99 protein-coding genes (2 of these 99 running past the window's edge) are annotated in these 115343 nt (G+C 62.7%); 31 read left to right on the forward strand and 68 right to left on the reverse strand.

Annotated features, from left to right (window positions below):
• The 3 genes in view from CDV44_RS07865 to CDV44_RS07875 are tightly spaced (at most 49 nt apart) and all read right to left on the reverse strand, a layout consistent with a single transcriptional unit that may run on beyond the window.
• A protein-coding gene (locus CDV44_RS07865; RefSeq protein WP_087687529.1) for a 2,5-dihydroxypyridine 5,6-dioxygenase crosses the window boundary here: on the reverse strand, positions 1–767 show its 5' portion. 268 nt of this gene lie to the left of the window's left edge; 767 of the gene's 1035 nt are visible here — the first part of the coding sequence; it begins with the start codon at positions 765–767; the stop codon falls past the left edge of the window.
• Positions 768–793: 26 nt separating this feature from the next.
• Positions 794–1636, reverse strand: coding sequence for an alpha/beta fold hydrolase (locus CDV44_RS07870; protein ID WP_087687530.1), 843 nt, complete (start codon positions 1634–1636; stop codon positions 794–796).
• A gap of 49 nt (positions 1637–1685) precedes the next feature.
• Positions 1686–2438: an Asp/Glu racemase gene (locus CDV44_RS07875; RefSeq protein WP_087687531.1), complete on the reverse strand. Its 753-nt coding sequence runs from the start codon at positions 2436–2438 to the stop codon at positions 1686–1688.
• Between the two features lie 325 nt (positions 2439–2763).
• Here CDV44_RS07875 and CDV44_RS07880 point away from each other — a divergent pair, with 325 nt between their 5' ends.
• The 4 genes from CDV44_RS07880 to CDV44_RS07895 all read left to right on the forward strand — a co-directional run bounded on the left by CDV44_RS07880 (position 2764) and on the right by CDV44_RS07895 (position 7946).
• Entirely contained in the window at positions 2764–3933 is a 1170-nt protein-coding gene (locus CDV44_RS07880; protein WP_087687532.1) for an FAD-dependent monooxygenase, read from the forward strand.
• A 97-nt stretch (positions 3934–4030) separates the two neighbouring features.
• Positions 4031–4534 carry a (2Fe-2S)-binding protein gene (locus CDV44_RS07885; RefSeq protein ID WP_087687533.1) on the forward strand — a complete coding sequence of 168 codons (504 nt, stop codon included), beginning with the start codon at positions 4031–4033 and terminating at the stop codon, positions 4532–4534.
• Positions 4518–6926, forward strand: coding sequence for a c-type cytochrome (locus CDV44_RS07890; RefSeq protein WP_087687534.1), 2409 nt, complete (start codon positions 4518–4520; stop codon positions 6924–6926). The genes CDV44_RS07885 and CDV44_RS07890 overlap by 17 nt, the downstream gene beginning before the upstream one ends.
• A gap of 21 nt (positions 6927–6947) precedes the next feature.
• The gene (locus tag CDV44_RS07895) at positions 6948–7946 is read left to right on the forward strand and encodes an XdhC family protein (RefSeq protein ID WP_087687535.1); all 999 of its coding nucleotides are present in this window, start codon (positions 6948–6950) and stop codon (positions 7944–7946) included.
• 104 nt (positions 7947–8050) lie between these two features.
• Here CDV44_RS07895 and CDV44_RS07900 read toward each other — a convergent pair whose 3' ends face one another.
• Entirely contained in the window at positions 8051–9367 is a 1317-nt protein-coding gene (locus CDV44_RS07900) for an MFS transporter (protein WP_087687536.1), read from the reverse strand.
• A gap of 309 nt (positions 9368–9676) precedes the next feature.
• Between CDV44_RS07900 and nadC the strand changes: the two genes are divergently transcribed.
• From nadC to CDV44_RS07915, 3 genes are all read left to right on the forward strand, one after another.
• Positions 9677–10510, forward strand: a complete 834-nt coding sequence (gene nadC / locus CDV44_RS07905; protein ID WP_087687537.1) for a carboxylating nicotinate-nucleotide diphosphorylase — start codon at positions 9677–9679, stop codon at positions 10508–10510.
• A 16-nt stretch (positions 10511–10526) separates the two neighbouring features.
• A complete protein-coding gene (phnN, locus tag CDV44_RS07910; RefSeq protein ID WP_087687538.1) occupies positions 10527–12305 on the forward strand; it encodes a phosphonate metabolism protein/1,5-bisphosphokinase (PRPP-forming) PhnN in 1779 nt (592 codons plus the stop codon).
• 267 nt (positions 12306–12572) lie between these two features.
• Entirely contained in the window at positions 12573–13415 is an 843-nt protein-coding gene (locus CDV44_RS07915) for a phosphatase PAP2 family protein (RefSeq protein WP_087687539.1), read from the forward strand.
• On the opposite strand, the gene CDV44_RS07920 is transcribed toward CDV44_RS07915, so the two are convergent.
• Positions 13404–14342, reverse strand: coding sequence for a LysR substrate-binding domain-containing protein (locus CDV44_RS07920; protein ID WP_087687540.1), 939 nt, complete (start codon positions 14340–14342; stop codon positions 13404–13406). The two genes, CDV44_RS07915 and CDV44_RS07920, sit on opposite strands and share 12 nt — an antisense overlap.
• 171 nt (positions 14343–14513) lie before the next feature.
• On the opposite strand from CDV44_RS07920, the gene argH reads away from it, so the two are divergent.
• Positions 14514–16070 carry an argininosuccinate lyase gene (argH, locus tag CDV44_RS07925; RefSeq protein ID WP_170935899.1) on the forward strand — a complete coding sequence of 519 codons (1557 nt, stop codon included), beginning with the start codon at positions 14514–14516 and terminating at the stop codon, positions 16068–16070.
• Positions 16071–16121: 51 nt separating this feature from the next.
• On the opposite strand, the gene CDV44_RS07930 is transcribed toward argH, so the two are convergent.
• The 5 genes from CDV44_RS07930 to CDV44_RS07950 form a co-directional block, all read right to left on the reverse strand.
• Positions 16122–16931: a hypothetical protein gene (locus CDV44_RS07930; protein ID WP_087687542.1), complete on the reverse strand. Its 810-nt coding sequence runs from the start codon at positions 16929–16931 to the stop codon at positions 16122–16124.
• A 68-nt stretch (positions 16932–16999) separates the two neighbouring features.
• Entirely contained in the window at positions 17000–18163 is a 1164-nt protein-coding gene (locus CDV44_RS07935; protein ID WP_249277447.1) for a hypothetical protein, read from the reverse strand.
• 34 nt (positions 18164–18197) lie between these two features.
• Positions 18198–19295, reverse strand: coding sequence for a hypothetical protein (locus CDV44_RS07940; RefSeq protein ID WP_249277448.1), 1098 nt, complete (start codon positions 19293–19295; stop codon positions 18198–18200).
• A gap of 62 nt (positions 19296–19357) precedes the next feature.
• Positions 19358–19960 carry a hypothetical protein gene (locus CDV44_RS07945; protein ID WP_087687543.1) on the reverse strand — a complete coding sequence of 201 codons (603 nt, stop codon included), beginning with the start codon at positions 19958–19960 and terminating at the stop codon, positions 19358–19360.
• Positions 19961–19988: 28 nt separating this feature from the next.
• Entirely contained in the window at positions 19989–20990 is a 1002-nt protein-coding gene (locus CDV44_RS07950; RefSeq protein WP_371328741.1) for a BamA/TamA family outer membrane protein, read from the reverse strand.
• A gap of 840 nt (positions 20991–21830) precedes the next feature.
• Between CDV44_RS07950 and CDV44_RS07955 the strand changes: the two genes are divergently transcribed.
• The 3 genes from CDV44_RS07955 to CDV44_RS07965 are packed head-to-tail and all read left to right on the forward strand — an operon-like array spanning position 21831 to position 24852.
• Positions 21831–22742, forward strand: coding sequence for a transporter (locus CDV44_RS07955; RefSeq protein ID WP_249277450.1), 912 nt, complete (start codon positions 21831–21833; stop codon positions 22740–22742).
• A 32-nt stretch (positions 22743–22774) separates the two neighbouring features.
• Positions 22775–23224 (forward strand): glycine zipper domain-containing protein, encoded by a 450-nt coding sequence (locus tag CDV44_RS07960; RefSeq protein ID WP_087687545.1) that lies wholly within the window; start codon positions 22775–22777, stop codon positions 23222–23224.
• Complete coding sequence (locus CDV44_RS07965) at positions 23221–24852, forward strand: intermembrane transport protein PqiB (protein ID WP_371328742.1); 1632 nt, start codon at positions 23221–23223, stop codon at positions 24850–24852. Before CDV44_RS07960 ends, CDV44_RS07965 begins: the two co-directional genes overlap by 4 nt.
• A 41-nt stretch (positions 24853–24893) precedes the next feature.
• Here the strand turns inward: CDV44_RS07965 and CDV44_RS07970 are convergent, their stop codons facing one another.
• The 12 genes from CDV44_RS07970 to CDV44_RS28600 form a co-directional block, all read right to left on the reverse strand.
• Complete coding sequence (locus tag CDV44_RS07970) at positions 24894–26252, reverse strand: BatD family protein (RefSeq protein WP_170935900.1); 1359 nt, start codon at positions 26250–26252, stop codon at positions 24894–24896.
• A 56-nt stretch (positions 26253–26308) separates the two neighbouring features.
• Positions 26309–27994: a VWA domain-containing protein gene (locus CDV44_RS07975; protein ID WP_087687547.1), complete on the reverse strand. Its 1686-nt coding sequence runs from the start codon at positions 27992–27994 to the stop codon at positions 26309–26311.
• The gene (locus CDV44_RS07980) at positions 27991–29007 is read right to left on the reverse strand and encodes a VWA domain-containing protein (protein ID WP_087687548.1); all 1017 of its coding nucleotides are present in this window, start codon (positions 29005–29007) and stop codon (positions 27991–27993) included. Before CDV44_RS07980 ends, CDV44_RS07975 begins: the two co-directional genes overlap by 4 nt.
• Positions 28994–29551 (reverse strand): DUF4381 domain-containing protein, encoded by a 558-nt coding sequence (locus tag CDV44_RS07985; protein WP_087687549.1) that lies wholly within the window; start codon positions 29549–29551, stop codon positions 28994–28996. The genes CDV44_RS07980 and CDV44_RS07985 overlap by 14 nt, the downstream gene beginning before the upstream one ends.
• Positions 29548–30537, reverse strand: a complete 990-nt coding sequence (locus CDV44_RS07990) for a DUF58 domain-containing protein (RefSeq protein ID WP_087687550.1) — start codon at positions 30535–30537, stop codon at positions 29548–29550. The genes CDV44_RS07985 and CDV44_RS07990 overlap by 4 nt, the downstream gene beginning before the upstream one ends.
• Before the next feature lie 14 nt (positions 30538–30551).
• On the reverse strand, positions 30552–31520 hold the full coding sequence (locus CDV44_RS07995; RefSeq protein ID WP_087687551.1) for a MoxR family ATPase: 969 nt from the start codon (positions 31518–31520) through the stop codon (positions 30552–30554).
• Positions 31517–34024 (reverse strand): fused MFS/spermidine synthase, encoded by a 2508-nt coding sequence (locus CDV44_RS08000; protein ID WP_249277495.1) that lies wholly within the window; start codon positions 34022–34024, stop codon positions 31517–31519. Before CDV44_RS08000 ends, CDV44_RS07995 begins: the two co-directional genes overlap by 4 nt.
• Before the next feature lie 249 nt (positions 34025–34273).
• The gene (locus CDV44_RS08005) at positions 34274–36055 is read right to left on the reverse strand and encodes an arylsulfatase (protein ID WP_212677098.1); all 1782 of its coding nucleotides are present in this window, start codon (positions 36053–36055) and stop codon (positions 34274–34276) included.
• Positions 36056–36181: 126 nt separating this feature from the next.
• Positions 36182–37291, reverse strand: coding sequence for a formylglycine-generating enzyme family protein (locus CDV44_RS08010; protein ID WP_087687961.1), 1110 nt, complete (start codon positions 37289–37291; stop codon positions 36182–36184).
• Between the two features lie 289 nt (positions 37292–37580).
• Positions 37581–38705, reverse strand: a complete 1125-nt coding sequence (locus CDV44_RS08015; protein ID WP_087687554.1) for an HAD family hydrolase — start codon at positions 38703–38705, stop codon at positions 37581–37583.
• Positions 38706–38869: 164 nt separating this feature from the next.
• Positions 38870–39742: an alpha/beta hydrolase gene (locus CDV44_RS08020; RefSeq protein WP_087687555.1), complete on the reverse strand. Its 873-nt coding sequence runs from the start codon at positions 39740–39742 to the stop codon at positions 38870–38872.
• Between the two features lie 27 nt (positions 39743–39769).
• Positions 39770–39898 carry a hypothetical protein gene (locus tag CDV44_RS28600; RefSeq protein ID WP_256388436.1) on the reverse strand — a complete coding sequence of 43 codons (129 nt, stop codon included), beginning with the start codon at positions 39896–39898 and terminating at the stop codon, positions 39770–39772.
• Between the two features lie 88 nt (positions 39899–39986).
• On the opposite strand from CDV44_RS28600, the gene CDV44_RS08025 reads away from it, so the two are divergent.
• The 5 genes from CDV44_RS08025 to CDV44_RS08045 all read left to right on the forward strand — a co-directional run bounded on the left by CDV44_RS08025 (position 39987) and on the right by CDV44_RS08045 (position 43173).
• Positions 39987–40583, forward strand: a complete 597-nt coding sequence (locus tag CDV44_RS08025) for a lipocalin family protein (protein ID WP_087687556.1) — start codon at positions 39987–39989, stop codon at positions 40581–40583.
• Positions 40584–40586: 3 nt separating this feature from the next.
• Complete coding sequence (locus CDV44_RS08030) at positions 40587–41162, forward strand: chalcone isomerase family protein (RefSeq protein WP_371328743.1); 576 nt, start codon at positions 40587–40589, stop codon at positions 41160–41162.
• Between the two features lie 114 nt (positions 41163–41276).
• Positions 41277–41822, forward strand: coding sequence for a DUF3455 domain-containing protein (locus CDV44_RS08035; RefSeq protein ID WP_087687962.1), 546 nt, complete (start codon positions 41277–41279; stop codon positions 41820–41822).
• A 53-nt stretch (positions 41823–41875) separates the two neighbouring features.
• The gene (locus tag CDV44_RS08040; protein WP_249277454.1) at positions 41876–42478 is read left to right on the forward strand and encodes a sigma-70 family RNA polymerase sigma factor; all 603 of its coding nucleotides are present in this window, start codon (positions 41876–41878) and stop codon (positions 42476–42478) included.
• Positions 42475–43173 (forward strand): anti-sigma factor domain-containing protein, encoded by a 699-nt coding sequence (locus CDV44_RS08045; RefSeq protein ID WP_087687559.1) that lies wholly within the window; start codon positions 42475–42477, stop codon positions 43171–43173. Before CDV44_RS08040 ends, CDV44_RS08045 begins: the two co-directional genes overlap by 4 nt.
• Here the strand turns inward: CDV44_RS08045 and CDV44_RS08050 are convergent.
• From CDV44_RS08050 to CDV44_RS08080, 7 genes are all read right to left on the reverse strand, one after another.
• Positions 43145–44617 carry a heavy metal sensor histidine kinase gene (locus CDV44_RS08050; RefSeq protein ID WP_087687560.1) on the reverse strand — a complete coding sequence of 491 codons (1473 nt, stop codon included), beginning with the start codon at positions 44615–44617 and terminating at the stop codon, positions 43145–43147. The genes CDV44_RS08045 and CDV44_RS08050 overlap by 29 nt on opposite strands.
• Positions 44614–45297 carry a heavy metal response regulator transcription factor gene (locus CDV44_RS08055; protein ID WP_087687561.1) on the reverse strand — a complete coding sequence of 228 codons (684 nt, stop codon included), beginning with the start codon at positions 45295–45297 and terminating at the stop codon, positions 44614–44616. The genes CDV44_RS08050 and CDV44_RS08055 overlap by 4 nt, the downstream gene beginning before the upstream one ends.
• 26 nt (positions 45298–45323) lie before the next feature.
• Complete coding sequence (locus CDV44_RS08060) at positions 45324–48548, reverse strand: efflux RND transporter permease subunit (RefSeq protein ID WP_087687562.1); 3225 nt, start codon at positions 48546–48548, stop codon at positions 45324–45326.
• A 17-nt stretch (positions 48549–48565) separates the two neighbouring features.
• The gene (locus CDV44_RS08065) at positions 48566–49837 is read right to left on the reverse strand and encodes an efflux RND transporter periplasmic adaptor subunit (RefSeq protein WP_249277455.1); all 1272 of its coding nucleotides are present in this window, start codon (positions 49835–49837) and stop codon (positions 48566–48568) included.
• 9 nt (positions 49838–49846) lie between these two features.
• Entirely contained in the window at positions 49847–51148 is a 1302-nt protein-coding gene (locus CDV44_RS08070) for a TolC family protein (protein WP_170935902.1), read from the reverse strand.
• A 177-nt stretch (positions 51149–51325) separates the two neighbouring features.
• Positions 51326–51859 carry a DUF2846 domain-containing protein gene (locus CDV44_RS08075; RefSeq protein WP_087687564.1) on the reverse strand — a complete coding sequence of 178 codons (534 nt, stop codon included), beginning with the start codon at positions 51857–51859 and terminating at the stop codon, positions 51326–51328.
• 4 nt (positions 51860–51863) lie between these two features.
• Positions 51864–52193: a DUF4148 domain-containing protein gene (locus CDV44_RS08080; RefSeq protein ID WP_170935903.1), complete on the reverse strand. Its 330-nt coding sequence runs from the start codon at positions 52191–52193 to the stop codon at positions 51864–51866.
• A 297-nt stretch (positions 52194–52490) separates the two neighbouring features.
• Between CDV44_RS08080 and CDV44_RS08085 the strand changes: the two genes are divergently transcribed.
• The 5 genes from CDV44_RS08085 to CDV44_RS08105 all read left to right on the forward strand — a co-directional run bounded on the left by CDV44_RS08085 (position 52491) and on the right by CDV44_RS08105 (position 57311).
• On the forward strand, positions 52491–53189 hold the full coding sequence (locus CDV44_RS08085) for an alpha/beta hydrolase (protein ID WP_087687566.1): 699 nt from the start codon (positions 52491–52493) through the stop codon (positions 53187–53189).
• A 145-nt stretch (positions 53190–53334) separates the two neighbouring features.
• Positions 53335–54405 (forward strand): acetamidase/formamidase family protein, encoded by a 1071-nt coding sequence (locus CDV44_RS08090; protein WP_087687567.1) that lies wholly within the window; start codon positions 53335–53337, stop codon positions 54403–54405.
• A 12-nt stretch (positions 54406–54417) separates the two neighbouring features.
• Positions 54418–54657: a XapX domain-containing protein gene (locus tag CDV44_RS08095; protein ID WP_087687568.1), complete on the forward strand. Its 240-nt coding sequence runs from the start codon at positions 54418–54420 to the stop codon at positions 54655–54657.
• Between the two features lie 10 nt (positions 54658–54667).
• Complete coding sequence (locus CDV44_RS08100; RefSeq protein WP_087687569.1) at positions 54668–54859, forward strand: DUF1427 family protein; 192 nt, start codon at positions 54668–54670, stop codon at positions 54857–54859.
• Between the two features lie 91 nt (positions 54860–54950).
• Positions 54951–57311 carry an acetamidase/formamidase family protein gene (locus CDV44_RS08105; protein ID WP_249277456.1) on the forward strand — a complete coding sequence of 787 codons (2361 nt, stop codon included), beginning with the start codon at positions 54951–54953 and terminating at the stop codon, positions 57309–57311.
• Between the two features lie 18 nt (positions 57312–57329).
• On the opposite strand, the gene CDV44_RS27990 is transcribed toward CDV44_RS08105, so the two are convergent.
• Positions 57330–57497: a hypothetical protein gene (locus CDV44_RS27990; RefSeq protein WP_170935904.1), complete on the reverse strand. Its 168-nt coding sequence runs from the start codon at positions 57495–57497 to the stop codon at positions 57330–57332.
• Positions 57498–57595: 98 nt separating this feature from the next.
• Between CDV44_RS27990 and CDV44_RS08110 the strand changes: the two genes are divergently transcribed.
• The 3 genes from CDV44_RS08110 to groL all read left to right on the forward strand — a co-directional run bounded on the left by CDV44_RS08110 (position 57596) and on the right by groL (position 60629).
• On the forward strand, positions 57596–58441 hold the full coding sequence (locus CDV44_RS08110) for a LysR family transcriptional regulator (protein WP_087687571.1): 846 nt from the start codon (positions 57596–57598) through the stop codon (positions 58439–58441).
• Positions 58442–58661: 220 nt separating this feature from the next.
• Positions 58662–58955 (forward strand): co-chaperone GroES, encoded by a 294-nt coding sequence (locus CDV44_RS08115; RefSeq protein WP_087687572.1) that lies wholly within the window; start codon positions 58662–58664, stop codon positions 58953–58955.
• A gap of 36 nt (positions 58956–58991) precedes the next feature.
• The gene (groL, locus tag CDV44_RS08120; protein ID WP_087687573.1) at positions 58992–60629 is read left to right on the forward strand and encodes a chaperonin GroEL; all 1638 of its coding nucleotides are present in this window, start codon (positions 58992–58994) and stop codon (positions 60627–60629) included.
• Between the two features lie 99 nt (positions 60630–60728).
• Here groL and CDV44_RS08125 read toward each other — a convergent pair whose 3' ends face one another.
• From CDV44_RS08125 to CDV44_RS08140, 4 genes are all read right to left on the reverse strand, one after another.
• The gene (locus CDV44_RS08125; RefSeq protein WP_087687574.1) at positions 60729–61829 is read right to left on the reverse strand and encodes a porin; all 1101 of its coding nucleotides are present in this window, start codon (positions 61827–61829) and stop codon (positions 60729–60731) included.
• An 88-nt stretch (positions 61830–61917) separates the two neighbouring features.
• The gene (locus CDV44_RS08130) at positions 61918–62922 is read right to left on the reverse strand and encodes an aliphatic sulfonate ABC transporter substrate-binding protein (RefSeq protein WP_087687575.1); all 1005 of its coding nucleotides are present in this window, start codon (positions 62920–62922) and stop codon (positions 61918–61920) included.
• Positions 62923–62955: 33 nt separating this feature from the next.
• Positions 62956–64104 carry an LLM class flavin-dependent oxidoreductase gene (locus CDV44_RS08135; protein WP_087687576.1) on the reverse strand — a complete coding sequence of 383 codons (1149 nt, stop codon included), beginning with the start codon at positions 64102–64104 and terminating at the stop codon, positions 62956–62958.
• 32 nt (positions 64105–64136) lie between these two features.
• Entirely contained in the window at positions 64137–65054 is a 918-nt protein-coding gene (locus CDV44_RS08140) for an ABC transporter substrate-binding protein (protein ID WP_087687577.1), read from the reverse strand.
• Positions 65055–65232: 178 nt separating this feature from the next.
• On the opposite strand from CDV44_RS08140, the gene CDV44_RS08145 reads away from it, so the two are divergent.
• Positions 65233–65940: a LexA family transcriptional regulator gene (locus tag CDV44_RS08145; protein WP_087687578.1), complete on the forward strand. Its 708-nt coding sequence runs from the start codon at positions 65233–65235 to the stop codon at positions 65938–65940.
• 109 nt (positions 65941–66049) lie between these two features.
• Here the strand turns inward: CDV44_RS08145 and CDV44_RS08150 are convergent, their stop codons facing one another.
• The 13 genes from CDV44_RS08150 to CDV44_RS08215 form a co-directional block, all read right to left on the reverse strand.
• Positions 66050–66805, reverse strand: coding sequence for a sulfite exporter TauE/SafE family protein (locus tag CDV44_RS08150; protein ID WP_087687579.1), 756 nt, complete (start codon positions 66803–66805; stop codon positions 66050–66052).
• Positions 66806–66921: 116 nt separating this feature from the next.
• Entirely contained in the window at positions 66922–67404 is a 483-nt protein-coding gene (locus CDV44_RS08155; RefSeq protein WP_087687580.1) for a RidA family protein, read from the reverse strand.
• Between the two features lie 124 nt (positions 67405–67528).
• Entirely contained in the window at positions 67529–70420 is a 2892-nt protein-coding gene (locus tag CDV44_RS08160) for an autotransporter outer membrane beta-barrel domain-containing protein (RefSeq protein WP_170935905.1), read from the reverse strand.
• Between the two features lie 300 nt (positions 70421–70720).
• Positions 70721–71395, reverse strand: coding sequence for a GntR family transcriptional regulator (locus CDV44_RS08165; RefSeq protein ID WP_058378642.1), 675 nt, complete (start codon positions 71393–71395; stop codon positions 70721–70723).
• A gap of 103 nt (positions 71396–71498) precedes the next feature.
• A complete protein-coding gene (locus CDV44_RS08170; protein ID WP_249277457.1) occupies positions 71499–72452 on the reverse strand; it encodes an alpha/beta hydrolase in 954 nt (317 codons plus the stop codon).
• Positions 72453–72457: 5 nt separating this feature from the next.
• Positions 72458–72733: a 2Fe-2S iron-sulfur cluster-binding protein gene (locus CDV44_RS08175; protein ID WP_087687964.1), complete on the reverse strand. Its 276-nt coding sequence runs from the start codon at positions 72731–72733 to the stop codon at positions 72458–72460.
• Between the two features lie 357 nt (positions 72734–73090).
• Entirely contained in the window at positions 73091–73402 is a 312-nt protein-coding gene (locus tag CDV44_RS08185; RefSeq protein ID WP_058378641.1) for a 2Fe-2S iron-sulfur cluster-binding protein, read from the reverse strand.
• An 88-nt stretch (positions 73403–73490) separates the two neighbouring features.
• Positions 73491–74534 carry a 2Fe-2S iron-sulfur cluster-binding protein gene (locus CDV44_RS08190; RefSeq protein ID WP_087687965.1) on the reverse strand — a complete coding sequence of 348 codons (1044 nt, stop codon included), beginning with the start codon at positions 74532–74534 and terminating at the stop codon, positions 73491–73493.
• A 14-nt stretch (positions 74535–74548) separates the two neighbouring features.
• Positions 74549–75028, reverse strand: a complete 480-nt coding sequence (locus CDV44_RS08195; protein WP_087687583.1) for a heme-binding protein — start codon at positions 75026–75028, stop codon at positions 74549–74551.
• A 31-nt stretch (positions 75029–75059) separates the two neighbouring features.
• The gene (locus CDV44_RS08200) at positions 75060–76514 is read right to left on the reverse strand and encodes an aldehyde dehydrogenase family protein (protein ID WP_087687584.1); all 1455 of its coding nucleotides are present in this window, start codon (positions 76512–76514) and stop codon (positions 75060–75062) included.
• A gap of 68 nt (positions 76515–76582) precedes the next feature.
• Positions 76583–77314 carry a TenA family transcriptional regulator gene (locus tag CDV44_RS08205; protein ID WP_058378638.1) on the reverse strand — a complete coding sequence of 244 codons (732 nt, stop codon included), beginning with the start codon at positions 77312–77314 and terminating at the stop codon, positions 76583–76585.
• Positions 77315–77476: 162 nt separating this feature from the next.
• On the reverse strand, positions 77477–78796 hold the full coding sequence (locus tag CDV44_RS08210) for an MFS transporter (protein WP_087687585.1): 1320 nt from the start codon (positions 78794–78796) through the stop codon (positions 77477–77479).
• A 57-nt stretch (positions 78797–78853) separates the two neighbouring features.
• Positions 78854–80359 carry an amidase gene (locus tag CDV44_RS08215; protein ID WP_087687586.1) on the reverse strand — a complete coding sequence of 502 codons (1506 nt, stop codon included), beginning with the start codon at positions 80357–80359 and terminating at the stop codon, positions 78854–78856.
• A gap of 324 nt (positions 80360–80683) precedes the next feature.
• Here CDV44_RS08215 and CDV44_RS08220 point away from each other — a divergent pair, with 324 nt between their 5' ends.
• Together CDV44_RS08220 and CDV44_RS08225 are read left to right on the forward strand one after the other, a co-directional pair.
• Complete coding sequence (locus tag CDV44_RS08220; RefSeq protein ID WP_170935906.1) at positions 80684–81877, forward strand: RDD family protein; 1194 nt, start codon at positions 80684–80686, stop codon at positions 81875–81877.
• On the forward strand, positions 81874–83208 hold the full coding sequence (locus CDV44_RS08225; RefSeq protein ID WP_170935907.1) for an RDD family protein: 1335 nt from the start codon (positions 81874–81876) through the stop codon (positions 83206–83208). Before CDV44_RS08220 ends, CDV44_RS08225 begins: the two co-directional genes overlap by 4 nt.
• Positions 83209–83611: 403 nt before the next feature.
• Here CDV44_RS08225 and CDV44_RS08230 read toward each other — a convergent pair whose 3' ends face one another.
• Positions 83612–84115, reverse strand: a complete 504-nt coding sequence (locus CDV44_RS08230) for a PaaI family thioesterase (protein ID WP_087687588.1) — start codon at positions 84113–84115, stop codon at positions 83612–83614.
• Between the two features lie 80 nt (positions 84116–84195).
• On the opposite strand from CDV44_RS08230, the gene CDV44_RS08235 reads away from it, so the two are divergent.
• Positions 84196–85536 (forward strand): PLP-dependent aminotransferase family protein, encoded by a 1341-nt coding sequence (locus CDV44_RS08235; RefSeq protein WP_087687589.1) that lies wholly within the window; start codon positions 84196–84198, stop codon positions 85534–85536.
• A gap of 57 nt (positions 85537–85593) precedes the next feature.
• On the opposite strand, the gene CDV44_RS08240 is transcribed toward CDV44_RS08235, so the two are convergent.
• The 7 genes from CDV44_RS08240 to CDV44_RS08270 form a co-directional block, all read right to left on the reverse strand.
• Complete coding sequence (locus CDV44_RS08240; protein WP_087687590.1) at positions 85594–86832, reverse strand: phenylacetate--CoA ligase family protein; 1239 nt, start codon at positions 86830–86832, stop codon at positions 85594–85596.
• Between the two features lie 68 nt (positions 86833–86900).
• Positions 86901–87713 carry an ABC transporter ATP-binding protein gene (locus CDV44_RS08245; RefSeq protein WP_058378633.1) on the reverse strand — a complete coding sequence of 271 codons (813 nt, stop codon included), beginning with the start codon at positions 87711–87713 and terminating at the stop codon, positions 86901–86903.
• Positions 87714–87843: 130 nt separating this feature from the next.
• On the reverse strand, positions 87844–89139 hold the full coding sequence (locus CDV44_RS08250) for an ABC transporter substrate-binding protein (RefSeq protein WP_249277496.1): 1296 nt from the start codon (positions 89137–89139) through the stop codon (positions 87844–87846).
• A gap of 124 nt (positions 89140–89263) precedes the next feature.
• Positions 89264–90340, reverse strand: a complete 1077-nt coding sequence (locus CDV44_RS08255; protein WP_087687592.1) for a branched-chain amino acid ABC transporter permease — start codon at positions 90338–90340, stop codon at positions 89264–89266.
• Between the two features lie 54 nt (positions 90341–90394).
• Complete coding sequence (locus CDV44_RS08260) at positions 90395–91309, reverse strand: branched-chain amino acid ABC transporter permease (protein WP_058378630.1); 915 nt, start codon at positions 91307–91309, stop codon at positions 90395–90397.
• A gap of 53 nt (positions 91310–91362) precedes the next feature.
• Positions 91363–92169 (reverse strand): ABC transporter ATP-binding protein, encoded by an 807-nt coding sequence (locus CDV44_RS08265; protein WP_087687593.1) that lies wholly within the window; start codon positions 92167–92169, stop codon positions 91363–91365.
• 101 nt (positions 92170–92270) lie between these two features.
• Positions 92271–94244 carry a long-chain fatty acid--CoA ligase gene (locus CDV44_RS08270; RefSeq protein ID WP_087687594.1) on the reverse strand — a complete coding sequence of 658 codons (1974 nt, stop codon included), beginning with the start codon at positions 94242–94244 and terminating at the stop codon, positions 92271–92273.
• Between the two features lie 301 nt (positions 94245–94545).
• Here CDV44_RS08270 and CDV44_RS08275 point away from each other — a divergent pair, with 301 nt between their 5' ends.
• Positions 94546–95217: a Crp/Fnr family transcriptional regulator gene (locus CDV44_RS08275; protein WP_058378627.1), complete on the forward strand. Its 672-nt coding sequence runs from the start codon at positions 94546–94548 to the stop codon at positions 95215–95217.
• Positions 95218–95233: 16 nt separating this feature from the next.
• On the opposite strand, the gene CDV44_RS08280 is transcribed toward CDV44_RS08275, so the two are convergent.
• The 8 genes from CDV44_RS08280 to CDV44_RS08315 form a co-directional block, all read right to left on the reverse strand.
• The gene (locus CDV44_RS08280; RefSeq protein WP_087687595.1) at positions 95234–96229 is read right to left on the reverse strand and encodes an alpha/beta hydrolase fold domain-containing protein; all 996 of its coding nucleotides are present in this window, start codon (positions 96227–96229) and stop codon (positions 95234–95236) included.
• 11 nt (positions 96230–96240) lie between these two features.
• A complete protein-coding gene (locus CDV44_RS08285) occupies positions 96241–96822 on the reverse strand; it encodes a TetR/AcrR family transcriptional regulator (RefSeq protein ID WP_087687596.1) in 582 nt (193 codons plus the stop codon).
• Positions 96823–96944: 122 nt separating this feature from the next.
• On the reverse strand, positions 96945–99584 hold the full coding sequence (locus CDV44_RS08290; RefSeq protein WP_087687597.1) for a penicillin acylase family protein: 2640 nt from the start codon (positions 99582–99584) through the stop codon (positions 96945–96947).
• 109 nt (positions 99585–99693) lie between these two features.
• Positions 99694–100593, reverse strand: coding sequence for an ABC transporter substrate-binding protein (locus CDV44_RS08295; protein WP_170935908.1), 900 nt, complete (start codon positions 100591–100593; stop codon positions 99694–99696).
• A gap of 41 nt (positions 100594–100634) precedes the next feature.
• A complete protein-coding gene (locus CDV44_RS08300) occupies positions 100635–101135 on the reverse strand; it encodes a flavin reductase family protein (RefSeq protein WP_087687599.1) in 501 nt (166 codons plus the stop codon).
• Between the two features lie 100 nt (positions 101136–101235).
• Positions 101236–102534: an LLM class flavin-dependent oxidoreductase gene (locus tag CDV44_RS08305; RefSeq protein WP_249277458.1), complete on the reverse strand. Its 1299-nt coding sequence runs from the start codon at positions 102532–102534 to the stop codon at positions 101236–101238.
• Positions 102535–102646: 112 nt separating this feature from the next.
• The gene (locus CDV44_RS08310) at positions 102647–103456 is read right to left on the reverse strand and encodes an amino acid ABC transporter ATP-binding protein (protein WP_087687601.1); all 810 of its coding nucleotides are present in this window, start codon (positions 103454–103456) and stop codon (positions 102647–102649) included.
• A complete protein-coding gene (locus CDV44_RS08315; protein WP_087687602.1) occupies positions 103453–104346 on the reverse strand; it encodes an amino acid ABC transporter permease in 894 nt (297 codons plus the stop codon). Before CDV44_RS08315 ends, CDV44_RS08310 begins: the two co-directional genes overlap by 4 nt.
• 180 nt (positions 104347–104526) lie before the next feature.
• On the opposite strand from CDV44_RS08315, the gene CDV44_RS08320 reads away from it, so the two are divergent.
• Entirely contained in the window at positions 104527–105435 is a 909-nt protein-coding gene (locus CDV44_RS08320) for a LysR substrate-binding domain-containing protein (protein WP_087687603.1), read from the forward strand.
• A gap of 18 nt (positions 105436–105453) precedes the next feature.
• Here CDV44_RS08320 and CDV44_RS08325 read toward each other — a convergent pair whose 3' ends face one another.
• Positions 105454–106074 carry a GNAT family N-acetyltransferase gene (locus CDV44_RS08325; RefSeq protein ID WP_087687604.1) on the reverse strand — a complete coding sequence of 207 codons (621 nt, stop codon included), beginning with the start codon at positions 106072–106074 and terminating at the stop codon, positions 105454–105456.
• Positions 106075–106145: 71 nt separating this feature from the next.
• The gene (locus CDV44_RS08330) at positions 106146–106541 is read right to left on the reverse strand and encodes a helix-turn-helix domain-containing protein (protein ID WP_087687605.1); all 396 of its coding nucleotides are present in this window, start codon (positions 106539–106541) and stop codon (positions 106146–106148) included.
• Positions 106542–106657: 116 nt separating this feature from the next.
• On the opposite strand from CDV44_RS08330, the gene CDV44_RS08335 reads away from it, so the two are divergent.
• Positions 106658–107221 carry a flavodoxin family protein gene (locus CDV44_RS08335; protein WP_087687606.1) on the forward strand — a complete coding sequence of 188 codons (564 nt, stop codon included), beginning with the start codon at positions 106658–106660 and terminating at the stop codon, positions 107219–107221.
• Positions 107222–107258: 37 nt separating this feature from the next.
• Here CDV44_RS08335 and CDV44_RS08340 read toward each other — a convergent pair whose 3' ends face one another.
• The 3 genes in view from CDV44_RS08340 to CDV44_RS27995 are tightly spaced (at most 1 nt apart) and all read right to left on the reverse strand, a layout consistent with a single transcriptional unit that may run on beyond the window.
• Positions 107259–110516, reverse strand: coding sequence for a hypothetical protein (locus CDV44_RS08340; RefSeq protein ID WP_170935909.1), 3258 nt, complete (start codon positions 110514–110516; stop codon positions 107259–107261).
• A 1-nt stretch (position 110517) separates the two neighbouring features.
• Complete coding sequence (locus CDV44_RS08345; protein WP_087687967.1) at positions 110518–111894, reverse strand: ATP-binding protein; 1377 nt, start codon at positions 111892–111894, stop codon at positions 110518–110520.
• A protein-coding gene (locus tag CDV44_RS27995; protein ID WP_087687608.1) for a contractile injection system tape measure protein crosses the window boundary here: on the reverse strand, positions 111891–115343 show its 3' portion. Its footprint extends 1554 nt past the window's final position; the window shows 3453 of its 5007 coding nt (coding positions 1555–5007); its start codon lies off the right edge, out of view; it ends in the stop codon at positions 111891–111893. Before CDV44_RS27995 ends, CDV44_RS08345 begins: the two co-directional genes overlap by 4 nt.

Genomic DNA, 115343 nt, shown 5'->3' on the forward strand with positions numbered 1-115343 from the left:
CGGAACGTCTCCATGTAGTCACGCAGCAGCGCGGCATCGACGCCGCCTTCGATGCGTGTCGCATAACCCTTCTCGACGGTCAGGACGATCGGCTCGGTGACGTAGCGCTTTTGCGGCAGAAGGATGTCGCCGCGATCGATGACGATAGTGCCGTGCGCGGTGTGATCATTCGGGTACGACAACGCAAAGCCGCTCGGCCAGTGATCCCATCGCCCCGGCTCGTCGACGAAGCCGTATTCCGCCGTCGGACCGAATTCGCCCATCGGGCAAATGAACGATGTGCCTGCCGGCGACGTCACCCGCATCTCCCGCGCGGCGTTCAGCTTGGCCGCAGCCGCCAGCACGCGCACCTTGTCGGCCAGCGTCGGCACCATGCGCGCCAGCACCTCCGGCGGCTCCACCGCCAACAGGATCTTCGTGCCGCTTTTGAGAATGTCGTGCTGTTCCGGCGAGAACAACAGCGTCATCAGGTCGAGCACGAGGTCGCTTTCCTTGAGCGCAGCAATCGCGGCGCGGTTGCCGGTCAGCGGTGTCGTGCCGAGATACGCCAGCGAGTCGCGGCTGAATGCCTTATCGCCATTGACCGGCGGCAGATCGAGCCGGTTGACGATGGCGCCCATCGACTGCGTGGCGATCAATGCGCACTGGAGCGTTTGCGGATGCGTCGACGCGCTGGTGAGAATCGTGACGGTCTGGCCGCGCTCTAGCTTCGAGAGCGTGAGCACCTCTTTCCACGCTTCGATCAATTGGAAATCGCTAATCGCCATGGGTTGGCTCCTGTTTCTGTGTGACGTCAGGCGCTGACCGGGCCGCCGAGCGTTGCCCCGAGGAAATCGCCGAACGCGGCGTAGAAGCCGGCCGCGTTGTCCCAGGGAATCATGTGCCCGGCGTTGGGCACGCGCACGTGGCGCATCGTCGGCGTGGCCTGCTGCAACTCGGCCACATCGTCGTCGCGCACGACGTCGCCGTTCTGCGCCGTGATCAACAAGGACGGCACGTGCAGGCGCGCGGCATCGGCGTGGAAGTCGTCCGTGTGGAAACCTTCGTATGACGCCAGCACTGCGCGCTCGTCGCAGGTATGCAGCCATTCGGCGCGCAGCGTGCGCTCTTCTTCGGTCCACGTGGGGCAGAACGCGCGCATGCCCTCGGCGTCCGTGCCGGCACGGGCGAGTGCCATCGAGTCGACGTACCACGGCAACTTGCCGGGATATTCGCGACGGCCCGGGCCGGACACGGGCGGATCGATCAGCACGACCGACACCAAACCTCGCGGCTCGCGCATTGCGGTGCGCGCGGCAATGCGTGCGCCCATCGAGTGGCCGACGAAGATCACACGGTCCAGCTTGAGCGCAGCGATCAGTGCTGCAACGTCGTCGGCTTGCGCGTCGAGGCTGTAGTCCAGTTCCGGGGATGCGCTCGACAATCCGCGCCCGCGCACGTCAAGTACATAGGTATCGAACTCCCGGCCGAGTACTTCGCCGACGAAGCCCCACGTCACCGCGGGACTGGTGATGCCGGGAATGAGCACGATGGCCGGTCGCGCCGCACGTGCGCCGTGCGTGCCGCCGTAGCGCAGGTAATGCTGACGAATGCCGTTGGCGGCAACATTCGCGCCGTACTGAAAAGTCGAGGGCATAAAACAGACTCCGGGATAGTCAGAACGTCGAACAGGAAAGGCCGGCGAATCAGTACGCACCAGACAGCAGCGCACCCGCCCCCGGCACGATCGGCTCGAGATCCAGCTCGCGCAGCATCGCGTAGGTCGTGGCGATGGCGGCGGTGATCACCGGCTTGCCCGTCATGGCCTCAACCTGCGCGACGGCCGGCAGCGACGGCATTTGCACGCACGCCGACAAGACGATCGCGTCAGCCTCCTGATAAGGCAGTGTCTTTACGATATCCGGCAAGCGGCTCGGATCGTGGCGGCCGACGTCGAGGTTGTCGGGGATTTCCAGCGCGCGGTAGGCAATGACGTCGAAACCTTCGTTGCGGATGTAATCGACGACGAGTTCGGTCAGCGGCACCATGTACGGCGCGACTACCACGATGCGCTTCGCGCCGATCACGCGCAGTGCATCGACAAGCGCCCCTGCGCTGGTGAGCACCGGCGCTGCGCCGCCATTGGCAATGGTCTGCTCGGTCAGCCGCTTTTGCGAGATGCGGTGATAGCCGTGTCCCATGGCCATGATCGCGACCAGGCAGGCGTAGCCCAGCACGTCCACACGCGCGTCGCTCAGTTCGAGGGCGCAGCGATCCGACTCGGCATCCATCGCGGCGAGCTCTTCCTTCACGACCTTTTTCATGCGCATCCGGCTTGAATGGAACGTGAACCGCTCCGGCCGGATCGTCTCGCGCAGCCGCAGCATCGCGGGGATCTCGGTTTCCATGGTGGTGTTGGAACTCGGCACGATCTGGCCGATGCGGTAGCGCTTGCTCATAAGGGCATTCTCCCGAGGGGGTGGCGACCTGATTGGCGTGCGGCAAATTTGTCGTGCACACACGATAAATGGTCAAGGTGCGAGAAACTCTAGCGCACACATTTGATTTTCGCAATACAAGACAAAATCATTGCGAAGCCGGTAAATTCCGCGAAAACCCTTACTGAAAAAGAAAATCAATCATTTGATTTCGGGTAAACACGGAGACGGTATTTTTTCGCTTGCGATTGAAATTTATCGTGTGTACGCTACGAATCACCGAACTCAACCAGCCCGGACATCTCTCTTGTCCATGACCGTGCCGGGCGTACGATCAGGAGCCTCCATGAGCAAACCACGCATCGCCATCATTGGCGCCGGCCTGGGCGGCACGGCCGCAGCCGGCCTGTTGGAACGCAGCGGCTACGACGTCGCGCTGTACGAGCAGGCACCCGCCTTCTCCCGCCTGGGCGCTGGCATTCACCTCGGGCCCAACGTGATGAAGATCATGCGTCGCCTGGGTATCGAAGATGCGCTGAACGTGATGGGCTCGCACCCTGACTTCTGGTACAGCCGTGACTGGAAGACGGCCGAAGCGCTGTCCCAGATTCCGTTGGGTGACTTTGCGCTGAAGACCTATGGCGCGACCTACCTGACCGTACACCGTGGCGACTTTCACGCGTTGATGACGCAGGCGGTTGCCCCCGGCACGATCCGTTTCGGCAAATGTCTGCAATCGGTGGAAGACACGGGCAATGAGGTGCGCCTGACCTTCACGGACGGCACGACCGAGACGGCCGACATCCTGATCGGTGCGGACGGCGTCAATTCGAAGATTCGCGAGCATCTGCTGGGCGCCGAGCCCCCGCGCTACACGGGCTATGTGGCACACCGTGCCGTGTTCCCGGCGTCGTTGCTGGCCAACAAGCCTTACGACATGTGCGTGAAGTGGTGGTCCGAAGATCGCCACATGATGGTCTACTACGTGACCGAGAAGAAGGACGAGTATTACTACGTGACCGGTGTGCCGCAGAAGGAATGGCCGGAGGGCGTATCGATGCTGCCGAGCAGCCGCGAGGAAATGCTCGAGGCGTTTGCGGGTTACCACGCCGACGTGCAGCACCTGATTGAAGTCTCGCCGACGATCACCAAATGGCCGCTGCTGGAGCGCGACCCGTTGCCGATGTGGAGTCGCGGACGTCTGGTGCTGCTGGGTGACGCCTGCCACCCGATGAAGCCGCACATGGCACAAGGCGCTGCCATGGCTATTGAAGACGCCGCGATGCTCACGCGCTGCCTCGATGAAGTCGGCGTGACGGACTACGGCAACGCCTTTGCGCTTTACGAAGCGAATCGCGCGGCGCGCGCCTCCGAGGTGCAGCGCGTGTCCCACAACAATACGTGGCTGCGCACCAATGAGGATCCGGCTTGGGTATTCGGCTACGATGTGTTCGAGATTCCCCTCGTTCCCGCCTCGTCGCTTACGGTGGCGCCGCCGTTGACGGCTGCCGCCTGAGTGCCGGGCACGGGACTTGCATGAACCTGCGGGGTGATGTGTCCGACGTATGCGGTCCGGATGACGTCACCCCGATTCTTCGTCTGCGAGCCTGCCCATGGCTGTACCGAATTCTGTTGCAGGACCGATCGCGCTGTGCATAAACGGCACGCGGCACACCGTGGCCGACGCCACGCCCGATACGCCGCTGCTCTATGTGTTGCGCAACGATCTTGCGCTTAACGGCCCCAAGTATGGCTGCGGACTGGGTCAGTGCGGCGCCTGCACGGTACTGGTCGATGGCCAGCCGACACGCTCGTGCGTTGTGCCCGTGAGCGTGGCACGCGAACGCGAAGTCACGACGCTCGAAGGCTTGGGCGGCGTCGACGACCTGCACCCCATCCAGCGCGCGTTCATCGACGAGCAGGCGGCCCAGTGCGGTTATTGCCTGAACGGCATGATCATGAGCACCAAGGCGTTGCTCGACCGCAACCCGATGCCCGACGACGCTGCGATTCATGACGCGCTGCGCTTCAACCTGTGCCGCTGCGGCACGCACTACGAAATCGTCAAGGCCGTGCACCGCGCGGCGCAATATCTGCGACATGACCCGGCTCGATGACGACGCGCGCCATCGCGCGCTTGACGGCAGCTCCCACGGTGCCGAGCTGAGCGAGGCTGATGCGACATCGCCACAAGGTGACGGGCCGCATGCCACCTACGGCTGGCCCACGCGTGACGGCGCTGCGGTCGCGCATCTCGATGTGGCGGCCCAAACGCGCACTGACGGCACACTCCGCACCTGGCACTATCGCGCAGACGTTGGCAGCGACATCGCACCCGGCGACGCAGCGCTTCCCGTGCTGCCTTCGCACGATGCCGGCGCACTGCCGCCGCAGTTGTATCGCCTCGATGCGAGCGCGATGCAGGTGAGTGACGCGGGCCACCGCATTCCACCGCAAGCCCATACGTTCGCGCGCGAATCGTTCATGGATGAAGTGGCCGCCGAAGCCGATCAGGACCCGGTCGGCTACCGGCTATATCATCTCGACCCCGAGCGCGACGCCGGTGCCCGCGAAGTGATTCGCATGGTGGCGCAGCGCGCTGCGTGGGGGGTGCCGGAACGGGCCGACACCATCAGTGCTCCCGCCGGCTGGCAGCGCGGACGAGGTTTCGCGTTCGATGGCGAGGCATCGGTTGCTGACGAGGGCGCTGCCCCGGATACATGGTCGGCATGGGTCGTCGATCTCGACGTCAATCCGCAGTCGGGTGAAATCGCCATTCGCCGCGTGGTTGCCGGTCAGGCCACCGGCGAGCCTGGTGCAGCGCCAGAAGTTGGCGGCCTGCCTGCATGGCAAATCACTGACGCGATGCAGCGCGCGTTGGGAATGGCGTGGAATGCCGCGCCGACGCACGATGAAACGGGTAGCGCCGACGACGGACAGGCCGCTTTGGCAGTCGCACTCCGACGCGCTTTGACGCAGGCCAGCACTACGCCGGACAGCGCCGACACTCCCCTTTCAAGCCTCGACGCCGAGCGTCTGGCGCGCTCTGCGGCACCGGCTGCCGCCGCAATTGCCAACGCGTTGTTCGATGCCACCGGCGTTCGGCTGCGACGGCCGCCCTTCGATCCGGCCAGTCTGCGCGATGCACTTCGCGACGCGAACGTGTCACCGGAAAATGCTCCCGCCAATCAGCGTCGCCCGGCCCGCTGGCGCCGCTGGCTCGCGGGCGGAGGGATTGGCGGCGTGGTTGGCGGCTTGATCGGACTGGCGTGTGCCATGTTGCCCGGTGCACCCGCGCTTGCGCCGATTGCTGCGGCAGACAACACGCTATGGTCCAGCGCAACGCTGGAGCGCGGCCGTCAGGTCGCGTTGGCCGGCGACTGTGCCGTCTGTCATACGGCCGCGGGCGGCGCGGTTAATGCAGGCGGTCTCGCGCTGGAGACGCCATTCGGCACCGTCTACTCGACCAACCTCACCCCGGACGCCGAGACCGGCATCGGGCGGTGGTCTTACGCTGCATTCGCGCGTGCCATGCGTGAGGGCATTTCGCGCGACGGCGCTCATCTGTATCCGGCCTTCCCGTACACCGCGTTCGCAAAGATGAGCGAGCCCGACATGCTCGCCCTGTACGCCTACCTGATGTCGCAGCCCGCCGTCGCGAATACGCCGCCGAAGACTGCGCTGCCCTTCCCGCTCAACCAGCGGCGTCTGGTGGCCGGCTGGAACTGGCTGTATCACGACACGGCCGAATATCGCCCCGATCCTGCGCAATCGACGTTATGGAATCGCGGCCGCTACCTCGTCGATGGGGCGGGCCATTGCGGTGCCTGTCACACGCCACGCAACATGCTCGGCGCCGAACGCGAGAAGCTGTATTTGCGCGGTGGCGAGGCCGAAGGCTGGCGCGCACCGCCGCTTGTAGCTTCCCCCGATGCGCCGGTGCCGTGGACAGAAGCCGCGCTGTTCGACTACCTGCGAACCGGTTTCTCGCCTGAGCACGGGGTCGCCGCCGGGCCGATGGCACCTGTCGTGTCCGGCCTCGCCGCGCTGCCCGAAACGGATGTCCGGGCGATTGCGCATTACATCGCCTCGCTCTCACCGCAGGCGGATGCGTCGCAAGTCGCCGACCTTGCGCGGCAACGCGCCAGCGGCGTCGATCTCGCGACAACGCTAGGCATGGAGAATGGACGGCGCACCTTCGAGGCGGCATGCGCCGTCTGCCATACCGAGTCGGGCGGCGTCGGACACTTCGGCGTGCGCCCGCTCATGGGGCTCAACACGAGCGTGAGTCAGGCCAAGCCCGACAACCTCATGCATGTCCTGATGAATGGCATCGACCAGCCCGCTACCGAAGCGCTCGGCTACATGCCGGGTTTCCGGGATGCATTCGACGATCGTCAGATCGCCGAGCTCGCGTCGTATATTCGCGCTCGCTATGCACCTGACCAGCCCGCGTGGCGAGACCTCGACGCCGCGGCGGCACGCGCCCGCACCGCACCCTCTCACTGACCCGCCACGGAGCCCCCGCCCATGCACAGCGTCGATCGCGAAGTTCTCGAAACCGCTTCACGCTGGCTATCGCAGGGGCGTGGTGTGCAGTTGTTCACCGTCGTCGCGACATGGGGCTCGTCACCGCGTCCACCGGGTGCCACGCTGGCGATTCGCGATGACGGCCGGCTCGTCGGCTCGGTGTCGGGTGGCTGCATTGAAGACGATCTGATCGACCGCTTGCAACGCGACGGCCCGCCCGGACCGCTCCCCGAACTCGTCGAGTATGGCGTCAGTGCCGACGAAGCGCATCGCTTCGGATTGCCCTGCGGCGGCACGATGCGGCTGGTGCGCGAAACGCTGTCCAGCGCCAGCGCCCTGCCCGGTCTTATCGAAGCGATCTGCAACGGCCGCGCCATGCGTCGCACGCTCGACATGACCACGGGACGCGTCACACTGACACCGCTCGCCGAGCACGGCGACGGCGACGCTTGCGTGTTCGACGCGTCAAAGCTCGTTACCACCCACGGCCCAACCTGGCGGCTGCTGCTTATCGGCGCAGGGCAGCTCACCCAATACGTCGCCAACATTGCACTCACGCTCGATTACGCCGTCACGGTCTGCGATCCGCGCGAGGAATATCGCGATGGTTGGCACATGCCGGGCGTCACGCTGGTGCGCACCATGCCGGACGATACCGTCATCGGCATGCGTCCCGACTCGCGCATGGCGGTCGTTGCACTCACGCACGACCCCAAGCTCGATGACCTTGCGCTGATGGAAGCCCTCATGTCGCCCGCGTTTTACGTCGGCGCGATCGGCTCACGCAGAAATAACGACAAGCGTCGCGAGCGGTTGCAGCTCTTTGGCGTGACGCAAGCCGCGCTCGCGCGTCTGCGGGGCCCCGTGGGGCTGCACTTGGGCGGGCGTACGCCGCCGGAAATTGCCGTGTCGATTGCCGCGGAATTGACCGCGCGGCGGCACCGCTTGCCGGTGATGTCGTTGATGGATGTGCAGGCCGGCAAGGCGCTCGCCGGCTAAGCAAATCGATCGCGATCAGCAACGCGCAAAAAAAAGCCGGCTTTTGCCGGCTTTTTACTTTCCTGTATCGCGACACGGGGCACCGTCCGGTGCCCGCGCTGCGCTCAACGATTTACCACGTGTTTCGGATACGACAGCGCGAGTGCGCAGCCAATCACCATGCAGACGCCAAAGCCGTAGATGCCGGCCGACTGCGAGTGGAACGTGTCGCGCAGCCAGCCGATGAAGTACGTGCTGAAGAAGCCGCCGAGATTGGCCAGCGAGCAAGCAAAGGCAATGCCTGCCGCTGCCGCCGATCCCTTCAGGAAGGTCGACGGCAACGCCCACACCACCGGCATGGCGGCGGCTGCGCCCAGATTGATCAGCGAGAACAGCACCACCGTCATTGCGGTGCCATGGTTACCGCTGGCGAAGATGAACATCGCCACGGCCGACAGCAAGAACGGCAGCACGATGTGCCAGCGTCGCTCCCGCAGGCGATCCGAGCGCGCGCCCCACACCAGCACGCCGACGACGGCGAGTGCATTCGGAATGGCCATCAGCCAGCCGATCGTGTACGTGTCGCGCACGCCCGTGTCCTTCAGGATCGTCGGCAGCCAGAAGCTCACGCCGTACAAGCCGAGCAGCACGCACAGGTCAACCAGCCCGAGAACCCAGACCTTCAGATCGGTGAACGCCGCGCCCAGGTTGTGGCGCTTGTGAACGCCGGCGTCCTTGTCGAGATTGGCCAGCAGCACCGCCTTCTCCTGCGGCGTGAGCCATCGGGTAGATGCAATGTCGTTCGGCAGATACATGAAGATCGCCACCCCGAGCACGACCGACGGAATGGCCTCGATAACGAACAGCCACTGCCAGCCGCCGAATCCGTGCGCACCGTCGAACATCTGCATGATCCAGCCCGACAATGGGCTGCCGATCATGCTGGAGAGCGGCAAGCCGACCATAAACAACGCGATGATGCGCGCGCGGCGTTCATCGGGATACCAGCGCGTCAGATACAGCAGCACACCGGGCAAGAACCCCGCCTCGGCGACGCCGAGCAGAAAACGCAGCACGTAGAACTGCGTGGGCGTGGTGACAAACGCAGTCGCGCCCGAGATCAGGCCCCACGTGATCATGATGCGGGCAATCCACAGCTTGGCGCCCACCTTCTGAAGAATCAGATTGCTGGGCACTTCGAAGAGGATGTAGCCGGCGAAGAACAAACCGGCCCCGAGGCCATAAACGGTGTCGCTGAATTGCAGCGCACTGAGCATCTGTAATTTGGCCAGTCCGACATTGATCCGGTCGAGATAGGCGGCGAAATAACACAGGCAGAAAAACGTGATCAGCCGCACCGTGACCTTGCGGTACAACGCATCGGCGTCGGTGTTCGGCGCGGCCGCTTGCGTGACCAGGTCTGGCGTAGAGAGAGAGGACATGGCGATTCCCGGGTAGCGTAAGAGTCTGGGTGGATCGTCCGCCCGGCGAGAATTCGGGCGTGTGCGCTCGGCACTGACGGATGTATAGCATGAATAAAAAGCGTATGCGCTAGAAAAATAAGTGGCAAAACACGCCTGCGCAATGCCCTTCAGCACGCCGCACAAAGCCCCACAAAGGCGGACGTATAACGCCACATCCTAGCCCTAGGGTTTTCCTCTACCGTTGAATGGAATTGTTTTCCTTGAAGCGCAAATATTAAGTGTGTACGCTACGAATCAACCCTTCTGAGTCCTGACCGAGGAGCTGCCATGTACGACCGTTTTGCTGTTGACCGCCTGATCGACCTTTGGCTTACCGAAGACATCGGCTATTGCGACCTCACGGCGCAGACGATGATCGACGAATCTGCCACGGGTGCCTTCGTGATGAACGCCCGCGAGCCGGTAATCGTTGCCGGCATCGACGTTGCGGCACAAATCTTCCTGCGTTACGACCCGACGCTCAAGGTTGACGTGAAGGTGCGCGACGGGCAGCACGCCCCGAAGGGCGCCATCCTGCTGCATGTCTCGGGCAATGCTCGCAGCATCCTCACGGCGGAGCGCACCGCACTGAACATCGTGCAGCGCATGAGCGGCATCGCCAACGAGACGGCCCGCTATGTGGCTGCCATCGAAGGCACGCGCGCCCGTCTGCTCGACAGCCGCAAGACGACGCCGGGTCTGCGCATGCTGGAAAAGCATGCCGTGAGCTGCGGCGGCGGGCTGAACCACCGTCTGGGGCTGGACAACGGCGTGATGATCAAGGACAACCACATCGCCGTCTCCGGCAGTATCACGGCCGCCGTGGCGCGCGCACGCAAGCTCGTGCCGATGCTGACCAAGGTGGAAGTCGAGTGCGATCGTCTCGATCAGGTTGCTGAAGCGCTGAATACCGACGTAGACGTCATCATGCTCGACAACATGTCGGTCGAAGACATGACCAAAGCCGTCGCGATGATTGGCGGCAAGTGCAAGGTCGAGGCTTCGGGCGGCATTCGTCTGGAGACGATTCGCCCGATCGCCGAAACCGGCGTCGACTACATTTCGACGAGCAAGATCATGCAATCGGCCCCGGCCGTCGATATTGGTCTGGACGAAGCCTGATCAAGGGATATCGACGATGACGCTCCCCGGGATATTCTTCTTCGTGGTCGGCCCCAGCGGGGCCGGCAAGGATACGCTGATCGACGGTGCACGCACGTGCCTGACCGATGGCGGCCGCTTCGTCTTCGCGACGCGCACCATCACTCGCGCTGACGATGCCCCGGGGGAAGCACACATCGGCGTCACCGAGACTGAATTCGCCGCCCGCGACGCTGCGGGCGCGTTTCTGGTGACCTGGCAAGCCCACGGACTGCATTACGGGCTCGATGCCAGCTTGCGTGACGTGCTTGCGCAAGGCCGTCATGTCGTCGCCAATGGCTCGCGGGCCATCCTGCCCAAACTCATCGGCCGCGTGCAACGGCTGGTCATCGTGGAAGTCAGCGCGCCGGTGGAAGTCCTCGCCGCGCGCATCGCAGGACGCGGACGCGAAACACCCGAGCAGATCGCCGCACGGCTGGCTCGTACCGTGACAGCCTATCCCGCTGGCGTGCCACTCGTGCGTGTGTCGAATGACAGCACGAGCGACGTCGGCATCGCACGCTTCACCGCTGCGTTGCAGTCCTGCGCGCAGCCGCCGAAAAGCCGCGAATTGGCAGACGCCAAGCGTGCGGGGGTATCGCTCGATGAAGCCTCGTGGGGGCAACTGCTCGACGATCTCATGTATGACCGCTACGCCCCGGATGAGGGCGAAGCGCTGCTGCGACTACTGATCGAGCATATCGACGATGACGAGATCGTTGCGCTCACCCGGGCGCGAACACGGTTGATGCCTCGCATCGACTGGGGGCGGCCGATGGTCGTCGACAAGCACTCGATGGGCGGCGTGCCCGGCAGCCGCATCACGCTGATCGTCGTACCGCTCGTCGTAGCGTACGGACTGTGCATGCCGAAAACGTCATCACGCGCCATCACTTCTGCCGCCGGGACTGCCGACGCGATGGAAGCGGCCGCGCGGGTGGATCTCGATGCCACGGAGGTGCGTGCCGCCGTCAAGCAGGCTGGCGGCTGCATCGTATGGAACGGCCGGCTCAATCATTCTCGCGTGGACGATGTGACCAACGCGATGGTGCGACCGCTCCGGCTCGATACGCGCCGTTGGTCGGTCGCGTCGATTCTGTCGAAAAAGTTTTGCGCAGGCGCCACGCATGTCGTCGTCGATCTCCCTTGGGGGCCGCAAGCGAAGATGACGGATGAGGCGCAGGCGCGAAAGCTGGGCGAACTCTTCGAACGTGTGGGCGCGGCGTTGGGCATGACCGTGCAGGCGTTCGCCACCGACGGACGCGCACCGATAGGCCGAGGCATCGGCCCCGCGCTGGAACTGCGCGACGTGCTACAGGTACTCGACAACGATGCCACTGCCCCCAAGGATCTGCGCGCCAAGGCGTTGACGTTTGCGGCCCGCATTCTGTCGTGGCACCCGGCGATGGGCGGTGATCTTGTGAAGGCGCACGCCGCCGCAGAACAACTGCTGGCGAGCGGCAACGCGCGACGTGCCTTCGAGAAAATTGTCGATGCGCAAGGCCGGAAAGATTTCGCCGTGCCCGCCGCGTCATTCGTCGACATCGTTGCGCAGACCGATGGCGTTGTGACATCCATTGATGGCTGGGAAGTCTCCGGCATTGCCCGCGACGCCGGCGCGCCGGGCGATATGGGCGCGGGCGTCGATCTGCTTTGCACCGCCGGGCAATCGGTGCTTGCCGGTGACGTGTTGCTGCGCGTGCACGGTAACGACCCACAACGGCTGGCCGCAGCGGCTGCCCGCGCACAAGCCCTGAGCGGCATCGTGCTTCAATGATTTGACGTGACTGGGCCAGCGCCTCGATGAGCGTCGGGCACCGCGTTGACAATCTTCCGCCTCTAAATACAATAGCGAACTGAAGTCATTCAAATCGTCAACGGCAGGTCTTCGCCTCATATCACGGGGGACTTGGCAGTGAGGCATTTCCCTTCTGACGTCGAGCAAGTCCCGGCCTCCCGGTTTCGCCGGCGTGACCCGACGCCCCATCGCTCGCGACCCTCCAGCGCCCGGCAGTATGCTTTCGCGTGGGCTTTTACTGTTGCGTTGGCCCTGCTGGATCTGGGGTGGATTGACCAGTTGAAATGGTCGCTGTCGCTGACGCTCGTCGCACGAATCGGCATGGCCATGGCCTGCCTATTGCTGATCGCCGTCGCCCTCTCCCGCATCTCGCACACCGCCCGGTTTTCACCTTATGCCGAAAAGCTGCGATGCCGGGAATTGGCCCGTGGACTTGCGTGGTTTGCGGTGCTGCAATGCTTCTTCTTTGCTGCCGACGTACTCCAGTACCTTTCGGTCACTGTCGGCGCACCGCTGATCGACGAGCGTCTGATGGCGCTCGACAGACTTATCGGCTTCGATTGGCTGGCGCACTACCGATGGGTGCATTCGCACCCGATGATCGAATTCCTGTTCGTATTGGCGTACGCGAGTTTCTGGGTGCAGTTACTGATCATTCCCGTGCTTCTGGGCTATCACAGAGACGCCGATCGACTGCCCGAGTTCGTCATCAACATGATGGTTGCGGCCGTTTTATGTGTGTTGATTTCCCTGCCGATCCCCGCTGCCAGCCTGTTCCTGCACTACGACATTGCTGATATCGGGGGCGCTGCGTGGTACTCCGACTTCAGGCTTTTGCGAGAAGGCGCGTTCCCCGGTTTTGCCGCGATTCCAAGGCAAGGGCTAATTGCGCTTCCGTCCTTTCACGCCGCCACTGCCGTTCTCATCACCTATTCGTTACGGCGCACACCTCGATTCCACTATTGGGCCGGACTCAATCTGCTGATGCTGATCGCGACACCCAGCCGAGGCGGGCATTATCTGGTGGATGTATTCGCGGGTGTTCTGCTCGCGATTGCCGTGATTGCCATTGGCCGGCTAGCGAGATAGCGCGGCCTCGTTGCCGCAGAACTCGACAAATGCCATCACCGCCTCATCCGGCGCTCGCTCAGGATGACGCCGCATGACATAACGCCACGAACCCGCCAGCCTGAGATCCGGCACAAGAACTACCAACCGGCGCGCCGCGACCTCCTCGTCAATCAGCGGCGTGCGGCCCAGCGCAATGCCGACGCCCGACACGGCGGCTGACACGACTGCACTCATGCCATGCAGGATGAGCGGGTCGCGCGAAGCACTAGTCGCAACCCCCATGCGATCCAGCCACGCGTTCCACGACGTTTCCGGGCTGCCCGCATGGTCCTCGGCAATCAGTCGATGACGCGTGAACAACGCCGGATCGTCGTGCCGGGACCGGGAGATCAGCGAGGGGCTGCAAACCGGCACAATCGTCTCGCCCGCCAACGGCACATCGTCCGCCTGCGCAACGCGCGAACCCCGGTCATTGATATGCAGAAATGCGAGATCGATATCGCGCGTTTTCCAACTGGGGTTCTGGTTCGTGTGGAGATGCACCTCGATGTCGATGTCGGGCCGTTGCTCCATGAAGCGCCCGATACGCGGCACCAGCCAAAGCGCGCTGAATGACGCGTTGGCCGAAAGGGAGAGGCGCCGCCGCTGGCAGCCACTCGCCGCCAACCGTGTTTCCCGGCACGCAATCTCCAGCAATCCCAATGAGCGCTGCACCGACTTGAGAAATGCGGTGCCGAGCTCAGTCGGCTCCGCCTTCTGATCCCGAGTGCCACGCCGCAACAGCGTGCCACCGATATCGAGCTCCAGCGCCTTGATCTGTTGGCTCACGGCGCCCTTGGTGACGTGTAGCTCATCTGCCGCACGACTGACGCTGCCCAGACGCGCGACGGCTTCGAAGGCTCTCAGCGCTGGCAGCGGCGGCAAATGTTTGGGCAGGGTTTTCATGGGCGATTAGGTATAGCAAAACTCAACCAATGGTAGAGAAAGTATCGCTATTTCAAGCGATCGTTATGCGAAAGAATACCGCAGGCCTGCATGGAATTGCTGTGCTGGCGTACTGACCGGAGACAACGCCCCATGGTCAGTTCACCCGTACTTAACTCAAAAAGAAAATCGATGAACCGTACACCTTTCGCATTGCGTCTCGTCACCGCAGCCGTGTTCTGCCTTTCATGGGCCGCACAAGCCCAAACGCCCGATGCCAGCCGCATCGGCAGAACGTCGGTGCCCAAGGCGCCGGGTTTTCAAGCGCTCTATGACTTCGACGCTGCGGCGAAGACGCTGCCCGACGCCACGTTTCCGTATGAAGTTCGGGTACACCGTGCGCACGTCGTCATGCTCGCGGAGAAAGGGATCATCAGCCGGGATGACGCGCGAAAGATCCTCTCCGGCCTCGATACCATCGATGCGCGTGCGCAAAAGGACGCCACCCTGCGCACCTACCTGCCCTACGAGGCAGCGCTCGTGAAGGAGATCGGCTCAGTGGCAGGCCGTATGCACACGGGACGCAGCCGCAACGACCTCGCGAACACCGTGAATCGCATGTTCTATCGCGATCAGATCAACCGCACGGTCACGGCATTGATCGCGCTGCGCAGCGCAGTCATCGATAAAGCCGAAGCCAACATGGACACGGTGATGGTGGTCTACACCCACCGAAAGGAAGCGCAGCCGATTACCCTCGGCCACTACTTGATGGCCCTGTCGGAAGCCTTGAAAAAGGACATCGACCGGTACGAGGAACTGTATGTGCGCATGAACCAGAGCCCGCTCGGCGCAGCGGCCTCCGCAGGCACCGGCTGGCCGCTGGATCGTGAGCGCACCGCCAGTCTTCTCGGCTTCGACAGTCTGGTCGTCGATACGATTGAAGGCACCGCCGGCTGGGATCACATTACGGAATTCGCTGCCGATAACGCCATCTACCTGAGCGACCTCGGACGGCTCGGTTCTGAAATCCAGCTCTGGACCACCGACGAGTACCGGTTAGCAGAGCTCGATTCCGCCTACGCGGGCATCAGCAGCATCATGCCGCAGAAGAAGAATCCTGATTCAATCGAGCGCACTCGGGCCATCGTTGCGAATAGCGTCGGCGCGTTGACGTCGATTCTGGTGTCGCTCGATGGCATCGAATATCAACACAGCGTGGCACGTGTTGCGCTGGAGCCGCGCTCCATCGACGGCATGATCGCTGCCACGCAGGCAATGACGGGTGTCGTGCAATCGCTGCATGTGAACAAGGCGCAGATGTTGCGTGATGCGGCCAAGAACTATTCGACGATGACGGATCTGGCCGACGCCATCGTGCGCGACTCGGGCATCGACTTCCGCGACGCGCATGAAATCGTAGCGAAAGTGGTGGATTCGGCCATTCAGGCGAATTTGAGCGCCGACCAGATCACCGTGGATATGATTCGGCGTGCGGCTGAGCAGCAACTCGGCCACACGGTCCGCATCTCGGAAGCGTCGGTGCGCGACGCGCTGGACCCCGTGCGGAATGTGGCACGTCGCGACGGCATCGGCGGACCTGCCCCGGCGTCTGTCAAACGCATGATTGCGCAAGCTCGCAAGGAACTGGATCAGGAGCAGGCCCACCTGTCACAACGCACGGCAGCACTGTCGACGGCCGGGAAACGACTGGATGTCGCTGTGGCAGGCATTACCGGCACGAATTAAGCGCCCGTCTTCGCCCGGCGGTCGATGCACCGCCGTGGCGAAACGCCCCGATCAATGACCAAACGTCATATTCAGTCCCGCGAAGATTTGCCACTTCGGCACGTTACCGGAGTGCGCCACGGAGTACTGCGGTTCGATAAAGGCGTTGAGAATCGTCTTCCCCGCTTTCCACGCCTTGCCCGCACCGAAGCCCACGGGAATGTAATACGTGCCGTGCTGTAGATCGAACGTCCATGTGCCTGTGGAGCGCAGATACCAGCCCTCCGGCAGATTCCAGATCACGACCGGCTGTGCGGTCAGCGACTGAACCGTCGGGCGATCCGACTGACCGGCAAACGAGTGCTGCCACTGGATTAACGCCCCCAACAAGCGTTGCTTGTCGGCATTGATGGCGACGGCGGCCAGCCCGGCCTGCCACTTCCCTGTGCCCAGCGTCTTGTCGGTAGCGGTAGGCATGGTGACTAACGGCCCAACACCGATCTCGGTAGACGATCCCGCATTCAGCAACAAGATATCGAAGAGATTGATATCCCCCAGCCCGGTGTTGTAGCCCCCGTTCGGGTCCGGCCGCGTGCTGATCGGTATCGTTGCGCGAAGAATCTGCGGGACCGGCACCAACCCGTTCGGACCGAGCGGTATCGTGGGCCGCAGAAGAAAGTCGTTTGTGTGGCCGCCGGTGCCAAAGATGGAAGGCGTGTAGAAGTTCTGCACGTTGAACGAAGGCGCGAGATTGAGCGGGTTGTTGCTCTTGTTCGCATCCTCTGCCGACGTTTGCGCCCCAGCCAAGGGAGAGCACAGGGCCAGGACACTGGCGTACACCGCCTTTCGGAGCGGCAGGCCACAATTCGGTGCTGCTGTCATCTCTCTCTCCTGAGCACGTCAACCATCACAGTGGGAAATCCATGAGCGCCGAGGCGCCGTCAACCCATCTAGAACGCTTCGTTAATTTGGAAATACGCGCCGCGTGTGCCTTTGCCGAAGCCGACATCAAAGCGCACATTGACGCGTGGCTTGAACTCGAACCGATAGCCCACACCGGCGTTGGGCAGCCAGTGGGCTGACGCCAGATCGCCGGGCTGGTTGGCGATGGCACCCGTCCCTGCCCACACCACCATGCCGTGGCGGCCGACCAGATGTGCGCGATATTCCAGTTGCACCGTAAGCATGTTGCGATCGCGGTACTGGCCAAGAAAGTAGCCTCGCATCCGCTTGCCGTCGCCAAAGGTCGGCATCATGCTCCACGGCACGTCGCCCCAGCTGAACTTGCCGTAGACATCGAGCGCCAGCACGTCGCGCTCGCGAAAGCGCGTGTAGTGGTCGTAAGACCATTCCAGCGACTCGAACGCCGTGCTGCTGCCGAAGGCGCGCCGGTAGACCGTGCCGGTCATGATGAACGCCTGTCCCTTATATGGATTGGGCAGGAAGTCGCGCGTGTCGTAGGAGAAATTCGCGCTCACGCCGATGCTGCGCACATAGGGGCCGCCGGGGTCGCTGAGAAACGCACTGGCGTCGCCCTTGTCGCGATTGGCAGCCGCGTCGTAATGCGCGTCGAGCCCGATGCCGACGTACGTTTGCGGCACGATTCGCCACAGGAACTTCGGCTGAATAAAGATGCTGCGCTTGGTGTACTTCTCCCGATTCGCGTCGTCGCTCGCGCGCGCGTATCCGACGCCCCAATACTGAGTCGGCATATTCACGAGCGCCCCAGCGAAGACAAACCGATGACTGTCGTCGCCGAAAAACGTGGTGTTGTCTGCACCGATGCCGACGGCCCCGGTAGTCGTGAGAAATCCATGCAGGGTCAGCGTGGAGAGTTGTGTGCTCTCCAGCGCACCCGGTGCCCGATATAGCCCGACGGCGGCCGCGCCGATGCCGAACCCCATCTCAGGGTTGTAAAACGGGCCGGGCATGACACCCCAATCCATGCCGTGGCTCACGTCGACTTTGTCGGCCGCCCCTAACTTCGCCAGCAACCGGTCGAGCCATCCTTCCGGCTCGGCCGCGTGCGCCGCGCCCGACAATACCGACCATGCCAGCAGCCCGCCGCCGACCCATCGGCTTGCGGCACACCACGGCCAACGCGAGCGTTTCACTCTGTACGATCCAGTCGATTCCGGCATCGGCACCTCAGAACCGCAGGAAGGCGGTGAGAATCACGTCGCTACGGTTGTACCCGTAGCCGATCTCCGCGAGCAGCCCGAAGCGCTTGCTTGCCGCCCAACTCACCCCCACCACACCGCTCCATGCGCCGACCACCGATTCGTCGATCTGATAGTCGAGCCGTTGGGTTTGTCCACCCGCAGCGTCGATGGGAATATCGAAGTGCCCCGTAATCGTGGCGCGCGTACGGAACCACGTGGCACCGATGTAAGGGGTGAGGATGCCGTAGCCCCCAAGGTGCACGTTCCACCCGATGCGCGGCGAGATGTTCCACGACTGGATGCTGCTGTCCGACATCGAGATGTTCGACACGGTGTAGGTCACCGGCAGCGAGAAGAACAGGTTGCCGTAGGTGCCGACCAGCGTGAAACCCGCGCCATAAGTGGTGCCGCTGTAGTTCGCCTGCTGCGTCGGCAACCGAATCGACTTGCTGCATTCGGGCCCGGGCCGGCGCCCGCCACAGCCCACGTTGATGCCGAAGAACTGTTCAAGCGCGGTGAGAGAAGAGAAGCTGATGCCGATGTCGCCGTGCCCGCGCACGTTGCCGAAAATGCCGTAGACGTTCATGAACGGGAACAGCCACGCGCCGAACTGAAACTGGTTCGATTCGCTGCGAATGCGCGATTGATCGAATTGCACGAAATCTGCCGAACGCAAGCCGTTGCCATTGGCGCCGACCATCAGGTTCGACAACTGATAACGCTGTGTGCCATTGAAGTACGAGTACCCGACGTCGTACGGGTTGGGCAAGTCGTAGCCGCGGTCGATCACCCGTTGGGCGAAGAACGGCAGCGCACGGTCCCATTGCCTCGCAGGTTTCGCATCCGCCGTCGCATCGGGAACGCTCAGATCAACGCTCGGACTCGAGGCAGACGCGGGCACACCGGTCGGCCCGACAATGCCGCGATACCACCCATGCCGTTCGCTCACCGGCAGTTCAGTGCCGTCCGCACCGACAGCCGGTGTCGGCCCGACGACCGTGGCACCGGTGCCGCCTGCGGTCCAGCCAAAGGCGCCGGCACACACGGTCCCGAGCACGACGGCGGCAATCGCCTGCGACGCCATACGTTGCCACCCGGCGATCGGTGATTCAGTGCTCGCCCTGCGCGTCTCCCGCTTTGGCGGCGTCAAAGCCGTGTTCCCCGGAATCTGTCGCTCGATGCAGAAGGCAGGCCGCTATTGAGCAACTGCGCCAATGCCATGCGTGCCGCCATGAGCTGGGCTCTCAATCCCTCCACCTGCATTCGCAGCGAATGAATCTCGAGTTCGAGGCGTTCTACGGCGCTGCGATCCTCCGACGTGGACTTGGCGTCAGCGCGGTGAGGAAACTCCAGATCGTTGGCATCGAAGATATTCGTGCTCAGTAACGCCATCGCCTTGGCGAGATGCCGAACCACATCCTCGGATACGAAAGCAGAGCCCGTCGGGGCGGTTGAGGTTGCTGTGAGCGTCGATCCGCTTGCCGTCGCCTGCTGTTTCAGCTTTGAACGCATGCGCGTAATCGCGCGCTGTACGGTGCTTTCGCTCGGGAGTCCGGCGACACCCGCCCGCGCCAACAGATTCAGATACACCTTCGCGCTGTGTATGCCATGCGTAATGTCGTAAGCGGCCAGAATGAAGTGATCAAGCAGTGCGGTCGCATCGTGACCATATTCCGCACCGACACGCACGGCGGCATCGCTGAGCAAATGTTGCGTTACCTGATCAAAGCTTGGGGCGCTACGTGCCATGTGCCCTCCTCCGGATAACGGATGCGCGTCAGTGCCACGCGCTGCCGACCTGAATATAAAAAGCGTTCTCGCCCTTGCTGTGAGCCACATCGATGCCCACGGCCAGCCCCAACTTCCTTGCAATCAGATAGCGCACGCCCGCGCCCACACTCACCACGGCATCCGCTTCGGAGAACGATTTCCATCGTCCCCACGCGCGGCCGGCGCCGGTGAAACCCAGCAGCGACCAGCGTGGCGTGGCATTCCAGCGCAGCTCGGCCTCGACCATCGCGGCGTTGCGGTCCTGATAACGCCCCTGCTGGACACCGCGCAATTTGACGTAAGGCTGCTCATAAAACGGCACGTCCCCGCTGGAGAGGCGCCCGTCCAGACGCAGCCCCAGCACCCACGTATGGGCAATCGGCAGCCATGTGTAGCCGCGTCCGTTGTAGGTTTCGAACGACTGAGAACTGCCCGCCCAAGGTCTGGCAGCCTGAAGTTCAAGCTCGGCGTAACTGCCCCGATTCGGGAAAAACATGTTGTCGCGCGTGTCGTAATCGATGACGAGGCCGACCTTGCCGATACGCCGCGCCACATCCGGCACACTGAGTTCCTGCGCTACCTGTCCGGTGAAATGCGTATTCGAATCGAAGTAGGTATAGCGCGGCCCGATGTACCAATGCGAGTGCCCGATCCGGAACAGCAACTGTTGCACCGTGAGCCAGCCGTTCAACTGATAGGCGCGTGCGGAGTTGCTAAGCCCGTAGTAGTCGGTCTTCATGTTGACCTTGGCCAGCCCCCCGAGATAGCGAATGGCGTCGCCGCCCCACGTGTGGAAATGAACGAGCCCCGCGCCCCACGTGCCGTTCTCCGTCATCGCGCCACCGACGCCGGTGATGTTCGGTGGTGCCATTTCTCCGGTGGTTTTCGCAGACTCCGCTGCCTCGGCCATCGACTCCGAGAAAAACATCAGCATCACGCCGCCGCCATAGCCGATGGCAGGCTCCGTAATGACGACCGGTACAGGCAGCGCGCCTTTGTGGCCGAGCAAGAAATCACTGGCGTCGATCTTGTTGTCGACGGGGTCTCGCCAAACGACGCTGCTTTTGGCGGGTTCCGAAGGGCGCGTCGATTTGGATGCCTCCGATATGGGCACGCCTGGCCCGGTCGAATTGTCACTGTCGCCATTTCCGGTGACTTCGTCCGCATCACCTGCGCGTTCAGCGGATGTTTCGGCTGTTGTCGACAACGGCCACGCCAAGCCCAGAATCAGAATTGTGCGCAGGATCGTTGGCCAACCCCGCACTGCGGTAAGGCATGTCTGGCCATAAAAATCCATCAAACCCCATCTCCACGGCAAAGGGATGTCTTTGTGGATGCACCAAGCGCATCAACTCGCTAAAGCTGACCTGATAACAATCGCCGGCCCGACCAATCCGAATCAAAAACCTCCGATCAAAAAAACCACTTTCCAATCACATCAGATTGAGGCGTCTAGATCACTAGAACTCCCTTCCAGCAGCCACGCCATCGCCTTGCAGATATAAATAAACAAATTTCAGATAATTTAAATTACCCGAATAAAATAAATCGACAAATTTCCCTCAAGGACATGACGCTAAGGCAATAAGACATCTCCGTCAAACAATATTGCGACATTGAATAATTAACGTTGAACTCGTCTTAAATTAAGGATAGCCTAAGGCACTCTCGATTCCCGTTCATTCAGAATCAGATGACACTCATAAGAGCATTAATTGTTCATGGCATGTCACATTCCGCCTTTCGATCTTTCAAAGACGATGTGACCTGGCGACGCGTCAGTGGTGGTTTTTTGACGCCCCGACCACGCGAACGCTTCGCGAGATGGGTCGCTGGCGTCGCGGCATCGTTGCTAACGTGTACGCATGCACTGGCAACCGAAGGGGGCTTGGGCCGCCCGATCAGCGGGGCCACTGTGCAGCCCGACGCGGGCGTCGTGTCGCCCACGCCGATGGTCGCCGTCAACTTTGCCGAGATCTACTTTGACGGCAGCATAGGCGGCAGCAAGTCGGTGCCGGTGGCGGGCAAGACATCACTCGGCCTGGATGGCGAGATTGCCTTCACCCTCGCGACCATCCTGAAGACGTGGGACACGGGAACCGGCAACTGGAATTTCGCTTCCAGCTTCACCCTGCCGTATGTGTGGACAAAGGTATCGGCAACGCTCGGCACCGACCGAAGAAGTGCCACGACCTCGCAGAATGCGTCCAATCTCTTCGACATCAGCTTCACCCCGCTGATTGCCGGCTACCACTTCTCGAAGACCGAACACATTGCGTTCTCGGTCAACGTCTGGGCACCGACCGGCCGGTACGATCCAAACGCGCTTGCCAATCCCAGCCTGAACAACTGGACGTTCATTCCGCAGGTTGCCTATACCAAGATTCTGCCGTCGTACGATCTCGAATTCGATGTGGTCGCCGGCGTTCAGTTTTATACCCGTAACACCGCTACGAATTACCAGAACGCTCCCTTGTTCACGCTCGATGTCATGGGGCTCAAGCGATTTTCAAACGGGCTTGGCGTTGGCCTGATCGTCGGCACGGTCCAGCAACTGGGAAGCGATAGCGGCCCGACGGCCGATCAGTTGAACGGTTTTCGCGGGCACGACATTGCGCTAGGTCCGATCGTCACGTACGACACCAAACTCGACGGCAAGCATCCGTTGTCGTTCTCGGCGCGCTGGGTGCCTACCGTGAGCAGCACCAATCGCCTCAAGAGCACGGCCACCTTTATGGCCACGGCGACACTTATTTTCTGATGTATTCCCTTTCCCCAAAACGGGAGGTACTCATGCGATCCGTCATCTTGTGTGCAGGCCTGGTGTTGTCGGGGCTCGCGTTCGCCCAGAAGCCCGCAATCTATCCAGCCCACGGCCAGAGTGCCGACAAACAGAGTAGCGACGATGGTGCGTGCTACGCCTGGGCCAAGCAGAACACCGGCGTCGACCCCGCCGTGGTGGCACAACAGGCACCGCCCCCGCAGGGCCCGACGGGAGCGCGCGTCGGCGGCGCGGCGCGCGGCGCGGCTGCCGGGGCAATCATCGGCGACGTCGCGCACGACGACCCGGGACACGGCGCTGCCGTCGGCGCTACCGCAGGCGCCGTCGCCGGCGGTGTTCGCTCGCGCCGTCAGCACGCAGCGCAGGCGCAGGCAGCGCAAAACAACCAAAGCTCGCAGATGACCACCTACTGGCACGCCTATGGCGCGTGCATGGAGGGCCGTGGATACACGGTCAAGTGAGCTTGCCGGATCCGATAACGCCACTCCCTTCGCCTCGCATCGAGCCGCGCAAGCGCTGGACGTTGTCGCTCGTCTGGCTGGTGCCGCTGGTGGCTGCCGTTATCGGGATGACGTTGGTCGCGAGGTCGATACTTGATCGGGGACCGACCATCACCATCGAATTCAAGAGTGCAGATGGTTTGGAAGCCGGCAAAACCAAGGTCAAGTTCAAGGAAGTCGATATCGGTGTCGTCAAGGATATCGAGCTCTCATCGGATCTCGCCTCAGTACACGTCACCGTCGATCTGACGAAGAACGCGAAACGATTCGCCTCCCGGGGTTCCACTTGGTGGGTAGTCCGTCCGCGCATTGCGGGCGGGAGCGTTTCCGGCCTCTCGACCCTGCTATCCGGGGCGTACATCGGTGCCGACGCCGGCAAATCGCGCGACGTCGCGACCCGCTTCGTCGGACTGGAGGTGCCGCCGGTCGTCTCCAGCGGGCAAGCGGGGAAATCGTTCGTCTTGCACAGCGCCGAGATTGGGTCTCTGGATTCCGGATCGCCCCTCTACTTCCGGCGCATTCAGGTCGGGCAAGTCGAAACCTACAAGCTCGATGCCGATGGCAAGGGCGTTACCCTGCGCGTATTCGTCAGAGCGCCCTTCGATCAATACGTCGGCAGCAACACGCGTTTCTGGCACGCCAGCGGCATCAACCTGCGGCTGGATTCGAGTGGCTTTCAGGTGAACACGCAATCGCTTGCGTCGGTTGTCATTGGCGGCATCGCGTTTCAAGCACCGGCGGACAGCGGTGCCGGCGTCATGGCAAAACCCGATCAGGCGTTTTTCCTCGCCGAAGACGAAGCGAGCGCCATGAAGTTTCCCGATGCGGAGCCGGTACGCGCGGTATTCCGTTTTTCGCAATCGTTGCGCGGGCTGTCCGTGGGCGCGCCCATCGATTTCCGGGGAATCACACTGGGCGAGGTTACGTCGATTGGCGTTGAGTTCGATGCGAAGAGCAAGAGTCTGGTCATGCCGGTGACCGTGGTCATCTATCCGGAGCGCCTGCGGCGCCGTGACGCGACGGGAAAATTGCCGGCGACGCGACCGGAACGGCGAGAGGTTTTCACGGCGCTGATTGCCCACGGCCTGCGCGGCCAACTCAGAACCGGCAATTTGCTAACCGGCCAACTCTATATTGCGCTGGACTTCTTTCCGAACGCGGCGCCCGCTCAGGCGACGGAGATTGACGGTGAAACCACGATCCCGACGGTGCCCAATACGTTGGACCAATTGCAGTTGCAGGTCGCCGATATCGCCGCGAAGCTCAACAAGATTCCGTTTGACACCATCGGACAGAACCTCGACAACTCGCTACGCAAGCTCGACAAGACCATGGAGAGTGCCCAGGGATTGTTCAAGCAACTCGATGCCGAGATCGCCCCAGAGGCGAAGTCCGCGCTAGGCGAGGCCAAGAAGACGTTTGGCACTGCCGAGCGGACACTCTCCGAAGACGCCCCAATGCAGCAGGACGTTCGCGGCGCCATGAAGGCGCTCAATCAAACGCTGCGGTCGTTGAACGGGCTCGCTGAATACCTCCAGCTTCATCCGGAGGCGCTGATTCGCGGAAAACCAGTGGACCCGCAACCATGAGAATGCCGGCCCCACCGACCTCCCACGGCGCTCACGGCAGTTCAGAACGTATTCAACGGCGCCAGAAACGAGGGCCCGGTCCGATGCACAGGTGTAATGGCTATCGCCGCACATCGATTGAACGCTGTCGCGAGTGGCCCGCCGTCCCAGACGGGCTTCGCGGCAGCATCGTCTGCCGGTGAAAACAGCCGCCGCTCCAACGTTGAAACCGCGTCGATCAACGGGACATCCTGAGTCGTTTGCGCCCACGCAGCGAGCCCGAGTCCGGTGACGTCCTCGCTCCAGCGTTGCGCAAGGCGATACGCCGCAATGGCGTCGCCCGCACGGCAAGCCTGAATCACCTCCGCATGCAGGGATTTTGCGTTTTGCCGAACCCGCTTCAGGCGCTCGTCGTGTCGGCGTCGAACGGTGTGCCACCGTGAATGTGTTCGCCAGATCACAAGCCCAAGGACGGCCAGCCCAGCCACACTCGCCAAGACGACCCCTATCGATTCCGCATCCTGAGACAGATTCAGCCACGCCGTCCCCGGCGTGAGTTCTCCGGCCGCCGCCCCTGTCGCCACAACGACACGGATGGCGGGCGCGTCCGAATGCGACGCGCGTCCCGTCGCGGGGTCGGTCCAGTCGAGTGTGATCACCGGCAAGGTGTAAGTGCCTTTGCGCTCAAACACGTACGAGAATGTATCGATACGCAGCCCGCCCGTCGCGGAAGATCCCGAATTCGGCGACACCCCGTCCGATAACTTCGGATCGGCGGCAAACACACGTACGCGACGGGGCGCATCCAATTTGGGGGGCCGGATCAGCATCGCCTGCGTGCCCGGGGCAAATGTCGCCACCGTGCGCACCAGCGTATCGCCCACCTTCAGTTGCACCACGTCGTGATCAGGCGCGGGCGCGAGTGTCTGCGTGACATTCAGTTGCGCCACAGGCAACATCGCACCGCCGCTCGGTGCACCGCTCGACGCGTCCTTGGGTACGCCGCCTGCCCCGACCCGAATCCGCGTCGCCGGGAGCGTTACCGTGGCCTGCTGCGGTGCGCCGTCGTTCCCGGCATAGGTAAGCGAAATCGTCGCCTGCGGCAGATCGAAGTCGCCGTCTTGTCCTGCAACAAACGCATAGGATTTGCTGATCGTCGCAAAGGTCACGCCGTCGATGGACTGCGTGCCATTCAGCGCCCGCGCGTCCGGGAGCGTCACGATGGCACCGGGCACGTCCAGCGTTGGAAATGCCGGTGCGGACATGAAAAAGTTGGGGGCGAGCACCGTCACATCGACACTGACTTGCTGCCCGACGCGAATCGGTTGCGGGGCCGCCACTTCGACACGCACCATCGGTGCAGGCGCGGCAATGGCATTGCTGAGCACCACCAACAACACCGCGCAAATCGCGATCGGCATCGCTCGGCGCATCCGGTGGGCAATACCTAAGGCGTTGAACGCATACGATAACAACGTCACTGTGTCTGCCCTCCGCCTGCGCCCTGCCCTTGCTGTAACGCGAACTCGCGTTGCAACAAAGCGGTGGGCGTCGTCTGGATCGTGCGCATCCACGCTTGTGTCTCAAGCGATGGGCCCACCTTCGACGAGCGCTCGCCTGGCCCGGTTGGCCGTTTCGCGTCGTACTGAATCTCATCGGGAGAGACATCGGGCGGAATCTCGTCGTCCCCCGACTTTTCCGGCGGTTTCGGCAACGCCGCGATAAGCTTTCCCATCAACGTCAGATTGGCCCGCGCGGCCGCCCAGTTGGGCGCGCGTTTGAGCGCCTGTGTATAGCGAGCCTGCGCGGCCTCGTACTTTCCCATGCGGGCCAGCGCATTGCCCTGATTGAAGTCCGCTTCCGGGGAATCGACCAGCGCGAAACTCTGCACTGCCTGCGCATATTGACCGGCGCGATACTGCGCCACGCCGCGCCACATCGGATCGTCGAAGCGCTCGGCGGCGGTTGTAAAGTCTCCGCGCTCGAAGGCAAGGCGTCCTTGCTGATCATGCGTCAGCCAGAGATCGGCAAAGCGCCATCGCCGCGGGGTGCCTGCACCGTCGGGGGAATCTTGTGTGGCAGTGGCGCTGGTGAGTGACTGCGCGTACGACGGTGCGACGGGCACGTGAAGCGTGACGGCCAGCAGCAGGCCGACGACCCATCTGACCGTCCAGCCTTTGCGAAACCAGAGCGCCCCCAACGCCACAATCGGCAACATGAGCCACCATCCCTCATCGCGCCAGCGTGCCGTCGTCCCCGCCTGCGATTGTTCGAGGTGCGACTGCACATGCCGTTGCACCCAGTCGATATCGGCGTCGCTGTCCGGCGTAAAGGTGGCTACCGGCACGTCACTGTCCTTCGAAAATCGTTTCAGCGCGCCCTCATCCAGACGTGCAAAAACGCGGGCACCGTCGCGTTCCGCATAGCTGCCGTCCGGGTTACGCAATGGCCCGCCTTGAGACGTGCCAATGGCCAGGACGACAGGCTGACTCGCTGACTGGGCACCGGCGTGGTCCTGAAATGCGCGCGCGGCGTTGAGGTCGACCGCGTCGGTGATGAAAAGGATGGTGCCGGGGACCGGTTCACGCCGCAGGTCATTGTCGATCACCTTCAGGGCTTGCCGCATGTCTCGACCGGGAACCGGCATGATGCTGGTTTGCAGCGCGTCGACATAGGTTTGCAGCAACGCGCGGTCGTCGGTCAGCGGAATGACCCGATGGGCCGAGCCCGCATAGGCATAGATGGCCGTACGTGCGCCCTCGCGCCGCGCGAGTAGCGCCTTGACTTTCAACTTGGCGCGTTCCAGCCGTGAGGGCGTGACATCAATGGCATCCATCGTCGGCGAGAGGTCGATGGCGATGGCCAGCGGCGCTTTGTCGTCGAGAAACGGCGGCAGCTCGCGCTTCCACGCCGGGCCCGCCATGCCAATGCCGCCCAGAACGAGCAGGAGCGCGATCAGATGCACCGGACGCAGCCGAAGGCCTCGCCGCTCCCGGATCATCAGCGCATCGAGCAGGTGCGGTGCAATGGTTTTGCGCCAACGCCTGCGCACGTCGGTATGCCGCCCGACGGCCCAGACGAGCCACGCAGCCACCGGCACAAAGCACAACCAAAGCGGGCGCAGGAAATGGAAGTCGGCAACGCTCGAAAGGAAGCCCGTCATGAAGCCTCCTCGTTACCGCTGCCGGCCACCGCCGCACGTGTGACGTAGGACGCATGAATCGCCAGCGCTATTTCGTAAAGCAGCACGATGATAAGCGCCACGCCCAGTGGCCACATGAACAGCTCTCGTTGCGGACGCCAGGAGAGTGTCTTGTGATCGTGCGGCGTGATGCGATCGAGTGTGGCGTAGATCTCGGCAAGCGCCGACTGGTCGGCACCGAAGAAGTACCGCCCTCCGGTGACCTTGGCCATGCGCTGCAACAGTCCGAGATCGACACGCGCTTCCCCTTGCGCGGCCGGGTCGCCGATGCCGACGGTGTGTACGATCACTGATTGCTCGTGGGCGACGTCCGCTGCGCGATCGGGCGGCATGCGGCTGGCCGTGTCGTTGCCGTCGGTGAGCACGATCATGACCTTCTGTGGCGCTTCACTGTGCTCGAACATCCGCACGCCCAGTCCGATGGCATCGCCCAGTGCCGTGCTGTTGCCCGCCATGCCCGGCGCCATATCGTCGAGCAACGTGTGGATGAGATCGTGATCTTGCGTGAACGGTGCCAGCGGATAGGCCGCGTCGCCGAAGATCACCAGACCGATGCGGTCATCCGGGCGCTGCGTCACGAAATCGCTGACGACCTGCTTGACCGCCTGCACGCGCGCGATGCGCTTTCCCGACGCATCCGGAAAATCCGGCGTATCCATCGACTGGGAAAGATCCAGCGCGAGCAGAATGTCGCGCGACGGCTGCATCTTCTCGATAGGCGCTTCCAGCAACTGTGGACGGGCCAGTGCAGTGACGATCAGCACCCACGCCACCGGGGCGAGCACGTGTTGCACCCAGTTGCGCCGTGGCACGACTGCGCCTGATGCCGGGCGCAGACCCGCCGCCTCGGCCACCTCGCCGAAGAACGGCAGCCGTACCGACGGGCTTTCTTCCCGATAGGCCGGCAGCCACCACCACAGCAGCAACGGCAGTGGCAGCAGCGCAAAGGCCCATGGGTATTCAAACTGGAACATGATGGTGCTCGATCCAGTTACGGCAGGCGTACACGAGCGCGTCCGTGCGAGGGGCGTCCCACTCCCGGCTCAACGATTCGTCCGACTGATACTCGGCACGGGTCACGAGCGTCGCCATCGCGTCAGTCCCAGTGCTCTGGCCGCCATGACTCGTTCTCAAGAATGCCACCCAGGCATTGCCCGTCAGACTGGCGACCGTCTCGCGTGGCCATGCGCTCAAAGCGACGCGCTTAAGCAGCACTGCAATTTCACGCAAGGCGCGCGCGCGACTCGCGGTATCGGCATCCCCCGCGGCACTCGGATCTGGCGAGCGTAGTGCGACAGCCCACTGTTCCAACTGCGCCAGCGCTTCCCGGCGATAGCGGTTGGCGCGATAGCGCCGCCATGTCCGCCATGCGAACCAGAGCGTTCCAACGAGCAGTAACGCGGCCGCTATCGGCCAGCCAATCGTTTGTGGCATCCACGAGGGCGCCGGCGGCGTCACGATGTCGGCCAGCGCCTTCAGTGTCGGCAAGTCGGTGGCGGTTGCCGCAACATCCGTCATCGTCCTGCCCCCGCCTTTGCGCGCCTGAAGGCATTGCCATACGCGGGTTGTCCGCCCAGCAGGCGCCGAATTTGCGCCGTCGTATCTTCCGCCGCCGAGAGCGGCAGCATCGGTACGCCTATCGCTTCGTGCCAATCCACCAGATGCTTGCCATGCGCGGCGAAGAAGTCGGCAATGCTGCGCCGGAGCGAGGTTTTGCCGAAGCTGAGCTCAACCTGCAACTCCCCGTCGCTCACAACAAGATTGCCCGAGGTAGGCAGCGCACTCAGAAATGGATCGTGCACCAGTACTGTCAACACATCGTTGCGCGCGGCGATGCCGAGCAGCCGCTCTCGAGTGGTCGCATCGTGGCCGTCGAAATCGCTGATGACGATGATGAGGCTGTCGTGCGCCACCATGCGGGCGCATCGTTCCAGTGCCAGATTCAATTGCCCGGCTGACCGGCGCGTCGGCGTATCGGCGCGCAACGCGGCGTTGTGCCGGGCAATGCCGCCGAGCAGTTGTTCGACGGCCGCCCGGCTGCGCTTCGGGGGAAAGGTATCGATGGTCGTGTCGCCGAAGACGACACCGCCGACACGATCACCATCGGCCAGCACACGCCACGCCGCCAACGCCGCCGCTTCGGCCGCCGTGACCGACTTCATCGCGCGGCGGCTGCCGAAGAACATATTGATGCGTTGATCGACGACGAGTACCACCGGCCGGTCCTTCTCCTCGGTGTACACCCGCACGTAAGGCTTGCCGGTTCGCGCCGTGACACGCCAATCCATGCTGCGAATGTCGTCGCCCGCAACGTATCGACGCAGTTCCTCGAACGCCAGCCCACGCCCGCGCACGCGTGAGCCGTGCCTGCCTGCCAGTACGCTGTGCACCGGTTGGCCCGGTTGAAAGTGAAAATCACGGGCCGCGCCTTCCAATGCATTGAGCGCGGCAATGTCGATGCTCACGCCCGCAAGGGGCGTCTCAGAGGTCAGATCCACGGTCATATCGGGATGCCGGTTCAGGCGACCGCGACCCGCTCGACGAGCCGGTCGATCGCCGTGTCCGCGTCGATACCTGCTGCGTGCGCTTCGTACGAGAGGATCAAGCGGTGACGGAACACGTCGTGCACGATGCCTTGCACGTCCTCCGGGGTGACATAATCGCGGCCGCGCAGCCAGGCATAGGCACGTGCCACCTTGTCCAACCCGATGGCACCGCGGGGGCTGACGCCCACCTGAATCCACCGGCCCAACTCGTCGTCCAACGTACTGGCGACGCGCGTAGCCTGTACCAGCGCGACGAGATAACGCTCGACCGGATCGCTCACATGGACTTCGTGAATTTCATTGCGCGCCCCCAGAATGACCGCCGGTGCGAGTCGCAATACGTTCGCCGACGCCGAGACGTCGGCCTCTTCCGAGCGCGCGAGCCGTACGATCGCCTGCTCGGCATCCTGCTGCGGATAGCTCACGCTGATGTGCATGAGAAAGCGGTCCATCTGCGCTTCGGGCAACGGGTACGTGCCCTCTTGCTCGATGGGATTCTGGGTCGCCATCACCAGAAACAGCGGATCGAGTTTGTGCGTCACCCCGCCCACGGTCACCTGCCGCTCTTCCATCGCTTCGAGCAATGCGGCCTGCACCTTAGCGGGTGAGCGGTTGACTTCATCGGCGAGGACGAGATTGGCGAAGATCGGACCGGCCTGAAACCGGAACTCGCCTTTACCGCCTTCCGAAAAATAGACTTCCGAGCCCGTGATGTCCGAGGGCAGCAGATCCGGCGTGAACTGTATGCGTGAGAGACGGGCATCGAGATGCCGCGCCAGCACCTTGATCGCGCGTGTTTTTGCCAGACCGGGCAATCCCTCGACCAATAAATGGCCGTTGGCGAGCATGCCCAGCAGCAACCGTTCGATCATGGCCTGCTGACCGACGATGGCTTCGCCCATCGCTTGCTGAAGTGCGAGAACGTCGTCGTGATGGCTCATGTGCCGGTTCTCTTGTTAGAGGTAGTCGCTTGAGGTTCGGCCGGACGCGCCGCCGAGCGGCCAATGAACCACGCGTAATACGGATTTTCAGGATCGGCACCGACGGCGGCGGCAATGTGTTCCGCCCACGCTTGACGATCCCCCCGGTACGCATCGAGACCCGCCCGGTAGAAGGTGTGAAGCACCTCGCGCTCCGCCCGGATGCTGCGCCACATCGCATCGTCCGCGCCACGCAACGGCGGGTCGTTCTGGAGCGCCATCAGGTTGGTCAGCGTTTCAGGGAACGCGTTGCGGCTCACCCATCCGGCGTATTCGATGCGCGGGCGGTCGTCCGTCACGGGCAGCGCGTCTGCGGCATACCACTCCAGCCCTGCCCGATCCGTCACCCACGTGGCGAGCAGGGCATCGGCGGAGCGCACGCCGACGGCCTGAAGCGCATCTCGCGTCTTCGGCTCGGCAAAGCGGCGCTGTATGCGCTGCACGTCAAGGTCCAAAGGCGTGAGCGAGCCGATCAGCATGGTTTCGTGCAACTCCGTAGTCCACAGCGAGGCGTACGGAAACACGTCGAGAAAGCTACGCACGAGCGAGCGCGTGTCAGCGTCATTCTGCGTGGGCAGCGGCAGCCATTGCGCAACCAGCCCGCCGGGTTGCAGGCGTTTGGCGGCCAGTCGGTAGAAGTCCGTCGAGTACAGGCTCGCGACACCGGCCGCGGACGGGGGCGGCGGCTCCAGCGTAATCAAGTCGTAGGCCTGCTGGCTTTGCAGCAACTCCCGGCGGCCGTCGCGTAGTCGAATATCGACACGCTTGTTAGACGCGACGTCGAAGTTGCCGGAAAAGCTCGGCGCAGCGCGAGCGACCGCAGGGAGCAGTTCCGCGACGACACGGTATTGAAGGCCCGGATAGGCCAGCATGGCGCCTGCCGTGATCCCCGTGCCGAGTCCGATGACCAGCGCAGACTTCGGTTCGCCGTTGTGCACGATCAACGGCAGCAACGTCTGCAATCGCATGTAGCGCAGCGACGTCATCGCGTCTCCCGAGTTGGAAACGCCTTGAATGTAGAGACGGCGGAAGGTATTTGACGACGAGCGCTGTTCAAGCACGGCCACGGTGGCCCCTCTGCCCTCCTCGTAAAACACGGCGTCGCCGCCACGCGACTGGGTGAGCAGCGAGGCAAAGCGCTCAGGCGACGCACCCAGCGACGTCACCACGACGGCGGCTGTGAGCGCAGGCGCGAGCCAGCGCGAGCGCGAGTGCGCGCCTTTGCCCCGCCAAACGGCGAGACATCCGATGACGCACGCGCCGCCGGCCAGCACCGCTAGCGTACGAACGAGCCCGATCGAGGGCACGAGCACGAACCCGGCCAGTGCCGAGCCCGCGATGCCCCCGATGGTGTTCCAGGCGACGACGCGCCCGACATCTGCCCCCATACGGGCACGGTCGACGCCAATGCGCAAGACGAACGGAAAGGCCGCCCCGAGCAGCAACGTCGGCACAAAGACAATGCAAAGGGCAGCGAGTGCAAAGCTGGCATACATGGCCCAGGAGGTATGCGATGTCGTTGCCACCACCCACGCCTGAAGTGCCAACTGTGTGCGCATCAGCCATCCGCCGAGCAGCACCGTTTCCAGCAACGCAACGAGCCCGGCGGCACTCACCAGCGCACCAAACGCGCTCCATGGATCTCGCACCCGGTCGGCAAAGCGCGCTGCCGCCCCGCTGCCGAGCGCCAACCCGGCGAGATAAGTGGCGAGTACGACCGAAAACGCGAAGGTTCTCGTGCTCATGAATTGCACGATGCTTTGCGACCAGACGACTTCGTATCCCAACGCGATACCACCGGCGACGGCGTAAAGAGCCAGCGCAAGGCGTGCCTGATTGCCGGCAGTGTCCTCCGGCGCGAGCACCGCCGGGGCGTTGGAGATTTGTGCGCGGGCGCTTTCTTCGGCAAAGCGGCGAGAAAGCCGCCATGCCAGCAACGCAGCGAGGCCATTCAAACCGCCTGCCACCAGTGCACTGCCGGTCATGCCGAGCGATGGAATCAATACGAAGCCGACAAGCAGCGTGCCGGCGATGGCGCCGACGGTGTTCGCCGCATAGCATCGTCCGCCGGCCCGCCCGATCCCGTCAGTGGGGGCCGTGACCAAACGCATGATCACCGGCAATGTGCCGCCCATCCCGATGGCCGGGACGATCACCAGCGCAAGCGGAAGCCCCCACGCGAGCACGCCAAGGTGGGCGTCCATCCACGCAAAGGGAGCGGCGGCATACGGAAGCACGAGGGTCGCTGCCACGCCGAGCAAGAGTACGGCACATTCGAGTTGGGCGTATAGCCGAAGCGGGTTCGGCACGCGATCGGCGACCCTGCCGAAGTACCACCCGCCGAGCGCCAAGCCGCCGAAGAACGCGCCCACCACGAGCGCCACCGCGTGAACATCCACGCCGACGACGAGGGAGAGCTGCCGAATCCAGACAATTTGATAAATCAGTCCGGCCGCGCCGGACATGAACAGCAGCGTCGCGGCGACTACCGCCGCACTCAACTGGCTCAACCGGCTCAGCCGGCCCAGCCGGCTTTGTTCGCGCGCATGCACCGCCGCCTTCGTCACGGCTTTCGATGCTTTAGAGGCGCGAGTCAACGAAGGGCTTGCCGGTGTGCTTCGCATAGGTCTGCCTTGGTAGAGCGGCGGACGACCGAGGTAATCGGCCGTCCGCCCGGGAACTACGAAGTGATGCGTTGCCTGACTTCTAGCGCACTACTTCGACGCCTTCTTGCTCATCGCTGCCGCGATTTGCTTGTCGACCTGCTCGCGCACCTGATCGATGCTGAAGCTGGCCGGACGCTGGCTCGGCGGATAGTCGACAAACGTCTGGAGGAACGCGCTGGCCTTGGCGGTGCCGAGGAATGCCAGATAGTCGTTCTTCACGAGCCAATCGTCGTACTGATTAGAGACAATGTCCGCCCGTTCGTACGGGTCCATGCGCAAGTTGAAGATTTTCGGCACGCGCAGGCAAGTGAACGGCTGTTGCCATACGGCGAACCCACCGGGGTACTTCATCTCGCAGTAGACAAGCTTCCAGTTGCCGAAGCGTGTCGCCACGAGGACACCGTCGTCGTTGAAGTAATAGAACTCGTCACGCGCACCTTTGTTGGTCTGGCCGGTGAGATACGGCAACTGGTTGTAGCCGTCGAGATGGACCTTGAACGTCGTGCTGCCCACCGATGCCCCTTTGAGCAATTTGTCCTTGATGCCGTTGTCGCCCGCGGCTGCCACCAGCGTCGGGAACCAGTCCATGCCGGAGAACATTTCGTTGCTGACCGTACCCGGCTTGATCTTGCCCGGCCAACGCACGATGGCAGGTACACGGAACGCGCCTTCCCAGTTCGAATCTTTCTCGCTACGGAACGGTGTCGTCGCCGCATCGGGCCAGGAGAACTGGTTCGGACCGTTATCGGTCGTGTACACGACGATGGTGTTATCCGCAATTTTCAGGTCATCGAGCGTCTTGAGCAGCTTGCCGACGTCGCCGTCGTGCTCGAGCATGCCGTCGGCGTACTCGTTGCCCTCCATACCGCTTTGACCCTTCATCGAATCACGCACGTGCGTGTACATGTGCATGCGCGTGGTGTTCATCCAGACGAAGAACGGCTTGTTCGCCTGTACCTGCTTGGTGATGAAGTTCTGCGCGGCGGCCGTCGTCTCGTCGTCGATGGTCTCCATGCGCTTGGTCGTGAGCGGTCCGGTATCTTCGATCTTCCCGTCGGCGGTGCTGTGCAGCACGCCCCGAGGAGTCATGGCCTTGACCATCGGGTCGTTCTTGTCTTTCGGCCAATACGGACGTTGAGGCTCTTCTTCGGCGTTCAGGTGGTAAAGGTTGCCGAAGAACTCGTCGAAGCCGTGTTTGGTCGGCAGGTATTCGTCGCGGTCGCCAAGGTGGTTCTTACCGAACTGCCCGGTGGCATAGCCCATGGATTTGAGCACTTGAGCCATGGTGACGTCACGATCTTGCAAACCGACGCTCGCACCCGGCACGCCGACTTTCGACAAACCGGTGCGCAGCGGCGACTGGCCGGTGATGAACGACGACCGGCCCGCAGTACAACTGTTCTCGGCGTAGTAGTCGGTAAACATCATGCCCTCACGGGCGATCCGATCGATGTTCGGCGTGCGATAGCCCACCACACCCATGCTGTACGCGCTGATGTTCGTTTGCCCGATGTCGTCGCCGAAGATCACGAGAATGTTCGGCTTCGCACCATTGTTGCTTGCCATTGCGGCCGGTGCCGCAGCGCCGGACGTCTGCCCTGCTGCGGCGGGCAGATTCGATTCGGCTGGCGGTTGTGCGGGTGTCGCATTGGCGTTCGCCGTGGTCTCGGGTGCCGCAGCTGGCGCCGGAGCGGCAGACGATTGAGGGGCTTGGGTCTTCTGTTCGTCGGACTTTCCGCACCCGGCCAGCACTGCGACCGCCAGCGCGATTACGGCCAGAGCCCCACGTGGGATACGTGGGATACGTGCGCGCCCACTGAAGCTTCGCATTGGAATCATTACCGCCTCCACAGGAATTGTGACGGCCACCGGCCGCCGGAACGTGCTGACTTGCCCGCTTGCCTTCGTCTGTCCGTGTTTGTCCGTGTTTGTCCGCCCTTCGCGCGGTGTCTGCGCTTAGTTGGCAGACCCGCTGCGGCTGGCGACAGCGGTGCCACGGCGCACGGCAGCCCATTGCGCGTCGTCCATGACGAGGCGGAATCCCAGATGCGACATGCTGTTGTAGGGGTCGGTGCCGCGCCGGGCGCTGGGCCGGTAGCTCAGGCAGTAGTCGACATTGCAGAGGAAGGAGCCACCGCGTGTCACGCGCTTCGGGGCGTCAACGGGCACGCCCGGTTCGCTGGGGTCCCACGATGCGACCGGCCCCGCAGGATCGACGATGGCCTGCTTCTGTCCTGCCTCACGCCGAAATTGGTCGGCGCGATACCAGTCGGCGACCCACTGCCACGCATTGCCAGTCATATCGGACAACCCGTAGCCGTTGGGCGGGAACGTGCCGACTGGACTCGTGTCCACTGCACCGCCGGCTTTCGGGCTGACGACCGGGAACGGCCGGTTTTGCTGACCCTGCCAGACGTTGGCCATCTGCTTGCCATCGGGGGTGAACTGGTCGCCCCACGCGTAGGTGGCTTGTTCAAGTCCGCCGCGTGCCGCGAACTCCCATTCCGCTTCGGTCGGCAATCGCTTGCCGACCCATTTGGCGTAAGCCTGAGCGTCCTCGTACGAGACCTGCACGACGGGGTGATTGTCCTTGCCTGCAATCGATGTGCGTGGGCCGCCCGGATGTTGCCAATCCGCGCCGGGCATATACCGCCACCAGCGCGAGTAATCCTGCAACGGCACCGGTGCCGACGTTCCCACGAAAACCATCCCGCCGGCCACCATCGCGCTGTCAGGCGGGCGCGGGGTGCCAGGCGGGAGTTGCACACGCAACGTCTCCCATTCCGGTTTGCGTTCCGCCGTGGTGACATAGCCAGTCGCCTCGACGAACTTGCGGAACTCGGCGTTCGTGACGTGATGCGTGTCCATCCAGAAACCATGCACGCGTACCTGATGCGCCGGACGCTCGTTGGCCTGCGCCAGACGGCTGTCGCTCCCCATCTGGAACGGACCGCCCGGGATATGGACCATGCCGCTCGGGCCGCGTATGCCGTCACCGCTTACGACGGTCGGCACGGAGGGTGCGGCCGTCCGGATTTTCCAGACGGTTCCGGCAGCCACTGCCATGACGACGGCCGCCAGGACGATGAGCTTGCCGTGTGGGGGCGTCCACCGCGTGGCCGTTCCGTTCGCAGTGCCACTTTTTTTGGCGGATTGCGATGGCTTGGCGCTAGCGGTCGATCGAGTGCGATTGGCGTCGAGGCAGGGCTTCATTCAACACCTCATAGGAAAGGCGGACAAAATCTTCAGCCCGGTGAGGGCATCATCTTTTCATCACGAGACAGACGCAATCCGTGTTGGGGGCAACCGGATTGCCCCTTCGGGCAATGGCCGTCCCCGACACCGTATTGCGGTTTTATTTGTTGGCCGCCGGGGCCGTTTCGAAGCGGAAGATCGTCGTCCAGTCGTTCTGCATGCTGACAACGACCCACCCTGCCCGCTTGGCCTGATCCCAGGCTTTGTCGAGCTTCGCGGTGCTCGATGAACGGTCGTAGGCGAACTCGCGCACGCCGTCGTCGTGGTGGATCAACACGCCCAGTGAGGGGCCGTTGCCGGCGGTGGTGTACTCGATCATTTCCCGGTCGCCGTCCGAATTGCCGACTGCGAGCACAGGCCGCCGTCCGATCGCCCGGAAGATGCTGACCGGTTTGACGGGACCGTCGTTGAATACGTCGAAACCGGGCTTGCGCACGAGCACAGGTTTGCCGTCGCGAGATTGATATTGAAGCTTCTCCTGACTGCCGACGATTCGCTCGGACGGGATACCGTAGGCATCACTCGCCCATACGCGCATGAATTCGGCGGTGCCACCCGAGACGATCCATATCTGGAAGCCGTTGGCGCGCAGCAACGCCAACAGTTCGCGTTGCGGCTGGTAGATCAGATCCGTATAGGCGCGTCCGAACCGGGGGTGACGCGCGCTTGCCAGCCAATCGCGGATGGCCGCGTCGTACACGTCGGTCGACATGCCGCTGTTGGCTTCCGCGATCAACGCGAAGGCATCTTTCTTGTTGGCGGCGAGTGCAGCAACGTCATTGCTCATCAACGCCTTGAACGCCGGGCGCTTCTTCCATTCGGGATGGGCCGGCGCTGCCGCCTTCACCTGATCGATCATGAAGATCAACTGAAACGGTATGGGCTGCTCGCTCCATAGCGTGCCGTCGTTATCGAACACGGCAATGCGCGATTCGACCGGGAGAAACGTCGGTGCACCCACGCGGGTGACATCGCTTACGAACTTGAGAATGGTGTCGCGCGATGGACCGTCGCGCCACGACGGCAACGATGCCGCGACCGGATCGACCGGGGTGAGCGGTGCGACCGAATGCACGGCCGGTTGCGCGGTAACCGACGCCTCGGGCGCTGCGGCGGCGTCAGGCGAAGTTGCGCACCCGCCAACGACCGTGACACTGCACGCAGCCGCAAATATCAGTGAGAGCGTTCGGCCCAGGATAGATCGGTTTCGGGAAATGCTCGTCATTGGCTATCTCCGCCGAGAGAAAAGAACCGCGCAAATGATTCTCGGCGATTGACGCTGCCAACGACATAGGGGTTTCGGGCAAAAGCGATAATGATTTTTGCCGGAGGGTATTCGAGAATACGGGGGAAATTTCTGGCGAAACCGCCGAAGGACGGTAGTTGGCGTCAATTAGCAGGTCGAACCGAATTCACATACGTCGCGATATCGTCCAGTACCGGCGAGAACTGCCTGACCGGTATGCCGAGCGCTCCCACCAGCAGGACGTGTCCCAACTTGTAGTGGCGGACTTCCACGTCGTCGCCTGCGGCCCGCAGCCGTTGCGCGAAGCGCTCGGTGTTGCCCGGATCGACGACGCTATCGCTGTCCCCAACCCCTAGCCACATCGGCGGCTCGTGCCCCGACACGAAGTGGATCGGCTGGCTTGCCGCGCGGACTGGTTCGGGGAATATCTTGCGCAGCACGTCGCTTTCCAGCGGCAGAAAGTCGTAGGGGCCAGCAAGACCGACTACGCCCGCAATCTCGTTCCGTGCCATCCCTTGTGCGCTTAAGTAGCGCGGATCGGTCGCCAATAGCGCAACAATCTGCGCCCCTGCCGAATGGCCCATCAAAATAAGCCGTCCGGTATCACCGCCGTACGCACGCGCATGATCCCTCGCCCAACGGACCGCCAACGCCGCGTCTTCCATGAACCCCGGGAATATCACCTCCGGATACGTCCGGTAGTCCGGCACGATCACCAGAAATCCCCGCGACGCCAGCGCCTCGCCCACAAACCGATAGTCGGCGCGCTCCCCGTTCTGCCAGCTTCCCCCATAGAAGAACACCACGACCGGCGTGCCTGCCGGTGAGGTTGCGCGCTGCGTTGGCACATAAACGTCGAGCCGTTGACGATCTGACTGCCCGTAGGCGAGATCGGTCGACGCCTCATAGGTGGATCGTGGCGTCAGTGCATTCACCAGATAGGCGGGACTGCACGCGGTAAGGGCCGCACCGGCTGAGGCGACCAACAGCAGCTTGCTGAGCAAGGTGCCTGACATTTTGGCTCCGTGACTTGGGTTGTTGACTTACGAACTGGACGATGACGCACGCGCGCCCGCCTTCATCGGCAGGCCAATAGCCACGGCACCGGGCGCACAGGTTCGAATACGTGCCAGATCGGCTTCCGGATGCAGGATGAACAAAAAAATGTCCATTTTCTTGACGACATCTGCATCCGCCGGGCTGCGCCACTCGTATACACACACATTGCCCCCATCGCCCCTGTCCGATGCCGGAGACCCTATGCTGCGAAACGCTTTGCTGGTATTCACTGCGATCGCTGGCCTGCTGCTGAGCGCCTGCTCGGGCGCGCCCGCCAACCCGAATCCCCTTGCGAATACCCCGCTACAGGTGGTGCCCGTCGATTTGCCACGCTATATGGGACGCTGGTACGTGATAGCCAATATCCCGTACTTTGCCGAACGAGATTTCGTGGGCAGCCGCGCCGAGTGGTATCTGCGCGAAGACGGCCGGATCGACGATCACTTTTATGGACGCAAAGACGGCTTCGACCAACCGGAAAGCCACTATCAATTCCTCGACAGTGTGGTGCCGGGCAGCGGCGGCGGGCGCTGGAGCGTTCGACTCTTCTGGCCGATTTACGTCTCGCAACTCACCTTGTATGTCGACCCGGACTATCGCTACACGTTGCTCGGTTACCCCGACAAGTCGCTTGGCTGGGTCTTCTCGCGCGAACCCATGATGGATGACGCCACCTATCACGGGCTGCTCGCGCGCTTTGAGGCGATGGGTTACGACACGTCCCGTTTTCGACGGGTGCCGCAGGTGAGCGAGCAACTTGGGCAGCCGGGCTTCGCTTCGCCCGGCGAAAAGGACTGACGCGTGGTCCCGACCTCCCCCCTGAGGACTACCCGCCGCCTCGCCCTCTCGTGGGTGTGCGCTGCCTCGCTGATCGCTGCCTGCTCGGTTTCCAATGCGCGGGCCGGGTGCCGCGACGACATCGCCGGAGCTCGCCACATCGGTGCGGGAGAATTCTGCGTGCTGGGCTTCTGCCTTTACCGGGCTGAGCTTTGGGCCCCCAAGGCGCCCGTGGCACCCCCTGCACCGTTGTCATTCGACATCCCGTTTGCGCTCTCGCTGACCTACGAACGTAGCCTTAGCGGTGCGCGCATCGTCTCGACGGGCATCGACGAGATTCAGCGACTGGCGACACAGCCGATCGCTGACGCGACGCTCTCGGCTTGGCGTGACGCGATGCGACGGGCGTTCGGTGATGTGTCTCGCGGGGACGAACTGTGTGGCGTCTATCTGCCCGGGCGTGGGGCGCGGTTCTATCTCAACGGGAACGTTTCGGCGGAAATTGACGATCCCGCCTTCGCGCAGGCGTTCTTCGGCATCTGGCTCGACCCACGCACCCGCGCGCCGTCGCTTCGCAAGCAATTGCTCGGCAGCAACTGATTTCGGAAAATTTGCATTCGGCTGCATCCGAATCGACATCTCGTGTGTAGAGAAGGTAGCGACCCGATATTCAGGGCGCCAAACGACTCGATCCGACACAGGAGTTTTGCCATGATGCGCATAGTCTCAGTCAGCCTCGCCGCCTCCACCCTGCTCGCCGCTTGCGCCCAGAACATGCCGATGACCGGCACCTCAGGTACGGCCGCCCCGGTGGCAGCAGCCGTCAAAGTCCCCGACGGCCACACGATTGCGCTGCAAACCGTCGGCAAAGGCGAAATTCTTTACGAATGCCGGGAAAAGAAAGACGCCGCAGGCCAGTGGGAATGGACATTCATCGGCCCGGATGCGGTGTTGACGGACCGGAGCGGCAACGCCGTCGGCAAATACTATGGCCCGCCCGCAACGTGGGAATCCAATGACGGCTCCAAAGTGACGGCCACACAGGTAGCGATATCGCCCGCCGGTGCCGGCAGCATCCCATTGCAATTGGTCAAGGCAAACCCGGCCTCCGGCCCCGGGGCCATGCAGGGGGTCACGTACATCCAGCGGCTTGCCACGCAAGGCGGGGTTGCGCCGGCGTCCGCTTGCGCCACGGCAACGAAGGGCGCCAAGGAGAAGGTGAAGTACCAGGCCGACTACATTTTCTGGAAAGCCGCTTGACACATGTCTGAGCGACGGGCATTTTGCGGAAGACGTAGTCGATCTGTATTCGCGTGCTTCGACATATCGCCGATGGTTTCCGAGAGGTGCCCGTGCACGACGAGAAGGATGATTTTGACTACGAATCATTGATTGCCGCGTGTGGCGGCAAGGATCGTAAGGCGCTCCAGCGGCTTTATGAGCGCGATGGCGCCTACCTTCTCGGCGTGGCCCAGCGCATCGTGCGCGACCGGCAGTTGGCCGAAGATGTCCTGCACGATGCCTTTGTCAGCCTCTGGACCAACGCGGCCAGCTTCGACGCCGCCCGTGGCTCGGGGCGGGGCTGGATTTTCAGCATCGTGCGTCATCAGGCGCTGAATGCCATTCGGGGCCGAGAGCGTGAGGTCGACGTGGACGACGAGACCCTCGATGCCCATGTGAGTGCCGACGCCATGCATGCGGAAGCTTCGAATTCATTTTCAGTCGATCCTCTGATGCTGGGCCGCCTCGGTGAATGTCTGGAACGGCTCGACGCGTCGCCACGTGCCAGCATTCTTCACGCCTATCTCGACGGCTATACCCACAGCGAAATCGCCGAGCGGCTTCGTTCACCCCTCGGCAGTGTCAAAGCGTGGGTACGGCGCGGTCTGCAATCGCTACGTGAGTGCATGGGATGACGCCAGAAGAACTTAACGCGCTCGACGATCTGGCTGGCGAATACGTCGTCGGCACCTTGCCATGGGCGCAACGGCAAGCGGTGCAAGCGCGGCTGCGCCACGAACCCGTGTTGGCTGCCAAAGTCGCCGAGTGGGAAGCGCGACTCCAGCCACTGGCCGACACCGTGGCGCCCTTGGCACCTTCAAAACAGCTTTGGCCGAGAATCCGCAGAAGCACGTCGACCATAGGCGCCGAAGGATGGCGTCGCTGGTGGAACGACGTGCGTTTCTGGCGAACCAGCGCTCTTGCCGGGTCGTTCGCAACGCTGGTGCTTGCGGTGGTTCTCGGTGTCCAGTTGCGCACGCCGGCACCGGTGCCGCAGTTTGTCGTTGTGCTCATGTCGCCGCAGGACAAGACACCCGCATGGCTCGTGCAAGTCGGTGCCAATCGTAAATTGCGCTTGATACCGCTGAAGTCGCAGGAAGTGCAACCCGCCAAGGCGTTGCAGTTCTGGACCAAGGCCGATGGCTGGTCTGCGCCGATGTCGTTGGGGCTGGTGCAAGCGGGCGAATCGCTGGAAATCTCACTCGACCGCTTGCCGCCGATGCAGCCCAATCAACTGTTCGAGATCACGCTCGAGCCGCCCAACGGGTCGCCGATCGGGCGTCCGACAGGGCCCATCCTGTCTATAGGGCGTGCGGTACCGACGACGTGACGCCATCGAGCGGCTTGGCGGGGAATCTGAGGCGAAATGCCGTGCCAGCAGTGGCGTCGCTTGTCGCAGACACCGAGCCGGCATGCAGCTCCATGATCGACTTGACGATGGCGAGTCCCAAGCCGGTGCCTGTGGTTCGCGTGCTGCCGTCGTTATGGCGTGACGGGTCCACGCGGTACAGGCGGTCGAAGATTCTCGGCAAGTGTATTTCGGGGATCACGTCGCCCTGATTGTGGACAGCAATTTCAGCACCGTCGGGGGACGCCGAGCACCGTATCGATATCGTGCTGCCGGGGCGCGAATGGCGAATCGCATTGGTCAGCAAGTTGGCCAGCGCGCGGCGCACCAACCCGCGATCGACGACGCAGACGGCATCGCCGCTGACTTGCATCGTCAGACCACCCTCCTCAGCCATCGGCGCAAAGTCCTCGGCAATCGACGATGCCAATTCGTGCAGTGCCGTGGGTTCCCGTTGCAATTTCGCGTGGGCGGCATCGGCACGCGCCAGAAACAGCATCGACGTGATCATGTGCGACAGGCGCTCGCACTCTTCGATGTTCGACGCGAGAATCGCTTTGTATTCCGCAGGCGTGCGTTCCCGTGAGAGGGCCACCTGAGACTCGCCCATCAGGTTCGATAGCGGTGTGCGCAGGTCATGCGCCAGATCGGACGAGAACTGCGAAAGCCGCGTGAACGAATCGTTCAGCCGGGCGAGCATGCGATTGAACGCGTGCGACAGGTCGCGCAGTTCTGCCGGGGTGTCGTCGTCCGCCAGCGGCTGGCCAAGGCGTTCGCTCGACACCTGCTCGGCGGCCTGCGTGAGTGTGCGCAAGGGTTTCAACCCGAGGGTCACCAGCCAATACGCCATGGCCGCCACCAGCAACGTACCCACGATCAGTGCGACCACCGCCGTGAGCGCGAAGCTGGCCAGCACGTTGACCTGCTCTCTCGGGTCGAGCTGCACGACGATCATGACGTGCTCGCCGCCTTGTCCGATGACGTCGTCAGCCGCCACGTAACGCAGCCGGACGCCCAATTCGGCGTTGGCGATCTTCTGCACATGGCGCTCGTGCGGAATGTTGTGGCTGTCGACGTACGTCAGCGCCGTCGCCGGGGGGCGATAGCCACGACTCGCGATCAACGGCTTCCCGCTGGCATCGAGCACAGCAAAATCGAGGTTCTGATGCCCGTGCGTCGCGTCGTACCATCGGCGCGGATTGGCACCGATCTCCGACTTGTCCGTGATCCCCCTTAGCTCAGAGCGCAGCGAACTGACCGTGCCGAGAAGATCCTGATGCGCGCGTGCGCGCAGCTGTTCCGCCAATGCGAAGTAGAGATACAGGCCCATGAGCGCCAGCACCGTGAACATGCAGCCAGCGATAAACAGCGTGAGTCTGGCGCGCATCGACCGGGCATGTCGCAGCGGTTCGGCAGCGTTCGTCATGATTCGCGAGGCTCGCGAAGTTCCAGCACGTAGCCCATGCCTCTGACGGTATGAATCATCTTCGTGGCAAACGGATCATCGATCTTGGCGCGAAGGCGTCGCATCGTCACGTCGACGATATTGGTATCGCTGTCGAAGTTGACGTCCCACACCTGCGACGCAATCAAGCTTCTCGGCAGAATCTCGCCGTGGCGCCGCATCAACAACGCCAGCAACAGGAACTCCTTGGCCGTCAGCGTAATGCTCGTGCCTTGACGCACCGCCTTGTGACCGAGCAGATTCAATTCGAGATCGCCGATCTGCAAGACGTCGGGCTCGCGTGTGCGCCCGCGTCGCAAAATGGTCCGCACGCGCGCCAGCAACTCGGCAAACGCGAACGGCTTCGTCATATAGTCGTCGGCGCCCAGATCGAGCCCCTTGATGCGCTCGTCGAGGTCGTCACGCGCGGTCAGAAACAGCACCGGCGTGTGGCGGCGCGCCCGGAGTTCAGCCAGTACCTGCCAGCCGTCCTTGCCCGGCAGCATGACGTCGAGGACCACGAGGTCGTACGCGAGCGTCGTGGCCATGTGAAGACCGTCAATGCCGTCGACGGCGAGGTCGACGACATAGCCGGCCTCCGTCAGCCCCTTCTTCAGGTACTGCCCCGTCTTGTGCTCGTCCTCGACGACAAGAATGCGCATTTCGTTCCTAAGGTGATATTGAACAACTAACTCTGCCGACGGAATTTTCGTCCCATCCGGGCAACCCACCGATTGGCCATACCGCCCTGCGGCTCGCGCCGGCAGACGGCGCGATAGAGCACGGGCAGCACCAGCAAGGTCAGCATGGTGGACGACAGAATGCCACCAATGACGACGGTCGCCAGCGGGCGCTGCACCTCGGCACCGGTCCCGGTGGCAATCGCCATCGGCACGAAACCGAGCGACGCGACCAGCGCCGTCATCAGCACCGGGCGCAGACGCGTCAGCGCACCTTCCCGAACCGCCACGTCCAGCGGACTTCCACCGTCGCGCAGATTCCGGATGAAGGATATCAGCACCAGACCGTTGAGCACCGCCACACCGGAAAGCGCGATAAACCCTACCGCTGCCGTGATGGAGAGCGGAATGCCGCGCAACCACAGCGCGACTAACCCGCCGCTCAGGGCAAACGGGATGCCCGTGAACACGATCAGGCCGTCACGCACGTTATTGAACATGGCAAACAGCAGCGCAAACACCAGCAACAACGCTACCGGCACGACGATCTTCAGCCGGTCGGACGCCGACTGCAACTGCTCGAACTGGCCGCCCCAGGCCGTCCAGTACCCGGCAGGCAGCGCCACCTTCTCGATCTCGACGCGCGCGTCTTCCACAAACGACCCCAGATCGCGCCCGCGCACATTGGCACTCACCACGATTCGGCGTTTGCCGTTCTCGCGGCTGATCTGGTTCGGGCCCGGGCTCAGATCCAGCGTGGCGACTTCGGACAGCGGAATGAACGCGGCACGTTGCATTGCCGGGTCGCCCGCGACGCCGTCGCCGCGTGGCGTTGCCGTCGTTGCTGCGGGAAGCGAAATCGGCAGGCGCCGGATCGCATCGAGGTTCTCGCGCACGTTGTCCGACAGGCGCACGACGATGCTGAACCGACGGTCACCCTGAAACAGCGTACCTGCCGTCTGCCCGCCAAGCGCGGCGGCAACCGTGTCCTGCACATCTGCGACGTTGATGCCGTAACGCGCGATCTTTGCCCGGTCGATGTTGATCGTCAGCATCGGCAGCCCCGACGTCTGTTCGACCTTGACTTCCGTCGCGCCCGGAATCGCCTGCAAACGCGTGCTCATGCGCCCGGCCACTTCGTTCAGCACGTTCATGTCGTCGCCGAATATCTTCACGCCCACATCGCTGCGCACACCGGAAATCAACTCATTGAAGCGAAGCTGGATCGGTTGCGAGAACTCGTAGTTGCTGCCCGGGATCGATTGCGCGACGCGGGTAACCTCTTCAATCAATTGCTCGCGCGTCTTGCTCGGATCCGGCCATGCGTTCTTCGGCTTGAGCATGATGTAGCCATCGGAAATGTTCGGCGGCATCGGGTCCGAGGCGACTTCTGCGGTGCCGGTTCGCGCAAACACGCGCTCGACTTCCGGCAACTGCGCAATCAACGCCTTCTCCAACTGCTGCTGCATCTGCACCGACTGCGTGAGACTGGTGCCCGGAATGCGTAATGCCTGAATCGAGAGATCGCCTTCATTGAGATTCGGCATGAATTCGCTGCCCAGACGAGATGCCAGACTGAACGTCATGAGCACGGCGACGACGGCACCCGCCAGCACGATGCGAGCGTTCCCGAAAGCCCAGTCAAGCGCGGGCTCGTACAGGCGCCGCGCCGCGCCCATGACACGGTTTTCTTTCTCTTCAACCCGATTGCCGATAAAGGCCGCGACCGCCGCAGGAATGAATGTCACCGACAGCACCATAGCTGCGCCCAACGCCATGACCACGGTGATCGCCATCGGGTGGAACATCTTCCCTTCGACACCCGTGAGCGCAAAGATCGGCAGATAGACCACCATGATGATGGCCTGTCCGAACAGCAACGGGCGTCTGGCTTCACGCGCTGCGCCGTAGACCTCATGCAAGCGCTCCTGCATGGTGAGCGGCCGGCCATGTGCCCGCTGGGCATGCGCGAGCCGTAACACGCAGTTCTCCACGATCACCACCGCGCCGTCAACGATGATGCCGAAGTCGAGTGCGCCAAGGCTCATCAGATTGGCGCTGACCCGGCCGGCCGCCATGCCGGTAAAGGTCATCAGCATGGACAACGGGATCACGAGCGCGGTGATCAGTGCGGCGCGCAGATTGCCAAGGAACAGGAAGAGAATCGCGATCACCAGCGCCGCGCCTTCGAGCAGGTTCTTCTTGACGGTCGCAATCGCCTTTTCTACCAGCACGGTGCGGTCGTACACCGGGATGGCAGAGACGCCGGGCGGCAGGCTCTTGTTGATGGAGATCATCTTTTCCGACACCGCGCGCGACACGGTGCGGCTGTTCTCGCCGATCAGCATGAACACCGTGCCGAGCACGACTTCGCGGCCGTTCTCCGTGGCCGCGCCGGTGCGTAGCTCACGCCCGAGGGAGACCTCTGCAACGTCCTTCACCCGTACCGGAACACCGTTGACGTTGTTGAGGACGACGTTGCCGATGTCCTCCGCGTTTTCCACTTGCGCAGGCACGCGAACCAGATACTGTTCGCCGCGACGCTCGATGTAGCCCGCCCCGACGTTGGCGTTATTGCGCTCCAATGCGCGCACGACGTCGGTAAACGTCAGCCCGTAAGCGATCAGCCGCGCCGGGTCCGGGGCAATCTGATATTCCTTGGCGAAGCCGCCAATCGTATTGATCTCGGTGACGCCGGGCACGCTGCGCAGTTGCGGTTTGATGATCCAGTCCTGCACTTCGCGCAGGTCGGTCGACGTGTAGGGGGTGTTGTCGGGCTTGCGCGCGTCAGGCGCAGCTTCAACTGTCCAGAGATAGATTTCCCCGAGCCCGGTGGAGATCGGCCCCATCTCCGGGTTGATGCCGGCAGGCAATTTCTCGCGGGCCTGTGCGATGCGCTCGCCCACGAGTTGACGGGCGAAATAGATGTCGGTGCCGTCCTTGAAGATGACTGTGACCTGCGACAGGCCGTAGCGCGACATCGAGCGCGTTTGCTCAAGCCCCGGCAGACCCGACATCGCGGTCTCGATCGGATAGGTGACACGTTGCTCCGCTTCGAGCGGCGAGTATCCCGGGACATTGGTGTTGATCTGCACCTGCACGTTGGTGATGTCAGGCACCGCGTCGATGGGCAGCCGCTGATAGGCAAAGACACCGGCAATGGCGACGGCGAGCGTGACGATTAACACCAGCCAGCGGTGCGCAATCGAGAACTGAATAATGCGTTCGAACATGCGTCTGGCTCCGGGGTTCAGTGGCTGTGCTCAGCCGTGCTCTTGCCGAGTTCGGCCTTGAGTACAAAGCTGTTGGCGGCCACGTAGGGAGTGTCGGGTGCCAGCCCGCTGACGATTTCGACGTGCGTGTCGTCGCGGCGCCCGGTTTTCACGGGCGTGGCGACAAACCCCTGTGCGGTCTTGACGAAGACGACCGTGCGGCCCTCGACGGTCTGAATCGCCGCCTCGGCAACCGCCACCGGCACATTGACCTGACTCGTACCGATGAAGACGTTCACGAACACGCCGGGACGCCACATGCGGTCCGGATTCTCAAGCGATACCCGCGCCTTGGCGGTGCGAGTCTGTTCGCCCAGCAGCGAGCCGACGTAGGCCACCGTACCCTTCGCCTGCGAGTCGAAAGCGGTCGAGCGCACGGTCACCGGGGTACCCACGCGCACCGCACCGAGCGATTGCGACGGCACGGCGATCTCTGCCCACACCGTGCCCATGTCGGACAGCGTGAACAGGTTGGCCGTCTCCGTGACGGCTTCGCCCAGCGCAGCGTGCTTCTCCACGACGGTGCCGTCGAACGGCGCACGCAGTTCAATCCGGTTCAACCCGTCACCGGACGCAGCGCTCGCGCCCACGGCACTCAACTTCTGCCGGGCATTGCGCACCGCAATGTCCGCTTCCCGCAAGACCTGTTGTGCCGCGATGAAGTCCTGCTCCGCCGAGATCTTTTCTTCCCACAGCATCTTTTCACGCTCGTATGTCTTGAGCGCACCGGCTCTGCGTTCCTGCGCGGTGAGCAGTTCCGCGCGCTGTTCCGACACTTGTGTGCTGGACAGCACCGCGAGCACGTCACCCCGTTTGACCTGCTGCCCGAGACTCACGTTGACCCGCTCGACAACGCCCGGCACGCGCGGCACCACGTGCGCCGTCCGGTCCTCGTTGAAGCGAACTTCGCCGGGCAATTCCATTTGCTCGGATATCTGAGCCGCCCCCGCTGTCTTGATCTCGATGCCCGCTGCCGCCTGTTGCGCGTCGGTCAGCGTCACACGTTCCTCGCCACCGGCGTTGGCCTCGTCGGCATGGTCGTCATGATCGTCGTCGCCCTCACCGTGGGCGGCGCCCGACGCCTTCGCGTCGCCGTGACCGGCATGCCCGTCCTGCTTCGCCGCGTTGGCGACCTTCGGGTCGGGCGTCGACGGCGTTTGACGCCCGTCGGCACGCATGACGCTGACACCGATACCCACACACAGTGCGGCGATGCCGCCAAAAACGATCCACTTCTTTGCTCGTTGCACGAGGATTCCTCACTGATATTGCGGTTGGGTCAGGCGATCGGCCGACAGGAGCGAAACGCCGTCGACGCTGCCACCCACGGCAAGACCGACGGTGGCGTAGGCGCTGTACGCGCCAGCGACAGAAGTGATGTACTGAGAGCGAGCCATCGCGAGCGTGCGTTGCGCGTCCAGCACGTCGAGGAAACCGAATTTCCCGAGCAGGAAGCCGCGCCGCGTGGCGTCATAGGCGCTCTGCGCTTGAGGCAGGATGTCTTCCCGGAGCCTGCGGGCGGCTTCGCGCGCCGCCGTGAACTCCGCATAGGCGCTCGTGAGCGTCTGCTGCTGTTGCTGGCGAACCCCGAGGTAGGCGTCACGTGCGATGTCAGCGCGTTGTGCGGCCTCCAGCGTGGCACCGCGCCGGGTGTCGAAAATCGGCAAGGGAATCGAGAGCCCGACGACCGCCTGATTGTCTGTGCGTGCCCCGTCGGTCACGCGCTTCAGACCGAGGGTGACGCTCAGGTCGGGAATGCGCTGCGCGCGCTCCAGTTTCGCGAGCGCGTCACGACGCTGGATTTCCTCACTCGCCGATCGCACCGCTGGCGTGGTGTCGAGCGCCGCCGCGAGGCGCGACCACTCCGGCAGCATCGGCAGCGACTCCAGACTGCCGGACAGCGTGCCGGGCAACTGCCCCTCGGCCACGCTCAGTACCTGCGCGAGCCGTGCGCGAGCGCGGTCCCGGGCGGCATTCGCGCTGGCCAGTTCGATCTGTGCATTGTTCGCGGCGATTTGTGCGCGCCCTTCGTCGACGGGCGAGACCTTCCCGGCTTTGACTCGCCGCTGCACCGCCACGAAAGTTTCCTGCGCGATGCTGGCCGTCTGCGTGGCCAGCTCGACCAGTTCGGTGCTCGCCAGCGTCTCGAAATAGCGCACGACGACCTCGCTGCGTACCGAGGCTTCGCTCGCTTGTGCGTCCAGCTCGGCCGCTCGCTGTGCCGCCGACCCGGCCTCGACACGCCATTGGCGTTGTCCACCGAGTTCGATCGGCTGCGTGAGTTGTGTCGTCGTCGTGCGCGCGGTGCTGCGAAAGTCCTCCTGAAGGACCGACAGCGAGGGATTCGGCCGCGCGCCAGCTTGCATGAGCGCGCTCGACTGCGCATCGATTTCGCGGCGCGCGACTTTCAGTCCGATGTTGTTCTCGAGCGCGCTCTGCATGGCTTGCGCCAGCGTGAACGATGTGACGGAGCCGGGTGCGCTGACGGCGGGCTGTGCATTTGCCGGGGCGATACCGAGCAACAGCACGGCAACACACGTTGCGTAGAGGGTGGTCTTCATGGGCGCAGAGAGAGCCGGCGCGCAGGCGGGAATCGATCGTGGCGGATCGGCGAGCGCGGTCGGACAGGGAAAGGGGAGCCCGGACGAGAGGGACCGGACAGCGGGCATCGTAAGCACCCGCCGCGATCACCAACATGAAACGGGGATTACATTTTTGTCATCTTCAGACGACGGCCGTCAGGGATGGCCGCTGCCGTCCGACGCCCGGGCGAGACGCGCCCCCGCAACGGCGCGCTGACCGGCCTCAGTTGGCATCGGGTCGATGGCACCGTACATGGTGTTCAGCCACTGCGTCAGACGTAGTTCGGCGAAGTACACCTGACCGCCTTCTAAGTGCAGACTGCGGCCGAACGTACCGTCTGCCCGCCCTGTGAACTCGTGCTCGCCCGGTGGAAGGTCGAGCACGAGATAGGTCATGGGCGCGAGATCACCGGCGTGAGTGCTGCCCACGTCCACCGGCGTGGTACGCCGGGGGTCCGTGGTACGGGAGCGCACGAGATAAACGCGCGCGATGTCGGCCGGCGGCGCCACGAATGCCTTGGCTTGCCCATCGGCGTCGCGGCTCTCCATCGGCACCGAGACACATTGCGATGGCTTGCCCAACCAGCGACATGGGACGAAGGCTTCGGCCTGCGCGCTTTGTGCCGTTGCTGCCAGCGCGACAGCCACGAGCGTCGCGGCGGGCGCGAATGAGAGAAGACGCCGACGCATGACGTCACTCGACCAGAGGCAGTTTCGGATACACCGAATCGGGCTGGTTCAGCAGGCCTTGTTCTGCCGCGGCTTCCAGCTCCTTTTGCACTTGCTCGCGGGTCATCTTCGACGACGACTGCGTGCCTTGCAGTGCCTTGAGGTTCGACGGCACCGGCACGCCGTTGGCATGCACGTCCTTCAGTTGCTTCGCAACATCGTCACGCGCGACGGCCGGCCCCGTGTCGGCGGCGAACGGCGGCACATTGTTGTCATAGCGGGCAGTGGCCTGTACGGACATCGACAGCAACGCGCTGGCACTGAGGGTGGAGATGATGAGGATGCGTTTGATCATGGTGATACCCCTTGGGTTGAGATGACTCGGGAAGACGTCAGTCCCTGTGGAACTGTTGGGTACCATCGTAAGCAGCCGCAGCAAACAGCAAGATGAACCGGGGATTACGGTTTTGTCATGAAGATGACAAGGAGCGACAAGCCAAAGATGACCATCGCATGACGCGTCAATCGATGCTCACACCGAGCGAAATCATGACCTATAGTCGTTACTCCAGTAGCGCCGGATAGCCCCCCCTCCGCCGGCAGGCTATGCCTCGAAAACTCGCTGGCGGGCAGTATCGACTAGGAGCAGAGCATGAGCGATAAACCGACAGTCATTCTGGTTCACGGTTTCTGGGGAGGTGCGGCCCATTGGGCGAAAGTCATTGTCGAATTGACGCGCAAGGGCTACACGTCGATTCACGCGGTTGAAATGCCACTCACTTCGCTTGCCGACGATGCGGAGCGTACGCGCAAAATGATCGCGCAGCAGAAAGGTCCGGTCTTGCTCGTCGGCCATTCCTATGGAGGCGCCGTGATCACCGAGGCCGGTGATCAGCCGAACGTGATCGGGCTGGTCTACATTGCCGCGTTCGCACCCGACGCGGGGGAGAGCCCCGGCGGCATTACCGAGCAGCATCCCCCCGTCGCCGTGCCGAATCTTGCGCCGGACAGCGATGGCTATCTGTGGATCAAGGCCGATAAGTTTCGCGAGAGCTTCTGTCAGGATCTGACGCCGGAAGAAGGCCTCGTGATGGCTGTCACCCAGAAGGCCCCCCTCGCGTCGACATTCGGCGACACCATTACCGCACCGGCGTGGAAGAAAAAACCGTCGTGGTATCAGATCTCCAGCGATGACCGGATGATCTCACCGGAGAACGAGGCGATGATGTCGGCGCGGCTCAACGCGAGGAAGGTGATCACCCTGGCAGCAAGTCACGCATCGCTGGCGTCGAAGCCGGTCGACGTCGCCGCGCTCATCGACGAGGCGGCATCAACGCTTGCCAACGCCTGAGGCTTCCAATGACGGGCACCCCCGGATAACGGGGGTTAACGTTAGTTCCACCTAGCAACAGAGAACGTGTCAAACGCTCCTAATCGTCGGGTTTTGTCGGGCACTACCATGACTTCACCCTAAAACGAAAATCAGGAGACATGGCATGCTTCACGACCTTCCCGCCCGGCCCGAGACCGTGCATTGGGGCTACTTCGACGCGACCCAGCGACCCGCACTGACGGTGAAAAGCGGTGATCTGATTCGCGCCGAAGCCGTCACGCATCACGCGGGCGACGCCCCCGATCTGATGATGGACGCCGCCGTGCGTGCCATCTACGACACGATTCCCCACGAAGACCGCAACCCCGGCGTGCACATCATGACCGGCCCGATCTTTGTCGAAGACGCGAAACCGGGCGATATGCTCGAAGTTCGCTACCTTCAGATGATTCCCCGCTTCCGTTACGGCGCGAACGTGGCCGCCCATTGGGGGCAGCTGTACGACGATTTCAAGAAAGAGCGCGTCACCATCTACGAGCTCGACAATCGCTCGAACACCGCCCACGCCCTCTTCGCCTTCGACTACCCGGGCAAGCTCACCACGCCGGGCAAGATCGTCGATCACCGGGAGTGCTGCAAACAACCCGCACTGGCAGGGGTACGCGTCCCTGTGCGCCCGCACTTGGGCACTGCCGGGGTTGCACCGGATGCCAAGGGGCGCGTGACCACGGTCGAGCCCGGACTGCATGGCGGCAACATCGATAACTGGCGCATCGGTGCCGGTGCCACGATGTACTACCCGGTGCAGGTCGACGGCGCACTCTTCTCGATCGGTGACCCGCATATTTCACAAGGCGACGGCGAGATCAGCGGCACTGCCATTGAGGCCTCGCTCAATGTGCTGTTCCAGATCGTGCTGCGCAAGGACTTCCACTTCCCGTCGCCCCTGCTCGAGACGCCGGACTGCTGGATCGTCCACGGCTTCCATCCCGACCTTGACGAGGCAGGCAAGAACGCTGGCCGCGATATGGTCCAGTTGCTGACGGAGCAGCAGGGCCTCTCGCGCGACGACGCCTACTCGCTGATGAGCGTTGCCGCCGACTTCGGCGTCACGCAGGTGGTCGACGGCACACAGGGTATCCATTGCACGATGCCGCGCAGCATCTTCCCACCCGAAGAAACGGACGCGATGGCGGCGGCCCGGCAATCGACAAAGTCATCGACGAAACCGTAAGGAACCCACGCCATGCAATACGTCTACATCGGGCGCAATGAAATCGTCGCCCTGCTCGTCGGGCTGGTCACGGGCACGCTGTACTCGTGGCTCAACCTGCCGATTCCGGCGCCGAACGTCGCCGGGGGTATTTTCGCCATCGTGTTCACCTACCTTGGCTATCTCATTGTTCAGGCTTGGCGCCGCTCGGTGACGTTCGGCCGCCCGCCCGCCGAGGACGTGCCGCACACGCGACCGGTCCGGTCATCCTGAGGAAAACATCATGGTAGAGCTCACGCTGGGCGCCACCGAGCTTCAGGCGGCCGCCGTCGGTCTGGTCACCGGCATCGTCTACACAAGCGTGCGGGCACCGATTCCCGCGCCAAATGTGCTCGGCGGTATTTTCGCCATCTTCGGTACGTTTGTCGGCTTTGTGCTCGTCGCCGCGATGCGAGGCCAATTGCACTTCGGCTAGCGGGATTGCATCATTGACGGCAATTGCCGGGCCGGTGGCATCGCAGGTTGCCCCGGCCCGGCGTCCATGTCACCCATGCAGGAGATTGGTCTTGGATCGCGCGCACTTTTCAACCGAGTCCTACGCTCATGACCAGCGGGGCCCCGCCTGGCAAGCCCGGTTGCTCGACGCGCGTCTGCATTTTCGCTCGCCTGCCCCTGAGCAACCGCTGCACGGCACCCTGCTCTCGCATCGCACACCCGCAGGCATCGAGGTGTCCGTCATCGCTGCCACGCCGCAAGTCGTGTCCGCCCGCGCGGGCGGCGAGCGTGGCTATCTGCTCATCATGTTGCTCGACGGGCAGGCAGAACTCACGGGAAGCGTGATCGACGAGCCGCTGGCGACGGGCGAGATTGCCTGCATTCCGGCGATGGAAAGCGTCGATTTCGTGGCGCGGACGCCTTTTCGTATCGTCACGCTGCATATTCGGCACGCGCTGATCGCGCCTCGGCTGGCAAGCGCGCCGCTGGCCGGCACGTGCAAGCTGCCGCCGTCGGTCGGCGGCCTCTTCGGCAGTCTGCTCAGAACGATTGCCGATCAACTCGACGCCATGGCCGAGCCCGATGCGCAGGCCCTCGAACCGGTCGAAGGCGTCTTGCTTGAGTTGCTGGCGTCGGCGCTAGTGGCTGCCAAGCCCCATGCGACGTCGGGGCTGTCGTCCTCGCGATCGGCCATGTTCGCGCGTATTTGTCATCGTGTTCAGGCACGGCTTGCGGAGCCCGACCTGTCGTTGTCGGCCATTGCCAGTGACGAGCACATCTCGGATCGCTATCTGCGAAAACTGTTCGAAGACTCGGGCCACAGCTTTTCGACGTATCTGCGCAATAGCCGTCTGGAACGATGTCACGCGGATCTCGCGAACCCGGTCTACGACCAGTTGTCCGTGTCGGATATTTGCTACCGATGGGGCTTCAACGATCCGTCGTATTTCAGCCAAGCGTTTCGGGAACGATTCGGCGTGTCGCCGAAAGCCTATCGCGAGCAAAGCGTGAAGGCGCGCACCCTGCCCGCCCGCGCACGTATTTCCCGGGGGCATCCCGACTTCCCCTCGGCGACGTTGCAACGCGGTGCCGGATTGATGGCAGATACGGTACGCACTGCGCACCGTTCCGCTACCGAAGGCCATGACGGTAACGCAGCGCATGCCAATTTGCCTCACGCGGCGGGACAGCATCACTATTTGCGCGCAACACGCGAGTCGGTGCACTGGGGATATTTGAGTCACGATCTGCCACCGGTGCTGACGGTCGACTCCGGCGATACCGTCACGATCGAGACGCTGACCCAGCACGCCACCGACGACTGGGAACGCATGGTGCAGGGCGACCCGGGCGCCGAGAGCGTCTTTCACTGGACGGCCACGCAGAAGAACGTCGACCGGCGAGGCGCTGGCCCAATGGATGCGTCTGTCTACGGGCGCGGCGCTGGAGAAGGCTTCGGCGTGCATATCTGCACGGGCCCGATCGCCGTCAAGGACGCCATGCCGGGCGACGTGCTGGAAGTCCGCATTCTCGACTTGCAGCCGCGCCCCAGCGCCAATCCGGCCTATGCGGGCAAGGCCTTCGGCGCGCACGCGTCGGCGTGGTGGGGATTTCACTATCAGGACATGCTGACGGCACCGCGTGAGCGCGAAGTCGTGACCGTCTTCGAGATCGACTGCGAACGTAACGATGGCGTCGCCCGCGCGCTCTACAGCTTCCGCTGGACGCCGCAGCGCGACCCGTTCGGTGTGGTGCACACGACCATCGACTACCCGGGCGTGCCCGTCGACCATACGAAGATTACGAAGAATCACCGCGCACTGAAGGATGTCGAGATCCCGCTGCGGCCGCACTTCGGCGTACTCGCCGTTGCGCCCGCGCAAGACGGTCTGATCGACTCGATTCCACCGTCGAGCTATGCGGGCAATCTGGACAACTGGCGTGTCACGCGCGGGGCCAGCGTGTTCTTGAAAGTGGCGGTGCCCAATGCCTTGCTGTCGATCGGCGACCCGCACGCGTCGCAAGGCGATGCCGAGCTGGGCGGCACGGCCATCGAATGTTCGCTCACTGGCAAGATTCAGTTGATCTTGCACAAGAAGGCGGCGATCCCCGCCAATGCGCCGTTTGCCGACCTCACGTATCCGCTGGTGGAAACCGCGCAGGAGTGGATCGTGCACGGCTTCAGTTCACCGAACCACCTCGCCGAGCTGGGGCAGAAGGCGCAAAGCCAGATCTACCTGAAGTCGACGCTTGACAGCGCCCTGCGTGACGCCTTTTACAAGGCGCGCCGGTTTCTGATGCAAGTGAACGGGCTGACGGAAGACGAGGCGAACGCGATCCTCTCCGTTGGTGTCGACTTCGGCGTCACGCAAGTGGTGAACGGCAACTGGGGCGTGCACGCCATCATTCGGAAGTGCCTGTTTCCGTCCTGATACGTCTGTCCTGAACGGCTACCGCCACACCGTCGCTACGGCGGCCGTCAGCAAGGCGACGGCGAGTGCGACGCCCGCCACACTGACAACATGCGCCATCACAAACGCGTTTGCCGATACCGGGGACTGATCCGGCGAATGTCCGCGCCTGGGCTCTTGCGGCGAGTCGATTTGAAATTGAGGCATGACGTAGCTCCTTTGATGGAGCCATCGTAATTAGCGCTCGACCATTCGAACAGCACATGGCAGGATATTTCAATGATGACAAATTCGAATGACTGATCATGAATGCGTTAGATATCGATGCCGTGCGGGCCTTTGTGCTGACGGTCGAACTCAAGAGCTTCACCCGGGCGGCCGAAGTGCTGAACTCCACCCAGTCGGCGGTCAGCGTCAAGATCAAGCGGCTGGAGGCGACACTCGGACACCGGCTGCTAGATCGCACGCCGCGTCAGGTCCGGCTGTCGGCAAGCGGACTCGCCTTTCTGGCGCCTGCCCGCGCGCTCGTCAGTGCCCATGAAACGGCGCTACAGGCATTCAGCGTTCAGACCCGGCGGTTGACTATCGGCATCAGCCACCATCTGGTCGGCGCCAATCTCCCCTTGTTGATACGACGCATGCACGACGCGGACCCCGGCGTGATTGTCGAGCTTCGCATTGCACCGTCGCGCGAATTGCTCGAATGCTACGACGCGACCGAGATCGACGCGTGCATTGTGCTGCGCCACGACACGCGGCGTCTCGACGGCGAGCGCATCATGGCGCAATCGTTCGGCTGGATGGCGGCGACGGACTTCGAACCGAGTGCCAACGGCGGGCTGCCGCTCGCGACGCAAGCCAAGCCGTGCAGCGTGCGCGCGATGGCCGTGAGCGCACTGGATGCTGCTGGCGTCGCGTGGCACGAAGTCTTTGTGGGGGGCGGTGTCGGCACGATTGGGGCCGCCGTGACCGCCGGGCTGGCCGTCGCGGCACTCGCCCACCGTGTTGCCCCGGTCGGGACCGTCGACGTGGGGCAGCGTCTTGGCCTCCCCCCGTTACCCGTGCGAGACGTGGTGCTGCACACCGGGCTCACCGATGCGCAGGCCAGACGCACGCTTCAGACGCTGAGCGCAGCGTTGCGAACGACCTGAGTCGTGAGGTGAAGGGAGATGCCTCGCTTTTGACCTGCTTTTGACCTGCTTTTGACCGGCTAATGCCGCTTAGAGATATCGATCCGAGAATCGATTATTGGATTGCAGCCCGATGTCATTTTTATACTGCAAACCAGTCTGGCACTCGACGATCAAGAGTGCCAATCGCTACCGATTTCTTATCTCTCTCCACCATCAAGCAGAAGCAAAAGGAAACGTCATGAGCCTTCGTCCCTTACAGGATCGCGTCATCGTCAAGCGTCTCGATCAAGAGACCAAGACAAGTTCGGGCATCGTGTTGCCCGATAGCGCCGCAGAGAAACCGGATCAAGGCGAAGTGCTCGCCGTGGGACCCGGCCGCCGCGACAAGGATGGCCGTCATATCGAACTCGACGTCAAGATCGGCGACCGTGTGCTGTTCGGCAAGTACGGCGGTCAGGTCGTCAAGGTCGACGGCAACGAACTGCTCGTCCTGCGCGAAGAAGACATCATCGCTGTCGTCGCCGCGCACTAATCCCCATTCATTTCTCTATTCAAAAAGGCGCAACCCATGGCAGCCAAAGACATCGTATTGCGCGACGCCGCACGCGCGAAGCTCGTTGAGGGTGTGAACATCCTCGCCGACGCCGTGAAGGTCACCCTCGGTCCGAAAGGCCGCAATGTCGTGCTCGAACGCAGTTTCGGCGCACCGGTCGTCACCAAGGACGGCGTATCCGTCGCGAAGGACATCGAGCTCGCCGACAAGCTTCAGAACATTGGCGCACAGCTCGTCAAGGAAGTCGCCTCGAAGACCAGCGATCTCGCGGGCGACGGCACCACGACGGCGACCGTACTGGCACAGGCCATCGTGCGTGAAGGCCAGAAGTACGTGGCCGCCGGGCTCAACCCGCTGGATCTGAAGCGCGGCATCGACCGTGCGGTCGGCGTGGCGGTCGACGCCTTGCGCGCCATCAGCAAGCCCACGACCACCAGCAAAGAAATCGCGCAGGTCGCGACTATCTCCGCCAATGGCGAAGAATCGATCGGTCAGCGCATCGCCGAGGCCATCGATCGGGTGGGCAAGGAAGGCGTGATCACGGTCGAAGACGGCAAGACGCTCGCTGACGAACTGGACGTGGTCGAAGGGCTCCAGTTTGATCGCGGTTATCTGTCGCCCTACTTCGTCAACGATCCCGACAAACAGATTGCGGCGCTGGAATCGCCGTTCGTGCTGCTGCACGACAGGAAGATCAGCAATATCCGCGATCTGCTGCCGTTGCTGGAGCAAGTCGCCAAGGCGGGCCGTCCGCTGCTCATCATCGCGGAAGACGTGGAAGGCGAAGCGCTCGCCACGCTGGTCGTGAACAACATTCGCGGCATTCTCAAGACGGTTGCCGTCAAGGCGCCGGGCTTCGGTGACCGCCGTCGCGCGTTGCTCGAAGACATTGCCATTCTCACTGGCGGTCAGGTGATCGCCGAAGAAACCGGGCTGTCGCTGGAAAAGGCAACGCTCGCCGAGCTGGGACAAGCCAAACGTATCGAAGTCGGCAAGGAAAACACGACCGTCATCGACGGCGCCGGTGAGGCCGTCAACATTCAGGCACGCGTCAAACAGATTCGCGTGCAGATCGAAGAAGCCACGTCCGACTACGATCGCGAGAAGTTGCAGGAGCGCGTGGCCAAACTGGCGGGCGGCGTGGCCGTTATCAAAGTCGGCGGCGCCACTGAAATCGAGGTCAAGGAAAAGAAGGATCGCGTCGACGACGCCCTGCATGCCACCCGGGCGGCGGTGGAAGAAGGCATTGTGCCGGGCGGTGGCGTGGCGTTGATCCGTGTGCGCGACAAGGTGCGCGAAGTGCGCGGCGACAACGCCGATCAGGACGCCGGCATCAAGATCGTGCTGCGTGCGCTGGAAGAACCGTTGCGTCAGATCGTGGCCAACGCGGGCGATGAGCCGAGCGTCGTCGTCGCGAAGGTGGCACAAGGCAGCGGCAATTTCGGCTACAACGCCGCGATTGGCGAATACGGCGATCTGGTCGAACTGGGGGTGCTCGATCCGACCAAGGTCACACGCACGGCGTTGCAGAACGCGGCTTCTGTCGCCGGCTTGCTGCTCACCACCGACGCGACTATCGTCGAATCGCCGAAGGCAAGCGCACCGGCGCTACCCGGCGCCGGCGGCGCGGGTGGATCTGATTTCGGCTTCTAAGCCAAACTAAGATCGCCTGAACACCATCAGCCGTAAAGACAACGGGCCCCATCCGACAAGGCATGGGGCCCGTTACTGTAAGGGGATTGCCCCCCGATCTCAGAACCGATGCTGGACGCCGATCTGCACGCCTTGCGCATCGGCACCCGGGTAGGCGACGGCCACGCCGGGCGTGGTCGACCCGGCCAGCGCATAGGCCGACGTGCCCTTGTTGAGCAGCACTGCCCCGCTCGCATATAGCCACGTGCGCTTGGACAGCCAATAGGCATACATCAGGCCCACGTGATCGGCGTTGCGCGCGGCGGGCGTGCGGTCATCGAGGTGGCTGTACACAAGCGCCAGTGTCGACGCCGGGTTGAAGCGGTACGCACCGGAAACCGTATAGACGTTCTTGTCCACCGAGCCATCGCTTTGCTGGGCGTGGTGAAAGCCCGCGTACAGCCGCACCGTGCCGAAGTCATACGAGCCGCCGCCAAAGAAGGCTTTGAGCGTGCTCGCATTCGTGGCGCTGTCCACCGATTGATAGCCGACGCCCAGGTCTACCGGACCGCGTGTGTAAGACGCCGTGAGGTGATAGTTGTTGATGCCGCTGCGCGGTGTCGTCGTGCTGTCACGCAAACCGAGCATCGCCTGCGCCGAAAAGCCCGCAATATCGGGCGTGCCGTAGTAGATGGCATTACTTGCACGCACCGACAACGTCGCGAAGCTGTTCAGGCCGGACGCGATCGTTGACGCGCCAGTGGCGTCGAATTTTCCTTCCAGCGGCACGTACAACGGCGAGTTTTGACGTCCGAAGCGGACCTCGCCCCAGCGACCGGATGCGCCGACCCACGCCTGCCGGTTGAAGATCGACGTGGAATCGCTGGCGGTGCCGTTGTTCAGGTTGAAGCCATTCTCGAGCGTGAAGTTGATGCGGTTGCCGCCGCCAATGTCCTCAGACCCCTTCAAACCGAAGCGAGACCCGGTTTGCGCACCGGAGAGCATGCGATACGTGCTTTGGTTTCCCGAGTGCGACCAGTCGAGCGAGAGATCGAGCAGACCGTAGAGCGTCACGCTTGATTGGGCATGCGCAGCGCTTGGCAGCGCCAACCCGGTCGCGAGAGCGAGTGTGGCGATTGCCGCAGATACCGGGCGTTTGTTTTGAACGGGCGAGACCAGCCCCGCCTGCGAGGATGCGAGCGTGTAGTTTTGCGTAGTCATGTTGAGTGAGCCGATCAGTGCCGGCTTGTGCTATTGCGAAGGCGTCGAAGTTAGTCCGACGAAGTCAGTCCGAGGAGGTCAGTTCAACTCAGTCAGCCACCGTCGCGACATGGGCGCGTACGTCGGGCAAGGCAGGAATGATCCGGTTGTCCACGTACCAGTGGGCGACCTTCTCGATGCGTGTGGCGTCGTCAGGGAGCACGGCCCGCAGCGGCGACACGTTGTTCTCGCCGAGTTTGTCGGCAAGCGACGCCGGGAGATTCAGTTCCGTCGCCCAGATGCGTCCGGCCTCACGCGGATGCGCGGCGGTCCACACGTTCTCTGCACGCAGCACGCCCAATACCGTCTTCACCACTTCGGGGTGGGCCTTGAGGTAGTCCTGCCGGACGAAGTACCCCACGGCGTTGTCCGAACCGATGGCCGCACCGTCCGCCAGCACGCGGGCGTTGTAGTTGTTCTGCGCAATGGAGAGGAACGGGTCCCAGGTCGCCCATGCGTCCACGCCACCACCGACGAAGGCGCTGCCGGTATCGCTCGGCGACAGATAGCGGCGCTTGACCGTCTCCGGCGCAATGCCGTTCTTGACCAGTGCGCGCACGAGCAGATATTCGCCGGTGCCGCCCTTGTTGACCGCGACCTGTTTGCCCGCCAGATCGGCCAGCGAACGAATGGCCGAATCGCGCGGCACCACGATGGCTTCGTTGCGCGCCGTCATGGGTTGGTAGCCGAAGATTGCCATCGGCACGCCGGCAGCAATCGCTGTCACGAACGAGGTGGAGCTGCCGCTCGTCAGATCGACGGCATTGGCGTTGAGCGCTTCGAACGCCGGTGCCGCCGCAGGGAATGGCCCGGCCCAGACGACTCTGACGCCCTGCCCGGCCAATGCCTTATCGAGCGAGCCCTTGGCTTTCGCCAGCGTCAGATCGGAGGTGCCTTTGAGATAAGCGATGCGTAACGTGATGCTGTCGGCACGGGTTTGCGCACTGACCGGCAGCGCCGCGACGGCAAGCGCCGATGCGATGAGGGTGGCCGCGAAGGCAAGACGCCCTCCCGTGCGCCGGAAAGCCCGGCGCACGTTGAAAGTGAAATTCATGGTGGATTCCGATGGAAATGAACGCGGTAATGCTCAGGCCTGTGGCGGCACGGGGGCGGTGGCGAGCGTGGAGGGATCGCGATCGAACAACGTCGACCACGTGAATGTCTTCTCGGCGACTTCACGGCGTCGCACAGGCAGATGCGGCAGCACTTGTTCGGCGAAGCGGTACGACTCTTCGAGCAGCGGCATGCCGGACAGGATGAATGTCTCGATGCCCCGGGAGGCGTAATCGTTGAGCGTCTTGATGACGGTCGCGGGCGAACCGACGATGGCGGTACCCGGACCCGGGCGCACCAGGCCGAGGCCCGACCAGAGATTGGGCGCGATTTCGAGATCGCGGGCGCGCGCGGGACGTTTGCCCTGATGCAGCGCACTCATGCGCCGCTGCCCGACGGAGTCGCTGCCGCCGACAAATCGCTGATTCGCGGCAATGGCGTCGTCATCCATCAAACTGAGCAAGCGATCAGCCTCGGCCCACGCGGCGTCATCGGTGTCTCGCAGGATCACGTACAGCCGAACACCGTGCGACAAGCGCCGGCCATAATGCGCCGCACGTGCGTTGACGTGTTTCACGCGCTGTTCGATCTCGTCCGGTGTTTCTCCCCATGACAAATAGGTATCAACATGCTTGGCCGCGACTTCGATGGCCGGTTCGGACGAACCGCCGAACCACAGCGGCGGGATCGGGATCGACTTGCCCGCGGGCAACGCCAGCTTTGCGCCGTCGACGCTGAAGTATTTGCCTTCGTACGTCACCGTTTCGCCCGCGAACAGGCGCTTGAAAATCGTCAGGTACTCGTCGGCCATCAGATAGCGCTCGTCATGCGGAATCTTCATGCCGTAGGCGCCCAGCATTTTGGCGTCACCCGAGACGACATTGAGCAGCAACCGCCCTTTTGAGAATTCCTGAAACGTCGCCGCCATTTTGGCGAGCAACGTCGGCTGGATGAGCCCGGGGTGAATCGCCAGCAGAAAGTTCATGTCCTCCGTGTAGGGAAGCAGTGAACTGCCGAGCACCCAGACGTCGTGAGCCCCCGTGGCAAACAATGCGCCGGTAAAGCCGAGGTGGTCATAGCCGCGCGCCAGTTGCTGGAGGTAACGGTAATTGATCGTACGTGCGCCATCGGTCGTCCACGGCGCGTGTCCGTCGGGGGCTGTGAGGTACCAGTAGACATTCATTGCAAGACTCGTGAAGCCAAGTGTTGGGAGAATCAGCGCGCGTGGGTAGCGCTTGAAAAATTCAGCGGTGCCGCAGAGGCGGACTGCCGGATATCGATGGTGTGCGACAAGTCGCCATGTCGATGCAGCAGATCCGCTTCGCCTTGCTGTTCGGCGTAGAACGCTGCATCGCAGGGCAGCAATTGCCAATCGCGCGCGGCAAGTGCGGCGTGCCATGACGTGGCGTCAGCACCTGAAATACCCGCCGCTGCCAGGCGCTCGGCATAGGGAGCGGGATCGTTAGCGACGTCGCGGCCCAATGCCGTCAGGGCGGAAAACACCGCGTCGAGCGCCGCCGTGTGCTGATGAAATGCCTCACGGCGTGCCCAGAACACGGAGCGGTTGCGCAAGTAGGGGCCGATATCCGTCAGCACACGCCATTGCGACGCCTCGCTGCGCACGCGCTCAAGCCAGGGCGCCATGGCGATCCACGCGTCGACCTGACCATCGCTAAGTGCGCGGTAGGCATCGGCAGGTGCCAGCTCCACACGTTCGACGTCACGCAACGACAGGCCTTCGCGCTCAAGGACGGCGGCAAGAAACGATGTGTGAAAGGACCCGTCGAGCAGTGCGACGCGACGGCCAGCGAGGCCGGGTACATCATCGGGGCCGTCTTCCGCCCGTACGACGAGGGCCCCGTTGGTGCCTCTCGGCGCGGACGCCGCGACGTAGACGAGCGGCACACCGTCGTGCTGGGCTAGCACAGGGGGCGTCGATCCGGTACCGCCGACGTCGATAACGTTGTCCGCAATCAACCGGCCCGTGTCGCGCCCTTCCCTGTAGGCAACGAACTGCACGGCAGGCGATCCGTCCGCCGTGAGGAGCGTTTCAGGCCAGCGTAGCGGCCACGTCAGCGCGGCCAGTTGCAGGTGCAAATTGTTGGGATGGACGCCGATACGCAATGCGGCCATGGGTGCTCTCCTTCATCAACCGAGTGTGTTGAAACATCCGCATTGCGCTATCATCATGCAACGCGAAATTCGCTATGGGGTGATTCTATTGCCTGATAGCGAACGTTCTTAATGATATTTTTCACTATGGTTATCGTCGCAGCGGGATACCAGCGCTGCACTGCGACGGGAGAGGCACATGACGAAAGCGGAGAAAGTGCAGAAAGCGGAGATCGATGAAACCGCGGCCGTGGCGTCGGCGCACGAGACCGACGACGATTTCATCGGGCGCCTGCGTTTGTTGGTGGCACGCGCCGGGAATGCGAGCGCACTGGTGCGTCAGGCGGGCATTTCAGCGAGTGGGTTTCAGAAGTACCTGAACGGTGCCGAGCCTTCGAGACGCGTGCTCATTGCACTCTCGCAAGCAGGCAGCGTGACGCTGGAATGGCTAATGACCGGGCGTGGCCCGATGGAGGGCGCGGTACGAGACGTCTGGCCGGAAAACCATCTGACGCTGTTGCCGCTCTATCGCGGCGGCGAGCCGGATTGCCCTGTGCCGGAGTCCTCACCGGAAAAACTGGTTCAACTGGCGTTCTGTCAGGAATGGCTGGCACGTCACGGGTACGATCCCGTGCATCTGGCCACCATGCGCGTGGAAGGCAATGCCATGTCGCCGACCTTTCGCGCGGGCGACACGCTGGTCGTAGACCGTCAGGTGGCGAACGTCGCCGATGGCGAAGTCTATGTGCTGCGCGACGGCAGTGATTTGCTCATCAAACGGCTTCAGCGGCAGTTGGGCGGTGTCGTGTCGCTCACGTCGGACAACGCGCAATACGCACCGATACAGGCACCACTCGAGAGTCTCGACATCGTTGGGCGGGTGATCTGGCGGGGAGCGCTGCTGTGAGGTAGATGGCACAAACCGGGTCTGTAGACCGGTCTCGATAAAACCCAAAATTTTGGGTCCTATGTCCGATTTCTGGCATTAATTACCAATAGTTTGTGCTTTAGGATCGCTATAGCGCCCGCGCCAGCAACGTCGGCAGTGACGACGCCAGCAACGTCACGCCCGACGCCGTCAAGAGACCCAGCACCACCTGACGAAAACGGGCTTCGCTGATGCCGATATAGAGTTTTGCGCCGAGCAGCGTGGGGATGGGCATAGCGAGCGCGACAATGCCGAAGAACGGCAGCATGTCGCGCGTGACGATGCCGGTGGCCAGATAGGTGCCCATCGTGACCAGCAGCATCGACAAGTTGAAGTTTTGAATCACCGCGCGCTGCACGTCTTTGTCGACGCCACGCAACGTGCACCACAATGTCGGCAACGTGCCGGCAAACCCGCCGACGCCGCCAAGCACCCCGCCCGCCATCCCCACCAGCGCATCTGCTGCGCGGCCGCCCGACGAGATTCGCGGCAGGTTTCTCGCCAGCAGCATCGTCGGACACCAGATCACGAGCAGCGTCCCGAGGATGGCCTTGAACCAGTCCATATCGAGTCGCGGCAGCAACGCAACGCCGAGCGGAATCCCCAGCAAACCGCCCAGCACAAATGGCAACAGTCGCTTGACGTCAACGCCGCGCCGCATCGTGACGGCGGCCAGAATCTGTCCGGACAGTGCACCAAAGACGGCCAACGTGGCGGCGAGCCGGGGATCGAGCACCCAAGCCCAGAAGGACATTGCAGCGAGCCCGAAGGCAAAGCCCGACAAGCCTTGAATGAAGCCCGCCACGATCGTGCCAAGGATCACCACCAGATACACCGAATCCATTGTCGTCCCCCGTCTATGCGCGTCTTGCTTGCATTGTGGGCGCGACGGCGTGCGGTGCTGATCGCACTTGGCTATGTGCCGATATGGATTTGCTTATGGCATCCGACAGGTCGTGCTTACTTGCTCGACGGGCGAATTCTGAAGATGAAGTCGACTTCGGCGACAGCGCCCTTGGGCAATTGAAGAACGCCGACCGACGTGCGCGTGTGCACACCCGATTCTCCGAGGACTTCAAAAAGGACATCCGAAGCACCATCGGCCACTTCGCTTTGCAACGTGAAGTTTGGTGCGCTTCGCACAAAGACGCTGATGCGGGGCACCGAGACGATGGCATCGAGACTGCCGCACGCACGGTGGATCAATGAAAGTGCCCGCAGCGCAGAAACCCCGGCCGCCTGCCGGGCATCTTCCAGCGATAGGCTGTCACCCGCGCAACCAACGAAATGCACCGTTTCGCCGATTCTCGGGATCTGTCCGGCGACATACGCCATATCCCCATCGATGAGCACCGGCGTGTATTTCCCGCCGACCTTGATCTCGTCATCGACCGGAAACCCGAATCGATCGGCAACGCGCCGCCACTGATTATCTCGGTTCATGCCATTCCCTGCGTCGTGTATTGATCGGTAAGCGCTGATATTACTGGATCAACTCACGACGCGGCTTGTGCTCGTTGATAAGCCACCAGCGCATTGGCATGCCTGATCAAATTCGCCGTCTCGCTCAGAACAGAAACCGCGCGCCGACGTTGAGCAGCCAGCCGCGCACGCCCGCATTGCCGATGTCTTTGGACCATGAAGCTCGGCCATAGAGCGACATCGTCTCGGACATGGTGGCGTTGGCGCCGATAGATAAACGCAAGGCGTCACCCAGCTTGCCGCTGGTGAAATCGACGCCACCGACCGTGACATGCGTCCCGTCGGTAAACGCGTGCAGATAGTCGACGGCGAAATATGGCGTCACCCTCCCCTTGCCCACATCAAAGGCGCGCGTCAGCCGCATGCCGATGCGCCCGAGCAGTTGATTCTGGCTGCCGATATTGACAGCGAGATCGTCGGCATCGACCTGATTGTTGAACCCGACATGCTGGCCGACCAGTTGCACCTGCGGTTCAAGCTGCAACCCGGCACCGATACCGACCGGATACCCAGCTTCCACCGACAACGCGACATCGCGCCCCTTCAGGTTCGAGGCAGTGGCATAGGCATTCGTACTCACCCGGCCATCGAACCAGCCGAACGACAGGACATTGTCGACATACCATCCCTGCGTGCTCTGGTACGTCGCGTAGCCCGATACCCGATAGGTGTTGCCTGATGCGCTGCTGTACCCGTCAACCGCATCGGGTTCGAAATGCAGCCAACCGATGGCACCCGCCAGCCCGAAACGCCAGAGCCCGTCCTCGTTGCGGCGCTTGAACAGATTGCCGCCGAACTGCACCGCGCTGTAGTCGCCGTCCGCGTTATAGCCGTACTGCTGGAACGTGCGGTTACTGCGGTAGTTGAAGTGCCCGCCATAGACACGGACGAAAGCTTCCCCGTCGCCACTGTCTCGCCCGAGATCGCGGTCGTCGCGAATTTCGCCCAGCCGGCGATGCAGCGTATCGATATCCACCAGCCCGGCATACAACAGCGCTACTGGTGCGCTCAAGTAGGCCGCCACCTGTGGCACGACTTCGGGGCGAGCATTGGGTGGAAGCGGCTCCGGTACGCCCGGATCGATCGGATCGACCTCGCCACCCGGGTCGACGAACGCGCCCTGAAGCCGGTAATCCCAGAACGTCCCCGTCGCACCGACTAGCGATTGCCCGGGGCTAGCCGCGCCGTACTCTGAGCCCGGTCCGTAAGCGTACAGGTGGTACTGGAACGGCAGGTTCTCCGCCGCCACATAGCCGTTCTTCAGCACAAACGCATTCTGTGTGGACGTACCCGCCACCTGAATGAGCGAGATGCCATCGGTCGCGGAGAACAGATGCACCGTCGGCGCGCCCAGCAAACCTCGAGTCAAATGAGCCTGATACGTCGCGACGGGCCCAGGGCTCGCATCGACCGGGCGGACGTCGACAAGCGTCGTACCCGTGGCGTTGCCCCCGATCAACAGACGGTCGGTGAACTGGTTGGATAGCGCGCCCCCGGCGTTGAGATACGTGTTGAGTGCCAGCGTGCCGTTGTTGCCGGTGTAGTTGCCCGACGTGCTGATGCTTGTGTACGACGACGCCGATGTCGGAGCACTAGCCTGCGCCGCCGTCGGCAACACGTTGATCGTGCTCGCCGTATTCTCCAGCGTGGTCATGTTCGAGTTGCCGGTCACGTTCCAGACCGTGCCGTTGCGCAACGCCACTTGCGCTGTACTCGCCGCGTCGACGAGGATCGTTCCTGTCAGCGTCGATGCGTCGGATGAAAACACCACGTTGCCCGCAGACGTGCCGTCCGCGTTCACATTGAGCGCCGCAGCGCCGGGCCCCGCGATCAGAGATGACCCCGCTGTCAGCGAAATCGTGCCAGTGGGTCCGGTCACGTGAATGGCATCCGACTGGTCGCTGCGAACCACCGAACCGGCCAACGACACGATTTCGTCAGATCCCGGCACGCCCGTGAGATACATGCCGTAAGCACCGGCGCCCTGTGCATGGAACGTTGTTCCCGACGCGCTCAGGCGGGCCGTATCGCCCGCAAAGAGATTGACGAGCATCGCCGCATGCGCGTTGGCGCCCGAGGTCGTGACCGTCGATGGCGTGGCGCCCGCGTCCGACGTGATGGTGACTTCAGGACTGCCTGTCGACACACTGCCGGAGTCGGAGTCGACCAGACGAATCCCATACGCTCCGATGCCACTCGTGACGATTGTCGTGTTATGCAGCACGGTGCCGCCATTGCCCTCGGCATCCACGCCATGCGCAGAGGCACCGCTGGTAGTGATCGTGCCGTTGCGATACGACAGGGCCGCCGTGCCTTCATAGGCCCCGTGACTCGCCCGGTTCAATAATCCGTAGCCGCTAATACCAGTGGTCGTGATAGCTGAATTGGTCAGCGATATGGCACCGCCGCCGACCGCACCGGCGCCCTGTGCAAACGGTCCGGACGCGTTGATCGTGACCGCATTGCCGGTGATCGTGCCGCCAGTGGTCGCCCAAAGCCCTGCACCGCTCTGTCCGCCTCCCGTGGTGATCGTTGTACCCGAACCAAGATCCGCGCTCGCTTGTCCGCCCGCGGTTCCACTGACGACAACGCCATAGGAGAAGTTACCGACGCCGGCAATGGCGACACCGTATCCGCTGGACGAATTGATGACGAAGCTCGCCACCGACCCGGCTCCCGAAGCACTGACCTGAATGGCCGTATTCGTCGGGCTGGTGACCGACATGGCGCTTGCCGGTGCGAAGGTCAGAGACGCCTGATTGCCCCCAGACGCCGAAATGCGCACGGCAGTCGATACGTTCATGCTGCCGTCGGTGTACGTCAGGGTCTTGCCGTTGCCGACGCTTAGCGCAGTCGCAGGCAGTGTCTGCGCTTTGGCGCTCCCTGCGGCGAGGCTCACACACAGGAGGCTTGCCAGCGCGATTACGGACGGCTTGAACGGCCACGCCGTGGACAGACTGCACACGCGTACGAGCATGACGGTGTCTCCCTGATACCTGGTATCTCGCAAAACAAACCCACGCATGACCGTACACGTGGCGATGTTCGTGCAATGCGCCACGGATCCGTGGCGAGATGAAGACCAAGATGAAAGACGCGCCCGGCATGGCTTATTAATTAACACCTCTAATTAATAGAAAGCCATTGGCGCCTTGAAGGCATTGCCGATTCTAGGTTGCCGTTGTTTTGAATGGCAAGTGTTTCCGCCATTCAAAGGCAAAGAGATAATTTAAATTACCGAAAATATCTTTTAATTCTATTTTTCGGATATCGACGATCAACGCGCCATATGATCGAGATAGTACTGCGCCGCCCGCGTGACGTGCCGCTCGGCGAGCAGCGCCGCAAATGCCGCGTCACCGGACTGGACCGCCCGAAGGATCGCCGCGTGCTCTTCCCACGTGATGCGCACTTCTTCGTCGTTGGCATTCACGAAAAGCATGCGCGAGCGATCGCGCATCGAGCGCATCAGGTCGGCGAGCATCGAGTTGGCGCCTGCGGTGTACAGCAGATCGTGAAAGCGGGCATTGAGCTCCAACAGACTGGCGGTCTCTCCTGCGGCGACTTTGGCGTTGCCTTCCTGCAAGACTTTCTCGATTTTCTTGACCAACTCCGGTGTGCAACGCTCCGCTGCCAGACGGGCGTTGAGCCCTTCAAGCGTGGCGCGAATCTGCACCAGCTCGCGCGCCGAGGCCGGGTCGAACGAGGCGACCACCGCGCCGTGGCGCGGCCGCACCTCGACCAGCCCCTCGACCGCCAATGCACGCAACGCCTCTCTCACCGGGACGCGCGAGACATCGAGCTCTTCGGCAATGCGGCCTTCGACCAGCCGGTCCCCCGGCTTGTACTCTCCCGACGTAATCGACGCGCGCAAACGGCTGATCACCAAATCCGACAATTGCTGATGCATGATCGGCTCGCGTCCGTTTGCCCCTGTGGCTCCCCGCACCATAATTCCAATCTCCACAAACCTGTCGTTACGACGATATTGCGCAGCATTTTAGCAGCGCACGGCATTTTGTAGACTGTACACGATACGGGGTGTGCCGGTGGGCTCAGTCGCGGCGCGGCACCGCTGCCATGAATGCCAGAATCTCGCGTCCCAGCCAGTCTTCGCCCGAGTTGAAGTGGGCCACGATCGACGTATGGTTATGACCGCGCAGTTGCACGAACCGGGGCGCGACACCTCGCTCGCGCAACAGCTGCTGGAAGAATGCCGCGCCGTAGTCGTCGAGAAACCGGTTCTCATACTCGGCGACGGCGATCATCGTCGGCACCAGGTGGCGCGCGGCATGCGTGAGCGGCGACCGTTCGACATATCGCGTCTCGTCCGTACCGAAATAGGCGCGCACCGGGTTGGCATTGGGATTGCGCGGGTCGACGTCGGCGAACAAGCGTGCGCTGATCAGGACAAGCCCCGCGACGTCTGCTCCCCGCTCACCATGCGCCGACGTCAGCGCAGGATCGAACAAACAACCCGCCGCATGAGTGCCGCCCGCCGAATGGCCGATGAGAAAAATACGGGCGGGATCGATGCGCAATTCAGCCGCATGTTCGCGCACCCAGACGAGCGCCTGTGCCGTATCTTGTGCACCGCCCGGCCACGGTGCATCGTCGGCCAGCCGATATTCCACATTGATGGCAACGAACCCTTGCCGGGCAAACCAGTGACAGACGTTGTCGTAAATCTCGCCGTTCACACTCTTGTTTCCGCGCACGAACGCGCCGCCGTGCACGAACAGCACGGCGTCACGCAAGCCTTCGGCGTCGCTCGCCCCCGCCCCTACGACCGGCGCGAAGACATCGAGTACTTGCCGGGGATGCGTCCCGTACGCGAGATCCCGCGCCACATGAGGACTCTTCGGCGCCACGGCGAGCACCGGCGAATAGCAGTCGATGACGGCCTTGCGGTGCGCCATGATGTCGTCGTTCCAACGCGGCCCGAGATCCAGCATCTGGCGTTGTTGCTCAAGCGGCAATGCCCCGAACGGTTCGGTCAAACGGTTCATTTCGCTCACCATGACACGCTCACGTCGCCGTTGATAAAGGTCTGACACGCCATCCGGTAGCCGTTCTCAAGGTCTTCGGGGCTGAGGTGACGGCGCTCCTTCTGTTTGACTTCATCCGTATGTTCGCGGCCGATCTCGACCCGGCAACGACACGTGCCGCACAGCCCGCCGCCGCACTTGAACGGAATGCCCCCCTTCTCGCGCAAGGACACACGCAACAGGTTGCTGTTCGGCGGCGCCTCGACGCACTTGCTGCCATTGCTGAGAAAGGTGATCTGCACAGTGGCGGCGACCGGTGGCGCCGGCTCGCGGCGGCTGAGCCGGGCTTGCGCGTGATCGTGCCCGACCAGCCCTTCGAGCGAGGCCACGGCAGCAGACACGCTTTCAAACTTTTCGAAGAACTTGGTCGGCACCAGATTTTCGCCGTGCGGCGAGGCTTCTTCGACAATCTTCACGCGTGCCTGCCCGTCCAGCTTCGCGACGACAAACGCCGCGACATGCCGCGTGCCGTAGAAATAGTCATGGGTTTCGACGGGGGTGATGCCCGTAGTCGGCTCGCTGCGATACTCGCCCGGCCGGCTCGTCAATACGATGTACATTCGCTTTCCTCGTTGCAAATACCCTGCTCTGGGCTGCGATCAGAGCGCCGCCGGCAGGTCGTCGGCCTGCTCCAGTTCAATGTCGTGTTCGATCCAAAGCTGGCAGACAAGCCGGAAACCCGCGTCGAGCCGATCGCCCAATTGCTTCTTCTCTTTCCAGTTGGGCGCCGGCAAATGTTCTTCACCAGACAAAACCCGGCAGGCACAGCGAGCGCACTTGCCCATGCCGCACTCGTAGCGCAAATGCGGAAACGGGAACTGCTTGATGCCCGCACGCACGACGAGGTTGGTATTGGCCTTCACTTCTTCCCGGTACGTTTGCCCGTTCCGGCGAAACACGACGACTGGCATGCATCCTCCTGAGACTCAAACGTCATTACGTATACTGTATACCGTTTATATAATGACTATACAACACAACGTTGCCTGCCCGACGCCCTCACGCAGCGACGTCAACCGGCACGTGCTGGAACGTGAAACTGTCGACATATACATAGCGGACGCTGGCCCCTTGGGCGATGAACGCACGACGCGCATCCTCAATCATGACCGGAGAACCACACAGGTACAGCGCGTGCTCCGACAGATCGGGATGATCTGACAGCACGACGTCCTGCACATACCCGCGAGCCCCCTGCCACGCACTATCCGGCCGCGACAGCACCGGTACATAGCGGAAGTCTTCGTGTTGTTCGGCGAGTTGCGTCAGTTCGTCATGCAGATAAAGCGCTGACGGTGTCCGCCCGCCCCAATACAAATCGATCGGCGGGGTATCGCCGCTGGCCAGCATGCCCGCGAGCATGCTGCGCAACGGTGCGATCCCCGTGCCCGTCGCGACCATCACGATGGGCCGGTAGTCGTCCTCGTGATACCCGAACCCGCCGAGCGGCGCCTCGACGTCAAGCGTGTCGCCGGGGCGAAGTGCGCTCAGACGCGTCTGAGTAAAGAGGCCTCCGTCGATCTTGCGGATATGCAGTTCCAGCGACGTCGCCGCATTCGCACCGTCCACCCGGGCGGCATCAAGCGCGGACGCGATCGAAAAACTCCGGGGCCCGGTATCGCCCGGCAACACGTTGAGGTACTGCCCGGGGCGGAACCCCCACGGCGTATCGTCGGCGAAGGTGAGCACGAGACGGGTCACGTCGTCCGTCAACGATTCCTTGTGCAGCACCCTCGCCTTCCGGCGGCGTGCCGGTTCGGGCGCCGCGAGCACCCGCTCGGTACTGATCGCGAGGTCGGAGCATGCATGCGCCTGACACAGGAGTGCGTCACCGGCGTCAGCTTCCTCTTGCGACAACGCGGGCGGATGTTCGTCGTAATGCACTTGCCCCTGCCGCACATTGACGCGGCAGGTGCCGCAACCGCCAAACTCGCACTCGGACGGCAGCACAACGCCAGCGCGCCGCGCCGCTTCAAGCACGGTTTCCTCTCGTGTCGCCTCGAAGCTTTGCTGCGCTTCGATCCATGTGATTCGATAGCTCACGCGCGCCCCCTGCTTCAAAGCTTGATATCGGCCTGGACGAGCACTTCCCGTCCACTCTGGCGCAGCAGATCCTGCAATGCTGCGAGGCCTGCGAGCCCGGCCTGTGTGTCCTGTTCGCCATTGCCGCCCGACAGGCCGATGCCGCCCACGACCTGGTTGTCGACCACGATCGGGAATCCCCCGACGAAGGCGGCAAATTTCCCTTCGAAGCTCCACTGGATGCCAAACGCTTCATTGCCCGGCAGCGCAGGCCCATTGGGCGGCGTGGTGAACAGGTGCGTCGAGCGCTTATGACCTGCGGCCGTAAAGGCTTTATTCCATGCGATCTGCGGCCCGGTAATGCGCCCGCCATCCATGCGCTCCAGCGCCAGCGGGAACCCGCCTTCGTCGACCACGCAGATCGATTCGAGCACACCGATGCTCTGCGAGCGGGCAACGGCGGCCGCAATCATGTGCCGGGCTTCGGCAAGTTCGAGTTTGAAAAATGGCTTCATGGCTGATAAGAAATGTCGTAGAAAATGGGCGTCAGACGCCGCGATAGACCGTCTTGATCTGCTGATAGAACTCAAGCCCGTCGCGCCCCGATTCACGGAACGTGGCCGTGCTCGACTGCTTGAGACCGCCAAACGGCGCATTGACGAGATTGCCGGTGGTTGTGCGATTGATCTTCACCGTGCCGGCTTCGATGTCATTGGCGAAGCGATGCATCAGGCGGACGTCCTGAGTCACCAGCGAGGCCGCGAGACCGTAGTCGCTATCGTTGGCGACCGCGAGGGCGTCGTCGTAACCGTCGACATCGATCACCGCAATGACCGGGCCGAAAATCTCTTCCCGTGCAATCCGCGCATCGCGTGGCACGTCAGTGAAGATGGCCGGCGTGACGAAATAGCCGTACGCGTAGGCGTCATGCGTGAGTTGCTCACCGCCGCAGACCAGCGTCGCTTCGCGCTTGCCGATCTCGATGTAATCAAGCACCGTGCGCAACTGCCCGGCCGTGGCCAGCGGGCCGATATCGATGCCGGGTTGCAGTCCGTTGCCGATCTTGAGCGAGGCGGTTCGAGCGGCCAGGCGTTCGACAAACGCGGCACGAATCTGCCGCGCAACGAGCACACGGCTCGTGCCGGTGCATGCCTGACCGGAGAGAGAGAAACCGCCCTTGACCGTGAGATCGACGGCGCGCTCGATGTCTTGCGCATCGAGCACGATCAGCGGGTTCTTGCCGCCGAGTTCCATCTGGGTACGCGTCGACATCGACGCCGCTCGGTGGATCTGTTCGCCAGCCGAGGTCGATCCCGTGAACGAGATCGCTTGCACTTCCCGCGCGCCGACCAATACCGGCCCCACCGCGCTGGCACTGCCCGTGACGAAGTTCAGCACGCCCTTGGGGATACCGGCCTGCACGAAGGCTTCGGTCAGACGCAGTCCGCTCAACGGTGCGTCAGAAGCCGGTTTGAATACCACGGTGTTACCGCAGATGAGCGCCGGGGCAATCTTTCGCGCCGGAATCGACACGGGGAAGTTCCATGGCGAGATTACCGTCACCACACCCAACGGCTCGCGCACCGTATAGACCGTCATGTCGGCGTCATCGTTGGGGAACGTCTCACCGCCGTACGACTGCGCTTCGATCGCGTAATACCGAATTGTCTGGGCCGCGCGCATGAACTCATCGGTCGCGAGGCTTTTCTGCTTGCCCTCCTCGCGCGTGAGCTCTTCGCCAAAGCGTGCGGCGTGCTGTTCCAGATAGGCGCTGGCGCTCAACAGAATCTTGGCGCGGGCTCCCGTCGAGAGGCGCTTCCAACTGGCGAACGCGGCGGCGGCGGCGCGCACGGCGGCTTGTGCGTCAGCCTCGCCCGAGGCTTGAAACTGTCCGACCACATCGCGCGTGTCGGCCGGATTGACGTTCTCGAAGGTGGCGCCCGAGCGGCTCGCACACCATTCGCCGTCGATGTAGTTCAGAAACGTTGGAACGGTTGTCATGAATGCAACGGTCCTGCAAAAGGGCTTGAAAACCCGCGCCACGACGGCGCGGGGTCGCCGGATGCTGCTTAAGCCGCAAGGCCCAGTTCGGGCAGCGGAATCTCGTTTTCGACGTAGTCGTAGTACAGCGCCGTCGTGTAGAGCAGACGCATTTGCGCACCGATTTCGCAAATCTTCAGGCAGCGTTGCTGCAACTCCGGCGTGTTCGCGTTCTCCAGCACGATCTGGTAACCGCGCTCGCCGTGAATCTCGTCCGAGACGATGTGCAGGTCGAAGAACTCGACTTCCTCGTCGGTGAACTTGTACGTGTCGCGCAACGTGGGCGTCTGCTTGCGATAAATCGACGGCACCTGCGACTCCAGACCGACGACCAGCCCGGCAACCGCGACCACCGGGTCTTCGCGCATGGCGACGGCGTAGCACCAGCTTTGCAGGCCCCGCGTGGTCGGCGACATGTTGTCGGGGTTCACCACGCGCTCACGGGTCGTCCCGCAGGCTTCGGCGAAACGGATCAGCAAGTCGGTGTGGCGATCGCCCCCGATTTCCTCCTCGTACATGTTGGCGAGCAGGAAATCCTTCGCCTCGGTCATATGGTCCGGCGTGCGGGCATACAGATAGCCGAGGTAATCGGCGAACGGCCCCACGTAGTGGTAGTGGTTTTCAGCCCAGCGAGCGAGATGCGCACGCGAGAGCTTGCCGCTCGCCCACGCCACGCTGAACGGTGCCTTGTTCGCGCTCTTGCCCTTGATTGCTTCTTCGAGTGCCGCACGGAAAGTCTCGCGGTCCATCAGCTCTGCCATTTCAGACTCCTTGGTTTCAAGTGGATAAGCCTGCGCATCGTGGGATGCCGGGCTTTGAATTGTCATTTGGTACACTGTATACAGTTTTTGGAAAAATGCCAATCCAGTGAATTACGTGTGCGGGGTCTATTCCGCGATAACGATGGAAATCAGTCGACCGCTTTATGTCCGGTTACGGACGGCGTGGGCCATGGGCGAAGACGTGGCGCTGGCCGTGTCTGCCGTGCCGGTGTAAGCGGGTTCGATCGCGTCAAGCGCAATGCCGTTTGTCTCGGGCAGCAGCCACGCAGCGACGATGACCATGCCGTAACCCACTGCGGCAACGATCGGAATGGCCAGTGTGAGCGTCGTATGCCCCGTGGCAAGCCAGCCTGCCATGAACGGGAAGAACGAGCCGATGACACGTCCGGCGTTGTACGCCACGCCATAGCCGGTTGCGCGAATCTCGTGCGGATACGTCTCTGAAATCGTTGCTGCCACACCGGCAAAGGTGCCTTGCATCAACACGCCCATCAGGAAGCCGAGCACCATCATGACGGGCATGGGCGCCGGAATCAGCATGTACGCGATGCTCATCACAAATGCCCCGAGCGCGAACAGGATGTACGTCGGCCGGCGGCCAAGCTTGTCCGTGCACCAGGCGCCCACGGCGTAACCCACGATCGAGCCCACGATGGTGATCGCCAGCCACATGCCGGTGCCGGTCACCGAGAGGCCCCGTTCCGTCTTGAGCCAAGTCGGCATCCACGTAGCAATGGCGTAATACGCACCGAGCATGCCCCCTGAGAGCAAGCTGCACAGAAACGTACGCGCCAGCAGTGGGCCGCTGAACACGCCACGCAATGTCTTGAGCGGGCTTGTCTTGCTACGTTCCGCGAGCGTGCGGGTAAAGGCCTCCGGTTCTTCGAGATTGCGACGCAGCCAGAACACCAGCAGTGCGGGTGCCACGCCGATGAACAGACACACACGCCATGCCCATTCCGGCGACAGCCAATTGAAGATCACGCTATACGCAATGGCCGCGAGCGCCCAGCCGAACGAATAGCTGCTGGCGGTGAAGCCCGAGAACTTGCCGCGATGGGCCGGGTTACGAATGGTTTCCATGACGAGCACCATGCACAACGACGACTCCCCGCCGAAGCCCAAGCCCTGAATGATGCGGAACACGGCCAATTGCGTGGGCGAGTTGGTGAGACCGCAGGCAAAACAGGCAAGCGCAAACAAGGCGATGGTCCAGCGCAGGATGCGCACGCGGCCGTAACGGTCGGCGAGCAGCCCTGCCCCGATAGCCCCGACCAGCGAAGCAATCAGCGTGTAGGTGACGATACTGCCCGCCGTCGCCTTGCTCATGCTCCAGGTCGTCAGCAGCACCGGGATGAGAAACGAATAAATCATGAAGTCGTAGACGTCGACCGTGTGGCCGATGAAGGTGCCCGCGAAGGCACGCTTCTCGTTCTTCGACAGTGAGTTCAGCCAGGACATAGCGGTGTCCTCCTTAGGTGTCTTGGGTTTTGTGGAGTGGGTGAGATTTCCGGTGCATCAGGTCGGTGGTTGAAAGGTGTAGCCGGCGGCTTCAAGCAATCTGGCTACGTGAATCGAGCGCAGGTCGTGATACAGCGGAGCCACGATCTGAACGCCCACTGGCAGCCCCTGTGCCGTGCGCCCTGCGGGGGCGACGGTCGAGGGCAAGCCGCACAGGCCGGAGTGCCCGGCCCAGAAAAGCTGTGTGGTGAGTGGCTGTGCGCGTCCGTTCACGTCAAGCGTGCGCTGCCATGGCGCCCCCTGTTCGTTCAGTGGGAACGCGGCCGTCGCGGCCACGGGGCACAACAACACGTCGACTTGTTCGAACAGCGCACGCCAAGCGGCGGCGAAGCGCTCGCGCAGCGGTTGGAGCTTGAGCCAGTCGCGATGCCGCATGACGGCGCCCACGTGCTGGAGCGAGGCATAGCTTCGATCGTCGGCAGACGCCTCGGCAGCGGACGAAACCGAGGCGGCAAAGGCGTCTTCGCCGAGATAGCCGCTGGTGGCAGCGCGCAGCAGCAGCATGTAGACGCGCAGCAACTCGGCCGCGTCCAGCGACGGTTTGGCATTCCACTGCACGTGCGCGCCGCGCCGTTCGAGGTCCTTGCCGAGGGCCACGATGCATTGCTCCACGTCGGTGTCGACCTCTGCGACCGGGTGGCTGGGCAGAATGCCGAAACGAATCTCGCTGAGGTCTTTGGCGTGGGAGCGCGGCAACTCGAAACGCACGGCGCAGGCAGCGTCGGCCGTGGGGCCTGCGATGGCCGAGAGCACCGATTGCAGGTCGTGCGCGCTGCGGGCGAGCGGACCGGCAACGTTGATGTCGGGAAACGTAGCGCCGCCCGGCAGGCCATGCCCATCGAGGGGCACGAGACCGTGCGTGCTCTTGTGCGAGAAGATGCCGCAGTAATGCGCGGGGTTGCGGATCGAGGAGCCGATATCCGACCCCACATCGAAGAAAGACATGCCGGAACAGACGGCTGCGGCGCTGCCGCCGGACGAACCACCCGGTGTGCGCGTGAGATCGTGCGGGTTGCGCGTCGTGCCGTAGACGTCGTTGTAGCTCTGCCAGTCGCGCAGCCAGATCGGCACATTGGTCTTGCCGAGCAAGATGGCGCCGGCGTCTTCGAGACGCTGCACCACCGTCGCGTGACGCGATGCGACGTTGCCCGTGAATGCCGGGTCGCCGACGGTAGTGGGCCAGCCCGCGACGTCGAATGACTCCTTGATCGTGAACGGCACGCCGTGCAGCGGCCCACGCACGTTGCCTGCGCGACGTTCAGCGTCGCGCTCGCGCGCCACGGCGTGAGCGCGGTCGAAGTCGCTGACGACCACGGCATTCAGGCGGGGATTGTCGCGATGCCATGCGGCTTCGCAGGCCGCAACGAGGGCTGTCGAAGTGATGTCTTGCCGCGCCAGTGCTGCCTGAGCGGCTGAAATCGAGGCGTGGTGCCACTGCCCATCCGTGGCCCCTGATTCTGAGGGCGTACCGGCGCGGCGAGCGTTGACCGTGGAATCTGTCATCGTGGGATACCCATTTCAGTATTCTGTATACCATCGGTCGACAAATTTGCTCTGTCAAGGGACCAGAAGATAAGGGTTTGTGCTTAATGCCCGGCAAATGCACGACTGGCGCGGATCCCCCGCTGGCGTGAGTGCCGATTCATCCCTTAAAATCGTTCCGCACTACAGATTCCCTAAGCGATTCACAAGAAAAACGAAGCGTCGACAGCCGGTGATAACGGTTGCGATCACAACATCATTGGCTGGCGCGAAAGACGCCACCAAAATGGGGCACACATGGCACTTTCGGGGTGGTGGATACGTCTTGTCGACGTGCGTCTTCATATGACGCCGGACGACGGTGTTGGCGGTGGACAGGTCGGAATTGGCTCGCCCCCTCCCTTACCCCCAACGTCGACGACGTTCCCCGTCGAGGGCGAACGGATCGCCGCCACTCCGCCGCCGTTGCCACCATCGCAAACGCCAACAACGGCACCGGTCGAATTCGACACTGCCGGCGCACTGCGTCGTTTCGGTGCGCGCTACATCGATCAGCTCGTTGCCGCATTCCTCGTGGTCATTATTTCCAGTGTGGTGCTCGTCATCGTGCGCTACAACATGGGGGCGTTCCCGGGCGCCGGGCTGCCGCCCCTAATTGCCAGCGCGTTACTGGGCTCAGCATGGTCCCTCGGCCTGCTCGTCGCCGACAGCATGATCCGCGCGATGTTCGGCAACACGCTGGGCAAGAAGTTGCTGAAGCTGGAGGTGGTCGACCGAGACGGCCATCGCCTGTCGCGCCTGGCTTATTTCAAGCGCAACGTATACCTCTGGGTCTGGGGCTTCGGGTTCGGCATCTGGTTCTTCGCACTGATCATGCCGGTGGTGCAGCTCTGGCGTATCGGTCACGGCAAGGCAACGATGTATGACGGGAGACTCGGCACTCAAGTCCGCGCGCTCGGGCCGCTATCGAAAGGACGAAAGGTCGTGGCCGCCACGCCGTTTCTACTCTTTGCCGCCTACATCGTGTGCATGTTCCTGATCGGCGCGCTGTATAACCGGTCTGACGAGATCAGCCCAATCCATCGCACGTGGGTCAATCCGATCACTCGCAATGGCGTAGGTTTGCCGGATGGCTGGGTCGATCATACCCAGAGCGTTCCGCCAACCGACAGTGGTCTTGCGCCCGTCGTGGCGTTCGAAGATAGCAATGGATCGATGGGGATCTTGCTCTACTGCTTTACGGTTCACCGCTCGACATTGCAGGACCGTGCACGGGCGTATATGGACGGTAACGCCGGGCGGCTTGATTTCGACGATGGCGGAATCTTTGAAAGCATTGGCCCCGCATGGGAGCGTTGGACGGTGCGTGCCGTCAGCCACTCGGACAAAGTGCCACGGACGGTAACCATCTACCGGCACGACAACGATTACTGGCTGCTGACGGCGATCGATCGCGTGGGCACAACGAAAGAGTCGCCCAAGCTCAAGGACTTGCGCGATCGCGTCGCGCAGACCATTTTGGGACGCCCGCAGCCATGACCATGCACCCAACTGCGGGGCAGATCGGTGAAGGCGCAAAACCCGCCGCCGTCTGGTGGTTCGAGCGCAATGGCGACCGGGCGGGCCCAGTGACGCCGGACGATTTGCGCGCGCATGTGATGGCGCTCGATATCACGCCAAGCACTCTGGTGTGGCGCGATGGCATGCCCGGCTGGCTGCGGCTCGATGCCGTACCGGAACTCTCTGCGCTAGCGGGAGAACTGCGACTGGCAGGCGCATGGCCTCGCTTTTTCGCACGCGTATTCGACGTTGTGCTCACCTTCGCGACGATCAGCGCGTTGTTGACGCTGTCGGTGGCCTGGCAGATTGGCGCGACGCCGCTCTCTGAGGCGATAGATGCCAAATGGTTAGGGCTGTTTGTCCCCTTGCTTCTGCTGAGTCAGCCGCTACTTGATGCACTAATCCTCTCGGTTTTCGGTAACACCCCGGGCAAAGCCCTTCTCGGGATACATGTGATCGACGCGCGCGGGCGGCGGCCATCCATGCCACGCTATTTCCTGCGAAATCTGTTGGTCGCAGTGTTCGGCAGTGGCTTGTTCATGGGGGTGATTGCCATCGCGGCACTGATCTGGCAGTACTTGCGTGTGAGTGGTGGCAACCCGGCCGCGTATGATCTTTGGACGAAATGCCGCGTCCTTGGGCGCCGGGTCTCAGGCAGGCAGATGATTGGTTTTGTCGTTGCTGCCGCCGCGACGCTCGTCCTTTGGTATGCCGCCATCCAACTCGCCAAGCGCCTCAACGGGGGACATCGCACGCCGGTCGCGGCCGCGTCGAAACCCGGCAGTGGCGAGGCGAGCGGCTCTACGACGACGACGCCCTCTGCGGCGAAACCCGGGATATCTCCCCCCGCCGACACCTCATTCGTCTGGCGTAATCCAGTGACTCAGACCGCCGTGCGAGTTGATGGGGCATGGATCTACACCGAGGCGAATAACCGCTCGGGCGACCGGATATCGTTGTTCTCGACGGATGACGGCCGCGCCCAGATCATCCTTGGCGCCGACACAGTGAGCAAAGTCAGTCTGTCGCAATACGCACAGAGCTTCGTGAAGAAGAACAGTGACCGATATACCTTCGAAGATTCCGGGCGAATCGTACGCGCGGGCACCGGCTCGAAATGGGTGGCCGTGGCACGGTCACAACGGCATGCCGACGTGCGTCTGCAATTCGAAGTCGTACAGCGTGGTCAGCGTTTTTGGTATCTGGTGGTTGCGCTCGACAAACCCTACGACAAGCACGCGCGCCCGACCGACACACTGCGCGAGACGTTGCTCCGGTCCATTGGTGATGGGAGCGATGGCGCGCTGTGAGGGGCGCGCTTGCGGTCAGCTTCTAGCTACAACTTGACACCCCAAGCGCCGCACAGAGCGGGCGCAATGCCCCGATGGTGTAGTTGTAATAAAAAAATCCCCCAGACAACATCAGGCCAGTGGCGTACCCCAAAAGCCTCATGTTTCGCACCGATATGCGAGGTTCTTTCTTGGGCGTCCGAAGATCGATAATTCGATGCTGCCTTCGAGCCCAGACACCTATTAGCAGCACTACGATTACCGCAATGCGCATAACCCATTGAGTGTTCGACATGTGAGTATGGTGTTTATAAGATTGTTGTTAAACCATGCACGTCGATAACGATTGTAGTGTCTTCGGGACGGCAAAAAGGCTGACAAAATAGGTTCACGAAATCAATCGACCGTTTAAACCGGCCAACCGTCATCTGCCCCTCGCATGTTCCCCTCGTAACGTCATCACAGCGCTATCCACCCGGGCGACTACCTTGCCGTCATCACGTTTAATCTCACACAGATAGTGAGACACGGTTCGCCCTTGGTGTGTCGCCCACGCGTGAGCCGTCAGCCGCGACACCCAGACCGGGCGTAGAAACGTCGCCTTCAGGTCGATGCTCGTGAACGTTTCTCCAGCTGCCATCAGCGTCGAGTGCGCTGTCCCGATGGCCGCGTCGGCCAGTTCGCACAGCAAGCCGCCGTGCACCGTGCCTTGTTGATTGCCGTGAATTTCTGCATTGGCCTCCAGTTCGATGACTGCCTTCGCCGCATCGATCTCGACGATGCGAAATCCAAGTAAATTGGAAATTGCCGTCGGATAACGCATATGCGTCTGCTCTTCAGCGCGCAGCGTACCCGCCAATTGGCGACGCAGGTAATTCAGCACTGGCAGGTGTTCCGTTTCCCCGCCCCCATCGAACACATCGGACATGACAGCTCCCATAGAAAGATTGCTCTCAGGAGTCTGTCTGCCTAGAATCGGACAATCAAGAAATTGTCCTACGTACAATCATGTCCGAATCCCCTGTTACGGCGGCGGTCGAGCATCTGTCCGGCGAAATCCGGCGCGGCGCGCTGCCGCCCGGCACTGCCTTGCCGACGCACCGCAAGCTGGCGGCGCAGTACGGCATCGCGATCGCGTCTGCGAGCAAGGTCTATGGGAGATTGCAGGCCATGGGGCTCGTCGTCGGGGAAGTCGGACGCGGCACGTTCGTGCGAGACCGCCCGGCACAACGGGAATGGGATATCGATGACGAAGCCCGGCTGAATTCGCAATCGGTCGACCTGTCGTTCAACCACCCAACATGGCCCGGGCAAAGCGACCTGTTACGCACCACGCTCAGAGAGTTGGCGTCGTCAGGCGATTTGAGCGCGCTGCTGCACCAGCAGCCACCGGGTGGACGGCTTCACGAACGGCAAATCGTCGCGGACCATCTGACGCAAGCACGAAACATTCACGCTACCGCCGAACAGGTGTTTCTCGTAGGCGGTGCGCAGCAGGGTCTCGATGTGGCCATTCGGGCGTTCCTTCGCCCGAATGATGAAGTCGCCATCGACGCCCTGACCTACCCCGGCTTCAAGATGGCAGCAGCGCTGAGCGAGCTTGCCCTGAGGCCAGTACCGTCGGCCGACAACGGCCCCGATCTGAATGCGCTAGCAGACCTTTGCCGCCGTGGCGCCATTCGTGCCATCTACGTCATGCCAACGCTGCATAACCCGCTCGGCTGGGTACTGAGCGCGGCCCAGCGCAAACAACTGGTCGACATCGCCCGCCGCCACGACTGTCTGATTATCGAAGACGCCACTTACGCGTATCTCGTGGATAACGCCTCACGGCCCATTGTCACGCTAGCGCCTGAGCGCACGATCTACGTGTCGAGCCTTTCCAAGAGTGTGGCGACAGGATTGCGATTCGGCTATGTGGTGGTGCCGCAAGAGCACGCGGCCCGGATGAAGCGCGTGGTGCGTGCCAGTTTCTGGAGCTTGTCCAGCATGGTGAGCGCGATCGCAACGCGTTGGCTTGCAAGTGGCACCGTAGCGCAGCAGGAGCAGTTTCAGCGTGAAGACGCCCGACGCCGCCAGACGATCGCCCGCGAGGTACTTCACGGCATGGGCGTGGTGGCGCATCCGTCGTCGCAATTCCTCTGGCTGCCGCTGCCGGAGGGCTTGCGCATGGATCAGGTGGTTGCCGCGCTGGCAGCCCGTGGCATCGCCGCGTCGAAGGCGGAAGCGTATGCAACGACACAGCACGCGCCCCACGCGTTGCGGCTGGGCTTGAGTTCGATGCCTTTGGAGCAGGTCCATCCGGTGTTGGCGCAAGTTCGCCACATCATCGAGCATCTGCCGATCTGAGCGAGATCCGGAGGAGATCCCCCCCTCCGGTCAACAGCCCCGATGCCGCCTCGATAATCAATCGTAAGCGCGCGCGTCTTCCACCAGTTTGCCGTCGTCCGGCAGCGTGCCTGCGGTGACGAAGTCGATCTCGGCGCGCAACCGCGTCACATCGCGCAGCGTTTCCTGCAAGCGCGCGGCCAGCCCTTCGGGCGGTGTCTCGGCGGTCTCGCAAACGAGGGTCATGCGGTCATCGCCGACGCGCCCTTCGACTCGCAGACGCATGCGTCCCAGTTCCGGATAGCGTTTGCCAATCTCGCCGATCTGGCCCGGATGCACGAACATGCCGCGCACCTTCACGGTCTGATCGGCGCGGCCCAGCCAGCCCTTCAAGCGCATGTTGGTGCGCCCGCACGGACTGATGCCCTCCGCCACGGCCGACAGATCCCCGGTGGCGAATCGAATCAGCGGATAGTCGGCGTTGAAGTTCGTGACGACCACCTCGCCCGTCTCGCCCTCCGGCACCGGTTTGGTACCACCGGGCTCCACGATTTCCACCAGCACGTTCTCGTCGACGATCAACCCCGCCTGCGCGTCGCTCTCGAACGCAATCAGCCCAAGATCGGCCGTTCCATACAACTGGCGCGCAACGATGCCCCGTGAGTTGAACCACTGCCGCAACGACGGTGGCAACGCTTCACCCGACAACGTCGCCCGCCGGATGCTGCTGATATCGGTGCCCATCGACTCGGCTTTCTCGATCAGAATCTTCAGGAACGACGGCGTCCCTGCATACGCGCCCGGTTGCAGATGCCGGATCGCCTCGATCTGGAGCGCGGTCTGTCCGACACCCGCCGGGAACACACAGCACCCCAGCCGTGCCGCGCCGGTTTCGATCATCATGCCCGCCGGCGTGAAGTGATACGAGTACGTGTTGTAGACCAGATCGCCCGAGCGCAAGCCTGCGGCGTACAGTGCGCGGGCGAAGCGCCACCAGTCGCTGCCGCGTCCGTCCGGCTCGTAGATCGGCCCGGGAGATTGATAAACGTGGGCCAGACCGCCGATCGGTGTCGCGTTCAATCCGCCCAGGGGCGGCACACGCAACTGGTAGGCGGCCAGATCGGATTTGCGTGTCACGGGCAATTCGGCCAGCGCGGTGCGTGAGTCAACGCCTCGTGCGTCGAAGGCGCCGAGCGTCTCGGTGAAATACGAGGCGTTCGTGCGGGCGTGCGATACATGCGCCGGCAACGCCGCCAGCAGTGCCTTCTCGCGAGCTTCCGGGGCACGGGTTTCAAGCGCGTCGAAGTAGTCGTTCATAGAGACGATAGGACGTTGATGTTTGTCAGTCGGCTAAACGCGCATGCGGCTAATGCAGCCCATGCAACTCACGCAATCCACCGTTTGCGCCGCCGGTAGCTCTTGACGTTACGAAAGCTCCCCTCGCTGTTCGCGCCATCCTTGGCGATGCCGAGGTAGAACTCCTTGACGTCCTCGTTATCGCGCAACGATGCCGCGTCGCCGTCCATCACTACACGCCCGTTTTCGAGAATGTAGCCATAGTCCGCGTAGCGCAGGGCCACCATGGTGTTCTGTTCCGCCAGCAGAAAGCTGACGTTTTCCCGTTCGTTCAGATCGCGCACGATCGCGAAAATCTCGTCCACGATCTGTGGCGCGAGCCCCATCGACGGCTCATCGAGCAGCACCATCGACGGCTGCGCCATCATGGCCCGCCCGATCGCACACATCTGCTGCTCGCCGCCCGACGTATAACCGGCCTGCGATTTGCGGCGCGTCTTCAGCCGGGGGAAGTACGCGTAGATACGCTCCAGCGCATGTTGCTGAGCACTGCGCGATGCATGCCGGACATAGGCGCCGGTCAGCAGATTCTCTTCAATGGTCAAGTGTCCGAAGCAGTGGCGGCCTTCCATCACCTGAATGACGCCACGCTTGACCAGCCCGTTCGGCGTGAGCTTCTCAACCCGCTCGCCGCGATAGTCGATGGTGCCCTTGGTCACCTCACCCCGCTCTGCCTGAAGCAGATTCGAGATAGCCTTGAGCGTCGTGCTCTTGCCCGCGCCGTTCGCGCCGAGCAACGCCACGATCTTGCCGTCGGGCACGACCAGCGACACGCCCTTCAACACAAGAATGACGTGGTCGTAAATGACTTCGATATTGTTGACGCGCAAACTCGCTTCCATGCCGCGTGACTCCGGAGTCTGTGGTGCTGCGGTACTGATTCAAAGTGATATCGCCTGCCGGGCCGTCGAAGGCCCGGCGCTCGCCCACATCGCCAGTTCGCGTTGCGGGCGAGCGTGCCGATTAAACCAATTACATCTGCTGATAGCAGGCCGGCGTCATGCCCTTTTCCTTGGCGTACTGCTTGGCCGAGGCTTCGAACAACGGGTGAATCAGGCGGCGGTTGCCCTCGATCCAGTCAGACACCATCACCCACTTCGTGCCGTCCCATTGCTGAATGCGCACCTTGCCCGAGCCCTCGTGATCCTGGCAGCTCGTCTTGATGTCGGGCAGCAGGCCGGTCGCGCCCAGTGCCTTGAGGCGCGCGCCGTCGATGTTCAGGTTCTCGAACGCCCAGCGCACTTGCACCGGCGTCATGACCTTGCCCTTGCCGAACTTGTTCTGCGCGGTGTTGAGCGCCTCGACCGTCGCCACAGCCGCCGACACGCCGCGGTTATAGAGCACGGAACCCACCTTCGACGGGTCTTGCATATTGCCCTTGCCCGCGCCGTACACGACCTTGTCGATATCGGCGATCAACGGCACCTGCTTGCCCGCCACGTTCCACGTCGCGCTCATGTAGCCCTTGGCCGCCGGACCTGCCGGAATGGTGTCTTCTTCTGAGCCGGCCCACCAGCTGCCGACGATCTTCTCGCGCGGATAGCCGACTTTCTGCGCGGCCTTGAGGGCGGTCTGGTTCATGACGCCCCAGCCCCAGAACACCACGTAGTCGGGGTTCTCCTGACGAATGCGCAGCCATTGCGCCCCTTGCTCATTGCCGGGGTGCGCCACCGGAATCTCGATCAAATTGAACTTGTTGATCTTCGACTCCGCCTGCATGGCGACAATCGGCTCCTTGCCGTAAGCCGAGTCGTGATACAGGAACACGATCTTCTTGCCGTTGAGCGACCCGCCGTTCTTGTCGGCGAGGAACTTGATGATGGCCGACGCCTGCATCTGATACGTGGTGACGAGCGGGAACGCCCACGGGAACACGGTGCCGTCCACGGCATCGGTACGGCCATAACCCATCATCACGAGCGGCACCTGATCGGTGGCGGTCTTGTCGATCAGCGCGTACGAAATGCCCGTGGCCATGGTGTGGTACGCCGTGCCCTTGGTGACCGGGTTACGGCCCTTCAGGCGCTCATAGCACTCCACGCCCTTGGAGGTGTTGTACTCGGTCTCGCACTCTTCCCACGACAGCTTGACGCCGTTCACGCCGCCGTTCTTCATGTTCACGTATTGCAGGTAATCGATGAAGCCGCCGTAGAACGACTGCCCGTTGGCCCCGTACGGCCCCACGCGGTAGTCGGCCAGCGCAATGAACTGATCGTTGGTCTGCGCGAGCGCCGTGCCCGCCGAGCCCATGCCGAGCACCAGACTCATGCCTAGCGATACCGCCAGTTGTTTCGTGTTCATGCTGTGTCTCCTTGTGGTCTTGTCGATAGCGATACGTGGTCAGCCGACGCCCGTGTACCGGTGCGTCAATACATCGAACTCAAGTCGAATCTCAGTGCGGGAACGGCCAGATGCGCAGCTTCTCCTTGGTGATCTGCCAAAGTCGCGCCAGACCGTGCGGCTCGACAATCAGGAAAAAGATGATGAGACCGCCGAACAGCATCAACTGGATATGCGAGACAGTCGCGTTAGTGAACGGCAGGTGGAGGAACGTGGCGATCGGCGGCAACGTGAGGTCGAGCAGAATCGGCAGCAGCAAGATGAATGCCGCCCCCAAGAAACTGCCCAGAATGCTGCCCACGCCGCCGATGATGATCATGAACAGAATGCGGAACGACAGATCGAGCGAGAAGCCGTCGGGCTCCACCGAGCCGAGATAGCAGAAGGCATAAAGCGCACCGGCCACGCCGCAGTAAAACGAACTCACCGCGAAGGCCAGCAGCTTTACACGCATGAGCGGGATGCCGATCACTTCGGCCGCCACGTCCATGTCGCGCACGGCCATCCACGCGCGGCCGATGTGCGAACGCACGAGGTTTTTTGCCACCAGCGCCATCACGCACACGACACCGAGCACGAACAGGTACTTGCGCACGGGCGTGTTGATGTCGAGCCCGAGAATCGTGATCTTCTGTGCGGTGATGACGCCCGAAGAACTGTTGTTCGAGAGCCAAGGGAATTTGGTCAGCACCCACAGCACGAAGAACTGCGCCGCCAACGTCGCCACCGCGAGATAGAAGCCCTTGATGCGCAGCGACGGCAAGCCGAAGGCAATCCCCACGAGCGCCGCGCAAACGCCGCCCATCGCGAACGATGCCAGGATCGGCATGCCTTCAATGCGCAACTGGAAGTTGTACGACGCGTAGGCCCCGACCGCCATGAAGGCCGCCGTCCCCAGTGAGAGTTGCCCGGCGTAGCCCGTCAGAATATTCAGGCCGAGCGCAGCCAGCGAGAACACGAGGAACGGCACCAGAATGGCCGAAAACCAGTACTCGGAGGCGATCCACGGCAACACGCCGAAGGCGATCACCAGTACGGCGCTGACCGCGACACGATCCTGACGAATCGGGAATATCTGGCTGTCGGCTACGTACGATGTCTTGAACTGACCCGCTTCGCGATAGAACATGTTGGCCTCTGCGTTAAGTGCTTGTGCGTGCTTGCTGGTTCATCGATCGCGAGTTCAGACCCGGTCGATATGGCGCTCGCCGAACAACCCCTCGGGGCGAACGAGCAGGAACAGCAACGCAAAGACATAGGGGAACCAGCCCTCGATACCCCCGAAGTTGCCGCCAAACTGGCTTTGCAGCAGTTGCGGCAGGTAGATCTCGGCGAGCTTTTCTGCCGCACCGATGATCAGGCCGCCGACAATGGCGCCCGGAATGGACGTGAAGCCACCGAGAATCAGCACGGGCAATGCCTTGAGTGCCGTCATGGTCAACGCGAACTGCACGCCGTTGCGTGAGCCCCAGAGCATGCCCGCCACCAGCGCGACGAACCCCGACACACTCCACACCACCACCCAAATGCGCTGCAACGGAATGCCCAGCGACAGCGCTGCCTGATGGTCGTCGGCCACCGCGCGCAGAGCCCGGCCGATGCTCGTGGCCTTGAAGAACAACGCGAGCAGCGCGACGAGCACCGCCGCAATGCCGGCCGCGGCCAGATCGAAGCTGCTCACCAGCAGCCCGGTCGAGTCCATGATCGAAGCGATGGGCTCGTCGACGATGCCCAGCGACAGCGGACGAACCTCATTGCCCCACAGCAACGGCGCCAAGCCTTCAAGAAAGAACGACAGACCGATGGTCGCCATGAAGAGCGTGATGGGCGACTGGTTCACCAGCTTGCGCAATACGAACCGCTCAGTCGCGGCGCCGACCAGCACCATCACGCCGAATGCACCGATGGCGGCAGCCCACAACGGCAGGCCCCGCTCCATCAGCCCGACGACCGACAGCGCCGCGAAGTACACCATGGCGCCCTGCGCGAAGTTGAATACGCCGGACGCTTTGAAGATCAGCACGAAGCCCAGCGCCACGAGCGAATACATCACGCCCGAGAGCAGCCCGCCGATCAGAATTTCCAGAAAGAACTGCATCGATGTCTCCAATTCGACAATTCGCAATTCGCAGAGGCGCCGCCGTGTGCCGCTCAGGCTGCGACGGGCTCGCCGTGCGCCGATCCGAGATAGGCGCGGATGACTTCCGGGTCTTGCTTGACTTCGGTCGGCGGTCCGTCGCCGATCTTCTTGCCGTAGTCGAGCACGACGACGCGATCCGAGATGTCCATCACCACCCCCATGTCGTGTTCGATGAGCACGATGGTCGTACCGAACTCCTCGTTCACTTCGAGGATGAAGCGGCACATGTCGCGCTTTTCTTCGAGATTCATGCCGGCCATCGGCTCGTCGAGCAACAACAACTCAGGCTCGGCCGCCAGTGCGCGCGCCAGCTCGACGCGCTTTTGCAGGCCATACGGCAACCGGCCGACAGGCGTCTTGCGGATGTGTTGAATTTCGAGGAAATCGATAATCTCTTCGACCTTCTCGCGATGGATCGTCTCTTCGCGGCGCGCCGGTCCCCACCACAGCGCGTTGGCCAACAGGCCGGAGCGCATGCGGGTGTTGCGGCCCGTCATGATGTTGTCGAGCACCGTCATGCCCTTGAACAACGCAATGTTCTGGAACGTGCGTGCCACGCCTTGCCTGGCGGCCGATGTCGGGTGCATGCGTTGGCGCACTTGGCCGCGAAAAACGATCTTGCCCTGTTGCGGGTGATAGACGCCATTGATGACGTTGAGCATCGAACTCTTGCCCGCGCCGTTCGGGCCGATGATGGCCCGTATCTCGTGTTCTCGGACGTCGAACGAAATATCGGTCAGCGCCTTGACGCCCCCGAACGACAGGCTGATGTGCTGCAAATCGATCAACACATCGCCGGCCTTGCGTTTGTCGTTCATGCCTGCTCCTGCGGAATGTCCGGTGAAATCTGGCGGATGTCGGATGACGCTGCGACGGGCAGCGTGGCGGCGCACATCACGTTCATAGGTTCATGCGCTGACTAAGCGGCGCAGCGCAACCCAACGGGCGCAGGGTCGTCGACGGGGGCGCGGGTGCCAAGCACGCGCGCGGGATGAATGGTCAACGTGGCGCTCACGCTGCCCTCACGCCCGTCTTCGAACTTCACCCGGGTTTCGATGAACTGCGCCGTCTTGCCCGAATAGAAGGCGTCGATCAGCACGTCGTACTTTTGCGCGATGAACGTGCGGCGCACCTTGCGCGTGCGGGTCAGCTCGTCGTCATCGGGGTCCAGTTCCTTGTGCAGGATCATGAAGCGATGAATCTGCGCGGCGGCGAAGGCCGATTCCTTGGCGAGATCGGCGTTCACTTGCTCGATGCAGCCCAGAATCAACTCGGCAACCTGTTCGTTGCCCGCGAGATCGACGTAGCCCGCATAGGCCAAGTTGTGGCGCTCCGCCCAGTTGCCGACGGCATCCATATCGATGTTGATGAACGCGCACACGTTATCGCGGCCATCGCCGAATGCCACCGCTTCCTTGATGTACGAGAAGAACTTCAGCTTGTTCTCGATGAACTTGGGCGCGAACAGTGAGCCGCAGGACAGCTTGCCGACGTCTTTGGCGCGATCGACGATGCGCAGGTGCCCGTCGGCATCGATGATGCCGGCGTCGCCCGTGCGGAAGTAGCCGTGTTCGTCAAAGGCTTCACGCGTGGCGTCAGGGCGCTTGTAGTACTCCTTGAGCAACCCGACACCGCGCACCAGCACCTCGCCGCTTTCGGCGATCTTGATTTCCATGCCCGGCGCGACGGGACCGACGCTGTCGAAACGCACCTGACGGTCCGGTTGCAGGCAGACGTAAGCACACGTCTCGGTCTGTCCGTAGAACTGCTTCAGATTGATGCCGATAGCGCGATAGAACCGGAACAGATCCGGCCCGATGGCTTCCCCAGCGGTGTACGCCGTGCGGATGCGACTCATGCCGAGCGTGTTGCGCAGCGGGCCATAGATGCAAAGATTGCCCAGCGCGTATTGCAGCCGGTCGAGCAGCGCCACCGGTTGACCGTCGAGTACGGCCGCACCGCAACGCTGCGCGACATTCATGAAATGCGCGAACATCTTTCGCTTGATCGCGCTCGCGTCTTCCATGCGAATCATCACCTGCGTCAGCACGTTCTCATACACGCGCGGCGGTGCGAAGTAATACGTCGGGCCGATCTCCCGCATGTCGGTGGCGACGGTTTCCGGCGACTCCGGGCAATTCACCGTGAAGCCCGTCACCAGCGCTTGCGCATAGGAAAACAGATGGTCGCCCACCCAGGCCATCGGCAAGTACGACAGCACTTCGTCGTCGGCCGAGAGCTTGTCGAACTGGCTGCCGTGATGCGCGGCACCGATCAAACCTGCGTGCGAATGGCAAACCCCTTTCGGCTTACCGGTCGTGCCGGAGGTGTAGAGAATCGTGGCCGTATCGTCGGCAGCTACTGCCGCAACGGCGTCGTCGAAATAGCGTGGATGTTTTGCGTCGAACTCTCGCCCCTGCGCCACCATCGAAGCATACGATTGCAGGCCGGGCGCATCGTAGTTGCGCAAGCCGCGCGGGTCTTCGTAAATGATGTGTGCCAGATGCGGCACGCTCTCACGCAGTTCCAGCAGCTTGTCGACCTGCTCCTGATCTTCAACGATGGCGAAATTGATTTCGGCGTCTTCGAGCACGTGAATCATCTCTGCCGCGACCGCGTCCTGATACAACGGCACCGCGACACCGCCCAGTGCCTGCGCAGCCGTCATGGCCCAGTACAGGCGCACGCGGTTATTACCGATGATGGCGAGATTGTCGCCGCGTGAGAATCCGGCGGCGGCCAGTGCACAGGCGAGCATGCGCACTTCATGCGCGGCGTCCTGCCAGCTCCAGCTTTGCCAGATACCCAGATCTTTTTCCCGGTACGCCGTGCTGGCGCCACGTGTGGCGGCGTGTGCCAACAACAAACGCGGGAAAGTGGTCCGCTCCTGCATGCCTGTCTCCTGTGTCTCACCACGCTTCGACATCCGTCGAGGGGGGCGTGGCGTGGCTCGGTCGGCGCGTGCGCGATGGCGCACGCCATCCTGCTCGCGTCATTTTTCACGACGCTTATTCGTTGGCGGGTAGTGCAGTGACGATCGCTTTGCCGCGCGGCAGGCAGCTTCTATACTTGTGCTTCGGCGTCGTGTTGCAACACCGTGGATGCTTGTCTCACCCTGCGCATGGCAAGGCGAAGATACCCCATGACCCACGACGGATTTGTCACCCGGATGACAATCAAGGGAAAGTCCCTATATGTCGTTAGAGACCCTGTTGCAGCGCAGCGTATGGGCACAAGGACTCACGCCGGCACAGCGCGAGCGCGTGACGGCAGAGATTCAGGTACGGCCAGTGGAGAGTGGCGGCTACGTTTGCCGCAAAGGTGACCCGTCGCACGCCTGGTTCGGCGTCATCGACGGGCTCGTCAAGATTGCGACCGCCTCGGCCAGCGGCAAGTCGGTGACCTTTACTGGCGTGCCCTCGGGCGCGTGGTTCGGCGAAGGGTCATTGCTGAAGCGCGAGATCCGCAAATACGACGTGATGGCATTGCGCGACTCGGTGCTCGCGCATATGCCGATCGCCACGTTCGACTGGCTTCTCGACACCAGCATCCCGTTCAATCGCTTTCTGACGCTGCAACTCAACGAACGTCTCGGTCAGTTCATTGCCGCCGTCGAACACGAGCGTCTGCTCGATACCGATGCGCGTGTTGCGCGCTCGTTGTCGTCGATGTTCAATCCCGATCTCTACCCGAGCGACGACACGACCGTGCAGATTTCGCAGGAAGAACTCAGTTACCTCGCGGGCGTGTCGCGCCAGCGCGTCAATCTCGCACTCAAGGTGCTGGAGCAGGCCGGGTTGGTGAAGGTCGATTACGGTGTCCTGACCATTCTCGACCTCGAAGGTTTGCGCGAATTCGGGATGTAGTCTTCGGCCCGAAGGCCTACCGCGCGCCCGGCAGATGGGCGCGGACGAATCGCGCCACCTCCGCGCGCAGTTCCCTGTCTTCCGGCGCCCCCATGAATCCCCCGTGCGGCATGGCTTCGAACACATGAAGCTCACACGGCACGTCGGCGCGGCGCAGTGCGCGATGCATACGCACTGCGTTCGACAGGAACAGATCACGCGTGCCGCTTTGAATGAACGTCGGCACGAAGCCCTGAGAGAAGTCGCCGAACAGTGGCGACAGGTACAGATGGGCGAGATCCGCACCGCCTGCATACAACACGTTATTCGGCATCAGCGACTTGGGCAGCAGCACGTCGACAAGCTGATTCAGTTCGAAACTGTCGCCCGATTCCGTGAGATCGACTTCCGGCGATAACAACACCAGCGCGGCCGGTAACGGCAGCCCCTCATCGCGTGCGCGCAACACCATCGCCGCCGCCAGATTGGCACCGGCAGATCGTCCGCCAATGACAACGTGATTTGCCGGGTACGTCTCCAGCACTCGCCGGTAGACCGTCAGACAGTCATCTAGCCCAGCAGGATACGGATGCTCGGGCGGCATGCGATAGTCGATTCCCCAGCACCGCAGGCCCAACTGGTCGGCCTGCATTTGGGCGCCGATACGGCAGACGGTGCCGCCGCCGAACACCAGTCCTCCACCGTGCAGGTCGATATAGATGACGTCGTCGGCCACGAGATCGACCGGCGTCGCAACGTGAACGGTGGCGTCACCGATTGCGACGGTTTCCACCGCCGCTTTCAACTGCCCTGCTACCTGTGCCATCGCGGCGCCGTATTGGGCGTCGGCATCCGCCTTGAATTGCATCCAGCCTTCAAAGTCGTCGGGCGAGGGTGCGGTGTACATCGCGTTGAATGGCTCGCCATCGGCATTCACCAGACGACGCAATGCGGCCTGCGCCTGCGCGCTGATGCTGTCTGGAAATGGAATCACACGGGCCGGAACCCGGACCCCGTCGGTAGGATGCGTCATGAGAGATCGGACTAATGAGTGGCTGATGTGGACGGCCAGTGCGTGAGCGCCGTATCGAGCGCATCAAGACTGCGTAGCCACGAGATGTCGGCATCGGGCGTGCTGTGCGCAAACGCCGACGCTGATTCCAATGTGATGTAGCCCATGAAGAAGCCACCGAGAAATCGAATGGCGTGGACCTGCTCTGCCTCGGGCACCGCGTAGCCATGCAGCACCGCCCGGATCAGTTGGGTCAATTGCGGCCCGGCGCTCGCGGCGGCCAACTCGGACGACAACGGATGCCGAGCAGCAACGAAGCGCCCCGGATGGCGACGCGCGTAGTCACGATGGGTATTGGCCAGCGCGTACAACGCCTCTTTGCCCGCGCGACCCGCCATGGCGCGCGATGTGGCGTCTGCCAATTGCCGCAACGCCAACAACGCGATCTGACTCTTGAGATCGTCAAGATTCCTGACGTGGGAATAGAGGCTGGCGAGTCGCACGTCGAACTTGCGTGCCAATGCCGCCCCGGTCAACTGTTCGAAGCCAATTTCGTCGGCCAGCTCGGCACCGCCCTCCACCAACCGCTCGACCGTCAGCCCGGCTCTGACCATAGGATTTCCCGCACTGAAAACTAACCGATTTAGATAATTGCCTAATCATATTAGTTTTCATGTGCCGGATCAAGGCGCCAATCACATCGGCGCCTTGATCCACAACCACGACCGCTTCGGCTCTAGTGGCTAACGGCCTCGGGCGCGATGCGCAGGTGCTCGACGGACTTGGTGGTGCGATTCACGTCCGCGTTGTCATGCCACAGCGGCTTGCGCCCGAACGTGGTGTACATCTCGACCTGATCGGCGTAGTGCGGCGATGGCGTGCCGTCAGGTGCGACGAAGCCGCTCTGCCCCGGCGCCACCACGTCGTAAGCTGCGATCTTGCCGCGTGCGCCGTTCGGGCCAAACACGATGAGATCGTTCTCAGTGCCACGGTTCATGTAGACGGGCGTGCGCACCGCTTCTCCGGCGTTCGCTTGCGGCACACCAAAGAAGTTGTTGGCGCGGAAGGTCAACGGCACCGTCGGCGCGCGCCATGTCGTCATGTCGGGACCCAGCCGGGACTTGAGTGCGGTGACGGTATCGTCCAGCGCGGCGAGAATCACATCGTCCTGCCGCTTGCCACCGAAGATATCGAAGGTCTGCGGCACACCTGCCTTGTCGCCCCGCAGACCTTCGTACAGCACCTTGCTGCCGTTACCGATGTTGGCCGAGCCCGTCGGTCCGTCCTGCGGCGTGGCATAGCCGCTGGCGAGGAACCATTTGTCGTACGGCGCGGGCACCACTTCGCCCAGCGTGCGCTTGAGCATGGCGGTGAGCCACGCGTCCATGATCGCCGGGCCTGCCGTATCGTAATGCCCGGTGTGCTGCGGATCACGATTCAGGCCGTCCCACTTTGCCAATTGCAATGCCAGCTGACGGCGGGCATCAGTGGCGGGCAGGTTGGCCGTCGCGCGCTCAATGAACGGCAGAAAGTGACGACGATTCACGTCGACCGCACTCGTCTCCTTCAGGATCTGCCACATGTCGTCGACGTTCAGCTTGTCGTGCGCCTTGATACGCTCGTCAATCTCGACCACGCGATCGGCACCACCCCACACGAACGCGAACAGGTCGCTTGCCGGATAGCCCTTCTGCGGCGAATTATTCCAATTGGCGATCCAGCCCTGCTTCGGGTTGTAGACCTTCGGGTTGGTCGAGAATGGCAGCAATCCCTTCCAGTCCCATTCTCCGGTGCCCGGCACCGGCAAACGAGGATCATGGCCCGGGCGGCGATCCGGATACGCGCCCGTATGCACGTAGCCGATATTGCCGGCCGTATCGGCGTAGTACCAGTTGATGGTCAGTGCATGACGCGCGGCCTGCGCGGTCCATGACTTCCAGTCTTGCGCCTCGGCCTGATGCGTCCACGCGAGCAACGATTGCACTTCAAGGCCATCCCATGCGCGCGCTTTTGCATAAGCGATGTGTTGCTTGTCGTCACGCTGCATGACAATGCCGTGCACTGTGCGATAGACCTCCTGCACGACTGGTGCACCGCCTTTCACGCGGATGATCTCGACGCGCTTTTCCATGTCGTGCCATTGGCCGTTATGGAAGTAGCGATTCGGATTCGCCGGATCGAGCTTCTCGGCGAACATGTCGATGTCGTCGCCGAAACCCGCCGTGGAACCCCAAGAAATCTTGCCGTTGTGGCCGAACAGAATGCAGGGGTAACCGAACGGCGTATTGCCGACCAGATCGAAGCCTGCGCCATGCAAACCGATGCCGTAGGTGTACGCGGGGGCAAACCAGCCGAACTGCGGGCCGTTGAGCATGATGGCGCTGGCATCGCGGGCTTTGTTCTTGCCGACGATCCACATGTTGCTGGTCGTCGGGAACCCGGCAGGCCCCGGCTGGCCGTATTCGGCGAACTGGGCGAGCATCGTTGCCGCGTTGGCCTCGGGCGTCTGATGCAGCAACGCGCCATCGCTGTCGCGTGCGAGACGTGCCAGCATCGGCGCGGGGCCATCGTAGCGCGCGAGCGGCTGCGTTGCGGCGGCCGCTACTTTGGACAGCGGACCGACCTTGACCGGATAAACGCCTTCCGATGCCGGAATGGTCGTCGGCGCATCGGGGTTCACGATCCACTTGAGTTCGTTGAACAGCGCCATGCCCTTGTCAGCGCCGAATTTGTCCTTGAGCGCCGTCACCAGCGCCAAGTTATCAATCTCGCTGGTCGCGTCGGAGAACCGGTTGGCCATCGTGCCGACGAAGACCATCGCCACGTCGAAGGCGTCCCAGTTGGACGGCTGGAAACCGAAGTCGTTGAATTGCTTCGGCATGCGCTTGTCCGGTTGCGCGCGCACTTGGGCAATCCACGCATTCATGCCGGCGGCGTATCCCTCGACGATGTCGCGCTCCCGCTGCGGCAGATCGGCCAGTTGGCGCCGGATCGACGCGGGCCAGTAGTTGCCACGAATCGACTTGTCGAAATCCACGAACTTCTCGCCCAGCACTTCCGACACGGTGCCTTGCGTGCTCCGGCGTGCCATCTCCATCTGGAACAGACGGTCTTGTGCCACCGCGTAACCGTAGCCGTAGAACAGCGCGTAAGTCGTCGCCGCATAGATGTGCGGCACACCGAACTCATCACGCTTGATCGTGACGTCAGCGCGCCCCGGCACAGCCTTGCCGGCCGGCGAGACGCCGCTTGTGCCAACGGCATTGTCGCTGCCGGTCGCGGTCTTGGCGACCACCGGCCCGGCGAACGAAAGACTCAGAAGGGAAACGGCGAGCGCGAGCGACAGACCGCGCGGCGAGCGGGAAGGCAAAGTCATCAATGTCTCCGTAGTTCTTATGGGTAGAGCGCATTGACGTTATCACAACAAAAACCGACCGGTCGGTTAATTAATTCACCGACCGTTGATATGTTAAGTATCTCGGCCTTCACCGCTCTCCGCCGTTGATCGGAAACAACGGCTTGGCATCTTTGATATCCAGCCCCCATTTCTTCATCAGCGCATCGTAGACGCCGTCCTTCTGAAGCTTGATGAGCGCCTGTTGGATAGCGAGCGCCAATTGCTTGCCCTTTTCGTCGACACCGAAGCCGATGCCATAGGGCGCTTCCCGGTTGTAGTGCACGATCTTGTACTTCGCCGGAAATCGGGTGGCGTTGTAATAGCCTACCGGCGAGTCGACCCACGCGACCTGACTGGCGCCCGTCGACAACGACAGCATCGTCATGTTTGAGTCGGGATAGGTGGCGATCGTCAACGGCTTCTTGCCATTGCCGACACACTTGTCGCTAAGCGCCCTCGCCTTTTCCATCGACGCCGTGCCGCGTGGCAAAGCCAATTGCAAACCGCATAGATCGTCGGGTGACTTCACGGTGATGGCGCTCGCGGGCGTTGTCACCACCGTCAACCCCATGTCGAGGTAGTCGACGAAGGTCACGACTTTCTGGCGGGCGGAAAAGTCAGCCAGCGAGAGCAGCACGTCGAAGCGGCTCGCACTCAGCCCCGGAATCAGCGCGTCGAACGACGATTGCGCGAGCTTGATCTTCAGACCCAGCACCTGCGCCGCCGCCGACAGCAGCTCCGGGGTAAAGCCCACGATCTCGCCGTCGCCGTTGACGAACTTGATCGGTGCGACGTCGGGGTTCACGCCAGCCGTGAGCGTGCCGCGGTCCCGATAGTATTTCGGCACCATCGCTGCGAGCTTGTCGTCGGCCTTGATATTGGCGACAGGAGACGCCTCGGCTGCGCGCACGTGGCTCACGCCACCGAATAGCGCAAGAAGACATGCCGTGGTGGCAATCGCCGTGGCGGCGGGAATTCGAAGGGTCATGCGCATGGAACCTCGCGAGGAAAGTGAGGACAGGTGCCGCATCACGCCGCCTGCTGCGTGCTGCGCGCGAAGTCGCGGTGATGCCAGAGCAGGCAGTCCGATGCGCCCTCATCGTTGACGCTTGCCTCGGTAATCTCGCCGACGATGATGCTGTGAGTGAACCCGTCGTGCACTTTCGCAAGCCGGCACTCGAACACAACGACAGCATCAACGAGCGTCGGGACATCCAGCTTGCCGCCCTGCCAATGTTCGGCGTCGAAACGCTCGGCACCGCGCAGCGAGGTAAAACGCTTGGCAACGCTCAGGTGTTGCGCGGACAGCAGGTTCACGGCGAACCGTTGCGTGCGCAGAATGACGTCGTGCGCCGACGCCGTCTTGTTGACACACACGAGAATCGTGGCGGGGTCTGCGGACAGGCTGCAAACGGAGGTGGCGATCAGGCCGAACGGCACACCGGCCTCCTGTGTGGTGATGGCGGTGATGCCGCTGGCGAAGCACGTCATCGCGTGGCGAAAGACGTCAGCAGAAACTTGGGCGGTCATGGGCTTACCTCTGGTATCTCTTGCTCGAAATTAGGCGGGGCGGCGAATGCGTGATCCGGCCGTGGGCGCGCAGCCTGCGCGATCACGGCCGTCAGTCCGTTCAGTCACCGAACCGCAAGGGGTTGAGGCCGAGATTGCCGCGCAGCGTGCTTGCCGCATACTCCTCGCGGAACAGGCCGCGCCGGCGCAACTCCGGCAGAATCAGCGCGACGAAGTCGTCCAGTCCACCGGGCAGCGTCGCGGGACAAAGGTTGAAGCCATCGGCGGCCCCCTCCCGGAACCACGCCTCCATGTCGTCAACGATGTCCTGCGCCGTACCGATCAACTGACGCCCGCCAGCGGCGCGCATTTTGTACAGTTGCCGAATCGTGAGGTTCTCGCGATGCGCCAGTTCGATCAGCCCGTTGCCGATGCTGCTGACCGGCCCCGAACTGAGTGCTGGCACCGGCCCGTCGAGATCGTAGGCCGAGAGGTCGCCCAAGGTGCTGTACAGAATCGACAATCCGCTCAGCGGGTCGATCAGCTCCTGCAACTGGTCGAACTTGTCTTGCGCTTCCTGCCGCGTGCGACCGACATAGGGCGTCAGGCCCGGCATGATCAACAACTGATCCGGCGTGCGGCCATACTTTTCAAGGCGTCCTTTCAAATCGGCGTAGTACTTCCGGGCCGACTGAATGTCGAACGATGCGCTGTAGACGACGTCGGCATTCTTCGCCGCAATCTCCCGCCCCGCTTCCGCCGCCCCCGCCTGCACGATCAACGGGCGGCCCTGTGGCGTACGCGCCGAATTCAATGGGCCACGCACGCTGAAATGCTTGCCCTTGTGGTTCGGTACATGCAGCTTCGCTTCGTCGTAGAAGATGCCGGATGCCTTATCGCGAAGAAAGGCGTCATCCTCCCAGCTATCCCAGAGCTTCTTTACGACATCGACGAATTCGTCGGCACGCTCGTAGCGCTCTTCATAACCCAGATGCTCGTCGCGGCTGAAGTTCCACGCCTCTTGCTGCGACCACGACGTCACGACGTTCCAGCCCGCGCGACCGCCGCTGATATGGTCGATCGACGCGTATTTGCGCGCGATGTGGAAGGGTTCGTTGTATGTGGTCGAAGCAGTGCCGACCAGCCCGATGTTCGACGTGCACGCGCCGAGCGCCGCCAGCAGCGTGAGCGGCTCGAGCTCGGCATTCTTCGCGTCGCGCGACGCCGAGCCCTTGGGGTTGTCCGCCGTACGAACGCCAAGCCCGTCGGCAAAGAAGATCATGTCGAACTTGGCGGCCTCGGCCTTGCGTGCCGTGTCGAGAAAATACTTGAAGTCGATGGCCCCGGCGGCCGGCACTTCGGGGTGCCGCCATGCCGCCATGTGATAGCCCAGATAACGCATCGAGAGACCGAGTCTCATCTTTCCATCGTGTGCCATTGCTTGTCCTGTTGGATAAGAGGATTTAAGTCGGAGGATTTAAGTCGGAGGATTGAAGTCAGGAGATTGAAATTGGCGCGCCATGCGGTTGGCATTACCCGCGAATGCTGGCCACGAAGCGCTTGCTGCGCTCGGTGCCGGTGCCTTGAAAGATGTGTTCGGGGGAGCCCTGATCGACGATGCGGCCGCCGTCCATGAAGACCACCCGGTTCGAGACCTTGCGGGCGAAGTCCATTTCGTGCGTGACGACCACCATCGTGGTGCCGGACATCGCCAGCTCCTTCATCACGTCGAGCACTTCGTTCACGAGCTCAGGGTCGAGTGCGCTCGTCGGTTCGTCGAAGAGCATGATTTCCGGGTCCATCGCCAATGCGCGCGCAATTGCCACGCGCTGCTTCTGTCCGCCGGAGAGTTGCGACGGGTAGTGATGCAGCTTGTCGGCAAGCCCGACACGGGCGAGCAGATACTTGCCGCGTTCCAGCACGTCCTTTCGCGCCGCGCCACCCACGATGCGCGGGCCGGCCAGCACGTTTTCGAGCGCCGAATAATGGGGAAACAGGTGGAAGCCCTGAAACACCATGCCGAAATAGCGGCGCTGGCGATCCAGCTCCTTGTTCGGTAACCGCACACGCCGCGCGCCGCGCAACTCGCTGCCGAGCACTTCGCGCTTGAACGTCACCTCGCCCGCATCGATGAGATCGAGCATGTTCATGCATCGCAGCAACGTGCTCTTGCCCGAGCCCGACGGCCCGATGATGGCTACTACGTCGCCTTTGTAGAGCGTGAAGTCGATGCCGTGCAGTGCCACGAACTCGCCGAACTGCTTCGTCACAGAGCGCATCTGGAGCAGCGGCTCATGTGTAGCGTTGGCATGCAGGGACTGGTTTTCCGGTGTCGCGCTCATCGCTGCACTCCTTTGCCGAAGCGTCGTTCAAGCAGGCTCTGCCCACACATCGCGAGACTGGTCAGCAGCAGGTACCAGAGACAGGCCACGGTCAGCAGCGGGATGGTTTCGAAGGTCGTCGAATAGATCAGTTGCACGGTCGTCAGCAACTCGACGTAGCCGATTACCGACGCGAGCGACGTGTTCTTGAACATCGTGATGAGCTCGTTGGCGAGCGGCGGGATGATGACGCGCACGGCCTGCGGAATGACCACGTGCCACATCATGCGAAGGTCGCTCATGCCCATGGCCTTGCACGCCTCGCGTTGCCCCTTGTCGACGGCCGCCAGCCCGCTGCGGAAGATCTCGGCGCTATGCCCGCCAAGGTAGATCGCGAGCCCGATCATCGCGGCACTGAAGCGCGAGATGACGTTGCTCGTATCGATGTCGAACAGATTCACGTTCAACAGTGGAATCGGCAGATACAGGCGGGGGACCAGCGCGGAGATGAAGAACAGGAACAGCAGCATCGCCAGCGTGGGCGTGGCGCGGATGATCCAGATGTAGGTGAGCGCCGCCCCGCGAAGCACCGGGTTCTCTGCCATCCGGCAAGCCGCAACGATGCCGCCCAGCACCAGCCCCAACACACTGGCAAACGCGGTCAGGATCAACGTATTGGCGAGCCCGGCAAGCACGCGGGCGTTGAAGAAGTAATGCGCGACCACGTCCCACTGCCAGCGCGGGTTGTCGATCACGCCCTGATAGAACAGCACCAGCGCAACACCGGACAGGCCGTACCAGAGCCAATCGGACTTCTTGGGGCGCGCGTGAATACGCAGCGTTGCGGGCGGCCCGTCGATGCTGTCGTCGCGCCTTGCCGCCGAAAGTGGATAGACGGTTTCGTTATTCATATGGTGAGACACCCTCCAAAGTGTTGGGGTTAACCCCGCTTTCAGCACAATTAGTTATTGCTGGCGATTCCGGCATCCATCCAAATAGAATGGGGAATAGCGAAAGGTTAGAAATTCAAAAAGCCCTTGTGAAATGCTTTCTTTTCGGCAATCGATAATGTTTTGTTATTGGGTGAATGGATGAAGATTCGTCAGTTGGAGGCGTTCCGGGCGGTGATGCTTCACCAGACGGTGACGCAGGCGAGCGAGATGCTCCACATCTCGCAGCCCGCGACCACGCGGTTGCTCGCCGATCTGGAGCGCTCGCTGAAGTTCAGGCTGTTCGATCGCGTGAAGGGCCGGCTCTACCCGACGGTCGAAGCGCAGGCGTTGTTCGAGGAAGTACAGCGGTCGCTGGCCGGTGTGGACCGGATTGCCCGGGCGGCGGACGAGATCAGAAACTTGCAGCGCGGCACGCTGCATATCGCGGCGGCGCCCGCGCTGGCGCTGTCGTTCCTGCCGCATGCCATTGCGGACTACCTGAAGACACGCCCCGAGGCGCACGTCTCCATGGCCATGCACTCGACGCGCTCGATCGTGGATATGGTGATGGGACAGCGGTGCGACGTGGGTTTTGCCAGACTGTCGCTCAACCGGACGACGTCGCACGGCGAGCGGCTGGTGGCCGCGAAGATGGTGTGTGCGTTACCGGCGGGCCACCGGCTGTGTTCGCATGACGTCATCGGACCGGCGGATCTGGCAGGCGAGCGCTTTGTGGCGCACCCGAGAAGCGTGGAAGCCCGTTTGCAGATCGATGCGTTGCTCGCCGCCCATGGCGTCGAAGTGAAGATGCAGATGGAAAGCCAGATCTCGTATGCGATCTGTTCGTTCGTGGAAGCAGGGGCTGGCGTGGCCGTGATCGACGCGTTCAGTGCGTGGAGCTATCGCGGCACCGGCGTCGTGTTCAAGCCGTTTGAGCCCGCCATCCTGACCGACACGGCGGTGCTCACGCCGTCACAGCGGCCGACGCCTCTCTTGCTGAAGTCGTTCGTCGCCCATGTCAGGCGGTATGCGCTCGATACGCTGGGCGACGGAGTGGTGGCCAATTGAAGGCGGCCCGGGCAAGCGTCAGGCGGGGGACGTGTAGCCCGCCAGTTTCCGCGCAAGCATGGCCTTCACCTCAGGCCATTCGGTATCGATGATGCTGAATCGCACCGAGTTGCGCTTGCGGCCGTCGGGCATGATGCGTTCGTGCCGGACAATGCCCTCCTGCGTCGCGCCAATGCGAAGGATGGCGGCGCGGGATTTCTCGTTGGTTTCGTCGGTGGTGAATTGGACGCGCACGCACTGCATCACGTCGAACGCGTGCGTCAGCAGCAAGTACTTGGCTTCGGTGTTGATGGGAGAGCGCTGGACGGACTGACTGAGCCACGTGTGGCCGATTTCCAGCTTCCGGTTGGCGCGATCGATCTTCCAGAACCGCGTGCTGCCAACCACCCGGCCGGTATCGCGTGCCACCACCACGAACGGCATGACGGTGCCGTCCTCTCTTCCCTTGAGTGCCTTGTCGAGATAGGCGTCGATGGTCTCGAGCCCGGGCACGACCGTGAACTTCAGGTTCCACAGTTCGCCGTCGGCGGCCGCATCGACCAATGCCGACCGGTGGCCGGCTTCAAGGGGGTGCAGTTCAACGCTGTTACCCACCAGCGTGGTGCGCAAATCGTCAACTTCAAAGCCGGTCGTTGCCATTACAGATTCCGATCCTTCAAAACGCTCACAAGACAGATTTCGATGCCTCATCCGCGTTGCGACGGGCGGTGTTAATGATCATCGAAACTGTTCTGGGAGCGCAAGACTTCCTCGATGTGGTTTTCCGCCCACGCGACCAATGGCTCGACCAGCTCGGAGAGCGTGTGTCCGAGTTCGGTCAGCGAATATTCGACGGTCACCGGCACCGTGGCGAACGCCTCGCGATGCACCAGCCCGTCGCGCTCCAGCTTCTGTAGCGTCTGGCTTAGCGCCTTGGGTGAGATGCCGCCAATTTCACGACGCAGTTGGTTGAACCGCTGAACGTCGTCCCGAAGGATCTTGACGATCAGCAGCGACCATTTGTCCGCCAGCCGGCTGAACACCAGCCGGGCCGGACAGCCTTCCATATAAACGTTGTAACGACTCTCGATCTCGCTCGGCGTCGCAAGCGCGGCAGTGCGCGGCATGATATCCCTCCGGTAACCAGTTACCACCAGGTAACTTCTTGTTTGGCTGCTATACAAAATATACTATCTACGCTCCAGTGCCAATCCGGCATTTTCTCGATGTGTAAGGAGTTGTCATGGCAAAAACGGCCATCGTTTATTTTTCGGGCTACGGACATACGAAGCGTGCCGCCGAAGCGGCCGCACAGGGCAGCGGCGCCGATCTCATCGAGATCAGCGAAGACGGCAACGTGACCGAAGCGGGTTGGGACACGCTGGCGCAAGCGCAGGCCATCATTTTCGGAACGCCGACCTACATGGGCTCGGTGCCTTGGCAGTTCAAGAAGTTTGCCGATGCGTCGTCCAAGCAATGGTTCGGACGCGGCTGGCAGGACAAGGTGTTCGGCGGCTTCACGAACAGCGCGAGCCTGAACGGCGACAAGCAGGTCACGCTGATCTATTTGCAGACGCTCGCCTCGCAGCACGGCGGCATCTGGGTCAGCCTCGGCTTGCTGCCTGCGAACACCAAGGCCGCCACGCGTGAAGACATCAACAATCTGGGCGGTTCGGTCGGCGCACTGGTGCAGTCACCGTCCGACGCCTCGACCGACGAGATCTCCACCGGCGATCTCGAAACGGTCAAGCGCTATGCGGCACGCGTCGCGCAAGTCGCGTCCCGCCTGCACGCCGCCGCCCAGTAAGACGTAGCGCCCTCGCCTTCCGGCGGTCTATCTGGCTTCACGGCTGTTCATCTCGCGCCTTCAACTGGTACTGGTACCAGGCGATCAGCGCGATGATGAACAGCACCAGAAAGATCGGGATCATGTAGCCGCGCGCCAGCCATCGCAGGAACGGGTCGCAGAAGAGCAGCGCCAGCGCGAGCAGAATCCACACTGCCGCGATCACCACTGCCGGGGCATGACGATAGCGCGCCATGAGCTCACGCCAGCGGCACGATACGTAGTACGCCACAGCACAGCCGAGCAGAAGCAGCAACACAATCTTCGTCGCCAGCCGGAACGCATACAGGTTCTCGCATACGGTCTTGCAGACGGCGGAGGCCTGCGCTCCCGCAGGCTTTTGATAGTAGTCGGCAAGACATTCGCTGATACTGCGTGTCATCGTGCAAGCCTGCACGCCCGGCGTCGGGTCAAGTTCTGCCACGGTCGCAGCAGTGGCGTCGGCGGCCCCTGCACCACTCGCCCCACCAGACTTATCGCCCGCGGCGTCTCCCGCCTTCGCGTCGGTACGCATCGGCATCGGCCAGAAACCGATGCCGCCGAAGTTGTCCTGCGCGTAGATGATGTCGTCCTGAAGCTGCTGCCAGTTGTCGTTGTCGAACGTAATGACCGGCACGATCTGGCGCAACACCATCTGACGCTCTTCGCCGTGCAGGCCGCCTTCCACCGACAGTCGAAGCGCCTTCTTGGAATCGGTGGTCGGCTCGTCGAGCAGCACCAGAAAGTGAGGCCTGCGATTGCGCTCACGTTCGACGCGCGCCAGCATATCGGTCGACGGATTGCGATCGTTCTCCATGACGAGCTTGAGCAGGTTTTCGTAGTCATAGGCACCGTGGCCCACCCGATCGTGCCGCATCATGATGTCGATGCGATCGCCCGCACCCGCTTTGCGCAGCTTGGTGCGCAGTTGGTCGATGAACTGATTGAACGCCTGCACCGACACCGGGTCCTCCGGATACCCATCGAAGAAAATCACCACACCGCCGCCATTGGTCGGCGCAAAACGTGCGCCGAACGGCAGGTGATTCGATACCGTTGCAGTCCAGTTACGAAGCCGCGTGGAGAGCAAGCGCACGATGTCTTCGCCCACTCGCTCCAGCACCTGTTCCTTGCGGTTCTTGTCGAGTCGCGCCCACGTGCGCCAGTCGTTGCGCTGGATCACCCACTGCACGTTGCTCTGATGCCGCTGGGCAACGCTGACGAAATCGCCGGGCAACGAGGCGCCGGCCTGCGCCAGTTCGACAAAGTCCCGGCCGTCGTTGGCTTGTTGCAGCTTGCCCGTATCGTCAAATGTCGCGCCGTAGTAGCCGATGCTCGTGAGCGTGCTGAAATTGACGACTTGCGAGGGACCGGCCATCCAGAACGGAAAGAAGCCGTAGATCTCGCCTTGCAGTTGGTCGAGCACACAGCCGCAACCGTTGCCGTCCCAATGCACCTGACGCGTCGGATCGAAGGCCGGACGCTTGCGTGCCGTGGCGACGAGCGAGGGCCTGAACCGGTCATACAGCGTCTGCAACAGTTGCGGCAGCGACAGCACGTCGACGTTGCTGCATTGGCCCTTCTTCCAGAGGGCATCGAGTTGTGCGAACAGCGCCGGGTCCTTGAGCACCGCCGCCAGTTGCTGCATCTGCTCAGCAGAAATCTTGCGCGCGTCGGCCACGCTGCCCGGGATACCCGTCGGGCAAGCGCCGACACCCTGACGCAGACGCGCCATTACTGCCCGGTCGAACAGCCATAACTGCGGGTATTGCAGACCTTGCAGCCCCTTGAGCATGTCGAGCACTACCGGCGGCACGGCCTCGTTGCGGCGGCTCGTGGCCAGTTCGGCGAGCGCCTGCTGCGTCAGCACGTAGGTGGTTTGCGTCTGCGCCGCGCGCATGATGTCGGCGACGTAAGGGTCGACGGGCGTCTTGATGTCCGCAGTGGCATCGAGAATGGCTTCGTTGAAGTCGGCCTGACTGGCGTACTCCTCGGTCAAACCTGAGACGGCATCAATGATCGGCGCCGGTACACGGCCGGCTTGCCGGAGTTGCTGCACCGAGATGTCGGTCAGTTGATAGGTCGTGGTGACGGCGGCGGCGCGGGCTTCGGGCAGGTACGCGTCAGCTTGCGTGCCCAGATCCTTGAGCGCGTCGAGTACGGCCGCGTCGAACAGCGGCTGGTTCAGATAGACCTTGTCCTGAAGCGCGGAGAGCTTGTCGATCACCTTCGACTTGGATGCCAGCAGGCGGAAGTCATTCGCGTCGAGCGTGTAGTTGTAGATCGTCAGCAGCGCACGGTCGGGGTCGGGCCCGGCATTGCGCTTGCCATCCGTATCCAGATGGTAGAGCCACAGCATCGCCGCGATCTCGTCGTCGGTACCGGCGAGCCGGATCTGGTAATAGCGCGCTTGCTCACGGGGATCGAAACCGTCGATCCAGCGCCCAAGGTCTGCACCGACGAGGTCGGTCTTCCACTGCGGATGTGCCCGCACGATGGTGGCGAACTTCAGTAACGCCTGCACTGAAGCATTGGTCAGATTGCCCACGGGCTGCATCTTGAAGTCGAGCCAGAACCGGTTGAGCCACGACAGCGTGATCGGGCCGACCAGATTGTCTGACAGCGGACGTGTGCTCTCTCGATAGGCTTGCAGGTACGCCGGGTCCTCCGAATAGATGGTCAGCAGCGCCTGTTGAATCGCGCGGCGGGTGGCAGGCGCAAGATGGCGGACGACGTCGGCCGAGATCAGGACGGCGGCGGCACCGCTCGTCGGCTCCGGCGCGACCTGCACGGTGTTGACGATGCGCCATGCGTCTTGTGGTGTCATCGGCTTGCCGTCGCTGCCCACGGGCGGTGCCATGTTCGCCGAGCGCGCCACCGGTGACATAGCGGCCGGGGCTGCCACGGGCTCGACAGGCGCTGCTGGCGCCGTCGGTGTCACCGGCGCCGCAGGCTTCGGCGCAACGACGGGGGCAACGGCCGGCGCGACCGCTGCGGCAGATGCTGCCGATGAGGTCGATGCGGACGATGGCGTCGTGACGGTCGCGGGTGCAGATGAGGCCGCTGGTGCGGAGGCCGGCGAGGCTGAAGATGATGCGGCAACCGAAGCCGCCTGCGGCGCTGATGCCGCGATCGCGCCCGACGCCGTTGCGTGCCCCTGCACAGGCAGCATCGCCCCGGCGAGTGCAGTACACAGTGCGGCGATACTGGCCCGCCCGGAGAGTCGATGCAGGCGAAACGCGCGGGCGAACCCGTGGGTGGAGAACAGGATGCTCATATCAGATCGTCCGCCCTTCCTTGATGAGTTCTCGCCGGACGCCGCGCAGCAGGTCGGCCTGACATACGGTATCGCGACCATCGCGTTCTGCGCGCATGGCCGCGTGCTGGGCGACGTTGAGCAGTGCGCCGCCTGAAAGCACATGGTTTTCGGCCAGCGTCACCAGATCCACATCGGCCGCCAGACCGCGTCGCTCGGGAAACAAACTCTTCCAGAGACGCAGACGTTGCTCGCTGTCGGGCAACGGAAAATGGATAGCGCTCTGAAACCGTCGTGCGAAGGCTTCGTCGATGTTGCCCTTCAGGTTGGTCGCCAGCAGCACCACACCCGGGTAGTCTTCGATCCGCTGGAGCAGATATGCGACTTCCTGATTCGCATGACGATCGTTCGCGCTGCTGCCTTCCGTGCGCTTGCCGAAGAGCGCATCGGCTTCGTCGAAGAACAGAATCCAGCGCTTGTTCTGCGCCTGATCGAACACGTTGGCCATGTTCTTCTCCGTCTCGCCGATGTACTTCGAGACGATTTTCGACAGGTCGATCCGGTAGACGTCAACGTGAGCCGCCTTGCCGAGCAACGATGCCGTGAGCGTCTTGCCGGTGCCGGGCGGTCCGTAGAACAGCGCCCGGAAGCCCGGTTTGACCATACGATCGAGATGCCAGCGACGCATGACGGCTTCGCCACCGTCGAGCCATTGGCGGATCTGGTCGATCTCGTCGATGACTTCAGGTGCGAGAACAAGGTCGTCCCAGTCGCGCATCGTGGTGATGCGCTTGGCCGGAAATCCGGCGCTGTAGTCGGGCTTGTGTTCACTGCCGGAGGTGCATCGCTCGAGAAAGTCGCGTTCCACGTGCAAGGCGGCGGCGAGTGCCGGTTCACCGTCGGCGCGGCGCTCAAGACGCAAGACGGACTCACGGGCAAACGTGTGATCGGCGTCGAACAATTGCAATATCTCGAAGCGACGCGCGAGGTCGTCACCGGCGAGCACGAACGCGGCAGTTTCGCAGGTGGGCAACAGCCCGCTGTGATGCTGACCGCGCCAGCCGCCGAATTCGGTGAACTGCCGCTCGGTGTTCTTGTTTTGTGTGAACAACAGGTCGAGCGCCTGTGGCCGGATGTGCGGCAACAAGGCGAGCATCAACACGACACGCGCATCGAAGTTTGAGGCGAGCCCCAAGCCCAGCAGGGCGATGGCAAACGGCGACGGGTCATTCTTCAGATCCGGCGGTACGTGCGCGTAGATGTCATGCGGACCGCCTTCATGCATGAAATAGGCATGCATGCGCGTCTCGAGCACCGCATTGAACCACGCGATTTCACGCGACAGACTGTCCGCGTTGGCGATGAGCGCGTCCGTCGGCGGGGTTGTCGAATCGATCATGTCCATTGCACCCATAGCGGAAGCGGCATCCATGACAGCTGCACGGTCGAGAAGCTCCACGGCAGCCGATCGAGCAACACATCGAAAGCACTGCGTTGCACATCGAGATGCCAGCCGTTTTCCCCCATCGACAATCTACCGGGGCGTTGCAGGAAGGTCTCACGCAGTCCCGCCGGCGAGGTATGCCCCAACGCCGACCAGTGCTGAATCATCGCGACGAGCAACTGGTCGATGATCTCGCGCTCGCCATCGGTCACTTCAATACGACGCGCGACGGGCGCGTTCAAGGCGACGCCGCAGAGCAGCTTGTGCAGCGTCAAATGGGGCTCCGGCGCTTCGTCGTCTCCGCTGACGAGGTAATGCAGGAGCAAGACGGCACGCTCAGCCGCCGCATCGCTGACAAATCGGCTCCGCTTCGGATGGCCGTCCCCGTATGCTTCGACGAGCGACAGCATGTCCCAAAGGCGCGGCAGGAATGGCCAGACAAGGACTGCCCCCGCGTGCGTGACCTGCATGGGTGTGAGCGACGGGTCCGACGCGCTGACGGCAGCAATGCCGAGCTCGATGCCGGTTTGTTCTCGCACGCGGGTTGCGAGCGCGGGCGGAATTTGACTGCCGCTTACCTGTGCCAGCCGGGCCACGAGCGCGGCAGCCAATTTCGCTGGGGCATAGGCGCGCTGCGGGGCGAACAACCACGTGAACAACAGTCGCCACCGGGTACGTTCCAACTGGGCTGGCGGGCTGGTGTCAACGCTCAGAGCGAACAGGTCGGTGACGTCTGACGACAGGCGCAGCATCCGGTCGACTTCGTCCGTATCGCGTGGCGACAGACGGGCGAATCCGCGCCACAGATCGGGGGGCACGAGATCCAGCCATTGCGCTGCCAGCGTGTCGTCGCTGGCCGCCGCCGAGAGGATGGGACGCAAGGCAGACGCCCCCGCTTGCATCGCCTGCCGCAACCAGATATCCAGTCCGGCCGGCGGCGCCCCGCGGCCATTGCGGAAGTCCGGCGACGAGAGATAGTCGAGGTAATCGATGGGCGGTGTCGATGCCATGTCTGGGTGAGGCTCTTGAGTGGGGTGCGACGCGGTAGGCAGCGCATGCGGCTGAGTGGGATCCGGACGGGATCCGGTAAGCGTTTCCGGTGCTGTGATGGGGACCGCGCTGTCGGTGGTGTCGGTGGTGTCGGTGGTGTCGGCGGCGTTGGCGGTGTCAGCGTTACCGATGCTGTCGGCGATGCGGGCGTTATCGGTGCTCCCGGCCGACGCCTCTTCGCTCAACGCTTCAAGGTCAAGCGTCGCACCGGTCACCAATCCGGCAGCAACGCTGGCGTAGTAGCGGGCAACAGCACGGGTAGCGTCATGCGGCACATGCGATTCAAGCGGCTCAAGCGGCGCAGTGGGCGCGTGCGCCACGATGGCGTCGTAAAAGGTTTCCCGATGCGCCGCCGGAATGTCGTCACTCACCGTGACGACGATATCCACGATGCTGGCCCATGCGTCTGGCGAGATGCCATCTGGCCCGGACGTCAGTTGCACGCGGCTCTCATCAAGTGAGCGCTGCAAAACCGTGCGCGCCTCCTGCGATAAACGCCCCGCTCGGCTCACCAACGACGCGCCCTTCGGCACTTCGTTCTGGTGGAAGTGCAACAGCCGCTGCACCGCGTCATGAGCGTTGGCGACGCGGGTCGTGTTGGTCTCGGTGATGGCGGCGGTCTCGTTGGGCTCGTTGGGCACGTTGGGCTCGGTAGCCCCCGCGTCGACCGTTCCAGCGCTCAATCCTTCCATTCCGATATCTGCGCGGATGGCGTGAGCCTCAAGCTGGGCGCGGTCGTCCACGCGTCTCATTGGACGGGTATCGGCATCAGTCGGCTGATCGACGTGGGACGCTGAGCGCAGCTCCCATAGATCCAGCAACCGAAGCTGCCATGCGACAGGGCTCACACCGAGTGCTACGTGATGCAACCCTTCGGACGTAGACGACACATTGGACGAGTTGCGAATGAGCTTTCCGAATATCGCCTTCCAGACAGCCCGCTTCCAAGCATCCACGGACGCGTTGGACAATGTCGTCGACACTCCCTGCGATGAAGGCCGTTGCGCAACGGCTTCCGGTTCATCGCTTGCTTCAGCAGTCTGGCTGCCCGTCGTGCGGCTGGTTGAATCGGTACCCGTGGTGCCAACGGACAGATCAGCACCGAGGCCACTGCGAGCGGCTTGCGGGTTTCGAGCGGCAGCGTCAACATCGGCGTGCTCAAGATCGGTCAACGCATCCTGCCGTGAGAGCGCCCGGAGTCTGCGCCAATACACCGTCGCGCCCGGGCTTAACAGCGTCGCCAGATCCACCAGCATGTCTTCGGGGAAAACGGCAACGATCCGCCCCAACACATCGTCGTGTTTGCCGTAATGGCGAAACGCGTCGACAAGCATTTCGCCATGTTCATTCACCCAGACAGGCCAGTCGTCATACAGTCGCGCTGGTGAACCACTGAGCAATGCGTCGATCAACCGTCCACGCGCGCCGACCCCACCATCGTGGCCGGGGTTCACCGCGACCGGCGACTCAGTTGCCGAGGACGATTGCGCCTCCTCCCGCGTGGAAAACGCTTCGCCGTCCGCGATGGGTGTGGGCGTTGGCGTTGGCGCGGGCGTATGTGTTGTCGTTTGCGCTGGCGGCGTAATCGCCGACGCCGATGAAGGGATTCCCGGCGCTTCAGCGCTCCCGCTCCCGCTCCCAAACGCGTTCTCGTTCTCGTTCTCGTTCGAAGTGTTCGTGTTCGCTTTCGGTCCGCCGATGGAGATTAGCGACGCACTTAACGAAGACTCGGCGTCGAGAGGCGAATCATCGTCTACGAGGATCGGGGGCTCGCCATCGATAACGCTAGCGGCGCTAGCGGCTCCAGAGGCGCGCGTTCCCGGCAATTCTGACGATGTCTCCGATGCCGGTGCCGCGTTTAACGGGGGAGGTCGGCTCAGATCAGGACATTCGACGAGGTCCCGGGCTTGCCGAAGTTCTTCAGCGCTCGCGCGATCCTCGGCCATCACCGAGGTCAGTCGATCCCGCCCTGCGCCTGTCGATGGCGACACAGTGTCGGCTTCGGCTTCGGCTTCGGCTTCGGCTTCGGCTTCGGCTTCGGCTGCCAAAGATTGGAGAGCATACGGATTTGTTGTCGGCGTCGTGCCGAACTCGCCTTCGTCGGCAGGCAACTCAGCATGACCCGATAACCCGGTGACGACGGATTCAATCGCTTCAGACCATGCGCGCCGACGCGCCCACCCGGTAAGTGAACTGTGGTCCCATTCCTTCGCCGATATTGACTCGTCACCGACGTGGCGCGCTGCAAGGGTTTCCTCTTGAAGCAGCGACAACATGTCGGTCAGCAATGACACAGGAAGCGACATCGCCATGCGGTCGCGTAGATCCGGGTATGCCGCGTAATGGCGTAGCGC

This window comes from Pandoraea sp. PE-S2R-1 (assembly GCF_002179865.1).
Taxonomy (GTDB): domain Bacteria; phylum Pseudomonadota; class Gammaproteobacteria; order Burkholderiales; family Burkholderiaceae; genus Pandoraea.

What these genes read in the sequence shown, in the direction of transcription:
- CDV44_RS07985 (WP_087687549.1), bottom strand. Translation starts at nt 29,551, where the DNA reads ATGACGGATGTTGCGGCAACCGCCACCGACTTGCCGACACTGAAGGCG.
- CDV44_RS07960 (WP_087687545.1), top strand. Translation starts at nt 22,775, where the DNA reads ATGCGATCCGTCATCTTGTGTGCAGGCCTGGTGTTGTCGGGGCTCGCG.
- CDV44_RS08165 (WP_058378642.1), bottom strand. Translation starts at nt 71,395, where the DNA reads ATGGTGCGGGGAGCCACAGGGGCAAACGGACGCGAGCCGATCATGCAT.
- CDV44_RS08160 (WP_170935905.1), bottom strand. Translation starts at nt 70,420, where the DNA reads ATGCTCGTACGCGTGTGCAGTCTGTCCACGGCGTGGCCGTTCAAGCCG.
- phnN (WP_087687538.1), top strand. Translation starts at nt 10,527, where the DNA reads ATGACGCTCCCCGGGATATTCTTCTTCGTGGTCGGCCCCAGCGGGGCC.
- CDV44_RS08260 (WP_058378630.1), bottom strand. Translation starts at nt 91,309, where the DNA reads ATGCAGTTCTTTCTGGAAATTCTGATCGGCGGGCTGCTCTCGGGCGTG.
- CDV44_RS08235 (WP_087687589.1), top strand. Translation starts at nt 84,196, where the DNA reads ATGTCCGAATCCCCTGTTACGGCGGCGGTCGAGCATCTGTCCGGCGAA.
- CDV44_RS27990 (WP_170935904.1), bottom strand. Translation starts at nt 57,497, where the DNA reads ATGCCTCAATTTCAAATCGACTCGCCGCAAGAGCCCAGGCGCGGACAT.
- CDV44_RS08305 (WP_249277458.1), bottom strand. Translation starts at nt 102,534, where the DNA reads ATGAGACTCGGTCTCTCGATGCGTTATCTGGGCTATCACATGGCGGCA.
- CDV44_RS07920 (WP_087687540.1), bottom strand. Translation starts at nt 14,342, where the DNA reads ATGAAAACCCTGCCCAAACATTTGCCGCCGCTGCCAGCGCTGAGAGCC.
- CDV44_RS07870 (WP_087687530.1), bottom strand. Translation starts at nt 1,636, where the DNA reads ATGCCCTCGACTTTTCAGTACGGCGCGAATGTTGCCGCCAACGGCATT.
- CDV44_RS07900 (WP_087687536.1), bottom strand. Translation starts at nt 9,367, where the DNA reads ATGTCCTCTCTCTCTACGCCAGACCTGGTCACGCAAGCGGCCGCGCCG.
- CDV44_RS08240 (WP_087687590.1), bottom strand. Translation starts at nt 86,832, where the DNA reads ATGAACGACTACTTCGACGCGCTTGAAACCCGTGCCCCGGAAGCTCGC.
- CDV44_RS08335 (WP_087687606.1), top strand. Translation starts at nt 106,658, where the DNA reads ATGGCAAAAACGGCCATCGTTTATTTTTCGGGCTACGGACATACGAAG.
- CDV44_RS08200 (WP_087687584.1), bottom strand. Translation starts at nt 76,514, where the DNA reads ATGACAACCGTTCCAACGTTTCTGAACTACATCGACGGCGAATGGTGT.
- CDV44_RS08330 (WP_087687605.1), bottom strand. Translation starts at nt 106,541, where the DNA reads ATGCCGCGCACTGCCGCGCTTGCGACGCCGAGCGAGATCGAGAGTCGT.
- CDV44_RS08280 (WP_087687595.1), bottom strand. Translation starts at nt 96,229, where the DNA reads ATGACGCATCCTACCGACGGGGTCCGGGTTCCGGCCCGTGTGATTCCA.
- CDV44_RS08125 (WP_087687574.1), bottom strand. Translation starts at nt 61,829, where the DNA reads ATGACTACGCAAAACTACACGCTCGCATCCTCGCAGGCGGGGCTGGTC.
- CDV44_RS08275 (WP_058378627.1), top strand. Translation starts at nt 94,546, where the DNA reads ATGTCGTTAGAGACCCTGTTGCAGCGCAGCGTATGGGCACAAGGACTC.
- CDV44_RS08265 (WP_087687593.1), bottom strand. Translation starts at nt 92,169, where the DNA reads ATGAACGACAAACGCAAGGCCGGCGATGTGTTGATCGATTTGCAGCAC.
- CDV44_RS08070 (WP_170935902.1), bottom strand. Translation starts at nt 51,148, where the DNA reads ATGAAGACCACCCTCTACGCAACGTGTGTTGCCGTGCTGTTGCTCGGT.
- CDV44_RS07940 (WP_249277448.1), bottom strand. Translation starts at nt 19,295, where the DNA reads ATGGCGTCGCAGGCGATTGCCGCCGTCGTGCTCGGGACCGTGTGTGCC.
- CDV44_RS08055 (WP_087687561.1), bottom strand. Translation starts at nt 45,297, where the DNA reads ATGCGCATTCTTGTCGTCGAGGACGAGCACAAGACGGGGCAGTACCTG.
- CDV44_RS08290 (WP_087687597.1), bottom strand. Translation starts at nt 99,584, where the DNA reads ATGACTTTGCCTTCCCGCTCGCCGCGCGGTCTGTCGCTCGCGCTCGCC.
- CDV44_RS07880 (WP_087687532.1), top strand. Translation starts at nt 2,764, where the DNA reads ATGAGCAAACCACGCATCGCCATCATTGGCGCCGGCCTGGGCGGCACG.
- CDV44_RS08230 (WP_087687588.1), bottom strand. Translation starts at nt 84,115, where the DNA reads ATGTCCGATGTGTTCGATGGGGGCGGGGAAACGGAACACCTGCCAGTG.
- CDV44_RS08320 (WP_087687603.1), top strand. Translation starts at nt 104,527, where the DNA reads ATGAAGATTCGTCAGTTGGAGGCGTTCCGGGCGGTGATGCTTCACCAG.
- CDV44_RS07995 (WP_087687551.1), bottom strand. Translation starts at nt 31,520, where the DNA reads ATGAGCCATCACGACGACGTTCTCGCACTTCAGCAAGCGATGGGCGAA.
- CDV44_RS07975 (WP_087687547.1), bottom strand. Translation starts at nt 27,994, where the DNA reads ATGACGGGCTTCCTTTCGAGCGTTGCCGACTTCCATTTCCTGCGCCCG.
- CDV44_RS08050 (WP_087687560.1), bottom strand. Translation starts at nt 44,617, where the DNA reads ATGACGAACGCTGCCGAACCGCTGCGACATGCCCGGTCGATGCGCGCC.
- CDV44_RS07890 (WP_087687534.1), top strand. Translation starts at nt 4,518, where the DNA reads ATGACCCGGCTCGATGACGACGCGCGCCATCGCGCGCTTGACGGCAGC.
- CDV44_RS07945 (WP_087687543.1), bottom strand. Translation starts at nt 19,960, where the DNA reads ATGGCACGTAGCGCCCCAAGCTTTGATCAGGTAACGCAACATTTGCTC.
- CDV44_RS08060 (WP_087687562.1), bottom strand. Translation starts at nt 48,548, where the DNA reads ATGTTCGAACGCATTATTCAGTTCTCGATTGCGCACCGCTGGCTGGTG.
- CDV44_RS08185 (WP_058378641.1), bottom strand. Translation starts at nt 73,402, where the DNA reads ATGCCAGTCGTCGTGTTTCGCCGGAACGGGCAAACGTACCGGGAAGAA.
- groL (WP_087687573.1), top strand. Translation starts at nt 58,992, where the DNA reads ATGGCAGCCAAAGACATCGTATTGCGCGACGCCGCACGCGCGAAGCTC.
- CDV44_RS08020 (WP_087687555.1), bottom strand. Translation starts at nt 39,742, where the DNA reads ATGTCAGGCACCTTGCTCAGCAAGCTGCTGTTGGTCGCCTCAGCCGGT.
- CDV44_RS08300 (WP_087687599.1), bottom strand. Translation starts at nt 101,135, where the DNA reads ATGACCGCCCAAGTTTCTGCTGACGTCTTTCGCCACGCGATGACGTGC.
- CDV44_RS08225 (WP_170935907.1), top strand. Translation starts at nt 81,874, where the DNA reads ATGACCATGCACCCAACTGCGGGGCAGATCGGTGAAGGCGCAAAACCC.
- CDV44_RS08110 (WP_087687571.1), top strand. Translation starts at nt 57,596, where the DNA reads ATGAATGCGTTAGATATCGATGCCGTGCGGGCCTTTGTGCTGACGGTC.
- CDV44_RS08010 (WP_087687961.1), bottom strand. Translation starts at nt 37,291, where the DNA reads ATGGCAGTGGCTGCCGGAACCGTCTGGAAAATCCGGACGGCCGCACCC.
- CDV44_RS08015 (WP_087687554.1), bottom strand. Translation starts at nt 38,705, where the DNA reads ATGACGAGCATTTCCCGAAACCGATCTATCCTGGGCCGAACGCTCTCA.
- CDV44_RS08150 (WP_087687579.1), bottom strand. Translation starts at nt 66,805, where the DNA reads ATGGATTCGGTGTATCTGGTGGTGATCCTTGGCACGATCGTGGCGGGC.
- CDV44_RS08310 (WP_087687601.1), bottom strand. Translation starts at nt 103,456, where the DNA reads ATGAGCGCGACACCGGAAAACCAGTCCCTGCATGCCAACGCTACACAT.
- CDV44_RS08080 (WP_170935903.1), bottom strand. Translation starts at nt 52,193, where the DNA reads ATGATCAAACGCATCCTCATCATCTCCACCCTCAGTGCCAGCGCGTTG.
- CDV44_RS08340 (WP_170935909.1), bottom strand. Translation starts at nt 110,516, where the DNA reads ATGAGCATCCTGTTCTCCACCCACGGGTTCGCCCGCGCGTTTCGCCTG.
- CDV44_RS08255 (WP_087687592.1), bottom strand. Translation starts at nt 90,340, where the DNA reads ATGTTCTATCGCGAAGCGGGTCAGTTCAAGACATCGTACGTAGCCGAC.
- CDV44_RS08095 (WP_087687568.1), top strand. Translation starts at nt 54,418, where the DNA reads ATGCAATACGTCTACATCGGGCGCAATGAAATCGTCGCCCTGCTCGTC.
- CDV44_RS07885 (WP_087687533.1), top strand. Translation starts at nt 4,031, where the DNA reads ATGGCTGTACCGAATTCTGTTGCAGGACCGATCGCGCTGTGCATAAAC.
- CDV44_RS08075 (WP_087687564.1), bottom strand. Translation starts at nt 51,859, where the DNA reads ATGCGTCGGCGTCTTCTCTCATTCGCGCCCGCCGCGACGCTCGTGGCT.
- CDV44_RS07895 (WP_087687535.1), top strand. Translation starts at nt 6,948, where the DNA reads ATGCACAGCGTCGATCGCGAAGTTCTCGAAACCGCTTCACGCTGGCTA.
- CDV44_RS08135 (WP_087687576.1), bottom strand. Translation starts at nt 64,104, where the DNA reads ATGAATGTCTACTGGTACCTCACAGCCCCCGACGGACACGCGCCGTGG.
- argH (WP_170935899.1), top strand. Translation starts at nt 14,514, where the DNA reads ATGAACCGTACACCTTTCGCATTGCGTCTCGTCACCGCAGCCGTGTTC.
- CDV44_RS08215 (WP_087687586.1), bottom strand. Translation starts at nt 80,359, where the DNA reads ATGACAGATTCCACGGTCAACGCTCGCCGCGCCGGTACGCCCTCAGAA.
- CDV44_RS08085 (WP_087687566.1), top strand. Translation starts at nt 52,491, where the DNA reads ATGAGCGATAAACCGACAGTCATTCTGGTTCACGGTTTCTGGGGAGGT.
- CDV44_RS07990 (WP_087687550.1), bottom strand. Translation starts at nt 30,537, where the DNA reads ATGACCGTGGATCTGACCTCTGAGACGCCCCTTGCGGGCGTGAGCATC.
- CDV44_RS08005 (WP_212677098.1), bottom strand. Translation starts at nt 36,055, where the DNA reads ATGCGAAGCTTCAGTGGGCGCGCACGTATCCCACGTATCCCACGTGGG.
- CDV44_RS08155 (WP_087687580.1), bottom strand. Translation starts at nt 67,404, where the DNA reads ATGAACCGAGATAATCAGTGGCGGCGCGTTGCCGATCGATTCGGGTTT.
- CDV44_RS08220 (WP_170935906.1), top strand. Translation starts at nt 80,684, where the DNA reads ATGACGCCGGACGACGGTGTTGGCGGTGGACAGGTCGGAATTGGCTCG.
- CDV44_RS08100 (WP_087687569.1), top strand. Translation starts at nt 54,668, where the DNA reads ATGGTAGAGCTCACGCTGGGCGCCACCGAGCTTCAGGCGGCCGCCGTC.
- CDV44_RS08115 (WP_087687572.1), top strand. Translation starts at nt 58,662, where the DNA reads ATGAGCCTTCGTCCCTTACAGGATCGCGTCATCGTCAAGCGTCTCGAT.
- CDV44_RS08140 (WP_087687577.1), bottom strand. Translation starts at nt 65,054, where the DNA reads ATGGCCGCATTGCGTATCGGCGTCCATCCCAACAATTTGCACCTGCAA.
- CDV44_RS08035 (WP_087687962.1), top strand. Translation starts at nt 41,277, where the DNA reads ATGCGCATAGTCTCAGTCAGCCTCGCCGCCTCCACCCTGCTCGCCGCT.
- CDV44_RS08130 (WP_087687575.1), bottom strand. Translation starts at nt 62,922, where the DNA reads ATGAATTTCACTTTCAACGTGCGCCGGGCTTTCCGGCGCACGGGAGGG.
- CDV44_RS08210 (WP_087687585.1), bottom strand. Translation starts at nt 78,796, where the DNA reads ATGTCCTGGCTGAACTCACTGTCGAAGAACGAGAAGCGTGCCTTCGCG.
- nadC (WP_087687537.1), top strand. Translation starts at nt 9,677, where the DNA reads ATGTACGACCGTTTTGCTGTTGACCGCCTGATCGACCTTTGGCTTACC.
- CDV44_RS08145 (WP_087687578.1), top strand. Translation starts at nt 65,233, where the DNA reads ATGACGAAAGCGGAGAAAGTGCAGAAAGCGGAGATCGATGAAACCGCG.
- CDV44_RS08295 (WP_170935908.1), bottom strand. Translation starts at nt 100,593, where the DNA reads ATGACCCTTCGAATTCCCGCCGCCACGGCGATTGCCACCACGGCATGT.
- CDV44_RS28600 (WP_256388436.1), bottom strand. Translation starts at nt 39,898, where the DNA reads ATGGACATTTTTTTGTTCATCCTGCATCCGGAAGCCGATCTGGCACGT.
- CDV44_RS07980 (WP_087687548.1), bottom strand. Translation starts at nt 29,007, where the DNA reads ATGTTCCAGTTTGAATACCCATGGGCCTTTGCGCTGCTGCCACTGCCG.
- CDV44_RS08285 (WP_087687596.1), bottom strand. Translation starts at nt 96,822, where the DNA reads ATGGTCAGAGCCGGGCTGACGGTCGAGCGGTTGGTGGAGGGCGGTGCC.
- CDV44_RS08325 (WP_087687604.1), bottom strand. Translation starts at nt 106,074, where the DNA reads ATGGCAACGACCGGCTTTGAAGTTGACGATTTGCGCACCACGCTGGTG.
- CDV44_RS08315 (WP_087687602.1), bottom strand. Translation starts at nt 104,346, where the DNA reads ATGAATAACGAAACCGTCTATCCACTTTCGGCGGCAAGGCGCGACGAC.
- CDV44_RS08195 (WP_087687583.1), bottom strand. Translation starts at nt 75,028, where the DNA reads ATGAAGCCATTTTTCAAACTCGAACTTGCCGAAGCCCGGCACATGATT.
- CDV44_RS08025 (WP_087687556.1), top strand. Translation starts at nt 39,987, where the DNA reads ATGCTGCGAAACGCTTTGCTGGTATTCACTGCGATCGCTGGCCTGCTG.
- CDV44_RS07970 (WP_170935900.1), bottom strand. Translation starts at nt 26,252, where the DNA reads ATGCCGATCGCGATTTGCGCGGTGTTGTTGGTGGTGCTCAGCAATGCC.
- CDV44_RS08000 (WP_249277495.1), bottom strand. Translation starts at nt 34,024, where the DNA reads ATGTCCGGCGCGGCCGGACTGATTTATCAAATTGTCTGGATTCGGCAG.
- CDV44_RS08045 (WP_087687559.1), top strand. Translation starts at nt 42,475, where the DNA reads ATGACGCCAGAAGAACTTAACGCGCTCGACGATCTGGCTGGCGAATAC.
- CDV44_RS08170 (WP_249277457.1), bottom strand. Translation starts at nt 72,452, where the DNA reads ATGAACCGTTTGACCGAACCGTTCGGGGCATTGCCGCTTGAGCAACAA.
- CDV44_RS08345 (WP_087687967.1), bottom strand. Translation starts at nt 111,894, where the DNA reads ATGATCGATTCGACAACCCCGCCGACGGACGCGCTCATCGCCAACGCG.
- CDV44_RS07875 (WP_087687531.1), bottom strand. Translation starts at nt 2,438, where the DNA reads ATGAGCAAGCGCTACCGCATCGGCCAGATCGTGCCGAGTTCCAACACC.
- CDV44_RS08250 (WP_249277496.1), bottom strand. Translation starts at nt 89,139, where the DNA reads ATGAGTCTGGTGCTCGGCATGGGCTCGGCGGGCACGGCGCTCGCGCAG.
- CDV44_RS08090 (WP_087687567.1), top strand. Translation starts at nt 53,335, where the DNA reads ATGCTTCACGACCTTCCCGCCCGGCCCGAGACCGTGCATTGGGGCTAC.
- CDV44_RS08245 (WP_058378633.1), bottom strand. Translation starts at nt 87,713, where the DNA reads ATGGAAGCGAGTTTGCGCGTCAACAATATCGAAGTCATTTACGACCAC.
- CDV44_RS07930 (WP_087687542.1), bottom strand. Translation starts at nt 16,931, where the DNA reads ATGACAGCAGCACCGAATTGTGGCCTGCCGCTCCGAAAGGCGGTGTAC.
- CDV44_RS08270 (WP_087687594.1), bottom strand. Translation starts at nt 94,244, where the DNA reads ATGCAGGAGCGGACCACTTTCCCGCGTTTGTTGTTGGCACACGCCGCC.
- CDV44_RS08205 (WP_058378638.1), bottom strand. Translation starts at nt 77,314, where the DNA reads ATGGCAGAGCTGATGGACCGCGAGACTTTCCGTGCGGCACTCGAAGAA.